The sequence below is a fragment of the Asticcacaulis sp. SL142 genome, from assembly GCF_026625745.1.
GTDB lineage: Bacteria > Pseudomonadota > Alphaproteobacteria > Caulobacterales > Caulobacteraceae > Asticcacaulis.
This window is the reverse complement of record NZ_CP113061.1, coordinates 2,685,923-2,801,265: the sequence shown is the minus strand read 5'-3', so window position 1 is coordinate 2,801,265 and position 115,343 is coordinate 2,685,923. Positions and strand designations below refer to the sequence as shown.

Here is a 115,343-nt window from a genome sequence, read left to right as displayed (position 1 = left end):
CATTGCGTCGGTTATCGCCGAACAGATGATGGATGACTTGGAAGAGGAAAATCTATCACCTGAAGCGCGTGAAGCCCTACTACGGGAAATGCTAAAACGTCCGCGCCAGCCAAACATCAGCTTCTTTGCGTTTACGGCGACCCCTAAATTTAAAACGCTGGCGGTCTTCAATGAGCCAAGCGAAGACGGGCACGCCCCTTTCCACCATTACAGTATGCGCCAAGCTATCGAAGAAGGTTTCATCAAAGATGTGCTAGCGAACTACACGACCTTCAAGACCTTCTATGGCTTGATAAAATCGGCAGAAGACGACCCCGAAGTGCCGAAGAAAAAAGCCGTGCGCGAGATGACAAAGTTTATGAGCTTGCATCCCTATAATGTCGCGCAAAAGGTCGAACTGATTACCGAGCATTTTAGGAACTTCACGCGCCACAAAATTGGCGGTCGCGCCAAGGCTATGGTCGTGACGGAATCGCGCCTTCACGCTGTCCGCTATAAGCTGACGTTTGATAGCTACATCAAAGAAAAAGGCTATACGGACATCAAAACGCTTGTGGCGTTTTCAGGCACGGTAAATGACCCTGCCGTGGCAGGTAGCCAATTCACCGAAGTCGGTATGAACAATGGCGTCAAAGAAACGGCATTGCCTGAGACTTTCGGGCGAGACGAATATAAGCTGCTTCTGGTGGCGGAAAAATATCAGACGGGATTTGACCAGCCTCTTCTTCATTCGATGTATGTCGATAAGAAATTGTCGGGCATTCAAGCCGTGCAAACTCTGTCACGGCTTAACCGAACCACAGCGGGTAAAGACGACACGTTTGTCTTAGACTTCAAGAATAACTTTGCCGATATCTACGCGGCATTTAAGCCCTATTACGAAGTCACCCCTATGGGTGACATGTCCGACCCGCAACAGCTTTACCAGCTCCAGCACAAGATTGAAGAATGGAAGGTCTTTTCCGATGAAGAGGTCGACGCATTCTGTGAGGTTTGGTTCAAAAACCGAAAGGAGCCTAGCGTCACTGACCACAGACAGTTGAACGCCATCTTGGATGGCGCGGTTGAAGCATTCAAGCTTTTGGGAGATGCCGACAAAGAACTTTTCAAAGGACAGCTCATCAGCTTCCGCAACCTGTATATGTTCTTGTCGCAAATCATTCCGTATCAGGATTCAAGCCTCGAAAAACTTTATACCTATTTGAGATTTTTGATTGCGAAATTGCCAAGGCGGTCTGAGGGCGCAACCTATCAGCTCGATGACGATGTGGCCTTGCAATATTACCGCCTACAAAAAATCAGCGAAGGGTCAATTGACCTGAATGAAGGCGAAGCTGACCCGCTCAAAGGACCGACTGACGTTGGGACTGCGGAAGCGAAAGATGAAATGGTTCAGCTCTCGCTTCTGGTTGACCGATTGAATGAACGGTTCGGAACTGACTTCACTAAGGCAGACGAACTGTTCTTCGACCAAGTCGCAGAAGCCGCGATGTTGAATGAGCGGCTTCAAGATGCGGCAAAGGTCAACAGCTTGGAAAACTTCAACCTCGTATTTGAAAAAATGCTCGAAGGGCTTTTCATCGAAAGGATGGAAGGCAATGAAGAGATTTTCGCAAAGGTCATGAATGACCCGACATTCCGCAACATGGCGGCAGGGCATTTGGTGAAACAGGTATACGATAAAATCAGAACGGCTGACCAATAGGGATTTCAGGGCTACGCTCTGACGGCTTCCAGTGGTCTCTCTGAAAGAGGCAGGGTTGTTGGGGCGGCACGCCTTAACTCGGTGGGGTCAAGGGGAGCGGCGAAACGCTCATCATTGTCGTGGTTCAGGACGCGAAAGTCATGACGGCATCAAAACGGCGCACGGTTTGTCGAGGGTATCCAAAGGGGCTATGAAATGCCCCTTGGTCACGGGTGCAGGGAGAACGAAGTCTTCCGCTCATGGGGGTGTCGGGGGAGAATGAAATCTCCGCCTGACGAGTGGTTAATCGGCGATACGATTTTCTGGTGCGAGCATCGACCCGTGACCCTAAGCTGTCATATCCGCGTATGCGATGATGAGGCTGGGAGGGAATGGGAAAGATGGGAGCGCCAGTGCGAGAGGTTCCCCACAGGAGAGCGCAGCGTCTCCTTGGGCAAGTTGTGTTTGCGAAAAGAAGCCCAGCGAATTGTAGTCAAGCACACAACTTGCGAGAGCCAGATTTTAGTCTTTTGGAGGGTTTTGAAAGTGATGCGCTGTTTGGATGACGGCTTCTCTATGCCTTCACCACACGCGAGATAGATTTTGTTTAGGCAGATTCTTGGTTCACGTCGATGCAGATTTGTTCGGCTGATTTTGCTTGCTTGCCACATCTTTCCCCCACTCCATTTTTGCAGAAATGTTTTGAGTGCCACTGAATTTTTCAAACTCAGGAGGCTATCAGAATGGAACACCATTACCAAAACAATGACGATAACGGGCATCAATTCGACGCTATTGAATATGTGCCCGCACCACGGCGCAAACGTCGTAACGCGCCATATCCCGCGCATAAAGGCTTAGGCTTATCACCCTCAATGCTGGCTATGGGCTGCATGTTGTTGGGTGCGGGCGTGATGTGGGGTTTGGAAATGTACGCGCCTGACCAGTTTAAGCCGTCCACATTTTCAGGCGCAAATCAATCCCGTGTTGAAGCGGCTGTCGAGGCGGCAATTGCTCAGCAGAAAGCCGAACTCGATACCTATGTCAAAAAGGTCGAGTTGGTCTCTCAACAAAACGCAGAGCAATACAAAACGCGGTTGATGGCGACGACGCAATTCTACGACGCTGCCTACCTTCGTGCCCGCGTCTATGCCGAAGCCACCACGCGCATACAGCAGCAGTATATAACGGTGAGACTGCAAACGAAGCAACAATTGCTCGCGCCTGATATTGCCGTCGCCAACCTGTCGCGGTTCTGGGGCTACGGCAAAAATTATCTTGCCGCTGGTTCGGGTGATGCCGCCATGCGGTATTCGGAAGACCTCGGCAATTACGTTTTGGATGAGCTGACCAAAACGGCAATGAGCGGCACGACGCTGAAGGTTGAAGGCTGGGATGACTCCTTGCCGCCGCCTTATGAGGTTCAAGCTTATTTGATGGATATTGAGCCTATCCCATATCCCGCGCCACCAGAATTTTGGACGCATGAAAAACGGAATGCCAAATGAGGCGTGGCGGCAATTTTTTGTCGATGATGCAGGGCACGTTTGCCCTGCATCAAAATTTATCAGGCATGTTTCAATCGGACGCGGCGCAACGGCGTGCCGATGACCTTGCTCAATACATGGAAGACGCCGTGCCGTCTGGTCGCTTGGGCGATGGACGGCTCGCTAACCGAGATGACCTTTTGAAGGCGGGCTTGCTCGGCGATAAAGGTCTCATTATCGGCGGCTTCGGAAATGAACTCATCCGCTATAACGGCGATAGCCCCCTTGTGACGTTTTTAAAGACGGGCGGTGGGAAAGGGCGTGACTATATTCTGCCCACGCTCGGTTTGGTTGACGATAGAAGCATCGTTATCTTCGACCCCAAGAATGGCGAAAATTATTACGCGACGCATGAGCACCGCGAAAAGACCCTTCGAATCCCAAGCATCGTCATTGACCCATACCATGTGCGCGGCACGACCAGCATCGGCATTAACATGCTCGATATTCTGCCGCGCATTATCCAGTCGGGCGGAGAAATTCAGAATGAGCCTGAGTTAATCTCGCTCATCCTCATCCCGCGCAATTACAAATCGAGAGATGGCGCATGGGCGGATGATGGCGGTCGGCGCTTGCTCTCTGTTTGGATGGAAGGGCTTGCCCATTTTGACGTCGAGAATTGCAATCTCGGCGGTCTATGGATGAAGGCAAATTGTTCCGAAGCTGAGATGGCGCTCAATCTGACCATGTTAGAGACGTGCGGCATTGAAGGATTGGCGCGGCGTGCCGCCGCCCTCAAGGCTGAATTTGAAACCGTACCCAAACAATTTTACGCCTATATCAGTTCTTGTCAGACGGCGCTGTCCAGCTTTGAAAAAGGCAAGACGTTAGACCGTGCATCACGGCAAACGGATTTTGATTTTCGTCGCTTGAAACATGAGCCGCATACAGTGTGGTTCATCCTGCCAAGCGACAAAATCGACGTGTCTGCGCCGTTCATCAGCCTGTGCCTGAATTACATTATCGAGACCATCGCCAATGAAACAGGCAAAATCACCACCACTCTACTTTTAGATGAAATGCCGCAATTGCCGCCTATCCCTGCGCTGCTCAAGGCGCTACGGCTTTATCGCGGGTGCGGCGTACAGCCTTGGATGTTCGCGCAGAGCAAATATTCATTCGACGGAAAATATAGTGAAAGCGAGGTACGCGAGTTTATCGAGCAAAGCGCCGTCGTGACATACAAGCATGTCGCGCAGCCTGAAATCATCCGCGACCTGACATTGCTGTCTGGCAATATGACGATTTTCTCGCATGGGAATAATCACTCAGGAGGCAAATTAGAGGTCGCATCTGCCAGCATGAGCGAAACCAAGCGCCCTGTTTTGCAAGCGGAACAAATTCTCGCGCTTGGGGAAAAGCAAATCCTCAAAGTGTCTGGTCTGGCGCATTTGGTGATTGCGGACACCACGCCGTTTTATAAAATTCGTCCGCTTGATTCCGCGTTGAAAGATACGCGAAAACTTCATCGCGGCGGGTAAGACTTCCCCCCAAGTCGAAGGTCTAAATAAGGTGAGATGGCTTTTTCAAATCTTGAAAGGGCAATGCAATGAACATCACGACTACACCAGCAACGCCGCTGCGCGTCCATGAAGCGGAATGGTACATTGTCGAGGAATACCGTTACGGCAAGTTCACCCTACACTTCACACCCGAAGGCGTGTCTCTTTTGAGTGGTTGGGGTGAACATTGCAATCCGCTGAATCATCCTGAAAACCTCATCATAATCGGATTGATGGACATGCTGAATGAAGGGCTATGGATGGCAATGCAGACAATATCAAAGCCGACATACGGGAGTGACGTGAACTCTGATTATGAGGAGCACGGGCGACGTTCGCCATTTGAACCCGATGATGAGATTCCGTTTTAGAAAATTGCCCTCAAAAAAGTATATAACTTTGGTGGGGAGCACACCGCTTCCCACATTTTATGCTATATCTTTGATTACTATGCCATCCTTGACGTCGTTATCTCGTTGAAATGGAAGCTCTAATTTAAACACTGGCACAAAAAAAATGAGTGAGAAACCGCTATTCTATAAGACAAAAGGGAAAGAAAACTCTCCCGCTGACTTCGATGCCAAAGAGTTGGTGAGCAGCATTTTAGACGACAATGTATTTCAAGATTCAAACTCAAACAAAAGCACAGCAACGCCTGAATTAACCAAAGATGCCGAGAAATTTCAGGATTTAATATCAGCCTTCAATTATAAAAGGGTAATAGAATTAGAATCGATAATATATAAATACAATAATTCAAAAATTAAGAATGACGATTTCGAAATCCTGAATAGAATAAAGATTGTTGAAAATCAAATTCAACAAATCAAGATGTATGAGTTGAATGTCGGCGGAAAATATAGCCGCCTTTTGCTGAAAAATGGCTTAAGTGGCGCGGGAAGTGTCGGCTTTCTAAGCGAATTCAAAGCCGATAAATACAATAAGTATAAGATTTTAAATGACATAAACGCTGTTACCGACGGTTTATTCTCTAAGTATTTATTGCCTTTAATCGTCAATAAGTTTAAAATATATCTTGTGGACGCAAGAGATAGGCTAATTAGTTATTTGAGTACAAGCTTTAAGAAATCATCATCACCATCTGATATGGCTGATGATATATTCTCTATACTTGGAATTTCTCAATTATTAGACAACTCAGAATCTCCCGAAGGTGTAGCTGGAATTAAAGCGAGCGAATTCAACGCTTCTAGCGCACCGAAAGCCCCGCAAAATCCGCTAGGTCTAACGCTGCCTGAAAAAGCGCCTGTTTTGTATTCTGAGCGCGAGAAAGACCCTGTATTGGGGCGTAAGCACACCGCCATAGAATTTTACGACCTGCATTGGCGGAAATACGCCGATGCAGGTGTTCTGTTTCAGGATGACCTGCGAAAGCTCGACCCGTCATACATAGACGGGATTTTCAATTTCAGCACGCGACACAACGTAAAAAACCCTGACGCCAAAATTGCCCCTACGGATTTTCTCCCCCCGCCAAAGAGCAAAAAGACCGAGCTAATTGCTGAGACTGGCGATGACCGTGATGCAATAAAGGCACAGATTGCCATGCTGTATCGAAAATTAGAACGATAAAAAAGTATTTGCTGCATTTACGGTTTACATTGAATTAACCCTGTTATATTGACGTATCAAGCGGGCAAAAAGTCCTGCGGATACGTCGCTCTTTCCATTTTAATCAGTGCTTCCCGAAAGGGATTTTTTGGAGACTTGCCATGCGCGAGACTGTCGGACTGTGCCTGAAATTTCACTGCGAGCATCGCTTTTGCAAATGCTCGCCACTGACGCGCCTCAAGGAAGAAATGGTTGCTGAGGCGGCGAACGACAACTTCCCGATGCCGACCGTCATTCTCGAAGACGGTAAAATTATTTTGGCGCTGCCGTATCAGAAGCGACTTCAAACGTCGCTTATTGCCCTTGATAGCGGGCGGCGGGGCGTCCCGACTTGGATTGCAGATGCATTTAATGATTTTGATGCAGTGGGCGGACAAATCCTCTACCCCGACCCGAAAAATGGCGGGCGGCTTGTTCCACTCGAAATCGAGGATGACGGGATAGACAAAGCCTTTGGCTCTATCAAAGATGACCACGGCTCTTTTCGATACATAAGTGACTGGCGCGGTCGTGACCTGAAGCAACGCGGGCAAACACGGATGCTGCTACGGTTTCAACTTTTGGCGGCGGCGTTCAAAATCGCGTATCCGTGCATTGCGCAGCACTTCGCAAGATAGTATCAAATTCAGACAACATACTGATAAATTTGCATTTTAAATTATAATTATGTTATCCTTATATAAGGAGCTTCTGTTTTTGCGGAAGCTCCCTTTGTTTTGGAACGGAAGAGCCTGTCCCGCCATTGAAAAATGGCTTTGACCGCCACCGTTCAAACAAAAAACCAATAAAAACTGAGGATTGTTATCGAACTTGCCCCCGCACGAGGACAAGCATGACGGCATAAATTTGCCCGTAACCTGTAAGGTCAACACCCCCGCCGCTCTTGACGGCGCGGGCGCGTTGACCGCCACTTTTCAGGGGGTAAATACAATGACCTTGGACGTGTCGTTATACATGCCGTTACTAGACGGCTATGATATGAGCGAAAGTGAAAAGACCGAACTGCTCACTATTGTCGATGACATTATGCGGCAGTTTGTTGAATTGGCGTTTGATGTTCATCCAACTCAATTAGCAATCGAAGCGTTCGAGAAAAAATATCCTCACGAAGATATTTGCCACGAGACTCTTGAACCTGTGCGTTCACTTGAGATAACGTCAAAGAAAACAAAAAGGTACGAAAGAAAAACGAGAACTGAGCATGAGCCAGAAAGAAACATTTAAAGCGGTCATATATTGCCGCGTGTCCAGCACACGCCAATCTACCAAGGGTGACGGACTGAACTCGCAAGAGACTCGCTGCCGTGAGTATGCCCGCTATAAGGGATATGATGTAGTCAAGACTTTTCATGACAGCATGACTGGCTCGGTTGCATCGCGCCCCCAAATGAACGCCATGCTCAAATATATCAAGTCATTCAAAAATAAAGAAAAGCATGTCGTCATTGTTGATGACATTTCCCGTTTGGCACGCGGACTTTCTGCGCACTTGAAATTGCGTACCGATATTGCGGCTGCTGGTGGGATATTAGAAAGCCCCTCTATCGAGTTCGGCGAAGACTCGGATAGCAAGCTTATCGAGAATTTGCTCGCTTCGGTAGCCCAGCACCATACTCAGAAGAATGGTGAGACAACGCGCAATCGTATGCGGGCTAGAGCTATTCAAGGCTTCTGGCCACTAGCAAAGGCTGTTGGGTATAAATATACCAATGGCGATGGTGGCGGGCGTGTCTTAGTGCCTGACGAACCTCTTTTCAGTATTGTTCAAGAAGCCTTAGAAGGCTTTGCCAATGGCGTTCTAAATTCACGGTGCGAAGTGCAGCGCTATCTTCAAGCGCAGCCTCAGTTCCCAAAGGACAAAAAAGGGAACGTCACCAACGAACGGGCTTTTCAAATTCTGACGCAGCCATTGTACTGCGGCTATCTTGAGTCAACGAAGTTAGATGTGAGCCTGCGTCCCGCCCGTCATAAGGCGATGATTAGCTATGAGACCTACTGCAAAATTCAGAAAAAGTTAAACTGCTCTTCGCGGACACCAAACCGCATGGACGTGTCAGCCGATTTCCCGCTCAGAGGTTTCGTGTCTTGCGCCGACTGCGGGCATCCATACACGGCGAATTGGACAAAGGGGTCTCACTCGAAGTTCCCCTATTATATCTGTCGTGGGCAAAAGACCTGCCCAAGCTACGGCAAGTCCATCCGCAAGGAAAAGATGGAGGCTGAATTTGAGACCCTTCTCAAAACTATCCACCCTTCAAACAATCTGGCTGAAATCGCAGCCAAGATGTTCCGCACCCATTGGGAGCGTTTGACGGCGACCAAGGATGAGCAGCGCAAGGCACTGGCGGCGCAAATCGTTCAGATTGATAAGAAGATAAGCCAGACGTTGGAGCGGATTATCGATTCTGAAAACAAAACCGTCATTGCGGCTTTGGAAAAGCACGTCACTGACCACGAGAAAGAGAAGCTTTTGCTGAACGAGAAGTTGGCAAAATGCGGCAAGCCCATTCGACACTCTGACGAAATTTTTCGAACGGCGCTTGAGTTCATCGTAAGCCCTTGGAAACTATGGGCTTCCCCTCGGTTAGAGGAGAAGAGAATAGTCCCAAGACTGGTATTTTCGGGCAAGCTTGCATACAAGCTAAAGGAAGGCTTTCGAACGACGGATTTATCCTTACCGTTCAAAGCTTTAGAGGGTTTTTTAAGCCCTCAAATGGAAATGGCGCACCCGACAGGATTCGAACCTGTGACCTTTGCCTTCGGAGGGCAACACTCTATCCAGCTGAGCTACGGGTGCGCACGATCAGGGCAGCCCTTTTGGGCCTGCGCGGGCGGAACCTATGCTAAACCCGCGCCCCGCTCAACTTAAAATTTGGCTCACCCACACGATTTCCGCGCCCCACATACAAACGCCAAATTGACGAAGGTGAGGCAATTGCTTTAATGGCATTCATCAAAGCCCCCACCCGCCTCAAGGTATTTTAAGACATGAGCACGACCCAGCCCCCCGAAGTCATCTATGTGGATAGCCACAAGGTCGGATGTAATGGCGGTGGCGGCGCGCTGGGCCATCCGATGGTCTACCTGGAACTGGGCCAGGACGGCGAAGTCGAGTGCGGCTATTGCGACCGCAAATTCGTTCATAAGGATCATGCGCATGAATATGCCGATCCGTCGCCCCGCCCTGAAAATCACTGACCCCGATGAGATACCTGCACACCATGGTGCGCGTCAAAGATCTTGACGCGTCGCTGGCGTTTTACGGCAAGGGCCTTGGGCTTTACGAAGTCCGTCGCCATGAAAGCACGCAAGGCCGCTTCACGCTGGTTTTTCTGGCGGCACCGGCAGACTCCGCCACCGCTGAGGTTAATGGCGGGGAACGCGCCGCGCCTCATGTCGAACTGACCTACAACTGGCCGGATGAAAACGGTCAGGCTGAGGATTACACCGGCGGGCGTAATTTCGGCCATTTGGCCTATGAGGTCGATGATATCTATGCGACCTGCCAGCACCTGATGGATATGGGCGTGATCATCAACCGCCCGCCGCGCGATGGTAATATGGCCTTTGTGCGCTCACCCGATAACATCAGCATAGAACTGCTGCAAAAGGGCCCGCCCAAAGCCCCGGCTGAACCGTGGGCCTCCATGCCGAACACAGGAAGTTGGTAGCGCGCGCTAATCCTGACTTGATCTGACATTATATAGGTTTAGGTATAGCCGACTATATTTCGTATCGAGGGCAGGATAGATGAGCAGGAAATGTCTGGTTCTGGTGGATGGCTCCGGCTACATTTTCCGCGCCTATCACGGCCTGCCGCCGCTGACGCGTAAATCCGACGGGCTGCCGGTCGGGGCCGTCTCCGGCTTTTGCAACATGCTTTATAAGCTGATCAAGGAAAACCGCGGTGATGGCGGGCCGTCGCATCTGGCGGTCATTTTCGATGCCGGCTCAAAGACCTTCCGCAATGATCTTTATGAGGCCTACAAAGCCCATCGCCCGCCCGCACCCGAAGACCTGATCCCGCAGTTTCCGCTGATACGTGAGGCGACGATTGCCTTTGGGGTGCCCAGTGTCGAACTGGCTGGATTTGAGGCTGACGATCTGATTGCCACCTATGCCCGCATGGCGGTCGAGCAGGACTTTGACGTCACCATCGTCTCATCGGATAAGGACCTGATGCAGTTGGTCAATGACCGCGTGACCATGATGGAGCCGGTCAAGGCGGTCACTATTGGCCGCGAGCAGGTCTATGAGAAATTTGGCGTGCCGCCGGAACTGGTGGTCGATGCGCAGGCCCTGATTGGCGACACAGCCGACAATGTGCCAGGGGCGCCGGGCATTGGCGTCAAGACCGCTGCGCAGTTGCTGGCCGAATACGGCAGTCTCGATGCCCTGCTGGCCCGCGCCCATGAGATCAAGCAGCCCAAGCGCCGGGAGGCCCTGACCGATTTCCGCGATCAGATTTTGCTGTCGCGTGAACTGGTCAAACTTCGTGACGATGTGCCGCCGCCGTTCGATATCGACAGCTTTGCCCTCAAAGACCCCAACGCCGACGATCTGATCCCGTTCCTGACGCGGATGGAGTTTTCTTCTCTGGCGCGGCGCATGGGTGGGGCGATCACAGCGCTGGAAGAGGCGCGTCTGGATGCCGCTAAAACACCGTCCGCACCAATTTCACGCCCGCTTTACGGCAATATCGGTGAAAAGCCCGTCACCAGCGTCATTGAGCCGTTTAATCATGAATCTTACGTCTGCGTGCAGGATATCGACATCCTCAAAACCTATGTGGCACGGGCGCAAAAGCTTGGCTATGTCGCTGTCGATACCGAAACTGATGATCTGTCGGCCACCCATTCGGGGCTTGTCGGTGTGTCCTTAAGCCTTGGCGCCAATGATGCCTGCTATATTCCGCTGGCGCATGAAAGTGACGACGGGCTGGCCTTTGGCGACGCCTTGCAGCAAATCCCGATGGCCGAGGCGATTGCGGTTCTGAAACCACTGCTGGAAGACCCGTCGGTACTGAAAATCGGCCAGAACATTAAATATGACCTGAGCGTGCTTAAGCGCCACGGCATCGATGTGGCGCCCTATGACGACACCATGCTGATCTCCTATGTGCTGGAAGGCGGGCTGCACAGCCACGGCATGGATACCCTGTCGGAACTGCATTTGGGCCATACCCCGATTACCTTTAAGCAGGTGGCCGGCACCGGAAAGGCGGCCAAGAGCTTTAAATATGTCGGCCTGGTTGAGGCTACCAAATATGCCGCCGAAGACGCCGATGTGACTTTGCGTCTATGGCGGTTGCTGAAACCGCGCCTGCAGGAAAATGGTCTGCTGACGGTCTATGAAACGCTGGAACGCAAGATGCCAACGGTTCTGTCCGACATGGAACTGACCGGCATACGCATCGACCCGCAGGTTTTGCGCGGTTTGTCGCAGGACTTCGGCGTGCGCATGGGCGCGCTGGAACAAAAAGCGCAAGAGGTCGTCGGGCGACCGTTCAACCTCAACTCCCCCAAACAACTGGGCGAGATTTTCTTTGATGAACTGAAACTGCCGGGTGGCAAGCGCACGGCGTCGGGTACCTGGGCGACCGATGTTAAGGTGCTGGAAGATCTGGCCGAACAGGGTATTCCTCTGGCTAAAATCCTGATGGACTACCGCCAGTTGGCCAAACTCAAAGGCACCTATACCGACACCTTGCATCAGGTCGCCGATCCGAAAACCGACCGGGTTCACACCTCGTTCCATCTGGCCTCGACCACCACCGGGCGTCTGTCGTCCAATGAGCCCAACCTGCAAAACATCCCGATCCGCACCGGTGAAGGCCGCAAGATCAGAACCGCCTTTATCGCCAGGCCGGGCCATCGTCTGATCAGCGCCGACTATTCGCAGATTGAGCTTCGTCTGCTGGCGCATATTGGCGATATCGGCCAGCTTAAAAAAGCCTTTTCGGACGGTATCGACATTCACTCACTGACCGCGTCTGAAATGTTCGGCGTGCCGCTCAGCGAGATGACGTCTGAAATCCGCCGGCGGGCCAAGGCTATCAACTTCGGCATTATCTATGGCATTTCGGCCTTTGGTCTGGCCAACCAGTTGGCGATCCCGAACGATGAAGCGGGACGCTATATCAAGACCTATTTCGAGCGCTTCCCCGGCATCAAGGCCTATATGGACGCCACCAAGGCGTTCGTGAAAGACCATGCCTATGTGACGACCATCATGGGCCGGAAAATCCACATCCCCGACATCCATGCCAAGGCGGGCGGTCAGCGGCAGTTTGCTGAACGCGCCGCCATCAATGCCCCCATTCAGGGCACCGCCGCCGATATCATCCGCCGCGCCATGATCAGGATGCCGGGGGCGCTGACGGCGGCAGGCTTTAAGACCAAAATGCTGCTGCAAGTCCACGACGAACTGATCTTTGAAGCCCCCGATGATGAGGTCGAGGCCGTCATGCCGTTGATTGTCTCAGTGATGGAAAAAGCGCCGTTGCCTGCGGCTGAAATCAGCGTGCCGCTGGTCGTGGAGGCAAAGGCCGCGCTGAACTGGGATGAGGCGCACTAGGCCTCGCCCCAAAGTCCTTCGCTACCGCTCAGTGTACTTTGGGCCGGAAGAAAAGGCCGCAATGGACATACCCTTGCGGCCCTTTTGTTACTACAAAATCTTAACGCACATTGCCATTAAGACTAAACGAATTGCTTGAAACCCTACCGCGGCCAGCGCCGAGTGTGCTTAATTACACACTCGATTCTTCCATACCGGCTGCGGTAATAAGAACGCACATTTACGCGCCTTTCCATTCCGCTTCTCCAATCGGATAAGAGGTTGAAAACTTGCTAAACATTGCTAGATTAGTGGTGCGGTCACAAACTAGCCGTTTAGCGGTGAAAGTTGTCACCCCAGAAGAGGCCGCCTGGCCGGGCGGCTTCTTCATTTTTACTCCCGTTAATGCACCGGTGTCCGTGCGGGATAATCAGGCAGAATCATCGTATTAATCCTTTCCAAACGAACCTAACACCCCTGTGACCTTAGAGCAACTACTGTAACATATATGTCAGCCATCACCGTCAAACGCCTTGACCACATCAATATCCAGACCCGCGATATGGCGGGCACGATTGCGTTTTATCATGACCTGCTGGGGCTGGAGGCACGGGTCGCCCCTGAGCGTGATCCGTCCCTGCGGCAATGGCTGTATGACAGTGGAGACCGCGCCATCATCCACCTCAACCTGTTTGGCACCGACAACACCATCCCGCGCGAGGTCGTGCCCGGCGATCCAACCGGCGCCATCCACCATGTCGCCTTTGAGTGCGAAGGCTATGACGACATGGTTGAGCGACTAACCTCGCGCGGCCTCACCCACGCCACCAACGAAGTCAAACCGATTAATCTGCGTCAGATATTTGTCGCTGACCCTAATAACGTCCTGCTGGAACTCAATTTCCGCCAAAACTGATGCGTAGCGTTTGTAAACCCTGTTCAGACTTTATTTATCATACTCAGTTAACCATACCGTCGGGAGCGGTGGGAGGCTGAGCCACGCCTGTGGCATATCACCTTCCGGTCAGTGTATTTGTTTTGTGATGAAGGTTTGAATTCCCATGCTTAGCCGTCTTACCATTCGCGCGCGTGTTATCGCCGCCTTCGCCATCGTCCTTTTAAGCACTGCGGCCTTGGGTATATTTTCGATCAACCGCCTGGGCGTCGTCAATACGTCCCTAGATGAGTTGGGATCGAACTGGCTGCCAAGCGCCAATGTCCTTGGCGACATGTCCCAGGATTTTGAGCAGATGCGTCTGCGCCAAAGCCAGTTGCTGTATACGAGCGGTTCGGAATTTCAGGAAGCCCGCACCAAGGCCATAGCGTCGCGCGAGTTGCTGGAAAAAGATTGGAATGCCTACAAGCCCATGATCGCTGAGGGTGAAGAAGCCCAAATGGCCGCCGAGATCAGGAAGCAGCTTGATACCTACTTCACGAACTCAGACAAATTCCTTCAAATGGTCGATAGCGAAGACCCCACGGCCATGAATTTCTATATGAATGACATGCAGGATCAGTCGCAACTGTTGCGTAAAGCCGTCCGGGATAACCGCGCCTTTCAAACCAAAGAGGGCGGCGCTGTCGCCCAGGCAAGTATGGCCCTCGGTAAGCAAGCCTCGACCCTGATCCTGATCGCTCTGGGCATCACCGCCGCTGCGTCAGTCGCCATCGGCTTTGTGATGATCCGCACCATTTCCGCGCCGATCGGCAAGATGGCCGACACCATGCGCACTCTTTCAGGCGGCAACACCGAAGTTAAGATACCCAACCTCGGCGAACCCAACGAAATCGGCAACATGGCCGCCGCCGTCGAAGTCTTTAAGGACGGCATGATCCGCACCCGTGCATTAGAGGCCGAAGCCGTCAAGGCCCGCGAAGACTCCGAATATCAGCGTAAGCAAGCCATGATTGAGCTGGCTGATCAATTCGAAGGTGCCGTCGGTGGCATCGTTGAGATGGTCTCCGCCGCCGCCACCGAAATGCAGGCCACAGCCCAGCAACTGACCTCATCGGCACAGGAATCTGCGGCTCAGGCGACCTCAGTGTCCGCCGCTGCCGAAGAAGCCGGCACCAACGTCACGTCTGTTGCCGGCTCGGCCGAAGAACTGGGTGCCAGCGTCGCCGAAATCAGCCGTCAGGTCGATCATTCACTGGTTAAAGCGCGTGAAGCAGTAACCGAAGCCGACACGACCATGGCCATCGTCTACGAGTTGTCGGAAGCCGCAGGCCGCATCACGGGTATCGTCGATATCATTTCCGCCATCGCTCAGCAGACTAACCTGCTGGCGCTCAATGCCACTATCGAGTCGGCCCGTGCCGGCGAAGCGGGTCGCGGCTTTGCCGTTGTGGCCTCGGAAGTCAAACAACTGGCGCAGCAAACCGCCAAGGCCACCGAAGAGATCAATCAGCAGATCGCGGCCATTCAGGGCACCACTAAGCAGGCGGTGACGGCGATCGAAAATATTTCGGCCACTATCCGCGAAGTCAATGACTCCTCCACCACCATTTCGGCGGCGGTTGGGCAACAGGGTGCGGCGACCAGTGAGATCGTTCAGGCCGTCAATCAGGCCTCGATGGGCACCACCGAAGTGACCGTCAACATCACCGGCGTGGCCCGCATGGCCGAAGAAACCGGCGCCGGTGCGTCTCAGGTCTTGAGCGCCTCATCGGAACTGGCCGAGCAAGCCGAACAGCTTCGCCATCAGGTCAGCGCGTTCCTCGCCAGAGTGCGGGCCGCTTAAAAGCCAGTACATAGCTTACGAAAAGCCCGCCAAAACTTGATAGTTTTTGGCGGGCTTTTTTATTGTCTTTATGGGGAGAAGCTTACGCCGCCGCACCAATACCGGCGGCTTGCATCAGGGGCCTTAGCTGCATGAATGCGGCCGGATCACTCATCAGGTTCGTGCGGGCTTCCGGGCTTTTCAGCAGCTTCATCACCTCGGCCTTAGCCATGTCACTGACCGGCCCAAGCGGTGCCGATTGCCCGGCCGCAAAGCCCAGCAACAGGGTCAGTTTCTGCATCGATGATCCGCCGACCCGCGTGAGGTGCATCATCAGATTGACTTCGGACGCAATCGACGCCCCCAGCGCCCCCAGCTTATCCCGCAGTTCCTGCGCTTCCTTTTCCGGCAGCTCTGCCCGGATCAGGCGCTTTTGCAGTCCGGCCAGAAAGCTTAACCGCGTCGGTGCCGATTTGGACGCATCCCGGATTTCGCGTTCAAACCTGTGGCCGGTCAAACACCCGCTGACCCAACGCACCGCCTGACGCTTATTGGCGGAGCCGACGACATTTTCACACAACCAGATCAGGCGCTCAATCTCACCAAAAGCCGAGACCGTATCCTTGGTCAGGCTTTCGACGAAATCACTGGACACCAGCGTCTTGGAGCGCTCGGCAAAGGCTTCGGCAATATCCTCACGCTGGGTCTGCTCCTTGCCCGCCGCAGTCATGACCAGCGCCAGCGCCCGCAGGGTTTCAATCTCCAGCACCGGGCTTGACGGGCGCAGCCGACGCACGCTCTTCAGTTCGACCAGCAGGCGCTTGGAAATACTGGCCGAAAGCGCCTTGAAATGACCGGCTTCGATCAGTTTGAGGATATCGGCCAGAACCCCGGTCAGTTCCGGCAGGGTACGCGACACCACCGGGTCAATTTTCGCGACCATCTTCGCTTCCGGCCCGGCCACCAGCCGCGTCAGAATGGCAAGCCCCGACCCCAGATCAAGCTCCTGCCCCACAATGTCGGTCAGTGCGGTCTTGCCCGCAAAGATTTCCATGATCGGCGCTTCAAACACCTGAACCGCCCAGCCCCAGCCTTCACGACTTTCAGCCAGCCGGTGCACAAAGGGCAGCAGAACCTCCAGCTTGCCCGCAGGCGTCGTCGCCGCCTTCATTAACTTCGCTACACCGCCACCCAGCACATAGGCCTTTTCAGGGTGGCTGTTGATCTTATCGATCTGAGCGGTCAGACCGTCCAGCGTCAGATCGGGAAACAGGTTCTTGCGGCCATCACTGATGACGCGGGTGCACGCCTTATCGATCAAAGCCGTCCAGCGTCGCATGATTTCATGGATCGACGCGCCGGTCTCCTGCGCTTCGGGGACGGCCAGCTTTTGGGCGGCATGCTGCACGTCATTATTAGAGGCTTCAAACCGTTCCACCAGATCAGGCCGGTGCATCATTTCAAAAGCCGTCACCTTATAGCGCCGCAACCAGTCCTCAAGCAGACGCGCCACCTTTTCGCGGCCCTGGGCCGTATATAGCTCCTGCGGACTGCCGCAAATATTCTCGGCGGGCTGAGTCGGGCGGTCCTTTTTCTTTTGTTCAGGCGCGCCCTTGTTGAGCACGGTGAAGCTTTTGAATTCGCCGCTACTTTCAGAAAAGACTTCTTTGGTCACCATGACCGCGGCGGCGCGGTTTTGCGCCAGCATGTCTTCGGCCATGGCGATCGCCGCCTCGCGGTTTTCAACCGCCCCCTGAAGCGCCCAGCCGGAGGCTGGCGTTTTACGCGCGAACACTTCGTAATGGATACCGCCGGACATATTTCTGACCTTAATGTGACCACGTCATTCTGACGGGCTGTTGGTTGCCGCACTCTATTAAAAGCGCTCTAACTCATAACAATCCTTACACAAATGACGTTAAATTAAGGTTGAAGCCCACTTATAGCCCGATTAAGACCTTTAAGCGGTCAACTTAAAGACTAGAATTAAAGTCTTATCAGCCACATATTGACGACTAAGATAATTTGCGGAGACAGACCTGACATGGCGAAGATCACTTTGGTGGATGATGACGAGAATATCGTAACGTCCGTATCTTTGGCACTGGAAAGCGGTGGCCACACGATCACTGCCTATTATGACGGCGCATCGGGTCTGGCAGCACTTGAAAAAGACCCGCCTGATCTGGCGATTCTGGACGTGAAAATGCCGCGCATGGACGGCATGGAAGTCCTGCGCCGCCTGCGCGCGACCTCCAACCTGCCGGTCATCATCCTGACCTCCAAGGACGATGAGATTGATGAGCTGCTGGGCTTTAACCTCGGTGCCGACGACTATATGCATAAGCCCTTCTCCCAACGTCTCCTGCTGGAGCGGGTCAAGGCCGTCCTGCGTCGTGCAGGCATTGTCGAGCAGGGCGAAGCCCCGGAAGTCACCGAAGCGCTCAATGCCAAGTCGCTGAAACGCGGCAAGCTGGTTATGGACGCCGCCCGCCACGAATGTACCTGGGAAGGCAAGCCGGTGCGCCTGACGGTGACCGAATTCCTGCTGCTGCACGCTCTGGCTCAGCGTCCGGGCTTTGTCAAAAGCCGCGACAACCTGATGGATGCCGCCTATGACGATCAGGTATATGTCGATGACCGCACCATCGACAGCCACGTCAAGCGGATGCGCAAGAAATTCCGGCAGGTCGATGATGAGTTTGATTCGATCGAAACCCTGTACGGCGTGGGCTATCGCTACAAAGAAGCTTAACCCTTTGGCTGGGGCTTTGATGCCAAACCGGTTCAAATTCACCTTTGGCAATTCACGCCTCAGCCGGCTGGTTCTGGGGCTGAATTTGCTTGGGCTGCTGGTGCTGGTGGTGGGTGCTTTGGCGCTCAACGAATTCCGGCAGGGGCTGGTCGAAAACCGTAAAGAGTCCCTGACGGCGCAGGCCGACACTATGGCCGAAATCATCGCCGTCGTGGCGACGGTTGGTGATCCCCAGCCCTATCTTGAGGCCTCCAGCGCTCATTTGGCCCTGAGCCGTTTTATCCCCAAGGGACAGCGCGCCCGCCTGTTCAATGCCGAGGGCGAACTCCTGTCGGACAGCTATGTCGTGTCTGAGAGCGTCGATGTCCGGCCCTTGCCCCCGGCCCGTGACCGTGGTGAAGCCGCACCTGACCGCTCTGCTCAGACCGACAGTCTTGAAAAAGCACAGGCCGCACTGAGCGATGAGGTCAAGCTGGCCCTCGGCGGCACGCAGGTCACCTCGGTACGCCTCAACGAAAGCGGCAAAAAGGTCGTGTCGGTGTCGATCCCGATCCGGCGCGTTAAGATGGTGCTGGGGGTGCTGACCCTTGAGGCGGGCGATGTTGACGCCATCGTGGCGGCCCAGCGCATGGCCATGCTACCATTCATACTGGTGGCGGTCGGGGTCAGTTTGTTTTCGGCGCTTCTGGTCAACTGGCTGGTCAGCCGTCCGATCCAGCGCCTGTCCGCCGCCGCCGACAGCGTGCGCATGGAGCAGATTCGCGCTATTTCCCTGCCTGATCTTGAAACGCGTAAGGACGAAATCGGCACCCTGGCCCGCTCGCTGGAATCGATGACCGATACTCTGTCCAAGCGCATGGACGCGATTGACCGCTTTGCCGCCGACGTGTCCCATGAGATCAAAAACCCCCTGACCTCGATACGGTCGGCACTGGAAACCCTTAATCTGGTCAAGGATGACAGCGCCAAAGAACGGTTGATGAACGTCATCAATCAGGATGTACATCGCCTTGACCGGCTTATCACCGACATTTCCAATGCCTCCCGTCTTGATGCCGAGCTGTCGCGTGATGCACCCAAGCCGGTTGAGATCGGTGCCCTGATGGAAGATATCGTCTCGCTCTATACGCCCGACGATGACACGTCGGTTAGGGTGGTTTTCACCCGCGCCCTGACGTCGTTATCGTCGCGGGTTATCGGGCGGGAAGGCCCGCTGGGGCAGGTATTTCGCAACCTGATCGACAATGCCCGCTCCTTCAGCCCCCCCGGCAGCACCGTCCATATCCACCTTGGCCATTCGCATCAGGATCCGTCTTTGCCGTTGCATATCACCATAGATGACGAAGGCCCCGGCATCCCCGAAGACAATCTGGAAACCATTTTCGAGCGTTTTTACACCTCCCGTCCCAAGGGCACGCTGTTTGGGCGCAATTCAGGCCTTGGGCTGTCGATTTCACGTCAGATCATTGCCGCCCACCATGGCCGCATCTGGGCCGAAAATCGCAAGGACGAAGCCGGTAATATCACGGGCGCGCGCTTTACGGTGGCCCTGCCCAATACCTACGGCCCGTTATGAGTAAGCTTATTGTTCACGCCACCTCCATCAGTTGCCTGATCGGCGACACCTGGCAGGGCGTGCTGATTAGCGGGCCGTCCGGGGTGGGGAAAAGCGATCTGGCCCTGCGCGCCTTATCTAAAGGGTGCGCCCTGATCAGCGACGATTATTCGGTGTTATGGCGATCTGGCGACCACCTCTATGCCGGGGCGCCTGACACCATCAAAGGCCGGATCGAAGTGCGCGGCGTCGGCATCACTACCTTGCGAACCCGCCATTTCAGCCGCATCAGCCTTACGGTGCACTGCCAAAATTCCGCTGTCGAACGCCTGCCCGAACCGGAGTTTAGCGACATACTTGGCCTGAAAATCCCGGTCCTGAGACTTAACCCAAGGGAAGCGTCAAGTGTGGCCAAACTGCTTATATCCCTGACACAAACCGTCCGCGCACCCTCAATTCGCTTGGATTAGGACTAATTTACGCCTAAACAGGTAAAAGGACTTTTTGCAGTGCATACAATCCGCTAAGATCAGCGGTCTTGGCCCAAAGACTATCAGGGCTATGACAGCGGTTCCGGATTTTACGGATCGGTTTGAGGAAGTTGTCTTTATGATCGGGCTTGTGATCGTAACCCACGGCAGGCTGGCGGAAGAGTTCATTTCCGCCATGGAACATGTTGTGGGTCCGCAAAGTGCCGTAACGGCAATCTGTATCGGTCCTGAAGACGATATGGCCCGCAGACGTCAGGATATTTTAGAGGCGACCTTTGCCAACGATCTGGGTGATGGCGTGATCCTGCTGACCGACATGTTCGGCGGCACCCCGTCCAATCTGGCTATCTCCGTCATGGAGCAAACCAAGGCCGAGGTCATTGCCGGCATCAACCTGCCCATGCTGATCAAGCTGGCCTCTTTGCGTAAGAATGAGCCATTATCGACCTGCGTGCTCCATGCCCAGGAAGCCGGCCGCAAATATATTACCGTGGCGTCTTACGTCCTGTCGGGCGAAAGCTGAATTAATCTTACCTGAATATTAACCCAAACGTCTTTTTATCAGGCTTGATGAGGACGCAGGCTTTGCGCATGGTAGCGTCCATTCCAAGCAAGTTCGCAGGGTTGCCCACAGTCATGAGCGTCGCACACGCCGAAGTCGAAATCTGCAACGAAAAAGGGCTGCACGCGCGCGCATCAGCCAAGTTCGTCAAGCTGGCCGCCACCTTCAACGCCCAGATCTATGTCCTGCGCGACGACCACCGCGTCGATGCCCAGTCGATCATGGGCCTTCTGATGCTGGGCGCCGGTAAGGGCAGCCATATCGGCATCGAAGCCGAAGGCCCGCAGGCCGCCGATGCCGTTCAGGCGCTGGTCGATCTGGTCTCTGATCGTTTCGGAGAAGAGGTATGATGCGTGCCGCCGTTGCCACAATTATCCTGTACCTGACCGTTCCGTCCCTCGTTCTGGCCGAAGAATGGGATGCCGCGGCGGCTGATACCCCAAAACCTGTGGTCAAGCGGGTCGCCAAAAAACCGATCGTCAAGAAAAAGGCTGAAGCCGCGCCGACCTTGCCCGCAGCCCCGGTGCCTTACACCAGCTTGAAACCCGCGCCCATGGCCGCCGTTCAGGCGGCGCCGCTTAAGCCGATCACCTCATCGCAACCGGTCGCGGCCATTGGCGCCCCATCCGTGATGGATATGGCCATCCCTGAACCGCCACCACCGCCCGCGCCCCCCACTGTGATCGTCAACCTGAAAACACCCCCGGCGACTAAGGTAAGCGCGCGCGAAATTACACTGAAATGCGATACGGTGACGACGACGGGCAAAGACCACACCACACGCGGCACGTTTTACCTCAGCCTGATCCCGTCTGAGACCTTTCCGGATACGGCGGCGGATTTCAAGGTCATGTCCATCGACCCTGACCACACCTCGATCATCCGTGATACGCTCTGTTTCAGCTTTCGATGCAATGCCGCCGTCAGCCCGGCCTATTACGAACTGATCGATCAGACCCAGAAAAAGGGCGGCTATCTTAAGGTATCGCTTAATCGCACGACGGGCGCATTCTACGGCCAGAAGCACTGGGCCGAGGATAAGCGCTTTGGCCTCGGATCTACCGAAACCCTGTCCGAAACTGGCACCTGCCGCCCGCAAGGTACGGGCGGCCCGGCACTGTTTTGAGGTTAATACTTTAGTTTCAAGGTCACGCCATACATGCTGGGCTCGCCCTGAATGAAGGTGGCGATCCCCAGAGTATCGCCGACATTGCCCGCGTCCTTGATATAGTCTTCGTCGGTGACATTGGTGCCAAACAGCTCAACTTCCCACGGCCCGCGCGCAGGCTTGAAGCCGAGACGCAGATTAAGCAGGCCATAGGCGTCCTGTGTTTCATCCTGTTTGGTGTCGGCAACCGGGCGAAGCCCCGCCACCGCTGGCTGGAACTGCGGCAGGTCATTGTTATCGTCAAAATAGACTTCCGACTGCCAGACATAGCTTGGGGTGAACGACAGTGTCCCCAGCCCAAACTCCTTTTTCAGGCGTGCGCCCAATGACACCGTATGATCAGGGCTCAGACGGAAATGATTGCCGTCATAGAGGCCATTTCCGAAGCGGGCATGGTTATAGGCGTAGGTGGCGAACAGATCGACGCCCGGTGTGGCACGGTAATAGGTTTGCGTTTCCAGACCATAGGCCTTGGCTTCACCGGCGCTGACCGTGATGACATTGCCAGTATTGGTGGCGACCGACGTCTGGAAGTTGTCGTAATGATAATAATAGACCGCCGAATCCCAGCTCATGCGACCATCAAACAGACGGGCCTTAACCCCAGCCTCAAGGCTGTCGACCGTCTCAGAATCGGCTTCGGTAAAGACCGCGGCACTCAGCGGGGTGCTGCCGGAATCGCCGCTTAAGGTCTTGGGCTGGCGTCCGCGCGAGATCGACGCGTAGGCATTGAGCGTATCGCTGAACAGATAGCGCCCGACCAGACGATAGGTGAAACCGTCATCTTCAAAATCGCGGTCAATGCGGTTGCCGTTACCGGCGGTCGGCTGCTTGAATATCCCCAGCGGCAGGCTAAGCGCCCCCATCAGCGCCTGATTGAATACCGCCGTCTGCTGTGCCGATGACGGCATCATACCGGTCGCCTGCACATATTGAGTAACATAGCTGGTCACGGTCGACTGAGCAAAGCTGGCCGAGGCCAGACCGGAATTGCCGACAACGCTGGCCGAGTAACCCGATGTCTTGTCGTCCTTGGTGTAGCGCACACCGCCGCTGATCTCGAACTTCGGCGTCAGGCGATAGGTAATATCCCCAAAGACATCAAAGGAGCGCGTCTCACCAAAGCTGGTCGAGGTTTCGCGGTGGGCCGGATCGAGCAGCGGGTAAAGCGCCGCCAGTGACGGGGTCGATTGCAGGGCGGCCTGAATGAACGGATAGGACGGCACTGTCGGGCGCGGCAACTGATTGGTCAGAAATACCGAAGCGACGCGCTCATCGATCTGAAGCGGCACCGCCGTGCGGGCCTCCTCGTCGAAATAGCTGACACCGGCAAACCACGACAGCTTATCATTGCCATCATAGTTGAGGCGCAGTTCCTGGGTCCAGACCTTACCGTAAGCATCTTCGCCGAACACGGTTAGCGGCAGGGACATGCCATCGGCATCGAACACTTCCGAAGCCGTAAAGCGGCGATAGGCGCTTAAGGATGACAGGCTTAAGGTGTCGCTGATCTCATAGCGCCCCAGCACCGTCGTGCCCCACACATAGCGCTCTAAGCCCAGATCGCGTCCGCCCTTAAAGCCACCCGCCGCCGACAGGGCCGCCCCGCTGTAAGGGCTAAGGTCGCCGATGACGGCCCCGGTTTGCGGATTTGTCGGCGTGAAGGTGCCGGATTTAAAGCCCGTACCCGCCGGTGTATCTTCCTGATAGTTGACGATGACATCAAAATTCAACCGATCGGTCGGCGAATAGCTGATGACCGCCCGCGCGGCACGGGTATCGAGGCTGTTGAAGTCCTCGCCGCCCAGCAGATTTTCAGTATAACCGTCGCGCGATTTGAAGCGGGTCGCCAGACGCACCGCCAGTTTATCCGTAACCGGCAGGTTCATCATAAGTTCAGTCAGGCGGTAATCATAATTGCCAAAACCGACCTGCGCTGATGCATCGAAATCCGTCGGATCAGCCTTGTTCTGAATGACATTGACCGCCCCGATCAGCGCGCCGCGCCCAAACAGGGTCGATTGCGGCCCCTTAGCGATTTCAACACGGTTCAGATCGAACAGTTCAATATAGGCGCCGCGCGACCGCGAAATGCTCAGGCCGTCCTGAAACACGGACACGCGCGCTTCGCCGGTGGCGGTGCCGGAGTCAGACGTTATGCCACGCATGATAAAGCCCGGATTGTTGGGCGACTGATCCTGAACCTCAAAACCCGGCACGAACTGCGCCAGTTCCTGAAAATCAGTTATGCCGACATCGTTCATAAAGGATGAGTTGAACGCCGTCACCGCCGCAGGGACGCTGAGCAGGGTCTGCTCACGTTTTTGCACGGTCACGATGACTTCGGTGATCGGCTCATTCAGAGGTGTTTGGGCGACAGGTGTTTGCGCATGGGCGGCACCTGCCATTAGTGCCATGAGGCTTACGCTAAAGCTTGCCGATTTCATCAATCTACCTGTAACCGTCGCCATAACCGCACCCACCTTTGTTAACCCAAAACTTACCTTGACCTACACAGGGCTAGTGACACTATGTTTACAAATTATGTCAGGCCCACAATGTGGTCACTTTGAAATATGGGTGTCACCCAAAGGCTACAGTATATGCCGGTGCACAGCCTGCGTAATCAGGCTATAACTGTGTCATGTTATAAAATCGTGCCTGAAATTTTTAAGCCTAAAACTTTCCATCTGTCTTGAATTGTCAATTCGTAACCATTATAGTTACGTTTCAAGTTTGCGTACCTCACACCCCAATCAGAGATCACATCATGACCAAATCCTTCCTCAAATCCGCCCTGGTGGCTGCGGCCCTTCTGGGCGCCAGCTTCTCCCCGGCCTTAGCGGCCCCTGAAACCTACGCGATTGAGCCTACCCATACCGAAGTCCTGTTTAGCTGGACCCACTTTGGCTTCTCCAAGCCCACGGGCAAGTTCATGAACGCCGTCGGCACCCTGGTGCTCGATGAAGCCGCCCCTGCCAACAGCTCAGTCGAAGTCACCTTTGCCATTGACGGCCTGAACACCGGCGTCGCCAAGCTGGATGAGCACCTGAAAAAGCCAGACTTTTTTGACGCCGCCAAGTTCCCGACCGCAACCTTCAAATCAACCAAGGTTGCCGTCACCGGCGCTGATACCGCCAAGGTCACCGGCGATCTGACCATTCACGGCGTCACCAAGCCGGTCACTCTGGATGTCAAGCTGAACAAGATCGGCGAAAACATGATGAAGAAAAAGACCGCGGGTTTCTCGGCGACCGGCGACATCAAACGCTCTGATTTTGGCATCGGCGCCTATGTGCCGGCCGTCTCCGATGAAATCACCCTGACGATCACAGCCGAAGCCAACCTTAAGTAGGCTTACATTTAAATCGCTAAATATGCCCTGTCCGCTCAATCGGGCGGGGCATTATTGTATCAGGAGGCCAGACATGACCCGAATGCCCACCCTCTATTCCTCACGGCGGCGGGCCATGCTTTTTCATCGACTGGAATCCGTCTGACGTCTGGACTGGCATGGGTGAATATTTACGTGATATTGCCCGTCAGGTCGGCCAGACCCCCAAGGCTATTCTGGTGATTTCCGCCCATTGGGAAGAGGCTGAATTTACGCTGCAAACGGCGCAACAGCCGGATTTGCTGTTCGATTATTACGGCTTTCCGCCCCACACCTATCAGATCACCTACCCCACCCATAATGACGCGAAACTGATGGCCCGCATCGGGCAGTTAACGGCGCAGGCCGGTATTGCGCTCAATCACGATGCGTCGCGCGGCTATGATCACGGCGTCTTTATTCCGCTCAAGCTGATCTATCCCGATGCCGATATTCCGGTAGCGCAACTGTCGCTTAAAAAAGGCTTGGACCCTGCCGAGCATATCCGGCTGGGGCAGGCTTTGGCCCCTTTGCGGGACGAGGGCGTGCTGATCATCGGTTCCGGCATGAGTTTTCATAATATGAAGGCCCTGATGGGACGAGGTGTCAATCTTGCCGGACAGGCGCACAATTTTTCGTATGACTTTGATGACTGGCTAAAAACCACCGCAACGGAAGCGGCCCCTTTACAACGCATCCAAAACCTCACCCGTTGGACACAAGCCCCCGCCGCCCGCGATGCCCACCCGCGCGAAGAGCATCTGATCCCGCTGATGGTGGTTGCCGGGGCCGCTGGTGATGATAAGGGCACGGCCACCTACAGCCAGACCCTGCCCCATATCAATGCCGCCATCAGCGGCTATCAGTTCGGCTGACTTTACATATGAAGCGCCAAGCGGCACTGTAGGCAAAAACCTACAGGGATTATCCATGTACCGCCGCCATGTCCTCACGGGCCTTACAGCCGTCTCTGCCGCCGCCCTTGTGACACCGGTATCAGCCAAACCGCGCAACCCGTGCGCCATAACACGTTCCGGCCCGATCGAAGGCTTTGCCAAAGGCGGGATCAGCACGTTCTTAGGCATACGCTACGCCACCGCCCCCCGCTTTCAGCCGCCCGTCCCTCCTCCAGCATCGAAAGCCGTCTACAAGGCTAATCGTTATGGCCTGTCGTCCCCTCAAAGCGGTAAGGCCGATATCGGCATCAGCGAGGACTGCCTGTTCTTGAATATCTGGACACCGGATGCCCACCCGCGCAAGAAACGTCCGGTCATGTTCTATGTTCACGGCGGGGCCTATAATGGCGGGTCCGGGTCCGATCCGCTTTATGACGGCACTAACCTTGCGGCCCACGGCGATGTTGTGGTGGTCACGGTCAATCACCGCCTCAATGTGTTTGGGTATCTATACCTTGCGCGATTTGAGAGGTTGGTGAGCGGCGGCACTCATGGCCCACTAGGCTTTTCCGGCAATTGCGGGCAGATGGATCTGCATCTGGCGCTGGAATGGGTGCGCGATAATATCTCAGGCTTTGGCGGCGATCCGGATAATGTCATGGTCTTTGGCCAGTCCGGCGGCGGCGCCAAGATCGCCACCATGATGGCCACGCCTGCGGCCAGGGGTCTGTTCCACAAGTGCGCGACCATGAGCGGTCAGCAGGTCACCGCCTCTGGCCCCGGCAACGCCAGTTTGCGCGCCGAAGCGTTTCTTAAAACCCTTGGCCTCCAACCCGATTCGGACGGATTAGCCGCCGTGCAGACCTTGCCCATGCAGGCCTTGGTCGATGCCCTCAAAACCACTGACCCTGTGATTGGCAAAGGTAGCGTCTATATGGGGCCGGTGCTGGATGAGACAGTCCTGTTTCGTCATCCGTTCTATCCCGATGCGCCCGCACAATCGCATCATATCCCGATGATTATCGGCAATACAAAGGATGAAACCCGCGCTTTTCTGGGCGGTAATCCGAAAAATTTTGAACTGACCTGGGACGACCTGCCCGCCAAGCTGCCGCCCGAATACCGGGTCGATATCGACCCCTATCTGGTGATCGAAACTTACCGCAAACTGTATCCGGATATGTCGCCGTCCGATGTGTTTTTTGCGGCCACCACCGCGGGCCGGTCATGGCGCGGGGCGATTATCGAGGCCGAAGAACGCGCCAAATCGGGCGCCAAAACCTTCGTCTATCAGGAAAACTGGCCAACGCCCAAGGACGGCGGCAGGCTGGGCGCGCCACACACCATCGAAATCCCGCTGGTGTTTAGGAACACTGCCGTCAATGACGCCATCACCACCAATGCGCCGGAAGCGCAAGCTATGGCCGATCTGTTCAGCGATGCCTTTATTGCTTTTGCCCGCACCGGATCGCCGCAAACCCCCGCCTTGCCCGAATGGAAGCCCTATAGCTTGGCCAACCGTGAGACCATGTTAATGCATCTCAAGCCGGAACTTGCCCTTGATCCTCGGGGCGAAGAACGTAAGCTGTTCGAAAAAGTGCCGTTTATCCAGCAGGGAACCTAGGCCAAAACACGATCAATCCACCGCGCGGCCAATTCAGGCCAGTTGGCATGGGTGCCGGTGGTTTCACGCAACGCAAAGCCGTGCGGGGCCTGATCGAAAATATGGGCTTCGACATCGCGTTTTAAGTTCTGACCGGCCTTGATCATATTGAGCGCATGATCAACCGGCACGATCTCATCATAAAGGCCGTAGGCCAGAAACACCGGACAGTCCGGCACGCCGTGCGGTTCAGCCGCAACCCCGATCGGCCAGTCGTTATAGAAATCCTGCTTTTCGACCGGCGGATAATCCGGTTTTCCCACCGGAAACTTATAGTCCTTATGATTGGCATTGATCGGCGCATAGGCGATCAGCGCACCAGCGGCTTTCAGCGCATGATCCTGACAGGCCATAACCCCGGCCAGATGCCCGCCCGACGACAAGCCAACATGCAGCAACGGTAAGTCCTTGAACTGGGCCAGATAGTCGAGGCAGGTCAGGCCGTCTTTGAGGGCCATATCCTTGTCGTGATTACCTTGGCCGGGCAGGCGGTGGGCCATGACATAGGCATCAATCCCAAGACTGTTGAGCCACAAAGCGACCTCAACACCTTCTTTGTCGTGCATCAGGCGGTGATAACCACCCCCGGCATAGACCAGCGCTCGCGCCCGTGCGTTCTTGGTATAGTAGCCATGCAACTCCAGCCGCGTCACCGCTTCAATCTGCCGATCCGGCCACTGCCCTGACAGCACATTGGCAGGGCCTTCCGACAAGGTAATCACATCAGCGGGCACAGGGTCATTCGGCACGATAAAGGCAGGGTTTGGCATGGGATGGTTCTCTTTATTTGTGTTGACCCGACCTAACCCATACCGCACCGAATTGACAAGGCTTAGGCCGTGACCTTTTCAGCCGCAAGCGCAGCAGCATAGGCGGCTTCAAGGGATTCAATCACCTCAGGATCACTCGCCAAAGCTTCGGGGAACACAGCGTGTAAAGCCAGCACCGCCTGAACATCCGATACCTCATCGTTGAGCGTGTTGCCCAAGGCAATGAGTTCAGCCGCCAGAGGATCGGTAATGGCCTCACCGCTGACCGCCTTGTGGCGCACAAACCGGATCCACGCCGCCAGCGGCACACCAAAGCGGCTGATATCCGCACCCCGTGCCAACGCCTCAGACAGCGACCCCAGAAGCCGGATCGGCAGTTTTTGCGAACCGTCCCAGGCAATCTGCGACAGCAGATGGCGGATGGCCGGATTGCGGAAGCGCTTGAGGATCGCCTCACTATAGGCGACCAAATCCAGTCCTTTTGGTGCCTCCAGCAATGGCACCACATCTTGGATCATCAGATCACGGACAAAGGCTGACAAATTGGCGTCCGTCATGGCTTCGGACACGCTCTCATAGCCCTTATGCAGCCCCACATAGGCCAGGGTCGAATGCGGCCCGTTGAGCAGACGCAGCTTGGCGCGCTCATAGGCCGGCACATTGTCGGTCAGGGTCACACCAGCGCGCACCCAGTCCGGGCCACCGTCATGGACGTGGTCTTCGATCACCCACTGGGTAAAGGCTTCGCGCTGGATCGGCCAGGTATCGGTCACGCCGGTCGCGGCCTCAACGCGAGCGCGCAAGGCATCATCGGTCGCCGGTGTGATCGAATCGACCATGGTGCAGGGACATTGCAGATGGGCTTGGGTCCAGTCGGCTAAAGCCTGATCCTGTTTGGCCGCCAGCGCCACCACAGCCGCTTTCAGGCGGTGACCATTTTTCGGTAGGTTATCACACGGGATCAACACGAACGGCGCCTTGCCCGTGGCATGGCGGCGGCGCAAACCTTCGACGACATAGCCGACAAACGATTTCGGCGTCTGCGGGTTAGCGACATCATGGACGATATCGGCATGGGCGAAATCGAGCGCGCCGTCCGGCGTCAGGCAATAGCCTTTTTCAGTCACGGTCGATGAGACAACGCCGACACTGTCGCGGGTCAGGCGTTCAAGTACCGCCTCAATATCTTCGGGGCCGACCAGAACCTCGCGCATCGACCCAATGATCTGGTATTTGATTTCCTCATCCAGAATGGCCAGCGTATAGAGCCCGTCTTGGGGGTTGAGCGCATCGCGCACCCCGGTTGAATGTAGCGACACCCCGCAAATGCCCCAGCGCGGATCGAAGGCCGCAATCGCATCCAGATAGGCTGCCTGATGGGCGCGGTGAAACGCCCCCGGCCCAAAATGCACAACCCCGATCGAAAGCCCTGACGGATCATAGGCCGGTTTAATCACCTCAGGTTTCAGGGCATCAAGGTTAGCAAGCGACAGTCGGGACATCAGGCATTTCCTAAATCATTATTGTGGTTTTCAAGGGGGCGCATGGGGGAAAGTCCGTTTCCCCCATGAGGTTAAAGCGTCACCCCGTTCTTCCAGATCGCGATCTCGCGTTCCTCATTCTTTTCGTTGCAACTCGGCTGACCCGACGCGGTTTTCAGGATCAGATTCATCAAATCATCCGCCGTTTGGTCAAGTGTCTTTCCTTCTAAGGCCTGACCAGCATTAAAATCAATCCAGTGCGGCTTTTTATTCGCCAAAGCCGTATTGGACGCAATCTTAAGCGTCGGCGCCGGAAAGCCAAGCGGCGTGCCGCGGCCTGTAGTGAACAAGACAATTACGGCCCCTGCCGCCGTAAGCGCCGTTGAAGACACCGCATCATTGCCGGGCGCTTCCAGCAGGGACAGGCCGGGAACGGTCGCCCGCTCACCATAGCGCAAAACCTCATTAAGCTGGCTCAGGCCGCCTTTTTGCACCGCCCCCAGCGACTTTTCCTCTAAGGTGGTAATACCACCGGCCTTATTTCCCGGCGATGGGTTTTCAAAGACCGGCTGCTTATGGTCGAGGAAATACTGCTTGAAATCATTGACCACATTGACGACGCCTTTGAACACAGCTTCGTCTTTCGCGCGCGCCATCAGGATGCGCTCGGCCCCGAAAATCTCCGGGATTTCGGTCATGATCGACTTACCGCCCGCCAGCGCCACGCGGTCAGCAATCCTGCCCACCAGCGGATTGGCGGTAAGACCCGAAAACCCGTCCGAGCCACCGCATTTGACCCCGATGACCAGATCGGAAACATGGCATTCTTCGCGTCGGTCTTTTTCGACTACGGCCACCAGTTCTTCCAGCGCCTCTAGGCCCGCCTCATGCTCATCCTCGACCATCTGGGCGGCGAAATATCTGAGGCGATCGGGTTCACGCGACACTTCCTTGATCAGGGCGCTGAGTTGATTATTCTCGCAGCCTAAGCCCACGATCAGCACCCCGCCCGCATTGGGGTGAGACGCCAATGCCGCCAGCAGTTTACGGGTATGGTCAAGGTCGTCGCCCAATTGCGAACAGCCCAGCGGATGGGTCAGGGCAAAGACCCCGTCCACCCGCCCTTGGAACCGTTCACCGGCGATCTTGGCCAGACGCTCTGAGGTACGCGCCACACAACCGACCGTACACAATATCCAGATTTCATTGCGAATACCGACGCGGCCATCCGCACGGCGATAGCCCATGAAGGTATGGGCGTCCGGCGCATCACCGGGTTTGGGAGCAGGTTTGGGCTGATAGTCATAATCCTCAACCCCGCTTAAGGACGTCACCAGATTATGGCTATGGATATGCTCGCCGCGTTTTATGTCGACACTGGCATGGCCGATGACAAACCCGAATTTGAGCACATCCTGACCCGCCGGAATGTCATAGAGCGCCAGTTTATGACCCTTGGGGATATCGGTCTCAAGCACAAGCGGCGGCTGTCCGTCGATGTCGATCACCGTGCCGGCCGGCAGTTCTTCGACCGCAATCACCGCATGGTCACTGTCATGAACGCGCACATATCGGATCAGAGCATGGTCGCCCTCACCCAGTTGGCCGCATCCGGTTTTAATGTCGTCTGGCATAATTTTTAAACCTTAAGGCCCTCTCTCCCGCAGGGCCGGTAATAGCTGATTTTTAATTTGGACAGTCGCATAGTTTCGCGTTATGGTAACCGGTGTCATTAATCTTTTTATGACCCGATAGCAAGCCCATCTTACACCCGAACGCAGTCCGCTGAAACCACATACATTCCGATGCCTGCCCGGCCGCCCCTCCCACGGCTTTCGCGCATCTTGTCATCGCCATCGACGCACTTTACACATAACTTAAACGAAACGACCGGGAGCCCATGACCATACCCCCCCAGACTCAACCCGCTAAGGCCTCCGCCGCAGACCCTGTCGAAGAGTTCCTGAAGCGGCGCAAAAAAGCGACCATCAATGATGTCGCCGCCTTGGCACGGGTATCCAAAAAGACCGTCTCCCGGATTATCAACAATTCTCCGTCGGTGCGGGAAGAAACCCGCGAAGCCGTCAATGCCATCATCGCCCGCATTGGCTTCCGGCCCGACCCGCAGGCGCGCGGTCTGGCCTTTCGCCGGTCGTTCCTGCTGGGGCTGATCTATGACAACCCCAACGCCCAGTACATCGTCAACATGCAGATGGGCATCCTCGATAAGGTGCGCGGTTCCGGCATCGAACTGGTGGTCCACCCGTGCGATAAAACCTCTGACAGCTTCCTTGAGGAAATCCGTGACTTTGTGGAATTGCAACGCCTGTCGGGTGTGATCCTGCTGCCGCCGATTGCCGAAAACCGGCAACTGATCCAGGTGTTAGAAGAACTGGCGGTGCCGTTCGTGCGCATCACCGCCCGACATGGTGACGATAATTCCCCCCCAATCAAGACCTCTCAGGTCGTGTCGCGCGACCGGATGGGCTGCCAGCAGGCCGCCGATCATCTGGTTGAACTTGGCCACCGGCGCATCGCCTTTATCGAAGGCCCGCACGGTTACGCCTCCGCCAAGGAGCGCCGACAAGGCTTTGCCGAAGGCCTTAAGGCCCACGGCCTTGACATCGACCCTGCGATCACCGCCGAAGGCGCCTATTCATTCGAATCCGGTTTTGAGGCCGGCCAAAAAATCCTTAGCCATCCCGATCGGCCGACCGCCATCTTTGCGTCGAACGACGAGATGGCCATTGGCGCCTATAAGGTTGCTCTGCAAATGGGATTGTCAGTGCCCGGCGATCTTAGCATCATCGGCTTTGACGACAGCCCGCTGGCGTCGCGCATCTACCCGGCGCTGACGACCGTGCGCCTGCCAATCCGCGATATGGGCAGGGCCGCGGCTGAAACCCTGATTGATCAGGACAATAGCCGAAAACACACCACAGTGTTCGATGCCGCTCTGGTCGTGCGCGATTCCACCGGCCCCGCCCCCAAAGGCTTCAAGCCGTAAGACGCACAAAGCTGAGACGGCTTCGCAAATAGTCGCTGGACAAATGCGATGACACCGGTTACCTATAGCGTCAGGGAGTAGCTGATGTGACCGGCCACGTAAAAGGCTCCGGCGCTTCATAATTATTGGTACCCATAAGATGCCCGAACCATTGAAACTGAATGAGGATCGCCTCTTTTCCAGCGACCCTAGCCAGCGCGCCATTGCCCGTGAGCTTTATGCCCTGGTCAAGGATTTTCCAATCCTCAGCCCGCATGGCCATACCGATCCGCAGTGGTTCGCGGATAACGAGTCCTTCGGCAATGCCACTCAGCTATTTCTGGCACCTGACCATTACATCTACCGCATGCTCTATTCGCAGGGTATCAGCATGGACGATGTCGGCGTCGGCTCCAAGGCGGGCCCCAGCCCAGCTGATGCGCGCACAGCCTGGAAAATCTTTGCCAAGAACCAGCACCTGTTCCGCGGCACGCCCACGTCGATGTGGATGGGCTATGTGTTTGACCAGATCATGGGTTTTGAGGTCAAGCTGAGCGAAGAGACGGCGGATTTCTATTTAGACCGCATCGGTGAACTACTGGCGTCCGACGCCTATCGTCCGCGCGCCCTGTTTGAACGCTTCAATATCGAACTGCTGGCGACGACGGAATCGCCGACCGATAGCTTAGAGCACCACCAGAAAATCAAGGACTCCGGCTGGCAAGGCCGCGTGGTCACCGCCTACCGCCCTGATCCGGTTATCGATGCCGAACACGAAGACTTCAAAGCCAAGATGAAAATCTTCGGCGAACTGTCCGGTGAGGATGTCTATAGCTGGAAAGGCTATCTGCGCGCCCACCGCAATCGCCGCGACTTTTTCATGACGATGGGTGCCACCTCGACCGACCACGGCCACCCAACCGCCAGGACCGCCAATCTGTCACCTGTGGACGCTGAGGCCCTGTTTAACCGCATTATTCGTGGTGGATTCTCACCTGATGACGCCGAACTGTTCCGGGCTCAGATGCTGACCGAAATGGCGCGTATGTCGCTGGATGACGGCCTGACCATGCAGATCCATCCCGGTGCCTTCCGCAACCATAACTTCAAGGTATTTGAGACCTATGGCCGCGATAAGGGCTGCGACATTCCGCTGCCGACTAACTATGTCAACGATCTGAAACCTTTGCTGGATGCGTTCGGCAATGAAAGAGACCTGACGGTAATTCTGTTTACGCTCGATGAAACCAGCTATGCGCGCGAGCTGGCGCCACTCGCCGGTCACTATCCGATCCTGAAACTCGGCCCCTCATGGTGGTTCCACGACTCACCCGAAGGCATGACCCGCTTCCGGGAGCAGGTGACGGAGACTGCCGGTTTCTACAACACCGTCGGCTTTAATGACGACACCCGCGCTTTCCTGTCCATCCCGGCTCGTCACGATGTCGCCCGCCGCATCGACGCCAACTTCCTGGCGCGACTAGTGGCCGAGCATCGTTTGGACCTGGATGAGGCGGCGCAAACCATCAAGGACCTCACATATAATCTTCCCAAAGCGGCCTATAAGCTTTAAAGGGTGGATCAAACGTGACCTAAGATGCTCCGATTTGATTGATCGGAGCGTTCATCTCTTCACGAGGTTTTCCATGTGCGATAAAATTTATCACAAAACCTACTATGCGACCCATCCGGATATGATGGTCAATGTTGGCAATCAGGATCTGCGCGATAAGTACCACATGGGCGGCCTGTTCAAAGCCGATGAGATCGTTCTCAACTACACGCACTTTGAGCGCTTCGTCATCGGCGGTGCCGCGCCTGTAAACGGCGTCGTCAAGCTGCCGGATCAGACGGAGCCCGCGTCTGCGGCCGGTCATCCGTTTCTGGAGCGGCGCGAACTTGGCATCATCAATGTCGGCTCAGGCTCAGGCGTCGTGACCATTGATGGTGTTGACTATGCTCTGGGCCAAAAGGACGGTCTTTATGCGCCGATGGGCACAGCTGAGGTTCTGTTCAAATCGAACGATGCGTTAAACCCCGCCAAATATTACCTGACCTCGACCCCGGCTCATCAGCGCTATGAGACCGTCAAGATTTCGATCGATAAGGCGGTCCCGCTGGAGCGTGGCTCGCTGGAACAATCGAACCAGCGCGTCATCTATCAGTACATCGTGCCGACCACCGCCAAGTCCTGCCAGCTTCTGCTCGGCCTGACCGAGCTTTCGCCCGGTTCGGTATGGAACACCATGCCGCCGCACCTGCACGACCGCCGCTCTGAGGTTTATTTCTACTATAACCTTGGTGACAACGACCGCGTCTTCCACTTCATGGGTGAGCCGGACAATTGCCGCCACATCATCATGCAGAATGACGAAGCAGTGGTCTCGCCGCCGTGGTCGATCCACATGGGTGCGGGTACGTCGAACTATACCTTCATCTGGGCGATGGGCGGGGAAAACCTCGACTATACCGACATGAACGTGCTCGATATCTGTCAGTTGAAATAAGAGCTTATACCTCCCCGCTGTGCAGGGGAGGAGATGAAAAAGGAAAAAATCATGACACAACCATTTGATCTGACCGGCAAGGTCGCCCTTGTCACCGGCGCCAATACGGGCCTTGGTCAAGGCATCGCCATTGCGCTGGCCGAAGCCGGTGCCGATATCGCCGCCGCCGGTATCGTGCCTGCCGATGACACGGCTGAAAAGATCAAGGCCCTGGGCCGCAAGTTCATCAATATCGACGCCAATCTGATCACGATTGAGCCGGTTGACCGCATCGTCAAGGAAACCCTCGACGGCCTCGGCGGCCTCGATATCCTCGTCAACAATGCCGGTCTGATCCGCCGCGCCGATGCTGTTGAATTCTCGGAAAAAGACTGGGACGACGTCATGAACGTCAACATCAAGTCGGCCTTTTTCATGTCGCAGGCGGCGGGTAAGCACTTTATCGCACAAGGCTATGGCAAAATCATCAACATCGCCTCGATGCTGTCGTTTCAGGGCGGCATCCGCGTCCCGTCCTATACGGCGTCAAAGTCCGGCATCGCTGGCATCACCCGCCTGCTGGCCAACGAATGGGCAGCCAAGGGCGTCAACATCAACGCCATCGCGCCGGGCTATATGTCGACCGACAACACTGCCCAGATCCGCGCCGATGAAGCCCGCAACAAGTCGATCCTCGACCGTATTCCGGCGGCCCGCTGGGGTGATCCGGCCGACCTTGGCGGCACGGCGGTGTTCCTGGCGTCACGCGCCTCTGACTATGTCAACGGTGCGGTTATCCCGGTCGATGGCGGCTGGTTAGCTCGCTAATCCGCCCTGACTGTTAGTAAAAAAGAAAACCCCTTCCGTTTCCACGGAAGGGGTTTTTTGTGTCCGCAAGTTCGATAATCGCTTAACCGACAAGGCCCTTGATGTAGGCTTTGATCTCTTCGTCCTGCGCGTTGGCAAAGAAGTATTCCGAGAACTTCTCACCGGCCACGGCGGCCTTCAGAAGGTCCTGATCAGTGGTCTTGAGGACGGTCAGCATGTCCCTGCACGACGCGGCCTTCAGGTCTTTCAGGATGCCACGGTTCTTGGCCATGATCTCAGCGCGCTCCTTGGGATAGCCCAGACCGCGCTCACCGTCGAACAGCTTACGATACACGTCCTGCAGGTTCAGTTCAGCGGCCCAGCCAAAGCCCTTGGCGTAGGGCATCGAAATCGCGTTGCCGTCATTGATTTGGCCAAACAGGAAGGCGTCGGTCGGGTCGATCACCAGACCACAGAAAACGCCGGGCATCGAGTTACAGGCCAGCATGGCGCCCATGCCGGTGCCGCAGCCGGTGACGACGAAATCAACAGCCTTTGAATTCAGCAGGATACCGGCCAGCAGGCCGTTCATTACGTAGGTCAGCGAGGCCTTGTCGTCGGCGCCGTACATACCATAGTTAAACACCGTGTGGCCGAGCGGTTCGGCAACCGTCTTGAGCGCGTCGAAAATGATGCCGTTCTTGGCGGCCTGGCTGTTCTCGTTGATCAGAGCAATTTTCATGAGAAATGTCTTTCTGCGTATTTGTGCGTGAATATGCGCGTAGTCGCTTCAATAGCCGTCGAGGGCCGTTACAGCAAGCCCGCATGGGCCCAATTTTCAGCTTTATATATAATCAGCGTTGAAAATGACACCGGTTTCCTATACTAAGGTTCCTAATAGCAAAAATAACAAAATACACAGCGGGGAAATGTGACTTCAAGCAGCGTCAGGCTTAGCGCCGTCACCAAATCGTTTAACGGCACCGATGTCATCAAGGGTGTGAGCCTTGATGTCAAAAAGGGCGAACTGGTCGTGTTTGTCGGCCCGTCCGGCTGTGGCAAGTCCACCTTGCTGCGCCTGATTGCAGGCCTTGAGACCCCGACATCCGGTGAGATTGTCATTGCCGATAAGGACGTGACCTACGCCCACCCGTCCAAGCGCGGCGTGGCGATGGTGTTTCAATCCTACGCCCTTTATCCGCACATGACGGTCGAAGACAACATCGCCTTTGCGCTTAAGATTCAGGGCCGCCCCAAGGCTGAGATCCGCGCCAAGGTGCATGAGGTTGCCGAGATTTTGCAACTGGATCATCTGCTGCAACGCCGCCCCAAAGCCCTGTCAGGTGGTCAGCGTCAGCGCGTCGCCATCGGGCGTGCCATTGTGCGCGAGCCGGATGTTTTCCTGTTCGATGAACCCTTGTCCAATCTCGATGCGTCTTTGCGCGGTCAGATGCGCGTTGAAATCGCCCGCCTGCACCGCAAGCTGGGCGCGACCTCGGTCTATGTGACCCACGATCAGGTTGAAGCCATGACTCTGGCCGACAAGATCGTGGTGCTGCGCGCAGGGTTAGTTGAGCAGGTTGGCTCACCCATGACCCTTTATCGCCATCCGGCCAATCTGTTTGTGGCCGGCTTTATCGGCTCGCCGCGCATGAACATCCTGCCCGCGACCTTTGCCGGATCGACCGCCGACAGCGTGCGCATCCAGACGGCGCAAGGATCGCTGATCATCCCACGCAAGGATGTATCTAAACCCGCGTCTGATAAAATCCAGTTGGGCTTGCGTCCGGAATCCTTAAGCTTCGCCGTGCCCGGCGCAGAGGCCCACCTGACCGGCTACGTCACCCTGATTGAGCGCCTCGGCGGGGAAACCTTTGCCTATGTCGCGCTTAAAGAATTCGAATGCGAGCCGATCATCATCAAGCTGGACGGCGAAGCCCCGGTTCATAATCATCAGGAAGTTGCCCTGACCATCGAGCTTAAACGCGCCCATCTGTTTGACGCGGACGGTATGGCGCTCGGCCACGCGCCCGACTTTGATCCGACTCAGGTGTAGAGGCCGCCATGTTCAATGACAAAAAAATTGGCTCGCTCTATGTAGCTCCGTTCGTCATCGGCTTTTTGCTGTTTACGGCCTTTCCGTTCATAGCCTCATTCGTGCTCAGCCTGACTGATGCCCAATTGCAGGATCAGTTGGGCAGCGCCAATTTCACCGGCCTGCAGAACTATACCGAAATGGGTCGCGACGCGACGTTCCAGAAATCGCTCGGTGTCACGTTTTTCTATGTGTTCCTCACCGTGCCGCTAAAGCTGGCCTTTGCGCTGTTTATTGCCGTCGTTCTGAATTTCAAACTGCGTGCCATTGGGTTTTTCCGTACCGCCTATTACCTGCCGTCAATCCTTGGTGGCTCGGTCGCCATCGCCATCGTCTGGCGCTTTGTGTTCGCCGGTGACGGCCTGATCAATCAAGCGTTAGAGATGATCGGCATTACCGGCGTCAACTGGTTGGGCGAGCCCAATACTGCCATGTTTTCAATCATCCTGCTGCGCCTGTGGCAGTTCGGCTCGGCCATGGTGGTGTTTCTGGCGGGCCTCAAGGCTATCCCCGAAGACCTCTATGAAGCCGCTGATTTGGACGGCGCGTCACGGATGCGCCAGTTCTGGATGATCACCTTACCGCTGCTGACGCCGGTGCTGTTCTTCAACTTTATCATGCAGATCGTGCAGGCCTTTCAGGAATTTAACGGCCCCTATATCATCACCGGCGGCGGCCCGCTCAAATCCAGCTACCTGCTGCCGCTGATGATCTATGAGGAAGGGTTCAAATACTTCAACCTCGGCTATTCCTCGGCCCTGTCGTGGGTGCTGTTTGTCATCATCGCCGTCTTTACCGCCATCGCTTTCTGGTCCCAGAAACACTGGGTCTTTTATGCTCAAGATCGGGGAGACCAGAAATGAGCGTGTCCGCACCCGCTGACGCCGGATGGCGTAAACACCTACCGGTCATCAATGCCTTCCTGCGCTACGGCATACTGATCATTATCGGCTTCATGATGCTCTATCCGCTGTTCTGGATGATCGGTGGATCGTTTAAGAACAATCAGGAAATCTTCTCCTCTATCGGTTTCATCCCGAAAGAGCCGACACTCGATGGCTTCAAAAAAGGCTGGGAAACCTCGACCGAATATACCTTTGCGACCTACCTGATCAACACCATGAAGATCGTCGTGCCCAAGGTGATCGTGACGGTTATTTCGTCCGTTATCGTCGCCTACGGCTTTGCCCGTTTTGCCATTCCGGGCCGTAAGTTATTGTTTGCACTGCTGATGGCGACGGTTCTGTTGCCGAAATCCGTTTTGCTGATCCCGCAATATCTGATGTTCCGCGAATTTGGCTGGCTCGACACCTATCTGCCGCTTATCGCCCCGCAAGCCTTTGCGGTCGAAGGCTTCTTCGTGTTCATGATCATTCAGTTCATGCGCTCACTGCCCATGGAAATGGAAGAGGCCGCGGTCATGGATGGCTGCAATTCCTTTCAAGTACTGACTCTGGTGGTGGCCCCCGTCATACTGCCTGCCATTATTTCGGTCGCCCTGTTCCAGTTCATGTGGTCAATGAACGACTTCCTGCAGCCCCTGATCTATCTGTCTTCGGTTGAGAAATATCCGGTGGCGCTGGCGCTCAAAATGTCGATCGACGTGACCGAAGCGACCTCATGGAATGAGATTCTAGCCATGTCGACCATCGCTTTGGCACCGTCCCTGATCCTGTTTTTTGTGGCCCAAAGATACTTTGTCGAAGGCATCACCTCCGGCGCGGTGAAGGGGTAGACTATGTCAGATTTGACCCTAATCGCTGCCCGTCTGCATCGCCGCAACCTTCTGCTGGGGGCGGCCGCATTCACCGGCCTGACCGCCTGCTCAAAGACCCAAACCTCATCGTCAAACGGGGGGGCTATCACCCTGCGCATGAGCTGGTGGGGCGGCACATCCGCCCACAAAGCCACGCTCAATGCCCTGCAACTGTTTGAAAAACGCCACCCTCATATTCGCGTGCGCGGCGAATATACCGGCTTCACCGGCCATCTGGAGCGCCTGACAACCCAGATCGCCGGCGAAACCGCGCCGGATGTTATGCAAATCAACTGGTACTGGCAGACCCTGTTTTCGCGTGATGGCGAAGGCTTTACCGACCTTAATCAGTATAAGAATGAGATCGATTTCAGCCAGTTTGATGCCCGCACCCTGTCGATGGGTACAACGGCGGGTAAGCTTAATGCGTTGGCCATTTCCAATGCGGCACGGCTGATGTACCTCAACAAAACCACCTATGATAAGGCGGGCCTAAGCCTGCCTGACACATGGGAATCGCTCTTCTCGCGCGGGCCGCAGTTCAAGGCCAAGCTGGGTGACGCCTATTATCCGCTTGACGGCCTGTTTCAGGATTTCATCACGCTGGCGCGGTCATATATCGTGCAAAAGACCGGTAAGGCGCTGGTAAATTCTGAGACCAAGTCGCTCAACTGCACCCGCGCCGACATGCACGAATATGCCGGGTTTTATGCCAAAATGATCCGCGATCATGTCTGGCCCAGCGCGCAGGTGCGGGCGTCTTACGGCTATCTACCACAGCAGGAAATGCGGCCGTGGATCAATGGTGAGTTTGCTGGCACTTATCAATGGAACAGCGCCATTGAGAAATATACCGACACCTTAGCCAGTATTGACGGGCGACCGCAGGAAGTCGTGCTGGCCCCCTATCCGATACGGCCGGGGGCGACCGACGCCGGATTGCTGTACCGGCCATCGATGATGTTTGCGGTTAATGCCAAATCCCCGCATCCGCGCGAATCGGCCATGCTGATCAACTTCCTGCTCAATGACCCTGACGGGGTGCGGGCGATGGAGACCAAGCGCGGCGTACCGGTCTCCAAGACCGCGCAAAAAATCCTGCGCGACGACGGCCTGATTGGCAAACTCCAGCAGGATAGCGAAGACATGCTGGCCCGCCTGCCCATCAATGTGCTGGAAAGCCCCTACTTCGAGCACCCGCGCGTCCGCGACGGTTTTCAGGATATCTTAGAAGCCTTTGGCTACGGCAAGATCACCTTAAAGCAGGCCGGTGATGCGCTTTATGATGACATCAACGCCATCCTGCACCGGATCATCCGCTAAGGTCATGCCGAACCCAGACTCGCCACGCCTGAACCTGATCGCCGATCTGCCGACGGCACTTACCTTTGAAATCAGCGACGGCAGCATCTACCGGACGGACACGGCGCGCAAAGTTTGGGTCGACGGCGCACCCGCACTCACCACCGATCTGAATGTCTTTACCCTGACCGGCTTAAAGCCCGATACGCTCTATACGGTGACCTTGGACGACGAAGAGCTGGTCGCCCGAACCGTCCGGTGCAAGGCCGTGCTTGATCCCAGCACCTTCGGGGCCAGAGGCGATGGCATCACCGATGATACCGCCGCCTTGCAAGCCGCGATTTCCGCCTGCCCGTGCGATGGCCGGGTGCGTCTGACGGGCGGTGATTATGTCAGCGGGCCGCTATTTCTCAAAAGCGACATGGCGTTTGAGATCGCCAAAGACGCGCGCCTTCTGGGCCGGCGCGATATCGCGAACTGGCCCATCCTGCCCGGCACGCTTTATGATGATGACGGCAACGAAAAGGCCTGGCTGGGCTCATGGGAAGGTGAGGCGCTGAATTGCCACGCGGGCCTGATTAACATCATTGCGGCCCGCAATGTCATGATCTACGGCGAAGGCGAAATCGATGGCCGTGCCGGGTTCGACACTTGGTGGTCGCGGCCCAAGGCACCCTTTGGCGACGGCGATCACGCTGCCTGGCGACCGCGGCTGATCTCGATCATCGACAGTGAGAAAATCACCCTTGAGGGCCTCACGGTCGCCAACAGCCCGTCATGGACGATCCACCCGCTGAACAGCCGTTGGCTGACCTTCACCAACCTTAAGATCAAGGCTCCGTCCGACAGCCCCAATACCGATGGTCTCAACCCGGAAAGCTGCACCGATGTTAAAATCTGTGGTGTGCATTTTACGGTCGGCGATGATTGCATCGCCCTCAAATCGGGCAAGATCAGTATGGCCCGCAAAGTTTTGCGACCGACGCGGCGGGTGATGATTTCCAACTGCTGGATGCAGGATGGTCATGGCGCCGTCGTGGTCGGATCTGAGATGGCTTCCGGCATTTATGATGTCACCGTGCGCGATTGCCTGTTTACCGGCACGGATCGCGGCCTGCGTATCAAGACCCGGCGCGGGCGCGGTAAGGATGCGGTGGCAAGCCACATCCGTTTTGATAATATCCGCATGAAAAATGTCGGCACAGCCTTTGTGATCAACAGCTTTTACTGGTGCGATCCGGACGGCAAGACCGACTATGTCGGTAACCGAAATCCGTTTCCGGTTGATGAGCGCACGCCCTCTATCGGCAATATCACCCTGACACGGATATATTGTGACCAGACGCGCCATGCCGCCGCCTATCTGCTCGGCCTGCCGGAACAACCGATCGACGGCATCCGTATCGATGATTTCAGGGTTAGCTTTTCAGAGACCGCCGACGCCGGTTTTCCCGACATGGCCGCCTCTATCCCCGCCGTCGCCCGCAAGGGACTTTACATCTGTAATGCCCGTAATGTCCGCCTGGAGCACCTCGACCTTAAGGGATATCTTGGGTCGGAAATCGAATTGGAAAATGTCTTATGATGAACCTATCCCACAATATCCCCGTCGATGTCATTGATGCGCCCATGCGCCGGACGTTTACGGTGAGCAACGCGACTATCCGCACCCTGTCGAAGTTTGGCGCGCAGGTGCCGGTATTTATCGGAAACTATTTCAAAAGCTGGGAACCGTACCGTCCGTACTGGAACTACGAAGACGGCATCGTCTGGAAAGGCGCGCTTGACCTTTATCAAACCACCAAGGATGAAGCCTTTCTGGACTATATCCTGAAAGAAATGGAAACCCGCGTCCTGCCCGATGGTTCCATGCCGACCTTCCTGCCCACAGAATATAATATCGACCATATTAATGGCGGTAAGATCCTGTTTCCGCTTTATGAGATCACCGGTGAGGATCGTTTCCGTAAGGCGATGGATATCCAGTTCGCGCAGCTAAAAGACCATCCGCGCACGAAATCCGGCAATTACTGGCACAAGCAGATTTACCCGCATCAGGTCTGGCTCGACGGCATGTTCATGGCTCAGCCGTTTCAGGTTGCCTATGCCCGTATCACCGGCAATGACGCCCTGTTTGCCGACAGCGTGCAGCAGTTTTCCACTGTTGATCGCCTGCTGAAAAAGGACAATGGCCTTTATTTCCACGGCTGGGACGAAAGCCGTCAGGAGCGCTGGTCGAACCCGGACACCGGCCTGTCGCCCAATGTCTGGGGCCGCGCTATGGGCTGGTGGATCGGGGCTCTGGTCGAATCCTATGAACATTCCACAGGTCTGGATGAGGCTGGCAGGGCCGAACTGGCCCGCATCACGCGCGATACCTTAAATGCGCTGTTGAAATTCCGCTCTGATAATGGCTTGTGGTATCAGGTGGTCGATCAGGGCGACCGCGACGGCAATTACGAAGAAGCCTCGGCCTCGCTCATGATTTCATACGGCCTGATGAAGGCGGCCCGCCTTGGGATTGCGGGGGAGGCGGAGCGTAAGGCCGGCCGCGACAGTCTTCAGGCCGCTATTGACCGGTTCCTGACGCCCACGGCGCTGAACGGCATTTGCGGGGTCGCGGGCCTTGGCAATGTACCCTATCGCGACGGCACGTTTGCGTATTATATGTCTGAAAAAATCACCCCCAATGACCCCAAAGGGGTCGGGGCGTTGATGTGGAGCCTGAGTGAAGGCCTGAATGAAGGAAAAGCCTGATGCCGTTAAAAGATATTGCCAAAAACTTCGTCACCGCCCGTCGTTCGGCGGCAGCCTTGACGGATTATCCGGGCACGATCCCGTCGGTTTTGGATGAGTCCTACTTCATTCAGGATCAGGCCATCGCCCTGTGGGATAAGCCGGTCATCGGCTGGAAAATCGGGCGACTGGCGCCGGAGCGTCAGGCCGAACATGGCACCGAACGTCTGGCCGGGCCGATTTTTCAGCCGATGCTTAAGGTCTATCACGGCGAACCTGTTCATGTGCCGGTGTTTGAGCATGGCTTTGCCGCCGTTGAGGCTGAATATGTCTTCCGTATCGGCAAGGACGCCCCGGTCGCGAAAACCGCTTACACTGAGGCCGAAGCGCTTGATCTGATCGACGCCATGTTCGCCGGCATCGAGATGGCGGGATCGCCATTGCCAACCATAAATAAGCTCGGCCCCACCGTCGTGGCCTCGGATTTCGGCAATAATTTCGGGCTGATTTTGGGGCCGCAACTGATGGCCTTTGATGAGACATCCACGATCGACGATCTGGATGAAAACGCCGTCAAGGCCTTCCGCGCCATCACGGAAATCGACGGCCATGTGGTGGGCCAGGGCGGCCTGTTCACCATGCCCGGTGGCCCGCTCAAGGCCATCGGCTGGCTGGCCGGTCATCTGGCACGCCGTCAAAAACCGCTGCGCAAAGGCCAGTTGATCTCATCGGGGGCGACCACAGGTATTCATGATATCCTGATCGGTCAGGCCGCCACGGTTCGCTTCGATAGCCCAAATCTATCGCCCACCGAGTTAAAATTGCAAACCTATCGCCTGGAATCAGACGGCGCTGAACTGGCCTGACATACGCCAATAAGATGAATTTGACAGCAAAAGCGGCTTAAATTGCCGGTTTCGTAGCGTCTGCCATCCGATAATATGGCAGATTTATCACTTTTGACAATAACGTCATTTCGATACTTGTTTTATTTAAGCATCTATGTGTACCATATGCTACCGGTGTCATAACCAAATACACGCCATGACACCGGTGTCAAATTTTTAGCCAAAACGAGCGCTCTACTCTGGAGTTCTTAAAACAATGACTGATCAGCCACCTCATCGTGAGGGGTGTGATCAATGGCAAAAACGGGGAGTTGATCTATGCCTGCCAAAATCAAGCACGCTACAGGTGCGTCTAATACTTATCGGTCCGGGATGCGCTTTGGTGCTTCGCTTGCTGTCCTGATGGCGGCGGCAGTCAGTACCACTGCCTTTGCGCAAGACCCGGCACCGCCAGCCGAAGAGGATGTCGAAACCGTCGTCGTCACCGGCTTTCGCGGCTCACTGCAAACCTCTATCAACGCCAAGAAAAAAGAAAACGCGATTGTCGATGTGATTAAGGCCGACGACATCGCCGATTTCCCGGATAACAATCTGGCTGAATCCCTGCAGCGGGTGCCAGGCATTGCTATTGACCGTGACGGCGGCGAAGGTCGCTCCATCGTTGTTCGCGGGTTAGGCCCGGACTTTACCCGCGTGAGGGTCAACGGCCTCGAAGCCCAGGCAACGGCTGGCGGTAAGGATGCGTCCGGTGGGGCAAACCGCGGCCGCGGCTTTGACTTCAACGTCTTCGCCTCGGAACTGTTCAACAGTCTGACCGTGCGTAAGTCCATGACGGCCGACGTTGAAGAAGGCTCACTGGGAGCCACGGTTGACCTACAAACCGCCCGCCCCTTTGACTACAAAGGCTTCACCATGGCCGTAGGCGGTCAGATCGGATATAATGACCTGTCCGAAGACACCGCGCCGCGTGGCACATTCCTGATTTCCAACCGCTGGGCGGATGGTAAGCTGGGCGCTTTGTTGTCGGTTGCCTATTCTGAGCGCACGGTTCAGGAGGAAGGTCCCAACACCACCCGCTGGGCTAATGCGTTCAGCCCGTCGACATCCGGACGCTTTGCCGGTTATCAACTTGGGACGGCGACAACCGTAACCGCCATTCCCGCGACCGGCACCATTACCAACCCGACCGCGCTCGAAATTTCCAACGCGCTCTATCCGCGTATTCCACGTTACAACCGCTTTAGCATCGACCAAAAGCGCCTCGGTGTCACCGGTGCCTTCCAGATGCGCCCCAACCCCGACACCCTGATTACGGTTGACGGCATGTACGCAAAGTTTGGTGCGGATCGTCAGGAATATGAAATCGAAGCGATCTCGTTCAGTCGCACGGGACAAGGTCTGCCGCGTACGGTCGTGCGCGATTACACCATTGATGATGAGGGTACCTTGATTGCTGGTACCTTTGATAATGTCGATGTCCGCGCCGAGCAGCGTTATGACGAGCTCTCAACCACCTTCAAACAATTGAACCTGACATGGGAACAGACCATAAATGAGCGCTTGAAGGCGACCTTCCTGATCGGTAAGTCTCAGTCCCTGACCGACAACCCTGAACAGACCACCTTCACCTTTGAATCCTATGATGTTGACGGCTATTCCTACGACTACACCGACAGCCGCAACCCCGTATTCAACTACGGTACCAGCACTACAAATTGTAACACTAATCAGGCCTGCTATTGGACCTATTCCGGCAGCAATACTTTGGGCGACCAGTCTCTAATCCGACTGCGTCCCCAAAAGATCGAAAACGAGTTTGCCACGGCCAGGGTTGATCTGAAGTGGGAAATCAATGACATTCTCGCCCTTAAGTTTGGCGCATCGAAAAAGACTTTTGACTTTTTCTCAACGGAGTTCGGTCGGGTCACCACCAACGCTAACAGCCGCGATGAAAATGCTTCCGCGACAACATCCGCCGGTCTGATCGCCGCCATTAATGCCGATCTTGGTAAGTTCTCCCAATCCGCAAGCCAGGCCGGGGTCAACTTCCTGATCCCTAATCTGGACCTGATCCGTTCGACGTTCAATTTCAACTGCAATTGCGTCAACAGCTACGGCAACTTTACGGTCAACAACACCAACTCCAACTCACGCGCCAATACCCGTGAAGCGCACGAAGATGACACGGCGTATTATGTTCAACTCGACTTCGACACTGAATTTGGCAATATTCCGGTACGAGGTAATGTCGGTGTACGGGAAGTAGAGACTGAGTTAAAGGCCATAGGCCTCAGCGGTGTAGGCACAACCGCCCGCACCACTGAAGTTCAGCGCAGCTATAAGGACACCCTGCCCAGCGCCAATATTGCCGTTGAACCGCTGGAGAATGTCATCATCCGCTTTGCGGCGGCTAAAACCATGTCGCGACCGACCCTGCAATTCCTGTCACCCGGCGGATCGATCAATACTTCGGGTTCAACCGCCGGCACCATCGGCTCTGCGGGCACACCATTCGGCAATCCTTTCCTGGATCCGATCCGGGCCAATACCTATGATGCCAGCTTTGAGTGGTATCCTGATGCTGACAGCCTGTTCTCGATTGGCCTCTTCAAGAAAGAGATCAAGAGCTATATCCAGATCGTCGCCCAATATCAGACAATAGAAAGTCTTGGTCTTGAGCCCGCTCTCACGGCCGGTCTGGCGGCGCCCTATAATGACCCGAATTTTAACTGGCTGGTCTATGCGGCTCGCAATACTGACGGCGGCGATCTCGAAGGGTTTGAAATCAGCCTGCAACGTCGCTTCACCTTCCTGCCAGGCTTCCTCAGTAACTTCGGCGGGATCGTGAACTATACACAGGTCAAGTCGGAAATTGAGTATATAACCAATACGACCGGTTCGGGTGGCAATGTAACCAATACCTATACAACCGCCGATCTGGTCAACCTGTCGCCAACCTCATGGAACACCACCCTCTATTATGAGGATGACAAATTCTCAGGCCGTGTGGCCGTGGCTTACCGCGATGGCTACATCTCCCAACTTGTCCCCGGCAATGGCTCAGATTACCGCGGCAAAAATGAAACAACCAATGTCGACGCCCAGTTCAGCTATAAGGTCAATAAGCACCTTACGCTGGTCGCCGAAGCCATCAATATCACCGATGAATATGATGACGGCTATATTGCTTACAATACGCCCCAAGGTAACACCGGACAGGACCTGCTCTACGACTATTCACACTCAGGCAGGTCCTACTACCTCGGTTTCCGGTACAAATATTAAGCCATCCGTTTGTGTGCGCCGGAGGCAGGTGCCGGCGCACCTGAGTAGAGTACGCCTGATCTGCCTGAAACTGTCCTTTGTGTTGTTACCTTCACAGCACACCTGACCCGAGCTTCGCGGCCTTCCCGGCCCGAAGCTCTTTTTTTATGAGACCGGCCAAAAGCGCTTCACAGACACGGCTTTGCGCACTACACACAAACCCATAAGGAACGAGGGAAACTGAACATTATGAAGGCCTTTGCGTGCTTTGGGGAATTGCTGGTCAGGCTGACGACGACAGGGGTTGACCCGCTTTATGGCCTGCCGGGTCTGGTGCCGTTCATCGGGGGTGCCGAAGCCAATGTCGCCGTCGGCTTGCAGCGCCTTGGCCACAAAGCCAAAATGATCAGCGTCATCCCTGACAACGATCTGGGTCTGGCTGCCGTTCAGGAGGTGCGTAAATGGGGTGTCGATACCTCTGATGTCACCACGGCCCCCGGCCGGATGGGGCTTTATTTCCTGACCACCGGTGCCATTCACCGCCCCTCGGATATTCTTTATGATCGCGCCGGTTCTGCCTTTGCGATGGCGGATTTTTCAAAGCTGGACTGGACCGCATTGCTGGCGGATTCCGAGTGGCTGCATGTCTCCGGCGTGACCGCGGCCCTTGGTCAGAACTGCGTCGACGCCGCTCTGGCGGGCATGAAGGCGGCTAAGGCGTTAGGGGTCAAGGTCTCGTTCGACTGCAATTACCGCCCAAAATTGTGGGAAGCGTGGGGCGGCGACGCCCCCACCCTGATCAGGCAGTTGATGTCCCATGCCGATCTGATCTTTGGAGGCTACCGCGATATCGAACTGGTGTTCAAAACCAAATTTGACGGCGAAGACGGCTCAATGGCGCGCAACCGCGCCGCCGCCGACCATGCCTTTGCAACCTTCCCCGACCTGATGCGCCTGATCTCCACCCGCCGCACGCAGGTCAATGTCGATCACAACCGTCTGGCCGGACTGATGTTCACGCGATCTGAGAGCCTTGAGACCAAGACCTATGACATTGCGGGCATCATTGACCGCATCGGCGGCGGCGATGCCTTTGCCGCCGGTGTGCTGCACGGTATTTTAAGTGGCAAAACCGATCAGGACGCGCTTGATTTGGGTATCGCCTGTGGCTGCCTCAAGCACGCGATTCCGGGCGATTTCAGTCTGGCGAACACCGCCGATCTGAACGCTTTCCTGAGTGAGGATGGCTTCGACGTTAAGCGCTAAACGTGCTTTATTAAGACGCGCATCTTTTCCAAAAACCGCTACACACTTTTTGGGATGCGCTTTACGCCGCCGCCCGCAGCGGATTGATCCGCGATTTGGCAATCAGCGTGTTGATCAGCAAATCCGGGTCGATCGGCTTAGCGAGGAAATCCTCTACCCCGGCCTCGGCCCAGGCTTTTTGGTGATGCTCCATGGCATTGGCGGTTAAGGCCACAATCGGCGTATCCTGATTGGGGCCGTCCTGATTACGGATCAGTTTCGTCGCCTCGATACCGCCCATGACCGGCATCTGCATATCCATAAGGATAATGTCAAAGGCTTCCGAGCGGCACAGATCAACCGCCTGCTGACCGTTTTCAGCCATCACCCAGCGCCAGCCGAGAGGCTGCACAAACAACGACACAATCCGGCGGTTGACCTCATGGTCATCGACAATCAGGATGGTGCGCGGCCCCTCTGCGGGTGCCTCATCAACCTCATCCGCATCAAAGCCCTCCGGCATGTCGATCGCCGTCAGCAGCAGACTGTCATACGGCAGGCTAAGTGAAAAACACGACCCATGGCCAAGGCTGGAGCGCACCGAAATATCACCTCCCATAAGCTGGGCCAGTTTGCGCGAAATCGCCAGCCCCAGACCGGTTCCGCCATAACGGCGCGTCGTCCCGGCATCGGCCTGTTCGAAGCTTGAGAAAATACGCTCCAACTGATCGCCCGCGATGCCAATGCCCTGATCCTCGACATCAAAACGCAGTTCATTATGTCCTTGCGCATCTGACATACGATAGACCCGCACAATGATCAGCCCCTTGGCAGTGAACTTGACGGCGTTGGACAGGAGATTAAACAATATCTGACGCAGCCGCAGAGGATCGATCATGATCTGAGACGGCAAATCATCCTCTATCTCAAGCACCAACCGCACATTCTTGGCCTGAGCCTGCGGCGACCACAGTTGACCGACGCCCGCGACCAGATCCTTAAGGTCAATCGCCGCCCGCTCAATCGACATCTTACCCGCTTCGATTTTCGAGATATCGAGCACATCATTCAGCAGACCCATCAGAACCTCAGAGGCATTGCTGAGCATTTTGACGTGGTCACTTTGTTCTTCATTCAGCGGGGTGCGCTTCAGCAAATTGGCCGCCGACAGCACAGCGTTCATAGGCGTGCGGATTTCGTGGGTGATAACCGCCAGAAAATTAGTCTTGGCGGCACTCTCATTCTCCGCCAGCTTTCGGGCTTCCTGTGCCTCGTCCTTGGCCACCTTAAGATCCAGCAGGCTCTGATTGTTCTGACGCACCGCCCAGGCCAGATTGCCCAGAAATACGAACGTGCCGACATTGACGATAAACAGGGTGAATGAGTTGTGCCCCGGTTCGATCACCGCTGTCACCGACGGCAGGAACAGCAGATAAAGCGCGTGCGGCAACAGACCCGCAAACAGGTAGCTGCGGCGGTTATAGAGTTGCAGGGTCACATGCAGCAAAGCGCCGCAGATCGAAATAACCGCGAAAATCCGGCCCTCTTCGCCGCCAAAAATCCACGTATAGGCGGCCATGGCGGAAAAAATCAGGGTGCTTAAGGCAATCGCGATAATAAACTTGGCTTCGTCGCCCTGTTTTTTCGGATTTTTCAGCGCGGCCTTAAACAGATTATTGTCGATAATCTGAGAGGCGAAATAGACCAGAAACCACACAACCGGCCAGATGGAGGGCTCCAGCAACATGGCTGTGCCGCCCAGAAACGCCGCCAAACCCAAGCGGGTCTTTAATCCCTTGACGCGGGATTGGGCAATTCCGATAAAAATAGCATCGCGCATGGGCAGTTAGGTCCGAAGCTTAAACCGCGACCCTAACCCAAAACCTTTAAAAGAGTTTTAGTTTACGACCTTATCGACGCTGGCACGGGTAACTTCGTGGTAACCGGCCCTCGCGTCAGTATAGACCCGACGCGCCATAGCCTGCCCCCAGCCCGGCTGATCCATCAGATCGCGGTACAGCGGCGTAATGAATTTGCGCCGTCCCTGCGAGGTCAGGAAGGTTTCAAGTACTGGCATGGCCGGTTCGTAATGATGGGCAATCGCCAGTTTCAGCCAAAGGAACAGGATTTCGGAATTATGGCTGGCTGAGAATTTAAACGCCTCATCAAGGCTTACCATCTGCGCTACCGTCAGGGTCTCCGGCATCTGATTGAGGAACCTTTGCCATTCCTGCGTCGTCCAGTCCTTGGTCTGTAATTCAGCCGGTGCCGTACCGCCGATAAAGGCCGCCGCTTGCGCATCGACCTTATCGAACGCATCGGATTTCGGGACAATAATATTGGCGGGCAGGCCCGGATCATAGATCCATGCCCGCACATTGATCTTGTCTTCCAGCGCCTTGTCGCCCTTGAGCAGATTTTCGCGCAGGTCTTCGATAAACGCCTCAGATGTCATGCTCTGGAAGGCATAGCGGTTGAAATAGCCCTTCAGGTAAGCATCAAACCGGCGGCGCCCCACGGCGTCCTCAATCACCCGCAAGAACGAGGCCCCCTTTTCATAAGGGATTTCCGAAAACCCGTCGTCGGGATGCTTACCCTTGAGGTCGATATAAAGGGCCGTCAATTCCGGATGCTTATCATCCATATAGCCCTTCACCGTATCCTGAAGGTCTTTATAGCCTAACGTGCGCAGCATGGCGGCGCGGTCCTTGCCATAAAGCTCTTCCATGATGCGGTTTTCAAAATAGACCGTAAAGCCTTCGTTGAGCCAGAAATCATTCCAGGTGGCATTAGTCACCAGATTGCCCGACCACGAATGAGCCAGTTCGTGGGCGACCAGAGATACCAGTGAGCGATCCCCCGCAAGGATCGTCGGCGTGGCAAAGGTCAGGCGCGGGTTTTCCATGCCGCCATAAGGAAACGACGGTGGCAGAACCAGAATATCATAGCGTCCCCAGCGATAAGGCCCGTAAAGTTTCTCGGCGGCCCCAACCATTTTTTCGACATCGACAAACTCATCAGCGGCGGCCTCGACGGTGACTTTTTCGGCATAGACACCGGTGCGCTTACCTAATGGCCGGAAATCAATCTCGCCCACAGCAATCGCGATCAGATAAGGCGGGATGGCTTCGTCCATCTTGAAACGATAGGCTTTTTTACCCGGCGCATCGATGACATCTTCGCCTTCGGGCGTCAGCATATCGGCGCTCATCACGGCCTTGAGCGCCCGCGGGGTCACGATGCGGGCACTGTAGGTCTGGCGAATGGCGGGGCTGTCCTGCGTCGGCAGCCAGGACCGGGTCAGGATGGCCTGCCCTTGCGAAAACAGGAACGGCTGCTGCTTGCCCGCCGTTTGAGACGGTGCCAGCCACTGCAGGGCTTCGGTCTTAGCGGTCGTCTCATAACGCACGATGATCTTTTGCGCACCCTGCGGCAGCTCAATCGTCAGCGGGGCCCCCAGAACGGGATCAGCCTTACCGAGCGCATATTTCAGCGGCGCACCAGCGGCATCGGTGACACCCAGAATGTTCAGCGCCTTGGTATCGAGGATGACCTGACGGGCATCAGGCTCGGTCTCAAGCGACAGCGCGGCTGTGCCGGACAACACCTTACGGTCAAAATCGGCTGTCAGATCCAGATCGACATGGCGCACCCGCGCCTCAAGCGGTTTGGCGTAGGAATGATAATCCACCGCCTTGGCGGCAATCGCCAGAGGGGCAGCGCTGCCCTCGTCCGGTTTGGGTGAGCAGGCCGCGACAACGAACAGCATGGCCAACGCCATCCCAATGCCCGCCCCAACGCCTGCAAGGATTCGCGCATAGCAACTACCGGCGTTCATTCGATCTGTGACCCGCATAAAAATCAAAACCCCATCAAGGCCGCATTAAACGAAAAATAAGCTCATCACACAACTGTGAAAATAATGAAAAAGCCCGTGACATGATATGCCACGGGCTTTTCTTAGTCGGTTTTAGCGATATGCCGAAACAAAGTTCGGCGAAGCCAAAAGTGTGAGCGGTTTTCGGCTATAATATCGCGATCAAGCAAAACTCAGATTTTAGCTGGCTTGTTTCTGGCGGCGCTTGAATTGAGCCCCATCCGCACGATTTACCTTGGGTTCCGCAACGGCTGGTGCCGGGCCACGCTTGGCGCCATCACGACCTTTGTAGGCGTGGGGATCGCGGGCCTTATGGCCGTCAGCGCTCTCCGTGCGCTTACGGTCAAACGGCTTTTTGGCACCAAAGGACTTTTTATCCCCGAACGGCTTCTTGTCACCAAACGGGATTTTGGCACCATCATTGCGGTTACCATCGGCCTTAGCATAGGGACGCTTGCCCTCATCGCGGCGCTCCGAACGCTCACCGGCAGGACGTTCAAACGCGGGGCGTTCAAAGGCAGGGCGCTCAGATGTTGCGCGCTCAGCACGGGATGCATCCGACGATTCGTCAAAACGCTTTTTGGCGTAAGAGTCGCGATCAAAAGGCTTCTTGTCACCGAATGGCTTTTTCGCACCAAAGGGTTTTTTGTCGCCGTACTTGCGTTCACTGAAGGACTTCTTTTCGGTGAAGTCGCGCTTAGGGGCAGAAGCTTCACGCTCGGCCGCCATCGGATCGAAAGCCGCCGGACGCTCAGCGCGCTCAGGACGGCCCCCGTCACGCGTACCTTCACGCATGTCGCGGCGCTCATTGCGGCCCGGACGGTTGCGCTGACGCTTTTGAACACGCTCGGCATCGCCGTCGATGTGACGGGCAACAGCAATACGCTCAGGCGTTTTCGGCTTTTCGGTGTTGCCCGACGCCAGAATGGCTTCGTCCAGCAGCTTCAAAGCCTGATCCTTACGACGGTCAAACGACGGGATGCGCTGGCGAGTTACGCGCTCGATATCTTTCAGGAACTTACGCTCATCATCGGCGCACAAAGTAATCGAGATACCCGACTTGCCGGCACGGGCGGTACGGCCAATGCGGTGGACATAGGCTTCGGCCACGTAAGGTAGCTCAAAATTGATGACGTGGGTCACGCCGTCAACGTCGATACCGCGAGCCGCAATATCCGTGGCGACCAGCGCGCGGACACGGCCATCACGGAAAGCCTGAAGGGCGCGCTCGCGCTGGCCTTGATTTTTGTCACCGTGAATGGCGGCGGCTTCGATCCCACCGGCTTGCAGATAGGCGGTCACGCGATCAGCCGAACGCTTGGTACGCGTAAAGACCAGCGTGCGGGTCAGGGCGTCTTCGGCATAAAGCTCAGACAACAGGGCGCGCTTTCGCAGTTGTTCAACGAAGATGACCTGTTGCGTCACGCGCTCAGCCGTGGTGGCTTCGGGAGCGATTTCGACCCGCTTAGGATCGGTCAGCAGTTCGTTGACCAGACCGACGATTTCCTTCGGCATGGTCGCCGAGAAGAACAGGTTCTGGCGCTTATGCGGCAGCTTGGCGGCGATCTGGCGGATTGGCTTGACAAAGCCCAGATCCAGCATCTGGTCGGCTTCGTCGAGGACCAGGAATTCAACCCCGCGCAGGTCAACCGTCTTTTGGTCCAGATGGTCAATCAGACGGCCCGGTGTCGCCACCAGAATATCAAGGCCGTTCAGCAGGGCCTTATATTGCGGGCCGTACTTCACGCCGCCAAAAATAGTCGCGATCTGAAGACCCATACCGCGCGAATAGGTCTTAAAGCTTTCGGCGATTTGCGTCGCCAGTTCGCGGGTCGGCGACAACACCAGCACGCGCACGGTGCGCGGGGCCGGAATGATGCGGTTGGTGAGGATGTGGTGCAGGATCGGCAGGGCAAACGCCGCCGTCTTACCTGTACCCGTCTGGGCGATACCCAGCAAATCATGGCCCTTAAGGACGATCGGGATCGATTGCGCCTGAATAGGGGTCGGGTTGATGTAGCCTTCTTTTTCAAGGGTCATCAACAGGGACGACGTCAGGCCAAGGTCTTTAAAAGTGGTGGAATTAATAGTGCTCACGGAGAGACAACGCTTTCTGGGGTGAGGCCGCTTAGAAGTCTCACGCACAAGCGCAGACACGCAAACAGCCCTGCCCGCGCCTGTAATGTTTAAGGCCGGGCGGTTTATGGGCGAGGCTCCGCGTGTCACGAGCCATCGTATTTTTTGATTGTGACCGCCATTAACATGGCGATAAGGTTATAAGTCTGTCAGGCGATACGGCACACACAAACATGTGGTGTAATTTTAAAAAGCCTTACCTCACGCGGCCTGACAAATAGATTTCGCGGATGCGAAGACGCTCACATGAGGCATACCGCAGGAAATGTCAAGAGGTACTGTTGTAATGACATTTTTCTAAAAAACGTGATCACTGACGGCTTTGGACACGGTTTGTAAAGAAACCCGGATTAAGGTGCACCGCAACAGGGCAAGGTATTCTCTTGCCAAACGCTGGTTACATGATCCGCCCAAATCAGGCTCAGGGTCGCGAACGCAGCGCAGTAAGCTTAAAAAATCAGTATATTAAGGCGTTGCGTTCAGTCCCCTGTTCGTTTCAACGAGGTGCAATCTATCATGGCCACACCGTCTGGTCCCGTCTCTTCTCTACATCGCGCCGGCGCCCCGGTCGCGTCACCCAAGGTCGAAATCATTCAGCCCTATGAAATGTTCACCAACCGCCGGAACGAACCGCGATTTGAGTGTAACGACCGTGGCTGTCTGCTGTTTTTGAACAGCCAGCAAACCATTCACTGTACTATCCTTGACCAGTCGGCCTCCGGCGCGCAGGTTCTGTTTGAAGAGATCGGCGAAATCCCGGCCGAAGTCTGGCTGATCGATCTGGATGCGCATATTCTGCGGCGAGGGCGGTCGGTCTGGACCATGGCGCATAAGATGGGTCTGAAATTCGACTTCATCGAAAAACTGACGCCGGGCAAGATGCCTTCACCTAAAGTACCCCGCGCGGTCTATGAGATGTGGCAAAGACTGAACCAACCCGCCCCCCCGAAAGACGACGACACTTTCTTTTTGGATTAAAAAAAGGCCTCCCGATCGGGAGGCCTTTTTATCAGGTCAACGACCGGAACTTCAAAGTGCCAGTTACGGCCTTGAGTTCTTCCAGCGCTTCTTTTGAATAGCCGCGATCGACATCGACAATCACATAGCCCAGAGACTCATTGGTCTTCAGGTGCTGAGCCAGAATGTTAAGGTTATACTTGGCGATGATGTTGTTGATCGCCGCCATAACCCCCGGCACGTTCTGATGGATATGCAGGAAGCGGTGACGGCCTTCGACTTCGGACAACTGCACGTTTGGCATATTGACCGAGAAGGTCGTATCGCCCCGGTTCAGGAAATTCAGCAGGCGCTCAGAGGCAAACTCCCCGATCGCTTCCTGCGCTTCCTCGGTCGAACCGCCGATATGCGGCGTCAGGATCAGGTTCTTGATGCCGGTCAGCGGGCTTACAAACGGGTCGTCATTGGTGCGCGGCTCCTCAGGGAAAACATCGACCGCCGCCCCGTAAATCTTGCCCGATTTCAGCGCCGCCGCCAGCGCCTCAATATCGACCACATGACCGCGCGACAGGTTGATAAACAACGCGCCGTCCTTCATCTTGGCAAATTGCGTGGCCCCCATCAGGTTCTTGTTTTCGGCCCGGCCATCGACGTGGATGCTTAAGACATCGGCCTCAGACAGCAGGGCATCCAGCGAGCGATAGCGGCGCGCATTGCCGAGCGTCAGCTTTTCCGCGACATCATAATAGATGACCCGCATCCCGAACGCTTCGGCCAGGATCGACAACTGTGAACCGATGGCGCCGTAGCCGATGATGCCGATCGTTTTATTGCGGACTTCATGGGCGCCGGTCGCAGACTTATCCCACTTGCCAGTGTGCATCTGGATCGACTTATCGTAGATATTGCGGGTCAGGATGACGGTCAGGCCCATGACCATTTCAACCACAGAGCGGGTGTTGGAATAGGGGGCGTTAAAGACCGCAACACCCTTTTTCGAGCAGCCCTTAAGGTCGATCTGATTGGTGCCGATGCAGAACGCCCCAACCGCCAGCAGCTTATCGGCGGCATCGAGCACCTTTTGCGTCACGGTGGTCTTGGAGCGGATGCCTAAGATATGCACGCCCTGAATGGCGGCGATCAGGTCATCTTCATCGAGCGCACCTTTAACGGTCGTGACGTCATATCCTTCTTCGCGGAAAGCCTGAATGGCGGTCGGGTGGACGTTTTCGAGCAGCAGCACCTTAAGGCGCGAGCGTGGGAAGGAATAGCGGCCTTCAAAGCCTTCGTTATGCAGCACCTCATCGAACGACACGACGACCTGCGCGGCTTCAATGCCGTGGGTGGCCTGCACGACCTTTTCGCGCTTTACGTTCTCCACAAAAGCATAAAATCGATCGGCTGCCCCGCCCTTATAGACCTCAAAATCGGTCCAGCCATCGCCGACCATGACCACAGGCCCGGTGATGTCCCAGCCTTGCAGGGCCACAACCTTACCGCCGTCTTTGGACAGGGGATTGCCCTGATCAACGCTCGCCGCGATACCGTCATCGCCGAACACCAGACGGTTGGCGAGAATATGCTCAGGCCGGATGCCATACTCGGCCACCACGGGGGCGATAAAGTCATGGAAACCGCCAGAAATAATGCGGAACTTGCCCGGATGGCGCAGGAAGGCTTCTTTGTTGCGGGCGACCGAGGCACTGACCAGCCCTTTAAGGGTTTCGACCAGACCCGCCAGATCCTCCACCGTCGGCTTTAGAATCTGAACGCGGCGTTGCAAGGCTTCGGCGAATGAGATTTCCCCCGACATGGCCAGATCGGTCAGATCCTTAATCGCCGTAATGTCGGTCAGACGGGCCGGATCGGAAGAAAACAACTGCTCGGCCAGTATATCCAGCGCCTCAACCTGAGTGAAGGTTGAGTCAAAATCCAGAACTATGGTCGGCAGAACCGCCGCCTGAATTTTGTCAACTATCGGATTTTCAAGAATTGTGGTCATAACAATTGTACTCACAAAGGGCCGTTACATGCGGCGCGAGACAGACATCAGCATGGCAATATCATGTTGATTTTCGCCTGCGCAAATAGGACAAAACCCCCCGCAAAACAACCGCCCTTAGTGATTAATACGTGCCGCCCCCTCTTTTTTTGGCAAAACCCTTGATTATCTATGCCGTTCCGTTTCAAGACTTAGCCAAATTCCCTAAATTCGACGCTGCGTTTGCGCAGTGGCTCCATAAGATCAGGTTTCATGAGTAACGACACCCCACCCTATCAGGACTTTTCCGCCCGATTTATTATCGATACCTTGCCGGTCCATGGCCGCGTCGTGCGTTTGGGCGACAGCCTGAACACTATCCTGAGCGCTCATAACTATCCCGATGAAATCGCCCATCTGGTGTCCGAAGCCTGCGCGCTGGCGGTGCTGGTCGGCTCGGCGCTGAAGTTCGAGGGCCGCCTGATCATGCAGGCGCAAGGCGAAGGCTGTGTGCGCTATGTCGTGGCCGATTACGATACCCGCGGGGGCTTGCGCGCGTTCTGCCGCTACGATGAGGATGAACTGAAAGAACTGATTGCCGCCAATGCCACGGAGTTCACCAGTCTGGGGGCCCGCGCCTTAATCGGTAAGGGGACGTTTATCATGACGCTCGATCCCGACGGCCAAATGGATCGCTATCAGGGGGTGACCCCGATTGAGGGCGACAGTTTGTCCCTTTGTGCGGAACATTATTTCGCCCAGTCCGAACAAATCCCGACCCAGATCAAGCTGGCCGTATCGCGCGAAGACTCAGGCGTTGGCCCGGTCTGGCGCGCCGGTGGCGCTATGATTCAGGCCATTGCCGGTGACCTTAGCCGCGGCGAAACCCGCGAAGCTTTCGACCATATCCGCGCCCTGTTTGCCACCCTGGGCGAAGATGAACTGACCGATTTTTCGCTGGAGACTGAGCGCCTGCTGTACCGCCTGTTCCATGAGGACGGGGTGCGGCTGTCGACCTTTAAGGAGGTCTACCAGCAATGCCGCTGCTCGCAGGCGCGGGTGGAAAGTCTGGTGCAATCCTTCTCTCCCGAAGAACAGAACGACATGATCGAGCCGGACGGCAAGGTGCATATCACCTGCGAATACTGCTCGACAACCTATTTTATCGATCCGTAACCAGAGCGTTTTCCCATCAAATGGAATCATTTGATGGATAGATAAGCGCGACCATATAAACCTCTTGCAATTGCGGCAAATGCCGTCCCGTATTAAACTGTGTGCAGCCCGTATATAAAAACGGGGGCCTACAGGGGCGGTGAACACTATGGCGGATTTCAATTCGCATCTGACGCGCCGACGGCTCGTTCAGACCGGTGCGGTGGCGAGCGCGCTGGCCGCCTCAACTTGTGTCAGACAACAGGCCTTCGGACAGAGCACAGATACCGACCCGGAGATGGATGAGGCCCGGCTTGCGGCACGCTCCACCTTCGCCAACCAGTTGACGCTGGCTGTGCAGATCAATGAGACCGGCCCCTATCAGTTTGTGGTCGATACGGCGGCCGAGCAAACCGTGCTTGCCGATGACGTCGCCAGCCGCTTAGGCCTTCGTGCCGGGCGCATGGTTATTATGCGCGGCCTTAGCCATAGCGTGCCCGCCCAAACCGTAAATGTGAAAAAGCTGGCGCTGGGGCCGTTCACCCACAAAGACCTTAACCTGCCGGTCTTGCCCAAGACATTGCTGGGAGCGGACGGGTACTTAGGCCTCGATATCATCAGCAACAGCCGCATCACCTTCGATTTTGGCAAACGCAACATCCGCATTGAGCGGCCGCGATTTTCGCCCCAGCGCATATATTCACCGCGCACGGCGCGCATCCAGGCCACGGGGTCCGCCGGACGCCTGCGCATTACCGACTGTCGGGTAGACGGGGTTATCGCCGCCGCCATCATCGACAGCGGCGCAGAACTGTCTATGGGCAATATAGCACTCAGAAACGCTTTGGTAGCGCGACATGGCCACAGGCCCGATCTGGGGCCGGTCGTTCTGACCGGGGTAACCGGCGGTGACATCACAGGCCGACTAATGCCGATCAACCGCATACGCATGCAGGACCTCATCTTCAGCGACTGCGCGGTGGCGATTGCCGAAATTTCCCTGTTTGAAAGCTGGAGCCTCAGCCAGAAACCGGCCCTGCTGGTCGGCATGGATTTTCTGCGTCAGTTCAGGGCAGTGTCTATCGACTTCCGCGCCCAGGAAATACGATTTGAACTGGCGACGGCCCCGCCCAACCCAAAGCCGGTAGTGGAAATCGTACGCGCTTAGGGGTTAGTTAAGCGCATCCCAAAAACCGCTGTACACTTTTTGGGATGCGCTTTTAGGCCTGCAAATCCAGCGAGTAACCCGCCGAACGCACCGTGCGGATCAGGTCTTTTTCAGCACCATCATTCAGGGCTTTGCGCAGACGACCGATATGGACGTCAACCGTGCGGGCCTCGACATAGACATCATTGCCCCAGACGGCATCCAGAAGCTGCTCCCGCGAAAAGACACGCTTGGGGTGCTGCATCAGGTAATCGAGCAGGCGGTATTCGGTCGGCCCCAGATGGACATCACGGCCCCCGCGCTGAACGCGGTGCGACAGACGGTCAACCGAGATTTCACCGAACTGGACGCGGTCTTCGCTGAGACCGGGGCGAATACGGCGCAGCACCGCCCGGATGCGCGCGATCAGTTCAACCATCGAAAACGGCTTGACCACATAGTCATCGGCGCCGGTATCGAGGCCGCGGATACGGTCGCTTTCTTCGGAACGGGCGGTCAGCATGACGATGGGCAGATTGCGCGTTTCGGTCTGGGCGCGCAGGCGGCGGCAGACCTCGATGCCCGACACCTTCGGCATCATCCAGTCGCACACCAGAAGATCAGGCATACGCTCTTCGATCATCATCAGGGCTTCGTCGCCATCGACGGCCTGCGCGACCTCATAACCTTCTTTTTCAAGATTATATTGCAAAAGCGTCGATAAAGCGTCTTCGTCTTCGGCAATAATGATGTAGGGCTTCATACTTTTAATTCCGTCATCAGATACAAATCCGGAAATATTTCGCCGGGCCGCCCCAAGAAATATTTTCACCGTTTAACCCGGTGAAGGTACACTGAGGCGTTAGCCGAGGGACTTTCACCGGATGGTTATGGTTCCATAGTCGTGAGTTTGGGGCGTTCGTTCATGTAGTCTTCGCCGGTCACCTCGTAGTGGATGTGCTCGGCCATATTGGTGGCATGGTCGCCGATGCGTTCCAGATTCTTGGCCATGAACAGGACGTGCGTGCAGGCCGAAATGGTGCGCGGATCGCCCATCATGTAGGTCAGAAGTTCGCGGAACATGGCGTTGTAGTGTTCATCGACTTCAGTATCCGACGACCAGACGGCCTGGGCTATATCCAGCTTTGAGCCCTTATAGGCATCCAGGACATCACGCAGACGCGACGACACCAGCTTGCCCATACGCTCGATCGAGCGGGTCAGGCCCGACATCGGCTCGGACTCGGAAATAACCAGTGAGCGCTTGGCGATATTCTTGGCCAGATCGCCGGTGCGCTCCAAGGACGTGGCGATCTTCATGGCGGCGACAGTCCGTCGCAGATCGGACGCCATCGGCTGACGCAGCGCAATCAGGCGGATGGCCTTGCGCTCAATGTCTTTTTCCAGTTCATCAAGGCGCTGATCGCGCTGAATGACGCTCTGGGCCAGGGCGACATCGCGGCGGGCGACGGCTTCGACGGCATCAGCCACCTGAGCCTCAGCCAGCCCCCCCATAAGGATGACCTCAGCCGACAATTGATCCAGTTCTTCGCCATAGGTCTTAACGGTATGCGGGTTCATGTCTCACTCCTTGACCAAAGCGCATTCCCAAAAGTGGGGCCGGTTTTGGGATATAAATGCGCGCTCTTAACCAAAACGCCCAGTAATGTAATCCTGAGTGCGTTGGTCTTTAGGATTGGTAAAGATATCTTCGGTGTTACCAACCTCGACCAAATTGCCGAGATGGAAGAAGGCGGTCTTTTGCGACACCCGGGCTGCCTGAGCCATTGAGTGGGTAACGATGACAATGCAAAACTGCTGACGCAACTCATCGATCAGTTCCTCGATCTTGGCCGTCGCAATCGGGTCAAGCGCCGAACAGGGTTCATCCATCAGGATGACCTCGGGGCCGACCGCAATAGCGCGGGCAATCACCAGACGCTGCTGCTGGCCGCCGGACAGGCCGGTGCCCTGCTGGTGCAGGCGATCAGAGACTTCGTTCCACAGCGACGCTTTTTTGAGCGAGCTTTCGACGATGTGATCCATCTCTTCTTTCGAGGTCGCCAGGCCATGAATTTTCGGGCCGTAGGCGACGTTCTCATAGATGGTCTTAGGGAACGGGTTCGGCTTCTGGAACACCATGCCGACACGAGCGCGCAGGACCACCGGATCGACCTTACGGTCGTTCAGGTCTTCGCCGTCAAGCAGGATAGTGCCGTCAACACGGGCGCTGGGGATGGTGTCGTTCATGCGGTTGAGACAACGCAGGAAGGTCGACTTACCGCAACCCGACGGGCCGATAAAGGCGGTCACCGACTTATCAAGGATATCGATGTCGATACCGTGCAGGGCCTGCTTGTCACCATAGTGAACCTTAACGTCACGGGCGACGAACTTCGGGGTTGTAGCGGTCGTGGTCATGGACGGGTCTCTGGGTTTACCGATGGACGTATCAGGGGCGTAAAGCGGGCGCGTATAGAGTTTCATGATTACCACCGTCTTTCAAAGCGACGACGCAGCAGGATCGCCGCCAGGTTCATGATGATCATGAATACCAAAAGCACGATGATGGCCGCCGCCGTTCGTTCGTGGAAGGCGCGCTCAGAGGCGTTTTCCCAGATAAAGATCTGAACCGGCAAAACCGAGGCGGCTGAGGTGACACTTTCCGGCAGACCCGGCACAAAGGAGATCATGCCGATCATCAGAAGCGGCGCGGTTTCCCCCAGAGCGTGGGCCAGAGAAATAATGGTGCCGGTCATGATGCCCGGCATGGCCAGTGGCAGCACATGGTGGAACACGGCCTGAGTCTTTGACGCGCCAATACCGAGCGCGGCTTCGCGGATCGACGGCGGCACGGCGCGCAGGGATGAGCGGGTGGCGATAATCACGGTCGGCAGAGCCATCAGCGCCAGCACCACACCGCCGACCAGCGGCGATGAGCGCGGCATACCCAGCCAGTTGATAAACACCGCCAAGCCCAAAAGACCATAAACAATCGACGGCACGGCCGCCAGGTTGTTGATATTGACCTCGATCAGGGCCGTCCAGCGGTTCTTGGGCGCAAACTCTTCAAGGAACAGCGCCGCTCCGACACCGATCGGAATGGCCAGCACCGCCGTCACCAGCAGCATCATGGCCGAGCCCATGATCGCCCCCAGAAGCCCCGCCAGTTCCGGCTGGGTCGAGTCGGTATTGGTGAACAGATAGGTGTTGAAATGGCTGGTGACCAAGCCCTTGCTTTTCAGAGCGTCCATCCACACCATTTGCTGATCGGAAACATTGCGATCCGCCTCAACGACGTCGCGCGTGATTTCACCCTTATAGTAAAGGTCGGCATTGGCGGCGATCGGTGACGTCAGGCTGATTTTCTGACCCAGCAGCTTTGGATTGTCACGCAGGGCCTCCAGCGCCTTAAAGCCCAGATCCGGCGACAGGATTTCTTTATATTCGCCTGATGTCGTGCCGTATTCATCATCACTCACGCCCATCTTCGCCATGACCTGTTCCGTGATCATCTGGTCGTAATTGGCGCCCATGATATCGGTCGGGTCAATACGGTTGGGGTCGAGATAGACCTCGGTCGTGATCGAATGGGTGACAAAGGCGGTGTAGCCCTGATGGATGATGCGCTCCAGCAGTATGCCGAGGAACAGCACCGCCACGGATACCGCCAGTATGCCATAGGCGCGAAAGCGCAGCTCGGCCGCGTGGCGCGATTTCAGGCGCTTCGCCACCTTTGTCTTAAGATCTGGGGTCTTCAGGTCGGGCTGTGCCGCCGCGCGCGTTTCAGCCAGAGATGATTGAGCGGAATCAGTCATATTGTTCCTGATATTTCTGGACGATGCGCTGAGCGATCAGGTTAAGAGCAAGGGTCACGGCAAACAGGGTCAGACCCAGACCAAAGGCAGCAAGTGTCTTGGGGCTGTCGAATTCCTGATCGCCGGTCAGAAGCGTGACGATCTGCACGGTGACGGTCGTGACGGTATCAAGCGGATTAAGCGTGGTCTTGGCCTGTAAACCAGCGGCCATGGTCACGATCATGGTTTCCCCGACCGCCCGCGACACTGCCAGCAGCATGGCACCTGAGATACCCGGCAAGGCGGCAGGCAGAACGACTTTCTTGATCGTCTCAGAGCGCGTCGCCCCCATGGCCAGCGACCCGTCGCGTAAGGATTGCGGCACCGAGTTGATAATGTCATCGGACAGGGACGACACAAACGGGATCAGCATGATGCCCATGACCACACCGGCCACCAGCGCCATCTGGTTTTGCACGTTCATCAGATATTCGCCCATCGGCGTACCCGGCATGAACGCGCCCAGCCAGTTGAAAAACTCACGAAAGCTCGGCCCGACCACAAGCGCGGCAAAAAAGCCGTAGACCACGGTCGGCACGCCGGCCAGAATTTCCAGCACCGGCTTGATCCAGGCGCGCATGAACGGTGAGGCATATTCCGACAAATAAATGGCCGAATAGAGCCCGACCGGTGCGGCCACACACATCGCAATGATCATGATCAGGAAGGTGCCGACAAACAACGGCACAGCCCCAAACCCGCCGGAGGAGCCGACCTGATCGGCGCGCATGGCGATCTGCGGCGACCAATGGGTGCCAAACAGGAAATCAAGCGGCGATACCGACTGAAAGAAGCGCAAGGATTCCCACAACAGCGACAGGATGATCCCCAGGGTGGTGAGGATCGCTACAACCGAACAGGCGACCAGAAAAGCCGACACCCAGCGCTCGACACTATTGCGGGCCCGAAACTGCGGCGACAGGCGACTGTAGGCAAAGGCGGCCCCCGCCAGTGCCAACACAACCGTCAGGGCATAGGCCCCAAGCGTGATGGTGTTATCAACGCTTTTGGCCTGAGCGACCTTATGGTCAAAAGCGGCTTTCAGTTCGCCGTCATAAACCGTGGTGCTGGCCATGCCGCCGTTTACAGTGGCGCGCACATCCTGAAAGAACAGGCCCTGATTAAGCTCCGGCAATTGCTGAACGGCGGCGGGCACATCAGCCTGCACGATCGCGTTTTCAACCCGCCCGCCAAACACGACCAGAACAAACAGGATCAGGGCCGCCGGGATAAAACTCCAGATCGCCACAAACCAGCCTGAAAAGGCAGGCAGCGAATGACCGCGCACGCCTTGGGCCGCCGCCTTACGCCGCGCCAGTGACCGGCCAAACATAAAGCTGGCGACTGAGAAAACGATCAGCGCGAGAAAGAGATAGCCGGTCATAAACTGGGAAACCCTGAAATTGCGTATGCCGGACTTACACCCGGATAAGACGGCCTATAGACTGTCTTGGTGCGCCCTTTAAGTACTTTTTGTGACAGTTTTATAACATGCGTCACAAATGGCCGTGATTAGTCCGAAAAGGCCGAAACTAAGCTCAACCTGTGTGTTTCAAGTCATCATCCAACAGGCGCGGCCCAACCGGAATTTGTCCGTAAACCGACTTTTGCGGGAAATAGGCGCTGAATGCCGTAAAGGTTCTGACCTCATTGACCGGCAAGGCCGCCACACGTTCTGATTTCTGGCTTTCCGCACCAACTTGGGCTTCGCTTGCCACGCTTTCGACCACCAGCCCGCCACGGTGGCGGCTGATGATGTGCTTGACGATAGCAAGACCCAGTCCCGTGCCCAGCTTATTGCCGCTTTTCTGGCCTTCGACGCGGTAAAAGCGCTCCGCCAGACGCGGCAGGAACTCACGCCGGATACCGGGACCATGATCGCGCACCCGCACGACGGTGTAGACATCGTTCAACTGCCGGTCGGGGCGCAACAACATCAGACGCGAGGCCTGCCCCTCCGCCGGAGCCGACACCTGCGGCAAGGCCTGATCGAGCAGAACCTCAATCTCAACCACCGAGCCTTCGGGCGCATATTTCAGGGCATTGTCGGTCAGGTTCTGGACGACCTGCAATATTTGATCGCGGTCACCAATGACGGGAAACAGGCCGGGTTTAGGGGCGGTGACCGAAATGGCCACGCCCTTTTCCTGCGCCAGTATGGTCAGGGAATCGACCACATCCTTGACCGCCAGCGGAATATCGGCCTCACCCGTCGGCGGGACATGCTCATTCATTTCAATCCGGCTAAGTGACAGCAAGTCATTGATCAGTCGTCCCATGCGGTCGGCCTGAGCGGCCATGATATTAAGGAACTTATCGCGCGCCCCTTCGTCGTCCTTGGCATGACCACGCAGGGTATCGATAAAGCCTGAAAGGGAGGCCAGCGGCGTGCGCAGTTCATGGCTGGCATTGGCCAGAAAATCCGCGCGCATGCGCTCAATGCGGCGCACATCGGTTTCATCGCGCATCACCATCAGCGCCAGACGCTTACCCGTACCCTCAACCGGCAGGGGCGATGTCCATGACTGCCAGAACCGGTCCTGCGCCCCGCCGGTTTCATCAAACAGGGTCGAGCGGCTGACATTACCAAACAGGGCCTCATCGACCGCTTCGAGCAGTTCGGGATTACGGATATAGGACACCAACAGCCCGCCTTCGCGCTCCATGCGGAACAGCTTCATGGCGGCTTTATTGGCAAACACCACCCAGCGCCCGGCGATGTCATCGGGCTCAAGACCAGAGACCACCATGACCGGGTCCGGCATGGCGCGCAGCACTTCCTGAAACGATGGGCCTTCGGGCTGAACCTTGACGCGGATTTCCTGAGCGGGCTTGGCCGCCTGCACCTCAAGATAGGTCTGAAGACGCGAGTAACAACTGATCAGGCCATACGCCACAAGGATCAGCGACGCCCAGGCCGTGTAGGGCTGGAAATCAGGAATAGCGGCCATGATAATAAGGCCCGCAAACGCAAGGATCGCGCCCAGCGGGACATAATGTTTGGCGGGCGGTTTATAGTCCGGCATGACCTATCCGAGGAGATTGTCTTTACACGGATCACAGTACGCCAAATGAAACGAAAAATCCGTAAACTTCGCCTAACCCGATTCTGCGACAAGCTTATGACAATCTCAGGTCACGTCTGACACAAACTTTAAACCCAAGGTCGAGACGTGGTAAAACAGTAACGGAGCGACATTTTCGAGGAAAAATGGTTCCTGAGCAGACGCTAAGCTACGGCTGTATATGAATACAGCCTAAGCTTTGCAACGCACTCAGGGGCGATTTAGCCCGAAAATCAGGGACGAGTTTGGCCGGTTCCACGTACTTGGTATTTGAAGGTGGTGAGTTGTTCTGCCCCCACAGGCCCGCGCGCGTGCATCCGTCCGGTGGCAATACCGATCTCAGCCCCCAGCCCAAACTCCCCGCCATCAGCAAACTGGGTCGAGGCGTTCCACAGCACGATGGCGCTGTCGACCGAGTTCAGAAACAGCTCTGCGGCCTCAGCATTTTCAGTGATGATGCATTCGGTATGTTCCGTGCCGTAGGTCTTGATGTGATCCATCGCCTGATGGATATCATCGACCACCCGCACCGACAGAACGGTATCGAGATATTCGGTTTTCCAATCCTCTTCGGTCGCCGCCTCCATCGCGAAAATAGCCTGTGCGGCCGCATCGCCCTTGAGGGTGCAACCGGCATCCACCAGGGCTTGCGCGATCTTCGGCAGCAGGTCAGCCGCCACCGCCTTGTCGATCAGCAAGGTCTCCGTCGAGCCACACACCGACACCCGCCGCATCTTGGCGTTCAGCGTCAGTGCCACCGCCTTATCGGGATCAGCATCGGCATGGACATAGGTGTGGTTGAGCCCTTCGAGGTGGCTCAATACGGGCGCCCGCGCATCGGCCTGCACGCGCGCCACCAGGGACTTACCACCGCGGGGAATGATCAAACTCACCGCCCCGTCCAGCCCGCCAAGAATAAGCCCGACCGCATCACGATCCGACACCGGCACAAGCTGGATTGCGGTCTTGGGCAAGCCCGCTGCCTCAAGACCGTCTTCAATGGCCTTAAAAATCGCCAGCGCCGACGCCAGCGCCTCAGAGCCTGAACGCAAAATCGCACCATTGGCCGAACGGATGCACAGGGCCGCGGCGTCTGCCGTCACGTTGGGGCGAGACTCGTATATGATGGCGATGACCCCAATGGGGGTAGACACGCGGGCGATATCAAGCCCGTTCGGGCGGCTCCAGCGCGCCAGTTCACGCCCGACCGGATCGGGAAGTGCCGCGACCTCTTCCAGCCCCTTAGCCATCGCCTCAACGCGGTCGTCATTGAGCACCAGGCGCTCAATCATCGCCTTGGTAATGCCCTTAGTGGCGGCAGCGGCCTGATCGGCTTGGTTGGCGGCTAGGATTTCACCTTTGCGCGCCCGGATGGCCTTGGCGGCCTCAAGGATAGCCTTGGTGCGAACTTCCGGCCCGGCCAGACGCAAAGCCTCAGCGCCTGCCTTGGCGGCTTTGGCCATATAGGCCATCAGGTCTTTCAAAGGCATTTCGCTCATAGTGACTTATTCCTGACTACAACCTTAACAACATAATAAATTATCCCGCCCATAAAACTAGCAAATAGCCAGAAAGCATTAACCATCGCAAGAATCGCTATCGGCAGAAAAATAGCGCGATCCACTACAACTGAATTTATGCTGATATCCCACAACACCCAAAGCCCAAATGCGATAAACGGAAAACAGGCTATGAACGTAATGAGGCAATACTTAAACCACTTTTTGGGCAACCAAAGCGCGCCGAACATCGCAATTAGCGGGATAAGCAAAAGCGAGAAGTATAAGCCGTTAGACATCTAAGCCTCAAACCATCGCCATATTATCGCGGTGAATAATAACGTCACCGGCCGTATAACCCAACAGCCCTTCAATCTCTTTCGACGGTCGCCCCTTGATCAGGCGGATTTCGTCAGCCCCATAGGCGACAATGCCACGCGCATGCTCGGCCCTGTCCACACCCAATATGGAGATGCTGTCGCCCTTGTCAAAGCTGCCATGCACCTCAACGATACCCGAAGGCAACAGGCTCTTGCCGGATTTCAGCGCGGCCACCGCCCCGTCATCGAGCACGACCTCACCTGCCGGCACGACCGTGCCCGCAATCCACGCCTTGTAGGCGGCGGTGACCGAACTTTGCGCCCGGATGAGGGTGAACTTAGCCCCCGACGCCAATGCCGACAAAGGCCGCAGCATGGCTCCGTAAGCAATGGTGGTCGAACAGCCCGCCGAGCCCGCAATCCGGGCCGCCGCGATCTTGGTCGCCATGCCGCCCGTGCCCACACCAGCCGACGTATTGGCCCCACCGGCCATGGCCTCGATTTCGGCATCAAGCTTTTCGACCAGCGGAATATGGCGGGCGTCAGGATTTTTACGCGGATCAGCTGTATAGAGTCCATCAATATCCGACAGCAAAATCAGCGCTTCAGATTGCACCAGTTGCGCGGCTCGCGCGGCCAATCGGTCATTGTCGCCATAGCGGATTTCTTCGGTCACGACCGTGTCGTTTTCATTGACGATCGGCACGCACCCCAGATCAAACAGGGTCTCGATCGTCGCGCGCGCATTGAGCCAGCGACGGCGTTTTTCAGTATCTTCGCGGGTCAGCAGCACCTGCGCGGTCTTGAGACCCAGCTCGTTGAACACGCCTTCCCAGGCCTGCATCAGACGGGGTTGCCCGACCGCGGCGGCTGCCTGTTTCTGATCGAGTCGCAAACGCGAGCCTTTGAGGCCCAGATAGCGTCGACCCAAAGCACCGGCACCGGAAGAGACGATCATGACCTGCTTGCCCTCACGCATCAGGGCGGCCACATCCTGCGCCATACCGCGCATCCAGTCGATGTCGGCCTCACCCGTCTCGGCATTGACCACCAGAGCCGAGCCGATCTTAACCGTCAGACGGCGGGCCTTGAGCAGGGGCTCAGGCAGGGTCAGGACTTCGGTTTTTGCGGCCATGACGGTCATAAATGTCTTTTCTCAGACAGCTTAAAGTGTTAGGGCGTGCCCGACTTAAAATCGGTTGCGGGACTTCTAATTCGTGACAGCCCTTAAGTGAAGCCTTTTCGCTTAAAATCGAAAAACTTGCCCTCAAAACGGTATCCATTGGAACCATTTTGCGGGTTGCGGCTTTAAATCCGGCTGGATGGGCGAATTTCACCCCCGACGAAGACCAAAGGTACAGGCTTTTGACGATGAACTATATCGGTACGCGCGGCTTTAACGACCATCGCACCTTTGCGGGCGCGCTTCTGGATGGTCTGGCCCCCGATGGCGGTCTTTATGTGCCGCAAAGCTGGCCGAGCCTTGATACCGCAGAGCTTAACACCGCCGCCAAGGGCGATTACGGGGTCCTGACCGAAAAGCTGCTGACCCTGTTCGGCGTCGATGTGCTGGGGGCGGAGGCCGTAAAAGCCGCTGCCGCCAAGACCAGGGCCGCGTTTTTGCGGAATGGCGAAACGCCGCTGACGCAGGTTGAGGACAATCTGTGGATTCTGGAACTGTGGCACGGCCCGACCCTGGCGTTCAAAGACATGGCCATGCAGATGATCGCCCCCCTGACCGATGCCGCCCTGTCTCAGCGCGGCGAGAAGCTGACACTGGTTACGGCCACGTCCGGCGATACGGGCGCTGCCGCCGTGCGCGCCTTTGCGGGTTCTGAGCATGTGCGTCTGGTGGTTTTTCATCCGCTGGGCCGCGTCTCACCGGTGCAGCGCCTGCAGATGACAACGGTTGAAGCTGACAACGTCCTCAATATCGGCGTCGAAGGCGATTTCGACGACTGCCAGCGCTTTGTGAAGCAGCTTTTGGGTGAGGTGTCACTCAAAGAAACCGGCCTGATCTCCAGCGTCAATTCGATCAATTGGGGCCGCCTGCTGGGTCAGGTGCCGTACTATCTGGCCGCCGCGGCAGCCTCAGGTGCCGATCATCCTGAATTTGTGGTGCCAACCGGCAATTTCGGTGATGCCTTTGCCGGCTGGGCCGGGCGCAAGATCGGCGCCAATGTCGGCCATCTGCACGCCGCTGTGAACTCCAATGATGCCCTTAGTCAGGCCATCAATACCGGCCGCTATGTCCGCCATCAGGCCACCCCGACCGCCAGCGTTTCCATGGATGTTCAGGCCCCGTCGAACTTTGAGCGTCTGGTGTTTGAGGCGTCGGGCCGTGATGGTACCGCCACAAAGGCCCTGTTCGACACGTTTGCCGCCGATGGCGACGTTACTTTATCGGCGGACATGCAGGCGGCCTTAAAGGCTGAGGTTTCGGCGTCAACCGTGACGGAAGCCACCACAAAGGCAACGATCAAGCACGCCTATGATGCCTGGGGTCAGGTCATCTGTCCTCATACCGCCGTGGCGGTGGCTGCCGCTTTGGAACGCAAATCCGGCCAGCCGATCATTGCCCTGTCGACCGCCCATGCCGCCAAGTTCCCGGAATTTGTGACTGAGGCTTTAGGTTTCGCCCCCGAAATCCCCGAAGCTATTCAGGTACTTTATGGCCGCAAGGAAACCATAACCCCGATCAAAAACGACTACGCCGCCGCCCTTGCTGCGGTTAAGGGGTTTGTGGGTTAAAAGGAGTAACAATTTGTTCGTTGTGCTGAAGTTTCCGGAAAGACCACGTTACAAATTATTTGAAGATAGAGATGATGCTATTCGGTGGGCCAAGATCGAAGAATCCTCATTCAGGCTAATCTATAATTACAGCCCTGAAAAATTTATATATCAAACACCTAGTTTCGATTTTCGCTATTTTGACAACTTCTCTGAAAATTTCATTTTAAGCGATCAAACAAGTTGGGTCAAAATATACGATAATGAAGATAAAGCCGTTATGGGACTTATACAGTTTGATTTAATAACAAAGACGGCATTCATGAAGGACTTATCAGAGGCCTTTACCGATTGGACTATTAAACCTTAAGCCAATTTATGATCAGAAATACGCCCAGCCATCCTTAATCGCTCGGTGGTAATCCAGGCGGCGGTAAAAGGCTTCCGGGTCCTTCGGTTTGACTACCCATGATGGGTCGTGATTGAGCAGGTCATAAAGCCGCGTCAGGGGTAAAGCGCACGGCTGATCCGCGCGCAAACAGCGGCAAGGCTTCAACCTCGGCATCGCTCAAGGGCCGCTCAGCGTGATAGGCCTTGGCAAAGGCCGAAATCATATCCGGCATGGCTTGCCCGCCCGGCGTAAAGCCCCAGGCATTGAGGCTGACCGCCAGATCGTAGGCGTAGAAATCCGTGCAGGCATAGTAATAGTCGATGACGCCGGTGACATTGCCGTCATCGTCCATCAGCACATTGTCGGTAAAATAATCGGCATGGATAGCGCCGCTTTCCAGCGCGCCGGGCTTGGGCCACACCCCGTTCAGGAAATCCAGTTCCTTGCGGAAATCCTCTAAGATCGCCATCGCCCGTGCCGATTGACTGGCCTTGGGTTCGCAGCGCGCGATCAGGTGCGGCCAAGCCGCAATCCCCATCGAATTTTCGCGCGTTTGGGCAAAATCCGCCCCCACCTTATGCAGCTTGGCCAGATATTCACCGGCTGAGGCCGCATGGCGGGTATCGGGATTGCGTGGCCAGCGTCCGGGCAGCCATTTGATGAGCGCGGCTTTGCGCCCCGACACCTCACCAATGGTCTCACCGGAGGTCATGATTGCAGGCCCAGGTGCCGGATAGCCCTTGCGATCCAGATGCAGGGTATAGTCCATAAAATAGGGCAGATCATCGATGGGCGTTGCCGCCTCAAACAAGGTCAGGGCATAAAGACCCGTCGTCGTTTCGACCTTGAAATTGGTGTTGGACACCCCCTCTTCGATCCCTTCAAGGTGGATCAGGTCGCCGATATCATACTGGCTGAGATAGGCTGTGGCCTCTTCCAAAGATACGGGCGTAAAGACGGCCATGAGCCTTATGGTTCCTCTGTTTGTTTCGCCAAGCTATAGGGGAGGCGATGCGCGAAGAACAATCATTTTTGCTGAACCGATGCGTAAAAATGCCTGAACCGTGGCAGGTTTTCCTGCGAACGGTTTTCAATGCGCTTGTCTTAAGGCCACAGAACCACTAAACCCCGCCATTAGAAACTATCGCTTGGGCTGGATAAAGCCTTTGATTAAAGAGACACTCGAAAAACCATCACCCTCAAAGGGAGCGCCGTCTTGTCACACTCGCAAAAGCCCGCAGCCTCCGTCATCGACCTGATCGGTAACACGCCCCTGATCCGCCTGAAGGCGGCGTCGGAGGCGACCGGCTGTGAGATTCTGGGCAAGGCCGAGTTCCTCAACCCCGGCCAGTCGATCAAAGACCGCGCCGCCCTGTGGATCATCCGCGATGCCGAGGCCAAGGGGTTGCTGCGTCCCGGCGGCACCATCGTCGAAGGCACGGCGGGCAATACCGGTATTGGTTTAGCGACCGTTGCCAACGCTTTGGGCTATAAAACCGTCATCGTGATCCCGCGCACCCAGTCTCAGGAAAAGAAGGACGCCATCAAACTGCTCGGCGCGGAGCTGATCGAAGTCGATGCCGTGCCCTATTCCAACCCTGACAACTATGTGCGCTATTCCGGCCGTCTGGCCGAAGAGTTAGCCGCCAAAACCCCGGAAGGCGCCATCTGGGCCAACCAGTTTGACAATGTCGCCAACCGTCAGGCCCATATCGACGCCACCGGCCCCGAAGTGTGGGCGCAGACCGACGGCAAGATCGACGGCTTTATCTGCGCGGTCGGATCGGGCGGCACGCTGGCGGGCATGAGCCTGTACCTGAAAGACCAAAACCCAGACATCAAGATTGGTCTGGCCGATCCGCTGGGGGCGGCCCTTTATAGCTACTACACCAGCGGCGAGTTGAAGTCCGAAGGTTCGTCCATCACCGAAGGCGTGGGCCAAGGCCGCATTACCGCGAACCTTGAGGGTGCTGTGATCGACCATGCCTATCAGATTTCGGACGAAGAATGGCTGCCGATCGTGTTTGATCTGGTGCAAAACGAAGGTCTAGTGATGGGTGGGTCAACCGCGCTCAATATCGCCGGTGCCATCCGTCTGGCCAAGGACCTAGGCCCCGGCAAGACCATCGTCACTATCCTGTGCGACTACGGCAATCGCTATGCCTCAAAGATTTACAACCCGGAATTTTTGCGCAGCAAAAACCTGCCGGTGCCGGCGTGGCTGGACTAAAAATGTCAGATATCTTGCGCCGCGAACACAGGCTTATCAAAGCCGCCGAGCGAGGGGTTGCCCTCGTCTCTGGCCTGCGCGCGCAACCAGTCCATAAACCGTGTCTGAGCCTGCGACGGCTCGCGCGACTGCGGCCATACCAGGTAATAGCCGTAGGAAATCGGGCTGAAATCCTCACCAAAGAGGGCTTGCAAACGTCCGGCTTTGAGGTCGGCCTCGGCAATGGTGCGCTTGGCCAATGCCACGCCGCGACCGGCGACGGCAGCCTCAATGACCATATGGCTCTGGTTAAAGCGCGGGCCGCGCGACGCATCGACACCCTCGACCTTATGGGCCTTGAACCACATCGGCCAGTCGGGGCAGGTCGGATCAGTCTCAAAGCCGACATCGTGCAGAAGAACATGATTGCCCAGGTCTTCGGGCTTGCGGATCGGGGCGGCGTCATACAACAGCGGCGAGCAGACCGGCAAAACCCCCTCTTCCAGCAGATGCTCGACATTAACCCCCTGATAGTTGCCGTGGCCGTAGCGGATGGCCAAATCGACATCAGAGGTGGCGAAATCGGTCGTGGTCATATCGGCGCTGACCCAGACATCGACATCAGGGTTTTCGGCGTTGAAATCGCTCAGGCGCGGCATCAACCATTTGGCGGCAAAACTGGGTGCCACCGAAATCGTCACCCGGCCCTTTTGCTGCACCTGTTTCATCAGGCGCGTCGCCTCGAACATCTTCTCGAACGCTTCCTTGAGGATCAGGGCCGAGGCCTTGCCCGCATCGGACAGCACAACCCGCCGGCCATCGCGCACGAACAGCTCAACCCCGACATGATCCTCAAGCAGACGGATCTGCTGAGAGACCGCACCGGGGGTCACAAACAGTTCTTCGGCCGCGTGCTTAAAGCTTTCGTGGCGGGCGGCAGCTTCGAATACCCGAAGCGCCGACAATGGCGGCAAACGATCGCGAGACATAACGCATCCATCAACAAATCTATCCCGGCTACCTATATAGGGTTCGCCACGGTTTAAAAATACTAATCTTACAGAGTGATTGCCAAATCCTGAAGGCCGTTTGGAAAATCACTTTGCCCTTTGAGTTAGCCTATCGGAGACGAATATGAGCCACGCAGACCTGATCGCATCGTTGGACGTGCTGGAAGCCGGACAATCCTGGACCACCGACGTCATCATCATTGGCGCGGGCCCCGTCGGATTGTTTAGCGTTTTTGAACTGGGCCTGCTCGATATCAAGGCCCATATGGTCGATATTCTGGATAAGCCGGGCGGTCAGTGCGCCGAGCTTTATCCGGAAAAGCCAATCTATGACATTCCGGCCTGGCCGATCATCAGCGGCAGCGACCTGACCGACCGCCTGCTGGAGCAAATCGCCCCGTTCGGCGCCAAGTACCACTTCAACGAAATGGCTGTGGCGATCGAAAAGGTCGAGCAGGATGACGGCACGATCAAGTGGAAACTGACCACCGACCAAGGCACGACGATTGAGGCCCGCTGCATCATCATCGCCGCCGGTGGTGGCTCCTTCCAGCCGAAAAAGCCGCCTATCCCCGGCATTGACGGCTTTGAAAACCTCGGCGCCGGTAAGGGCGTGCACTATGCCGTCCGCAAGATGGAGGCCTTCCGCGGCAAACGCATCGTCATTTCCGGCGGAGGCGATTCCGCCCTCGACTGGACGGTCAACCTCGCCAAAGTGGCCGAACGCATAACCCTCGTTCACCGCCGCGACGACTTCCGCGCCGCCCCGCACACCGTCGCCCAAATGCGCCAGTTGGTCGCAGACGGCAAGATGGACCTTGTGATCGGTCAGGCGACTGCGCTTAAGGGCGAAACCGGCCACACCCTCGAATCCGTGACGATTGAGGACAATGACGGCAACGAACTTCATATCGATGCCGATGCCTTCCTGCCCTTCTTCGGTCTGACCATGAAGCTGGGACCGGTGGCTGAGTTTGGCCTCAACCTGCATGAAAACCTGATCCCGGTAGATACCGAAAAGTTTGAGACCTCAACAAAGCAGATCTTTGCCATCGGCGACATCAACTACTATCCGGGCAAGCTGAAGCTGATCCTGTCGGGCTTCCACGAAGCCGCCCTGATGTCGCAGCAGGCCTTCCGCTACGTCTATCCGGAAAAGAAACTGCGCTTCCAGTACACGACCTCATCGTCGGAACTGCAAAAGAAAATGGGCGTGAAATAGCAGGGTCACAGACCCTGCACCCGTTAGTTATCAAAGCCCCTTCGGCACCACCGGAGGGGCTTATTTTCTCCTCCCCTGTTTACGGGGGAGGGGACCCCGAAGGGGTGGAGGGGGCAAACCACACAAACGAGATTTGCCCACAGCTTTCAGATTCGCTAACCTCCGGCAAAACAGGAGGAAACCATGCTACATTCCGGAAGCTGCCATTGCGGGAAGATCAGCTTCGAGGTCGAGGGCGATTTCAAGGACGCTATTGACTGCAATTGCTCCTATTGCCGCAGGCGCGGCAGCCTGCTGGCCTTTGTGGCTAAGGATGCGCTTCACCTCAAAACCGATCCGGCCGATATCGAAACCTATCGGTTCAACACAATGAAAATCGCTCATAATTTCTGCAAGGTCTGCGGCGTCGAACCCTACGGCGAAGGCACAGCCCCGGATGGCAAGGCAATGGTTGCGGTTAACCTACGCTGCCTGCCCGATGTCGATCTCGAAAAATTGACCATCAATAAGCGGAACGGTGCTGGGCATTAACCCTCAGCCGCAATAGGGCCTAATTGTTCCTTTATTTGCACTGCACTATATCTGTGTACTGTTTAATGTGCGCGCATCTTAGCCTAAAACCGATAACACTTTTAGGGATGCGCTTTGTAAATATCGGAGGCGTATCATGCTCCACCTAGGCGCTGCCCATTTCGGCGACATTAATTTTGACCTGTCGGATCTGAGCGGCAGCAAAGAACACTGCACCTGCGCCCTGTGCCAGCGTAAATCCGCACAACATCCGCTTAAAGTCGCCTTACCGCTGGCCGAAGGACCGGATGATGCGCGCGCATTTGGCCGCCATCCGCTTCAGCACCACTTCTGCTTGACAACCGAAACGGGCAAGGCTGATGGCCGCCCCTTCGGCTCCACGTCAGACTTCGACTATTTGCTGAATGCCACACGCTGATTTGCGCATAATTCGCAATAAGTTACTGTTATTTAGCCCCTCTAATCCCAGAGGGTAAAAACCATCGCTTTTCCAGCCCATGGCTAGAGATTAAAAGTCCACACTAAGGTATGATGGCTTAAGCCCACACCTGTTGAGGATGTTATGATCGCTTTGCCCCTGTCCTGGCCGCTGGAAGGCCGTAAGGTTGCGCTGATTGGCGCAGGGGTGACGCTTGCGCGCAAACTTAATCTGGTGGAGCGCACACCGGCGGAACTGCTGATTTATGACATAGACCACACCGCATGGCCCACCGCCGATGATTTGCATGGCGCTTCGCTGATTCTGGTGGCGTTTGAAGATCGTACCTCAGCGGAGCGTGGGGCGGCCTTGGCCCACACGTTGAAAATCCCGGTCAATGTCGTCGATCAGCCCGACCTGAGTGATTTTCATATCCCGGCCATTATTGATCGCGGATCGTTATCGATTGGCGTGGCCACCGGCGGCACAGCCCCGGTTCTGGCGCGCGAAACCCGCCGCAAAATTGAGGCTGCCGTCCCCCCGTCCGAGACTCATGTCGCCGAGTTTGCGCTCAAACTGTCGCCACACTTGCGCGAAGCCTTCAGCAATGTCGATGACCGCCGCCGGTTCTGGGAGTACATCCTGACCGCCCCCGCCACGACCTTGGCGCGTTCGGGCAAGATTGATGAGGCGCTGACCGCCGCATTGGCTGAGATCAGAGCCCCCAAACCCCGCACCGGCGTCGTTCATCTGGTCGGGGCTGGCCCCGGCGATCCGGAACTGCTGACGCTTAAGGCCCTGCGCCTGCTGAGTGAGGCCGATGTCATTGTTTATGACCGGCTGGTCGGGGATGCGATCATGGATCTGGCCCGCCGTGACAGTGAGCGGCTCTATGTCGGCAAGCAGCGCTCAAACCATTCTGTGCCGCAGGATCAGATTCATGCCCTGCTGGTCGAACAGGCTAACCTGGGCAAGCGCGTCGTGCGCCTCAAAGGCGGCGACCCGTTCGTGTTCGGCCGTGGCGGCGAAGAGGTCGAAGCGCTAAAGGCCGCCGGTATCGAAGTTCACGTCACCCCCGGCATTACGGCGGCGCTGGGCTGTGCCGCCTCTGCCGGTGTGCCCCTGACCCACCGTGACCATGCGCAGAGCGTTACGTTTATTACAGGGCACGCCAAAGATGGTGACGCGCAACATAACGATCTGCAACTGGATTGGGCCGCCTTGTCACTGGCGCATCATACGCTGGTGATCTATATGGGCGTGGCGACCGCGCCCCGTGTCTGTGCCCGTCTGATGGAGCATGGCCGCGCGGGTTCGACACCGGCGCTTATCATTGAAAACGGCACGCGCCCCGATGAGGTGCGCACGGCCACGCAACTTAATCAACTGGCCGCCACCCTCGCCGCCAATCCACCCAAGGGCCCGACCCTCGTCATCATCGGCGAAGTCACGGCCTTGAGTTCCGAACACTGGGTCAACGCTGAGGCGATGACCCAACCAACGATAAAGGTTCCCGCATGAAGCTCCTGACCGCCAACCGATTAACCGACGGCCTGGTGCTGTGGTATGCTGACGGCCAGTGGGTTGAAGATGCCGCCCTGGCCACGCACCTTGAAGACGCCGCCGGCGAAGCGCTGAAGTCCGAGTGGATAGCCCGCGAGACCGAAGTGGTTGCCCCCTATCTGATCCCCGTCACTGATGACGGCACTCCGGTGCAGCGTGAACATGTGCGCGAATTTGTGCGCGCCAACGGCCCAACCATCGGCCAGACAACCTTTGATACCGCTAAGCAATTCAACCGCCCGGAAGTGTTCTGAGAATGTATGTTTACGACCAATTCGATCACGCCCTCGTTCGTGAACGTAACGCCGAATTTTCGGATCAGGTGGCCCGCCGCCTGAGCGGGGAATTGTCCGAAGATCAGTTCAAGCCGTTGCGTCTGATGAACGGGCTTTATCTGCAACTGCACGCCTATATGTTACGGATTGCCATTCCTTATGGCGTTCTGTCGTCGGTTCAGATGCGCAAATTCGCCCATATCGCGCGCACCTATGACCGCGATTTCGGCCATTTCACCACCCGTCAGAACCTTCAGTTCAACTGGATCAAGCTGGCCGATACGCCCAAAATCCTCGAAGAATTAGCCGAAGTCGAAATGCACGCCATGCAGACCTCCGGCAACTGCATCCGCAATACCACGACCGATCAGTTTTCGGGTGCGGCTAAGGACGAACTCGACGATCCGCGCCCGTGGGCCGAACTGATCCGTCAGTGGTCGACCATCCATCCGGAATTTACCTTCCTGCCGCGTAAGTTCAAGATCGCCATCACCGGTGCCACCAAGGACCGCGCCGCCATCCGCGTCCACGATATCGGCCTGCACCTGACGCCCAAGGGCTTTGAGGTCTATGTTGGCGGCGGCATGGGCCGCACCCCGCATCTGGGCCACCTGATCAAGTCGGGCGTACCGGGCGAAAAACTGCTGAGTTATCTTGAGGCCTGCCTGCGGGTCTATAACCGCTATGGCCGCCGCGATAATATCTATAAGGCGCGCATCAAGATTCTTGTGTCGGCGCTTGGGCCTGATGAGTATGCCCGTCAGGTCGAAGAAGAGTGGAACACCCTCGATCAGGCCGCCATTGATGCGCCCTATTATGAGATCGACCGTATCCGTTCGTTCTTCCCCGATCCGGCCTTTGCCGATAAGGCATTTGACGCCCCCGCCCTAGACCGCGCCAAAGCGGCCGATCCGGCCTTTGCCCGCTGGGTTCGTAACAACACCCATGCCCATAAGCGCGATGACCACGTCAGCGTGACCATCTCGACCAAGCCGGTGGGCCTGCCGCCGGGCGATGCTTCGTCCGCACAGATGGACGTCATGGCCGATGTGGCGGACAGCTTTGCCTACGGCGAACTGCGCGTGGCCCATGACCAGAACGTCATCCTGCCGCATGTGGCTAAGGCCGATCTTTATGCCCTGTACCAGCAACTGGACCGCGTCAATCTGTCGACCGCCAATGCCAAGAAGATCAGCGATATCATCGCCTGCCCTGGGCTGGATTACTGCACCCTGGCCAATGCCCGCTCGATCCCGCTGTCGCAGGAAATTTCCAAGCGCTTTGCCGATGCCGATCTGACCGATGAGATCGGTGAACTGGAGATCAAGATCTCTGGCTGCATCAATGCCTGCGGCCACCACCATGTCGGCCATATCGGGATCTTAGGCGTCGATAAGCAGGGCATTGAGTTCTATCAGATCCTGCTCGGCGGCCGCGCCGATGAAAAGGCAGCGCTGGGCGTCATCACCGGTAAGGGCCTGCCGGCGGAAGCCGTACCCGCCGCCATCGAGCGAGTCGTGCGCCTTTATCTTCAACTTCGCACGTCGCCTGCGGAACGCTTCATCGATGTCGTTGAGCGTCTGGGCCGTGAAACCTTTGCCGAGGCACTCCATGAGCCAGCTTAATTCATCTGCCCCCCCCACCCTGATCGCTAAGGACGGCACCCGTATTCTTGACGGTTGGGCCCTGCTTAATGACGACGATGTTGTCGGCGCCGATGGCCCCTATGTGTTGGGCTTTGAGCGCGCGCTCACCGAATTGCCGGGCCTGAACGGCAGGTACGGTGTGCGCGTCAATCCGGGGGATGATATTCGCGCACTCGCTCCCTATATGGAAAAGATCGCATTGGTTGAGGTTAATTTCCCCGGCTACCGCGATGGCCGCGGCTATTCGACCGCCCGTATATTGCGCTCTGACCTGAACTATCAGGGCGAAATCCGCGCAGTCGGTGATGTGTTGCGGGATCAGTTGTTCCTTATGCTGCGCTGCGGGTTCAACGAATTTGTACTCAAGGACGCCGATCCCGAAGAGGCCATTAAGGCGGCCACGGATCGTTTTGAAAATGCGTACCAAAGTGCGGCCGATGCCCGCCAACCGATCTGGGCGTTACGCCAAAAGCTCACGGAAGCTTAATCCGTAGAAAGCGTTTTGATCATGACTATGATCATCAACAATATTGCCGAACAGGTCGCCTCACCTGAGGCTATCCGCGCGGCGGAACTGTCGGCCCGTTATGAAAATTGGGCCGCCGCCGACATCCTGCGCGATGCGATAGAGCATGAGTTTATCGGCTCCATCGCCCTGTCGTCATCGTTTGGCGCGGATTCCGCAGTCATGCTGCATCTGGTGTCGCAGATCAACAAAGACCTGCCGGTAATTTTTTTGGATACTGACCGGCACTTTTTTCAGACCCTGCAATACCGCGATCAACTGGCCAAGATTCTGGGGCTTACCAACCTGATCAACCTCAAAGCCGATAAGACTGAGGAACAGGATTTCGACCCAAAAGGTAATTTGTGGAAACTGGCCCCCGATGCCTGCTGCGCCCTGCGCAAAGTTCGGCCGCTGAATAAGATCACCGACGACTACACCGCCTGGATTACCGGCCGTAAGCGCCACCAAGCAGCGACCCGCGCCAATATGCCGATCGTTGAGTGGGATGGCCGCAATTTCAAGGTAAATCCGCTGGCTAACTGGACGGCGGACGATATCGCTGACTATATCGAAGCCAACGCCCTGCCCCCGCACCCTTTGGTCGAACAGGGCTATCCGTCGATTGGCTGCTTTACCTGCACCAAGCCGGTCGAGGTCGGTGAGGACGCGCGCGCTGGCCGCTGGGCCGGGAGTGACAAGACCGAATGCGGTATCCATAAGCCGATCTTCGGCGGCGACGGTATCTAACCCACTCGTCTGTAGTGGTTCTGCATCAGCCGCTTCCACTCACCGTCTGCCGTCTGAACCATAGCCGTCAGGGTACGGGTATTGTCATCATTAAGCGTGTAAATATCACGATATTTCAGGGTCTGGCCGGGATTTTCCCAGTCAGGCCCTTCGCAATCGAGCGACAGGGATTTGTGGGCCTCATTCCAGTGGCCGTCATAGACCCACAAATGATCCATCATCGACCCTGCCCATGAGCCGACAAACCGGCCCTTGGCGCGATCAAAACCTAGCGTCATCAGGGTTGTCGCCTCACCGCCGCCGGGCATCTGCCCGTGGCCTTCGACCACCAGCCATACCCTGTGCAGCATCCGCCCGCGCTCGATCCACTCGGTTATGCGTTCCGCTTCGGCCAGAGACATATCAGGGATGATCTCCCAGTCCCCGGTCATCCTCTCCAGCCAGTGATGCTCAGTTTGGATATCGACGTTCATGGCGGCCTCCTCTGCTCTGATTACCTCCACCATAAAACAAAAGCGGCTCGCTGTTAACGAACCGCTTTTTTACTTTCTAAATACCTGAACCAATAACCCGCTGTGAGGCGGCGAAAAGTGTTAGCTTGTGAGCACCGAAGCGCAGCGTACATGGGTACGTGAGCATCGGCGCGCAGCAAGATGACATTTTGCAGCCCCTCGCAGGTAGGGTTATGCGATTTTGGCTTCGAGGCGGGCCTGAAGTGCCAGTATCTCATTCGGCATAACCTGAACAAAGGCCTTGAGGCTGTTGTCCCAATCATCGAGCAGAGCCTCAGCGCGGGGCGAGAGGGTCATTTTGAAATGCTCCTCTATCAGTCCCTTCAACTCCGCTTCCGCCTCATCCGGCACTGACCGCAAAGTAATGCCTTCCGGGTTGATATAGTTGGCAAACGACTTGTCCGGGTCCCAGACATAGGCGACACCGCCGGTCATGCCCGCGCCGAAGTTGGCACCGACCGAACCGAGGATGACGACCTTACCGCCGGTCATATATTCACAGCCGTGCGCGCCCGCCCCTTCGACAACCGTAGTCGCGCCTGAGTTACGCACCGCAAAGCGCTCACCGACGGTTCCGGCGATAAACAGCTTACCCGACGTTGCCCCATAAAGGATGGTGTTGCCGGCCAAAGCCTGCTTTTCCTGCCAGTGACGCGGACGGATCGAGATGGTCGCCCCCGACAGGCCCTTACCCACATAGTCGTTGGATTCCCCGACCAGATCGATAAACAGCCCCTTGACCGCGAAGGCCCCCAGCGACTGACCTGCCGAGCCACGCAGTTGCAGGGTCAGGTGACCATCGGCCAGCGTGTCCTTGAACCGGCGAACCAGCGCTGACGACGTGCGGGTGCCGACCGCGCGCATGGTGTTGCGCACGTCATAGGTCAGGGACATTTTCTCACCGCGCTCCAGCAGTGGCGCAGCGTCCTTGACGATCTGAGCATCCAGCGTATCAGCGACCGCATTGATTTCATGCGGCAGGGTGATCAGCGCATTCGGGTCACGCTCGACTCGCACCAGTAGCGGGTTGAGATCGAGGTCATCGAGGTGCGCGCCGCCGCGTGAGATTTGACGCAGCAGATCGGTGCGACCCACGGCCTCATCCAGCGAACGAAGACCGAGCGAGGCCAGAATTTCGCGCACTTCTTCGGCAATGAAGGTGAACAGGTTGATAACCTTTTCCGGCGTGCCGGTGAACTTGGCGCGCAGGCGTTCGTCCTGCACACAGACACCGACCGGGCAGGTGTTGGACTGACACTGACGCACCATCAGGCAGCCGATAGCCACCAACGATGCCGTACCGATGCCGAACTCTTCGGCGCCCAGCATGGCGGCGATGACGATATCGCGGCCGGTACGCATCCCGCCGTCTGAGCGCAGACGGATCTGTCCGCGCAGGTTGTTGAGCGTCAGCACCTGATGGGCTTCGCTGAGGCCGATTTCAAACGGCAGGCCGGCGAACTTGATCGAGGTCAGGGGCGAAGCCCCTGTGCCGCCAACCTGACCGGACACCAGAATGGCATCGGCCTTGGCCTTCGCCACACCAGCAGCAACCGCGCCGATACCCGATTGCGACACCAGCTTGACCGTCACGCGGCAGTCGGGGTTGATCTGCTTGATGTCGTAGATCAACTGCGCCAGGTCTTCGATCGAATAGATATCGTGGTGCGGCGGTGGCGAGATCAGGCCAACCCCCGGCGTCGAGTGACGCATACGGGCGATGAATTCCGTGACCTTAAAGCCCGGAAGCTGACCGCCCTCACCGGGCTTTGCCCCTTGCGCGACCTTGATTTCGACTTCGCGGCACTGGTTCAGATATTCCGCGGTCACGCCGAAACGACCCGACGCGATCTGCTTGATGGCCGAGTTCGGGTTATCGCCGTTCGGACGACGGACATAGCGTTCAGGGTCCTCACCGCCTTCACCGGAGACCGAGCGCGCGCCGATGCGGTTCATGGCGATGTTGAGCGTCTCATGGGCTTCGGGCGACAGCGCCCCCAGCGACATGCCGGGCGTCACAAAGCGCTTGCGGATTTCGTTGACCGATTCAACTTCATCGATGGCCACGGGTGCGGCTTTCGGCGCCCAGTCGAGCAGGTCACGCGGTGCGGTCGGCGTATCCTTCGACATCTTCCCGACCAGATTGGAGTAGGTCTTGAAGGTCTTATAGTCGCCGCGCGTCGTCGCGTCCTGCAAGAGGTGGATCAGCTTGGGCTGATAATAGTGGGTCTCACCCGCCGCCCGCAGCTTATAGAAACCACCAATCGGCACGAGGGCGCGCTTGGACGCCCACGCTTTTTGGTGCAGTTCCGAAAGCTTGGTCTCGATACCGGCCAGACCGATGCCTGAGATACGCGAGGTCACGCCGGGGAAGAATTCGGCCACCAGCGCCCGCGACAGGCCCAGCGCCTCGAACTCATAGCCGCCGCGATAGGACGAGATGATCGAAATGCCCTTCTTGGCCAGAATCTTCATCAGACCGGCCTCGATGGACTTTTTGTAGTTCATGAAGGCTTTGTAGGAGGTGATCTGACCGTAACGGCCCGCCTCAAGACGCGTCTGCATCAGTTCCAGAGAAAGGTACGGGTTGACCGCCGTCGCACCCACCCCGACCAGTACGGCAAAGGCATGGGAATCCATGGCCTCAGCCGACCGGACGATGATCGACACAAACGAACGCAAGCCTTCCTGCACCAGACGGGCATGAACCCCGGCGGCGGCCAGAATCATCGGCACGCCCATGCGGGCGGGGCCAGAGGCCTTATCCGACAGCACGATCATGGCGGCACCGGCCTTCACCGCCTCAACCGCTTCATCACGCAGACGATCCAGCGCCGCCCGCAGGGCCGCACCGGGCTTTGCCGCCACGTCCGGTAACGGGAACGAGCAGTCAAGCTGAGCAACCTGACCGACGTTTGAGGTTTCCAGCAGGCGGTCATACATGCCCGTCGTCATGAACGGCGAGTCCATGACCAGCACATTGGTCTGGGCTTCGTCTTCGGCCAATATGTTGCCGAGGTTCTTAAAGCGCGTCTTGAGCGACATGCCCGCTTCTTCGCGCAGCGGGTCGATCGGCGGGTTGGTAACCTGCGCGAAGTTCTGACGGAAATAGTGCGACAAAGGCCGCCACTCGTTCGACAGCACCGCCAGAGGCGTGTCGTCGCCCATCGAGCCGATGGCTTCCTTGCCGTCCTTGACCATGGCGTCAAGCACGGTATCGAGGTCTTCGACCGTAAATCCCGCGGCGATCTGACGGCGATCCAGTTCTTCGCCGTGATAGGCGCGCGGCTCAGGGCCGGGCTCGATGATCTTATCGACATCGACCATGTTTTCCAGCCAGTCAGTATAGTCGTGCTTGGCTGCCAGGGCATCAAGGATTTCGGTCTCGGAATAGAGCTTACCTTCTTCCAGATCGACCGCAATCATCCGGCCGGGGTTGATGCCCGAACGGCGCGACACGCGCTCTTCGGACACACCCGTCATACCGGCTTCGGAGCCGATGATGAGCAGCCCGTCCTTGGTTTCCGTCACGCGTAAGGGGCGCAGGCCGTTGCGGTCTTTGCCGGCGACAACCCAGCGGCCATCGGTGGCGCAGACGGCAGCCGGGCCATCCCACGGTTCCATGACCGCGTTGGCATAGGCATAGAGCGCCCGGTGCGACGCCGACATGGTCACTTCCTGCTTCGACCAGGCTTCCGGTATCAGCAGAACCTTGGTCATCGGGGCCGAACGGCCCGCGCGCACCAGAACCTCAAACACGTTATCCAGCGCTGCCGAATCTGAGCCACGCGGTTGGATGACCGGCTTCACGTCGGAGGCTTCATCGCCAAAGGTCGAAGCCGCCATGCGGATTTCGTGCGACTTCATCCAGTTGACATTGCCGCGCAGGGTGTTGATTTCGCCGTTGTGGGCCAGCATCCGGAACGGTTGGGCCAGCTTCCATTCGGGGAAGGTGTTGGTCGAGAAACGCTGGTGGAAGATGGCCACCGACGATTCAAAACGCGGGTCTTTCAGGTCGAGATAGAAATCATCGACCAGTTCGGCGCGGAACATGCCCTTATAGATCAGGGTCTTGGATGAGAACGAACACAGATAGCAATCAAGGTTCGCTTCATCGACACGCTTTTCGATCCGGCGGCGGCACAAGAACATGGCGCGCTCCAGCGCTTCACCCTCTAAGCCCTCTGGGGCCGCCATCATGATCTGCTCGATCTCCGGGCGGGTCGAGGCGGCGCGGGTGCCAAGCTGGGCGACATCGACCGGGGCCTGACGCCAGCCATAGAGATAAAACCCTGAGCGCAGGATTTCAGACTCGACTATGGTACGCGCCGCTTCCTGAGCCCCAAGGTCGGAACGCGGCAGGAAAACCTGGCCGACCAGAACCGGGCCGGAGCGCGGGTTATGGCCGATGTTACGGACCTGCTCCTGAAAGAAGGCCTGCGGGACACTGAGCATAATCCCCGCACCGTCGCCGGACTTACCGTCAGCATCGACGGCCCCGCGGTGAAACAGGGCTTTGAGGGCCTTGACGGCCAGTTCAACCACGTCACGGCGCGGCTTGCCATCGATTGAGCAGACGACACCGACACCACAGGAATCGATTTCCGAGGCCGGATCATAGGCGTGGCCGTCGATCAGGCGCTGGCGTTGCTCAAGGTAGCGTTCGAGATCAAATTCGTAAGACATATTTTGCTTCATGCTCATTGGGCCGCCTCCGACAGAGAAAGCGCCAATTGGGTTTGCAGGTAGTGGTGGATATCGGCGGCGGCGTCCTGACCTTCACGGACAGCCCACACCACCAAAGATGCACCGCGCACAATATCACCGGCCGCGAATACGCCGGGCACAAGAGTCTGGAATTCACCGGCCAGAGTCTTGATCGTGCCCCATTTGGTGACTTCAAGGCCCGGCTCATTGAACATGACCGGAATGTTTTCCGGCTCAAAGCCCAGAGCCTCAATGATCAGATCGGCAGGCAGATCGTTTTCGGCACCGGCAATGTCTTCGATGCCCTGACGGCCTTGCGCGTCCGGCGTGGTCAGGCGCATACGCTGCACCTTAAGGCCTGTGACGGTCTCGGCATCGCCCAGCACCGCCATTGGCGCCGACAGCCATTCGAACTTCACGCCTTCTTCTTCGGCATTGTAAACTTCGCGGTCAGACCCCGGCATGTTGGCGCGGTCACGACGGTAAACGCAGGTGACGGACTTTGCCCCCTGACGGGTGGCGGTGCGCACGCAGTCCATAGCCGTATCGCCGCCACCGATGACGATGACGTTCTTGCCTTCGGCGTTCAGGCGGCCCGACACATAGTCCGGTACACTATCGCCAAAACCTACGCGGTTTGACGCGGTCAGGTAGTCGAGTGCAATCACCACACCCTGCGAGCCACAACCGGGCACGCTCAGGCGGCGGGTCTTGTAAACCCCAGTAGCAATCAGGATCGCGTCGTGCTTTTCGCGCAGTTCCTCAAACGACACCGTCGTTACCGATGTCGCAGTTCATGACATATTCGACGCCCGATTGCGCCAGACGGTCGGTACGGCGCAGCACGACTTCTTTCTCAAGCTTGAACGATGGGATGCCGTAGGTCAGCAGGCCACCGGCGCGGTCATAGCGATCATAGATGGTGACTTTGTATCCGAGCGTGCGCAGACGATCCGCCGCCGCAATCCCGGCAGGGCCCGCCCCGATGATACCGATGTTCTGGCCACGCTCCTGCACCGGGACAATCGGCTCAATCCAGCCGTTTTCAAACGCCATATCGCCCAGAAAACGCTCAACCGAACCAATGGTGACGTTTTCCCAGCCCGATTGCTCCAACACGCACGAGCCTTCGCACAGACGATCCTGCGGGCAGATACGGCCGCAGATTTCCGGCAGGGTCGAGGTCGCCGACGACAGCAGATAGGCTTCTTCGTAGCGGCCTTCGGCGGTCATGCGCAGCCAGTCAGGAATGTTGTTCTGCAAAGGACAACCCGACTGACAGAACGGCACGCCGCACTGGGCGCAGCGCGAAGACTGGGTCGTGGCCTGGGCCGGTTTGAAATCGGCGTAAATTTCCGAGAAGTTATTAATGCGGGTTTTCGCATCATGCTTCTGCGGCGTGCGCCGGACTTCGACAACAAAGCGGTTCGTTTCGCCCGTCATTGTTAAACCTCCAAAACCTGTCGGACGCGCTTACACCTCCGACCCCAAAAACCATTGTCTCACTGTGCCTGATACGTTCAGCAAAAGCGTTTGGGTGAAAGCGCAATTGCTGACAAATAAAAAGCACAAAAACCAAGTTAGATAAAGATTTCACCCGTGGGTGAGATTTTTATCAGCATCCGGCCACTTAGTATCAATGGATACCAGTTTGCCTTTTGTTCCCATCAAAGACTTCATCCGAATGCGAACGAATATCTTTTTCAAGAACCATAGCCCAAACATGCGAACCCCCTCGGTTCTGGTCTCTGCCCGGCCTGACTGCCGAAAGCGGAGCCAAAACGCGAGGGGGAGGATAAACGCCCAAGCCTTTTGGAAAATGGGGCTTGTTTCTATCCGTGCTGGGTCTCTCCGTGCTGCGTGCTGTCGAGACCCTCAATTTCCTGTTCTTCCGTCACTCGAAGCCCGGTGGTGTATTTGCAAATCATCAGAATAAGGAACGTCACCACACCAGACCAGATAATCACAGCCACCAGACCCAGTGCCTGCTTGCCAATATTGGCGCCGTCGGCCAGAGCGTTCACCGACGTCGTGGCGAAAATCCCGGTCAGCAGCGCACCCACTAGACCCCCGACACCATGCACCCCAAAGGCATCAAGGCTGTCGTCATATTTCATGGCCTTCTTGATCGCGGTTGAGGCCACAAAACAGATCGGGCCTGCAATCAGACCAATCAGCAGCGCCCCGCGCGGATCGACAAACCCCGCTGCCGGTGTGATGGCCACCAGACCGACCACCAAGCCCGTGATCATGCCCAAAAGGGTCGGCTGCTTGCGCTCAATCCACTCCGGGATGATCCAACCGATCGCACCCGTCATGGCCGCCAGTATCGTGTTAAGCGTCGCCACTGCCGCCAGTGAATCTGCCGCCAGGGCTGAACCGCCATTAAATCCGATCCAGCCGACCAGCAGCAAGGACGCGCCGATCATCGTAAAGGCCAGATTATGCGGGGCCATGTTATCACGCCCGTAACCGCGGCGCTGACCTAAAACATAGGCGCAAACCAGACCCGCGACCCCGGAATTGACGTGGACCACCGCACCACCGGCGAAATCAAGCACACCCATAGCGCCTAGGAAACCGCCGCCCCATACCCAGTGACAGACGGGCGCATAGACCAGCAGGTGCCACAGACCGACAAACAGCAAAAACGCCGAAAACTTCATCCGCTCAGCAAAAGCCCCGGCAATCAGGGCGGGCGTGATGATCGCAAAGGTCATCTGGAACACCACCCACAGATATTCCGGCAGTCCGGGCAGCGCCTTATAGGCCGTATCCATGCCGACCCCATAAAGCAGAGCGACCTGAAAACCGCCTAAAACCTTGTTCCAGCCCTCATTCAGGCCAACGCCGAACGACAGGCTATAGCCGATCACGATCCACAAAACCGACACCAGAATGGTCGCCGCAACCGATTGGGCCAAGGTTGCGAGCAGGTTTTTCTTACGCACCATGCCGCCGTAAAATAGCGCCAGACCCGGCAGGGTCATAAGTAGCACGAGGGCAGTCGAGATCAGCACCCATACGGTCGCCGCCGGGTCGAGCGCGAGCTGTGCCTGATGGGCCAGCAATGCTAAAACCGGTTCAGGGTTTGCCGCAGCAACCATCGCATCCGTGGCGGGTGTAGCCGTCATTCCCGATATATCCCCGTATCAAGCCTGAAAGAATTAGCGCTTCGCCCTAAAATTCACGCGCGGTTGCACACGCGAAGGCGACGCGGTTTTCGTCATGCATATAAACTGACGCCTTGTCAATTCCGCGTCAAAATTTTTCCTGCAAAAATGGCTTTGGTGACAAATTTTACCGCCACAGAGTCATTTTGTTGCGTGCCGCGATGCATTTTAACCCTTAAAGGATTTTATCGCCTCGACGATTTCGCTTTGGGTTTCTGCCGTAAGGTAAGGCGAAAACGGTAAGGAAATCACGGTCTTCGACTTGGCCTCAGACACCGAAAGGTCGCGCGTGCCGCTAGCGAAGGCCGCATAGCCCGGCTGCTGGTGCAGCGGGATCGGATAATAGACTGCCGTAGGGATGCCCTTTTCGCGCAAATGCAGTTGCAAACCATCGCGATTTTCATGCTCAATGGTATATTGCGCCCAGGTCGAAACATAGCCGTCCTTCACATAGGGCACACTGGTCACAAAGCCTTCGAGCGCGTCATTATAGCGCTTGGCCACGGCCTGACGCAGCTCGATTTCCTCGGCAAAAATAGCCAGCTTTTCAATTAGCACCGCCGCCTGAATGGTATCCAAGCGTGAATTCATGCCGATACGGACATTAAGGTACTTGGTTTCGTGCTCAAACTTAGCTGCCGCCGCATCCGCCGCCGTCGCCCCACCGTGGACGCGGTAGGAAATCAGACGATCCTCCAAAACATCATCATTGGTGACCACCGCCCCGCCATCGCCGTAGCAGCCGAGCGGCTTAGCCGGATAAAAGCTGGTCGCGGTTGCCACCGCCCACTCAAGCGGCTGCTTGCCGTCAATCGTGCCGCCGAAGCCTTGGGCCGCGTCAGAGATTAGCGGCAGGCCGAACTTATCAGCAATGAGTTTGAGCGCCGGATAATCCGCAGGCTGCCCGAACAAATCGACCGCGATAATGGCGGCAGGCTTAAGTCGGCCCTCGGTAATCACCGCTTCGATTGCGGCCTCTAACTTGACCGGGTCAATATTATAGGTGCGGGCGTCGATATCGACAAACACCGGCTCGGCACGCGTCATCGGCACGACCTCAGCCGTCGCCACAAAGGTAAAGGCCGGAACGAACACGGCGTCGCCCGCACCAATCCCAAGCCCCAAAAGGATCAGTTCAATCGCATCCGTGCCATTGGCGCAGGACAGAGCATGTTTCGACCCTGCAAAGGCCGCCAGATTGGCTTCAAAGGCTTTGACCTCCGGCCCCATAATATAGGCACCATGACCAATGACCTTGAGCACACCGGCTTCGATCTTTGCGCCGATACGCGCGCGTTGGGTGCCGAGGTCGATAAACGGAATAGCCATAGGACGCCTTTTTAAAAAGCCTGAGATTTCAGCAACCGTGGTGTATCAGGTTATCAGTTCGGCGCATCTCAAAAGGCATTACCCAACATTTCAATCCAAAAAATGGGATTTACGTGACAATTTCGTATACGATTTTCTGAAATCAGCCCTTTAATTTGTCGGACTTTTCTCTATATAGAGGTCACGGCTGCGTAGCTGCCGACATTAGCCAGACTTTTCACTTTTTTGCGAGAGACGGTTGACGTACAGCGGCTTTTGCGCGACCACAGAGCCCCTAAGTTAGCGCTAACATTTCGTGTGCGGCTTAAAAGATTTTCATACACTCCGGGAGAGCGGACTTTGACCACATATGGCAACCTGATTAACGGCGAATGGGTCGTAACGGGCAACACCTTTAACGACATCAACCCGTCCGATACCAACGACATCATCGGCACCTATTCGACCGCCGGTGAAGCGGAAGTTAAGGCGGCCATCGACGCGGCCCGCGAAGCTTTCAAGACCTGGCAGTTTTCAACGCCGCAGCAGCGTTTTGACGTGCTCGACAATGCCGGCACCGAAATCCTGGCCCGCAAGGCTGAACTCGGTGCGCTTTTGTCGCGTGAAGAAGGCAAGACCCTGCCGGAAGGTATCGGCGAAGTCACCCGCGCCGGTCACATCTTTAAGTATTTTGCCGGTGAAGCCCTGCGCGCCCACGGTGAAGTGCTCGATTCCGTCCGTCCCGGCGTCAAGGTCGAGATCACCCGTGAGCCGGTCGGCGTTATTGGCCTGATTTGCCCGTGGAACTTCCCGATCGCTATTCCGGCCTGGAAAATGGCTCCAGCCATCGCGTTCGGCAACACGGTTGTGTGTAAGCCTGCTGAGTTGACCCCGGCCTGCGCCTGGGCTCTGGCCGACATCCTGACCCGCGCCGGCCTGCCCAAGGGCGTGCTGAACGTCGTGTTCGCGCGCGGTTCGGTCGCGGGCCCACTGCTGATCGACGGCTGTGACGCTATCTCCTTCACCGGCTCAGTCCCGACCGGCACCCGCGTGCGTGATCAAGCTGTGGCTAAGGGCAAGCGTATTCAGGCCGAAATGGGTGGTAAAAACCCGGTCATCGTGCTTGATGATGCTGACCTCAATGTCGCGGTCAATTCCGTGCTCAACTCGGCCTTCTTCTCGTCCGGACACCGCTGCACGGCCTCGTCGCGCATCATCGTCACCGAAGGCATTGCCGACACCTTTGTTGCCAAGCTGGCCGAAGCCGCCAAGGCGATCAAGGTTGGCGACAGCCGCGCTGACGGCGTTCAGATGGGCCCGATCGCCTCTCAGGAACAACTCAAGATCGCTCAGGACGCGGTTGCCAAGGCCAAGGCCGAAGGCGCTGAAATCCTGTCGGGTGGCGAAGACCTGACCTTTGGTACGCCGGGCTACTACTACGCCCCGACCCTGATTGACAAAACCACCCCGGCCATGTCGATCAACAAAGAAGAAGTGTTCGGCCCGGTCGCCTCGATCATCCGCGTCAAGGACCTCGAAGAAGCCATCAAGGTCGCCAACGACACCGAATTTGGTCTGTCGGCGGGTATCTGCACCACCTCGCTCAAGTCGGCTGAAACCTTCAAGCGCCGCTCGGAAGCCGGTATGGTCATGGTCAACCTGCCGACCGCCGGTGTTGATTACCACGTCCCGTTCGGTGGCCGTAAAGGCTCCTCCTACGGCCCGCGCGAGCAAGGCGCCTATGCCAAGGAATTCTACACCATCGTTAAGACGGCCTACACCTCAGCCTAAGCTTTAGGGTCAAGGTTTTGAGGTCACAACCCCAAACCCCAGACATAAGAAAAGCGGCTCCGGAAACGGGGCCGCTTTTTTATTCAGAACCGGTCTTTGCGGGGTTCCAGCTTGGACTGAAGCTGAGGACTGGATTTGCGGTATTCCATATCTGTGACCGCATCGTGCTGTCCCTTGGCGGTGCCTTCGATCCAGACCGTCTGACCATCGCTGTTTATCTGCGAATAACGAAAGGTCGCCTCAAACCGGCTGCCGCCGCCTTCACAGCGCAGGATGTCGATGACCGGCTTACGAGCTGGCGTTATCACACCCGACAAGTCTTTTTGTGTGGCGCGGGTGATGGCCTTACCCACCTGCTGCCCCTGCACGATGTCACATTCGGCAAAAGCTGGTGAGGTCGCAAGCACACCAAAGGCCGCAACTACAAGAACTGCATTTAACTTAAACATGATTTCACTCCCGTTTTTTGTTTTATCGGGTGAAAGCCGAAAATTCGGCACAGTCCTCCCAAGACTGTTATGAAATCATGCGCTCTTTTAGAGACTTAGCAACAAGAATAAATCAGAATACGGATCAATTTCACACGAATCTGAACGGAATATTTTAATCCGTATGCAGATTATATTCACACCTGCGACGGATCATCGCGCTCCAGCATATCGGGCAAGGCTTCGCCGTCCGGTACAAAATTCATAGCGACCGAATTCATGCAATAGCGCAGGCCGGTCGGACGCGGACCATCATCAAACACATGGCCCAGATGGGCATCGCAGCGCCCGCAACGGATTTCTGTGCGCACCATACCGTGGGAGCGATCCTGAATATTGCGGATATGATCCTCATCAATGCCTTCATAAAAGCTCGGCCAGCCCGAACCGGAGTGGAACTTGGCACGCGACCGGAACAACGGCAGGTGACACAGAGCGCAAGCGTAGATGCCCTCCTCCTCATATTCATCAAACTTGCCGCAAAACGGCGGTTCCGTGCCGTGATTGAGCAGGATGCGCACGGCTTCGGGATCGAGTTTGGCCGCCAGCGACTTATACTGCGCCTCTGTCGGCGGGGTCAGATCAAAGCCTAACGATGAACGGGCCATATTTGCTCTCCTATGTGATACCTATATAGGCCTGCGCCGTTAAATCTCAATCGGTTCCCGCTGGATCAGGCCGCGCAACCCCGTCCCAGTCACGATTATCCGGATATTTGCGCCGAAACTGCGCCCATTCTTGTGCGGTTTGTTCAAACACATAAAGGTCGCGGGCAATGCCGTCCTTAACAACCTTACCCGGCTCGACGCCAATCTGACGGTAGCCGTTATATTTCTGGACCTTGATGACGCGCGGATTCCAGTCGGCAATATGGTTGACCAGCTTGGTGAGCCGCAGCGCGTAAAAGGCATGGTTCAGGGTCGGCACAAAATTATACATGGTCAGGTCGCCCGGCACGTCGCGCTCACCCATATAGATTCCGATTTCGCCGATGCGGTTGTCCATATCGACAATCGTGATCGACGTATAACCGACCGGCCGGCCATGGATCAGGATCAGCCGGTGATGGTAGTCGGCGCGGGCGTTGCTGCGCTCGATCCAGGCCCGCTGCTTATCGAGGTCATAGTCGACCGTGGTCAGCATATAGGGGGCGACATGATCCGCTGTACGCCAGTCGAGGATCATCTGGGCGTCATCGGCGGTCGGCTCACGAAAGGCCATATGGTCAAACATAGTTTTTCTTTCAAATGTCGCGCATCACTTTTTTCAATATTGGGCAAAAACCGCTCAACACTTATTGGGACGCGCTTAAAGACTAAGCTCCGTCATGATCTCAACGATCCGGCGCGGCCCTTGGCCGTCAATCAGGGCTTTGGCGCGGGTGGCCGTTTCCTGACAAATTTCCGGATGCATCAGAAAGGTCGCGACCCACTGGGCGAAATCATCGGGCAATCCACCGCGGGCATCCATGACCGGATAGGGTGACGATTTCAGCGACATGACCTGATTATCAACCACAATCAGCACCAGTGCCATCAGGCTTTGAGCGGCAATTTCCCCGACGCTGCCGCCCGCCGCCGTCACGACCAGCGACGCACCGTTAAGCGTTTCAGCCACACTGTCAGGTGCCATATGCAAAGACACCTGCTCCATACCGGCGATCTGGGTCGATAACGCCTCAATGTGCGGATTGACAGGCCCCGCGATCAGGCGGATCGGGACGCGCTGGCCGATCATGGGGAACATCTCATGGTAGAGATCACTGAGCGCCTGACCGGTAAGGTTCTTAGGATCTGACCCGCCAAACATGAGGGCAATAAAGCCCTCCTGATCGAACTTTGGATATTCGCGGCTAAACTCTGCACGGATCGGAGCGTAGCGCGGCCCAAGGCAGGCCACCGCCTGCGGGGCAATGTCGTCATAAGGCAGGGTTTTGGCCGCCGCCGCCGCGTTGACGACCATGTGGGCGCGGATATGGCTCAGTTGCGCCAAATCATCCATGACCAGCACTTTGGTATGATCATACATGGCGGCGATATAGTCAGGCGTCGCGCTATAGCTGTCGATGATCAGCCAGTGATGGCTGGAAATCAGGGTACGCAGCGCCACCCCGTCCGCCTGAGAGCCAATCCGGCTTTGCACCTTAACCCAGTTGGCCCCGATGGCCGCCATCTGTTTTTGGGCAGCGCTTGATGCCTCATTAAGGATGAAGCTCACCTTCCACCCGTGCGCGCTAGCGGCTTCGGCAATCGCGAAACAGCGCATGAAATGGCCTAGGCCAATAGCGGCGGACGCTTCGGTTCTGATCCACAAACGCGCCATTAAAGCTGATCCTTATGCGGCAGGCGGAGAATATCGCAATAGCAAGGCTTTGGTGTGCGCCAGACGGCGGACGCCCATGACCAGCCTACACCGAACCCACTGAGCAGCAGATTGACCGGAGCCTGCGACGTCACCTGATGGAACGTCTCGCACATCGCCAGCGGGATCGAGGCCGGGCCGGTATTGCCATAGTCTCTGACCACCTCCACCACCTGCTCATCACGCAGGCCGATTTTTTTGGCCAAAGACTGAATCATCATCGCGTTGGCCTGATGTAGGATAACATGATCCATGTCATCAGCCGCCATATTCACCGCCGCTAGCGCCCGCGCTACAGACGGGGCTACCTGACGCAGGGAAAACGACAATACCCGCGCCCCATCCATATAAAGGCGCGGATCGCCGGGATGGGCCACCCCGCCGGTTTCCGAGATCAGATGTGGCGCACCCGACCCATCGGCCCCCAGATCAAAGCCAATCTGGTGATCGTCATCTGACGCTTCCAAAGCCGTCGCCGCCACCGCATCCCCGAACAGCAACCTTAGCGCCCTGTCATCATCGGCGATCATGGTGTTGATGACATCGCCGCCGATAAGTAGCGCCCGCTTGAGGCCGCCCGCCGCCATCATCGACGAGATGACGCTCAAACCATAGACAAACCCCGAACAGCCCAGCCGCAGATCAAGGGTCGCCGTCGTCATGGGCAGGCCCAGTCGGCCATGCACCACATAGGAGGTCGCCGGTAACGGATAGTCCGGCGTCTGGGTCACCAAAACCAGCAGATCGATGCTGTCCTTGTCCCAGCCCAGACCGTCCATCAGATTTTGCGCGGCGGCCACCGCCATATCGCTGATTAAAAGGCCGTCTGACACCGGACGGGTTTCAATACCCGTCGCCCCGATGATCTTACCCACCATCTCTTCGCCAAATAGCCCCGACAGATCATGGTTAGATTCCTGATGCGACGGCATGGCCGTGACTATGCCTCTGAGGGCCGGGGCGCGGGTTACAAAGGTGGCCATGATCGCATCCCTATACTGCCGTTTCCAGAAAGGCTTTTAAGCGCGCCACAACGCCTGCCGCCGCCTCGACATGGGGCAGATGACCCACGTCCGGCAGGACATGGACCACCGCATCCGGCGGCAGATAGGCCGCTTCGTTTAACGGGGTCAGCCGATCCTGATCGCCCCAGATAAACTGTATGGGGCAGCGCAGCCGCGACCAGTCCCGCCATTCCGGCGACAGCGCCACGCCAAAGGTCTTGGCCGTCTCAAGTAGCTTAACAAAGGCTGCCTGCCGTCCGGGATCGCTGACCGCCTCATAAAGGGCCTGCGCCAGGGCGGGAACCATCTGGGCATGGCGCTCAGTCACCAGAAACCGCGCCAGATCATGAGCGGTCTTTAGCGATGGCGCCGCAAGATAGGCGTCCATGGTCTCATAGTGGAAAGGCCCGCCAAGACCTGCGGGGGCAATCAAGGTCATGGATTGCACACGCTCAGGGTGACGATGGGCCAGCCCCAAGGCCAGCTTGGCCCCCATCGAATGGCCAACCACATGGGCCGATGACACCTTAAGCAGGGCCAGGGCTTCGTCCAGCCAGCCCGTCATAAAGGCAACATCGCCATCACCCACATCAACACCCGATCGGCCATGCCCCGGCAGATCGAGGGCAATGATCCGGTAGCGCGCCATAAACGCGGGCAGACAGTAATGCCAGGCCAGACAATCCGCCCCCAATCCATGCAGGAAGACCAGCACCGGCCCGTCTACACGTCCCATCTCCAGATAGCTGAGCGGCGCACAGCTATGATCGTTATTCAGCGACAAACTGATGCGCCGAGACGGGGCTTTAGGGGTAGCCACGGCGGTCATGCCAGCAGGCCCCCATCGACCGCCATAATCGAGCCGGTGATCCAGCGCGACGTGTCGGCCAGCAAAAACGCCACAGCCGCGGCGACATCTTCGGGGTAGCCAATCCCCAACGGATGGGCGGCGGTCAGGCGCTGATAGCCATCCTCGGTCAGCTTACGATAGGCATGGGCGATGGGCGTATCCACCAGCGCCGGGGCGACGCAGTTGACCCGCAACCCGTCACGAACCAGTTCAATCCCCAGACTGCGCGTCATGGCCGCCATACCGCCTTTTGAGGCCGCATAGACCGAATTGCCGGATGCGCCGCGCAAGGCCGAGGTTGAGGCCACAAACACCAATGAGGCCTGCGGCGTATGGCACCCCTTGAGCCGCATGGCCTGCGCCAGCACCAGCGCCGCCGTCAGATTGGCGTCAAACACCTCACGGATATAGTCAAGATTAACCGTTTGCAGCGGTCGCATCGACTGAATACCGGCACAGTGCGCCAGACCATTTAAGGGGCCATAAAGCGCGCAGGTTTCCTTCATCCACGGCACGATCAGCTCATGCTGCGCCAGGTCGAGCACCCGCCCGACATGGCCCTCACCCGGCATCTCATTCAGCGTTTCCTGCAATCTTTCGGCATTACGGCCCGACGCAATGACCCGCGCGCCCAGCTTGGCCAGATAGATGGCCGTACCCTTACCGATACCACTTGAGGCACCCGTCACCAGAATAGTGCGCCCTTCCAGTGACATCGGATTGAACGGTTCACGCACGGGATTTTGAACCGGCATCAGATCGCTCATAAGGCCCCCTTCATTCGGTTGGCATAGACAGCATGAAAATGGGCGCAAGCATCTTCCATCTTACCCAGCAGCGGCGCGCGCGGTGTGGCCATCGATGTCAGCCCCTGATGCACCTTGACACAGATGCCGTGATCCTCGGCCCGCACCTTATCGGAAAAGTCTTTTAGCTGCGCCACGATCATCTCACGGGCAGCCCCGCCCTTATTGCGGCCCAGAAACAGCCCGGCATTGACCGCGGTGGCATCCACCCCGATCGGATCAAACATCAGGGCGGAATAGAACCCGCCCCAGCTCATATTGATAACCATATTGGGAAAGACCAGAAAACAGGCATATTCGGGATAGCGCGGCGTGGTCTGCAATCCGATGGCCTTGGATACGCCGGCCCACCATTTCACCGACTGTTCGCGAAAATCGCCCAGAAAATAACCGTGCTCACCCTCAGCCGTCAGGCGCAGATCGGGCTTTAACATGGCCGCGAAACTTTCGGGGTGCACCAGCGGGACATGATACCCTTCGGCGGCATTGTCCATGCCCAGCTTCCAGTTAAAATCCCACGACGCCTGGTGGCTGTCGAACCGCTCCGGGCAGGTATCGCTCAGATGTTCTAGGATGTCATAAAACCCAGCCAAGAACCCGCGCAGATCCGGCCCGTCCGCGGCCATGCGCACAAACACAAATCGACCGCAGGTCTCAAGCGCAAATGCCTCCAGCCGCAAAGCCTGCCGGTCATCGTCACTCAGGTCAAAACTTTTGGCATTATGGGGCACGCCGACCGGGGTGCCGTTACCATCAAACGACCAGCCATGATAGGGGCAGGTCAGCGGGCGGTTACCTTTCGCCTCGCACTGAATGCGTGAAAACCGGTGGGTGCAGACATTGCGAAAGGCCCGTAATGTGCCTTTGACATTCTGCACGACGATATTGGTCTTACCGATCTGACGGGTAATGAAATCGTTCGGGCTTTGCAGATCATCGGTAAAGCCCAGACACAGCCAGGACGGGGCAAACACCCGTTCCATCTCAGCCTCGAACACGTCGGGCCTGAGATAAACGTCAGAGGTAAACCCGCTATAGAGCCCGTCAAACATATTCAGTATTCATCGATCTGGGGCGCCGGGATCGCGGCCATATCAAGCTTGATCGCCCCCCACGACCACCCCACCCCAAAGCCCATCATGACAATCCGCTGCGGCTTTGTCAGTTCATTCGACAGGTGCGATGCCATAGCCAGCGGGATCGAGGCCGAGGACGTATTGCCGTATGACCCCAGCGCAATCGGCACCTTCTCTTCGGGCAGGCCGATTTTCTTGCGCAGGTGGTTGAGCATGAAGGCATTGGCCTGATGCAGCACGACATAATCGACATCATCGGCCGTAATACCCGCCGTCTCAAACAACTCTTTGGCCAGCGCCGGCACGGCCCGCAGGGTGAAGTTAAACACTTCCGCCCCGTTCAGATGCAGACGCGATTCCTTATAAAGGGCCGCCTGGTCTTCGGGCGATTTGGGTTCATCGGTCGGCACTAATGAGCGCCGCATAGCGCCCGCCTTGACCATAATGTGCTCAGCACCGGAACCATCTGTGCCGAACACACCGTGCCAGATACCGCCAGCGTCATCGACCTCCAGCGCCGTGGCTGAACCGGCATCGCCAAACAGCGGCACGGTCGCCTTATCGTCTTTGAGCAGTTTTACGGTCGAAATATCCCCGGCCAGAACCAGCGCGCGCGCAGGCCTGCCTTCAACCGTTAGTGTCTTTAGCAAGCTGGCTGCCGTCCACAAACCGTAGGGATACCCCGAACAGCCCAGATTGATATCAAAGGCCAGACAGTTGCCAAGGCCCATCCGCGTTTGCAGGGTGCAGGCGGTCGCCGGAATAACGAAATCAGGACTTTGAGTGACCATGATCAGCACATCGATGCTATCCTTGGCCCAGCCCAGTTCGGCCAGCAGGTTTACCGCCGCCCGTTCGCACAGATCAGAGGTCGTCACCCCCTCAGCCGCCACCCGGCGCTCTATCACCCCGATCGAGCCGGTCAGACGGTCGCGGTCTTTCGCTTCGGGAAAAAGGCCTTCGTCCTCAAGACGGCGGATATCCTTAGGCACGCACACCCGCACACCCTTGATACCAATGCCGCTTAAACGGGCTGAAGTCATGCCGGCCCTCCGTAGGGTTTGGGACGATGTCGCGTTAACCTTAGTTAGCAAGTTTTAAGCAAATATTGACGAAAACCATATTCCCTGTGACCAGACCGCAACGTTCAGCCTCATGATTCGCGCAACGCACTACCGGAGTACCGTACATGGACAAGCAAGCTTTTTTCGCCGCTGTAGCGGAGATTCTGGAAACCGAAGCCACCGGCCTTACAGGTGATGAAACGCTGGATGCCCTCGGCAACTGGGACAGCCTGGCCGTTATCTCGTTCGTGGCCATGGTCGATTCAGACCTCGACCGGATCGTCGATAATGAAAAACTGAAACAGGCCAAAACCCTCAACGACCTGGCAGACCTCGCAGGGCTTTAAAATGACCCCGACCTTTTCAGAACGGCTAAGGACTCGCGTGCCGTCCCTGAAACGGTTTTCCGAGCGCGCCGCGATTGACTCCCGCAATATGGCATATGACCTTCTGCCGACGCTGGGTTTGCCTGAACGCGGCGGCGTGGCGGCCCTCATCGGCGCGGTTAAACCTAAAACCCCCGAATTCGCCCCGTCCGATAGGGCACGAACCCTGTGCCAAACTCTGCAACAGGACGGTCTGACCCCGGTGCAACCGGCCATACCGGGCGATGTGCTGAATGAGGTGGTGGACTACTTCAAGGCCACCCCCTGCCATGATCCGTTCCGCCCGCAGGTAGGTAAGTTCGGCTGGGACGCACCGCCCGCAGATGAGATCAATATGGGTTATTACACGCCGGAGGAAACCCTGCGCGCCCCCCACATGCTCGATCTGATGAACCGGCCAGACGTGTTGCAGGCGATGGAATTGCGGTTAGGCTGCAAGCCAGTGGTCGATAATATCGGGGCTTTCTGGTCGTACCCTGAACGCCATACCGCCAAGGGGGTGCAGCGCTTTCACCGCGATTACGACTGTGTGCAAAACATCAAGCTGTTCTACTACCTGACCGACGTTGACGACGAGGCGGGCCCCCATATGTTTGTGCGCGGCTCACACCATGACCGCGCACTTGAGACCGGCAAGGCCCAGACCGATGCGGCCATTACGGAGGCGTTTGGGGCGGATCGCCTCACGGCCATTACCGGCCCCGCCGGATCGTGGTTTCTTGAGGACGTGTATGGCTTTCACAAGGGCCAGTTGCCGGTCAATAAGCCGCGCCTGCTGCTGGCCATCCAGTATAATCTCTATGCCTCACCGCACTGCCCGAAAGCCCCCATTATGGATAATCCCGGCGGCTATGATCCCTATATCAACCGGATTTTTCTGCGATGAGCGCTATTGCCATTATCCCCGCCCGCGGCGGCTCAAAGCGTATCCCGCGTAAGAATATCAAGCCGTTTCATGGTCAGCCGATGATCAGCTATTCGATCCGTGCGGCCATCGACAGCGGCCTGTTTGAACGGGTAATCGTCTCGACCGACGATGCTGAAATCGCTGAGGTCGCGCAAAGTTTCGGCGCAGAAATCCCGTTCCTGAGACCGCCCGAACTGGCTGATGACCACACCGGCACGGGGGCCGTCGTGGTCCATGCGATCAATTGGTTTAAGGCGCAAGGTATCGAGTTTGATCTGGCCTGTTGCATCTACGCGACCGCCCCGTTCATTCAGGTTGAAAGCCTGATTGAGGGTCATGACACATTGCTGGCGCACAACAAATCCTTTGCGTTTTCCGTCACATCGTTTGCCTTTCCCATCCAGCGCGCCTTGAAGCGCACGCCGGACGGCAGCGTCGATATGTTCTGGCCGGAGAACCTAACTAAGCGTTCGCAGGATTTAGAGCCCGCCTATCATGACGCCGCCCAGTTCTATTGGGGTAAGACCGAGGCCTGGCTTGAGGGCCATATCGCCTTTTCACCGGTTTCCGTGCCGGTCATCCTGCCCCGCCATCTGGTCCACGATATCGACACTCCCGAAGACTGGGAGGTAGCCGAGGTTGCGTTTGAGGTGTTGAAACGCCGATGAGTAGCGAAGATTGGTACAGAAATGAAACTTGGGAGGAGGATATCGAGGCTGCCTTTTTCGCAAAATTAAAGCGCAGTCGCAGCCAGCGTGATCAATATCTGGTCATCCAAGCTGTTTATCTCAAGGATAAGTTCCCTGATAAAGCTCTGGAACTCATTGATATTTATTTCGAGACCAAATCCACAATATATCATGATGGGCGGGCGTGGGATGTCAGGCGAGATGTCTATCTGGCTGTGGAAAAATATGACGACGCCATTAACTGCATGAAAATCTCTCTACAGATTGAAAGAGAGAACCCCAAATTTCAAGGCACGTCCGCGACCATGTATCCTTATTTGATAGCCACTCGCGCCATCAAACATGAGTATGAAAGCGTTTTGGCATTCTTGGATTCGATTGAATTAAAATCACCTTTTCCAGATGCACATTTCAAATGGAACGCCGCTCTCGGCCTAATTCACGCTGATTTAAAGAACATCCCAAAATCAAAATATCACGCAAAATTAGCCCTTGAAGCCGCGGAAGTGAAACAATCTCCGTTTCGTTATCACCGTAGTTTGGGTGTCGTCGGACATGAGCACAGCGACACTATTAGAAAGCTCGAAAAAATTCTTACTGCAACTCGACCAATTGATGTTCTGAATTTTTTCAAAAGAAACTAACCCACCATATCGTCTGATAAGGGCTCTCCGCGCATCAGATCACGGGCGGCTGGTTTGCCCAGCACGTCCCATAGTCTGACCGGCGGCAAGCCCAGACCCGGACGGATCGAGCGGACATTGTCCTTGGTCAGCAATTCACCGGATTTGACATCGGCGACCACATAGAGCGAGCGCCGGAAGGTCTTTGAGCCGCGCTCAGACCCCAGGGTGTCGTAATGCACACTCCCCAAGGCCCGATGCGCGTCCTTGCAGTCGCGCACAAGGGCGGTGAATTCGGCAGGCTCCAGCGAAAAACTCGAATCCGGCCCGCCATCGGCCCGCGCCAGGGTGAAATGCTTTTCAATAACGCAGCCGCCGAGCGCCACCGCAGCAACCGAGGCCGCCGTGCCAAAGGTATGATCAGACAGGCCCGACGGGCACTGAAATTTCGCCCCCAGATCAGGCACCACACGCACATTAGCATCGTTGATGTCGGCGGGATATTCGCTGACGCAATGCAGCAGGACAAACTGACCGTTGCCGTATTTGCGCACCGTCGCCACCGCTGCGTCGATCTCGGCCAGATTGGCCATGCCGGTCGACAGGATCAACGGCTTCATCTTAGACGCAGCATAGGCAATCAGCGGCAGGTCGATCATCTCAAACGAGGCGATTTTATAGGCCGGCGCCCCCAGCCCCTCCAGCAGATCAACCGCGGTTTCATCAAAGGGCGACGAAAACATGGTCACACCGCGCGATTTTGCCCGTTCAAACAGGGCTTCGTGCCAGTCCCAGGGGGTATGGGCTTCGTTATAGAGGTCCCACAGGGCGTAGCCTTCCCACGGCCCGCCGCCGATGAAAAACTCAAGCCGATCGGACTTCATGGTAATCGTGTCGGCGGTATAGGTCTGAAGCTTGATGGCGTCGCAGCCGGTCTCCGCCGCCGCATCGACCAGCGCCAATGCACGTTCCAGCGAGCCGTTATGATTGCCCGATAATTCGCAGATTATGTAGGGCGAATGAGCCGACCCGATCTTGCGTCCGGCGATCTCGATTTCATAACTCATAGGCCGCACACCTCTTTCAGGATGGCAATCACCGCCGCCGGATCTGCGTCAGTCATATCGGGATAGAGCGGCAGGGACAGGGTCTGGCTATAATAGGCATCGGCTCTCGGCAAATCGCGTTGTCCGAGCGCGTGCTGCTGCCAATAGGGTTGGCGATGAACGGGGATATAATGCACCTGCGTGCCGACGCCGCGTGCTTTTAACTGCGCCATCACCTCAGTGCGGGTTTTGCCGAGACTGCGGAAATCAATCTGCACCGCCATCAGGTGAAACACCGGATCGCTCTCCGGCGCGGGTGCTGTCCAGCTTACCGGCAGGCGCGCCGAAGCGAGTGCCGCCTGATAGAGTTCAACCAACCGGCGGCGACGAGCGGCAAAGTGCGGCATCTTGTTAAGTTGCGACACCCCCAGCGCGCAGTTTAAATCGGGCAGACGGTAGTTATAGCCCAGCGCCTGCATCTCATAGACCCAACCGCCGCTATCGCGGTCGTCACCAAAGCCAAGTCCGGTAAATCGCGTCGGATCGCGCTCTAAGCCGTGGCTGCGCAGGCTGCGCAGTTTACGCGCCAGTTCGGGGTCATTAGTCATGATCGCCCCGCCTTCGCCGGTGGTCAGGGTCTTGACCGGATGGAAAGAAAACAACGCCATCTGTGAATATTCGCACGCGCCGGTCATGACGCCTTTATCGACGGTGCCAAGCGCATGGCAGGCATCTTCGACCACAAAAGCATCCAACTCAGCACACCGACCTGCGATCTGATCGAGCGTCACCGGACGACCGGCATAATGCACCGGCACCACGCCTCTAAAACGCAGTTCGCTATAGTCACGCTGCACAATCTTTAGCGCCTCCTCAAACGTCTCATCGGTCATCAGGCCGGTCAGCGGATCAACATCGGCAAACACCACCCGCGCCCCGCAAAAGGCCGCACAATTGGCCGAGGCGACAAAGGTAATCGACGGCACAATGATAACATCTGACGACCCCACCCCCAAAGCCAACATGGCCAGATGCAGCGCTGCCGTGCCGTTGGCGACCACCACCGCCTCTTTTGCGCCGACATAGGCTGCCAGTTCGCGCTCAAAGCGTTCCACCCACGGCCCGGTGGTCAGGAAATCGGATTGCAACGCCTCAATGACGTGATCGATGTCAATCTGATCAATCGACTGGCGGCCATAGACCAAAAAGGGCTGGCTCAACATCGCCCCTACCCTGTGTAGGCGGCCAAAAGCGCCTTGATGCCGTCGATGTCCAGCCGCTCAGGATTGACATCCGAGGCATAGTAGAAATCTTCCGGCACATGCTTTGCCCCGCGCACCTTGGCAAAGCTTTTGCGGGTATATTCGGCAAATTCCGGCTCAATGATATAGCGGTCATCCAGTTCATAGGTCGAGCGCGCATCATCGGCCGATATCATGACCTCATGCAGCTTTTCCCCCGGCCGGATGCCGACTGTGGGCTGCTCAAGCTCAGGGGCCATAGCGGTCGCAAGGTCTGTCATCAGGGTCGCCGGAATCTTGGGCACGAAGATTTCCCCGCCCTGCATCAGTTCCAACGACGACAGCACAAAATTAACGCCCTGATCGAGCGTGATCCAGAACCGTGTCATACGTGGATCGGTGATCGGCAGGGTCTTGGAGCCATTGGCGATCAGGCGCTTAAACAGCGGCACCACCGACCCGCGTGAGCCGATGACATTGCCATACCTTACCGCGCAGAACCGGATGCCGGTATCGCCCGCCATATTGTTGGCGGCCACGAAAATCTTGTCAGACGCCAGCTTGGTAGCACCATAAAGATTAATTGGTGAACAGGCCTTATCGGTCGAAAGTGCGACCACCCGATGCACACCGGTTTGAAGGCAGGCCGAGACGACATTTTCCGCCCCATTGACGTTGGTGGCAATACATTCGGACGGGTTATATTCCGCCGCCGGCACCTGTTTCAGCGCGGCGGCATGGATGACAACATCGACCCCGCGAAAGGCTGTAACCAGTCGCAAACGATCACGCACATCCCCTAAGAAAAAACGCAGGCGTGATATTTTTTCCTTGGGAAACATCTCTTCCAATTCGGCGCGCATTTCATATTGTTTAAGCTCATCGCGCGAAAAAATGATGACCTTCTTCGGGTCATAGTCGCGCAGCAGCGTCATGACCATCTTACGCCCGAATGATCCGGTGGCGCCTGTGATGAGAACCACCTTGCCCTGAACGGGGTCCATCTGAGGGGCAAAATCACGGTATAACGGTGCGGACATGGTCGAAACTCCAGTTACATGTGCGCATGATGCGGTGGTGCGCTTAAGGCGTAGTTAACGCGGCTTTCGCTTCCGAAGCGTTTTACGCTTCGGCAAGGGCGACCGCCCGCCGCCGCTAATGCGGCGAGCCTGCGCGGCCTCTGAGCGCGTAAAAACATCCCTCATAGCATGGGGGATAAGCACCCAGGACTCAAGGAAGTAGCGACTGAACAAACGCTTCGGTTCATGGAAAAAGCGCACAAGCCATTCGATGCCGATCTGCCCGGTCCAGCGCGGCGGCGTATACATGACGCCCGCTTCATAATCGAAGGCCGCCCCGATCGGCATGATTGCGCACTCCGGCAGTCGCTCCAGATTATTGAGAATCCACAGTTCCTGACGCGGCATCCCCATGCCGACCAGCAAAACATCGGGCTTATGGGCCGCCAGCTCGGCCAAAAGCCGCTCATTATCAGCGCCCGTCACATCAAAATAACCGGTGTGCATATCGAGATGCACATCAGGGTAGCGGTTCAAAATCGCCGCCTTCGATAACGGGTTATGCTCCGGCGCTCCGCCGACATGGCAGACCCGCCAGCCCTCACTTTGCGCCCGCGCCCAGAAGCTTTCGCGAAAATCGAGATAGGTGCAGCGATGGGCCCGCGATACGCACCTGCCAAGCAACCGCCCCCACAGGATCATCGGCGTAGAATCGATCTCGATCAGGTCGGCCTTAGCGTAAAAGGCGCGCATGTCTGAGCGGCGATGAAATAGATAAAGACTGTGCAGATTGTGATTGGCGATCACCATCCGGCGTTTTGCGGTCACCGACTGCGCAATGGCCGACATCACCTCATCGGGGGTGAGAACGTCAACTTCGGCTCCAAGTAAAGACAGGCGGCATGAGGATGTCATGCCGCCTGTTATAGATCAGAGGTATTTAGAAATTACTGCTCAACCGGACGCAGGGTCACTTCGACGCGACGGTTCTGGGCGCGACCCGATTCGGTATCGTTTGAGGCGATCGGACGGGTTTCACCGGCACCGGCCACATAGATACGCTGATAAGCTACGCCGCGGCTCGACATATAGTTGGCCACTGAATTGGCGCGACGCTCCGACAGGGCCTGATTGTAATCATCAGCGCCGGTCGAATCGGCGTGACCGATCACATCGATATAGGTCGACGGATAATCCTTCAGCACACCCGAAACATCGTCCAGAACCTTGTAGAAACGGGTATCAACCTGATCGCCATTGACCGGGAAGGTCACGTCGGACGGCATGTTCAGGGTAATGACATTGCCATTACGATCGACCGTCACGCCGGTATTAGCCAGCTTTTTACGCAGTTCAGCCTGCTGCTTATCCATATAGTTGCCAACCGCCGCGCCACCGAGCGCACCGATACCGGCACCGATGATCGCGTTTTTGCGGCCCTGCTCACCCTTATTGGTGTTGGTGGCATAACCCGCCGCAGCCCCGACCGCAGCGCCAATGATGGCATTGGTTTTGGTGTTATCACGCACCACCTGACCTGTATTTGGGTCGGTGGTCGTACAGCCCGCCAGCAAAATACCGGTGGCGGCGAAACCTAACAGAACTTTTTTCATGCTTAAACTCTCCCTTAAGCTCAGACCTTCCGCCATTCATGGGTTGAAGCGGATATGAGCTGAAACTATTCCAGTTTTGCTGAACCTAGAATGAACGTCGCAAACAACCAATGCCGATGACCCATCCAAAAATAAGGGAGCCATAAGCCTGCCATCAAAAGGCGATGAGGATTGTTATTTTATGGCCTTGACGGCCTCAGTTTTATGACAACGCCATACGGTCTGGGTTTCCGGTGCCGCCGTCAGGTAAGACTGCGCCAGAGTGCGCACCTTTTGCAAATTGTCTTTCAACGCTGCCTGCTGACCGGCATTATCCGGTGACGCACAGCGCAAGGTGCCGAGCGCCGTTCGCTGAGACACATAGGCCTGATGAGCTTCTGCTGACAGGCGGTAATCGCTGCGTTTAAACCGCAGACCATCCTTAGATAGTTCAAGCTTTGCCGCAAACGGCTCAGAGTCGCTGACCGTAAAGCGCAGTAATGACCCATCCGCCTGACGCTCATAAGGGGTGCGATTATTGACGCAGGCGCGCGAGGCCTCAAACTCAAATTCGGTCGGGCCCGCCCCGCTCAGCGGACGCGGCGATGCGGATTTATCGACCTCACAGGCCAGCCGCACCAGTCCTTCGGGCGCGGTCTCAGCGGCGGCTTTCTTGGCCGCATGGCGTTCCCACAGGCCGGAATCGCGCACCACAAACACCATGGCCAGTATGACCACCAGCACCCCAAGTAGGGTCCAGCCCCACGGGAAGGGGTGCTTGATACGCACCTTGGCCGGTGTCGTTTTCAGGTGCAGGGGCCTGGCATCCGCCGTTTCAGGCGTCGTATCGGGCTCTGGCGCATAGGCCGTCGGTGCCGCCTTTTCCTTATGTTCACGCTCACGACGAATATGGACGACAATCAGCACCAGAACCAGAACCGACAGTACGACGAGGGCCGCCAGTTGCAACTGATCCATCAGAGCCGAGGCGGCTTCGGCCTTTTTGGCCTGCTCCAGCCGTTGGCGCTGGGCTTCGGCCGCCGCCGCCAGCGCCTTGGTCAGGGCATCGTCTTTCGAGATTTCATCCTCAGACTTGGCGTAGCAGGCCTCACCCTGAATCTGCGGGGTAATGCCCGCCGAACTCAAAAAGGTATTAAGCGCCGATACATGGGTGGCTACATATTGTCCGGCCGGGACATCGAAATCACCGCTGTCCGACAAGGATGAGGCCGCGCTCCAGGTATTGACGCCGACCACCTGACCACATTCATCGAGCAGCGGGCCGCCGGAATTGCCCGGATTGACAGGGGCTGTATGAAACAGCGTATCGACCCGTCCGCCATCAGGGTTGGTCGACGCAAACAGCGCAATCGAGCCCTGAGTGACATAGGCATCCGCCGGCACCAAAAGCTCCGTCCCACCGCGTTTCAGCAAACGATCCGTCACGCCGGGATAGCCCATGGCGATGATGCGCTGGTTCTTTTGCGGGGTCAAATAAAGCTTTAGCGGTGCTACTTTGAGCGATGGCGCTTTCAACAGCGCCAGATCACCTTCGGTCCACGACTTAACCAGTTCGACCTGCTGATAGCCCGCGCCGGTGTCCTTATGCGGCACGATATAGATTTCCGCCGATGACGCTTCGGGCGGGGCTTCGACCACATGGAAATTGGTGACGATATAACCGGGGGCGACCACAAAGCCGGAGCCCATGCCGACCGCATCGAGCGGCACGCCGCCAAAACCACGATAAACCACCAGCACCCGCACCACCGACTGCTCAGATGATTTGAGCGCCTTGGTCGAATTGATCGGCTGGAATTTCGGGTCGACCATTTCGGCCAGAACCTGATCCGTCGAGGCCGAGGCGGGCGCCTCCGTTACCGCAGGTGTGGCTACGGCAGGCAGGGCCATCAGCGATAACCACAAGGCGCACAAAAGCGCCCCGGCGCTAAGGCCGCGGATATTTGACGCTGCTAAGGGTTTGTGAGCCCACAATCTCATGGCTATGCGCAATGGCTCTTTCGATTCCAAACTTTGTGACTTTAAACCGATATGAACAATGGTTAAAGCCGCCCCGCAATTAAAATTTCCTCAACCGCCGAAGTTTTGGGCGACTGTGATAGAATTACGCGGGTTAGTGTGGCTCCACAAGTGCGGCATTTGATCCCTTGCGCGCCCGCCGCGTCCAGATTAGAGCAATAGCCACCCAACACGTATCTATTGTGACAGGTTTTCCCCATGACCGCTTCCGCTATCACCCCCGTGCCGATCAGCCTTTATGCCGAGGATATCGACGCCTTTGCCCAAAGTCTGGGGGCGTCGTTTGAGCGTTATGGTTTCGCGGTACTATCGGGCCTGTTCGATAAGGACGGGGCGGGGCTGGATAAGACTTTGGTCGATCAGGCGCTTGATGATACCAAGGCGTTTTTCGCCCTCCCCGCTGAAACCAAGATGCAATATAAGGTCGGCGTCGGCGGGCAGCGCGGCTATACCCCGTTTGGGATCGAGACGGCCAAGGGCGCCAGCCACCACGACCTTAAGGAATTCTGGCATACCGGACGCGATTTGCCCGACGGCCACCCCTACCGCGACTACATGCCGGAAAACGTCTGGCCGGAAAACGTCTGGCCGGGCGAAGTCAGCGGCTTTAGAGATCACGTTTCGGAGCTTTATACCGCGCTCGATTTCCTCGGCAAACGGGTGCTGAAAGCCATTGCCCTCTATCTGAAACTCGATCCGGAATTTTTCACCCCGACCGTGCGCGAAGGCAATTCGGTGCTGCGCTTGCTCCACTATCCGCCCGTGACCGCTGCGGGTGAAAGTGTGCGCGCCGGTGCCCACGGCGATATCAATGTCATTACCCTGCTGATGGGAGCCGAAGAACCGGGCCTGCAGCTTCAAGATCGTGACGGCACATGGCTGCCGATCACCCCGCCGGAGGGCTGCATCGTCATAAATATAGGCGATATGCTGTCGCGCCTGACCAATGGCGTTTTGCCCTCGACCATCCACCGCGTCGTCAATCCCGCCAAAGGCCGTAAGGACTTTTCACGCTATTCGACGCCGTTTTTCCTGCATTTCGAGCCGCCCTATGTGATCGAAACGCTGCCGAACTGCATCACCGCAGACCGCCCCAACCAGTTCCCCGACCCCATCACTGCCGAGGACTTCCTCCAGCAACGTCTGCGCGAAATTAAGCTGACCTAGGCCCCCCTCCGTCTCGTCGCTTACGCGCCGATCCACGGCACGGGCCGCCCCGCTCCCCATGCCGGCGGCACAGGGAGGAGATTTTTTACACCTCTAAAGTACACTGAGCGTCAGCGAAGGACTTTAGAGGTGAGCGACTAGGCCTCCCAACCGCACTTCTGACCCTTGTTCTGCTGGATCAGCCAGGTGTTGAGCGGCGCGAAATATTCCGTCACCGCCGAGGCATCGGTCTGGCGCGTGCCGGTGAACGCTTCGAGCGCATCCGGCCACGGCTTAGACTGGCCCATCTCCATCATCTTGTTGAACTTTTCACCGACCGCCTTTTCCCCGTAGATCGAGCAGCGATAAAGCGGCCCCTTAAAGCCGATCTGATCGCAGGCGGCTTTCTGGAACTGGAACTGATAGACGTGGGCCAGGAAGTAGCGCGTATAGGGCACGGACGCTGCCACATGGTACTTTGAACCCGGATCGAAGGCGGCGACGGGACGTGCCCCCGGCGGGGTCAGGCCCTGATATTTTTTGACCAGCGCCCACCAGCGGTCATTATATTGCGCCGGTGTGATCTGGCCAGAATAGACTTCCCAACGCCAGCGATCGACCAGCAGACCAAAGGGCATGAAAGCGATCTTCTGCATCGCCATTTTCAGCAGATACGGAATATCTTCGTCGGTTTGCGCCGGCACCTTATCCAGCAGACCGATCTGGTTGAGATAGGTCGGCGTGACCGACGACAGACCTACGAAATCACCGATCGCTTCGTGGAAACCATCGTTAGCGCCGTTCTTAAACAGGAACGGCTGGTTCTTATAGGCGCGCTGATAGTAGTTGTGACCCAGTTCGTGGTGAACCGTATAGAGGTCTTCGCCATTGACCAGAGTACACATCTTTATGCGGATATCGTCGGCATTATCCAGATCCCAAGCCGAGGCGTGGCAGACGACTTCGCGGTCGCGCGGGCGCACGATCATCGAGCGTTCCCAGAAAGTTTGCGGCAGAGGTGCCAGTCCGAGCGAGGTATAGAAACCCTCACCGGTCTTGACCATCTTAATCTCATCGTACTTCTTCGATTTCAGCAGGGCATCAAGGTTATAGGCGGGCTTATAATTGCCGGTCTTGGGGGCCGCGATATCATAGATATTGGCCCAGTCCTGCGCCCACATATTGCCGAGCAGATCCGCGCGAATCGGCCCGTTTTTCGGCTGCACCGCATCGCCGTATTTTTCATTGAGCTTGTTACGGACATAGCAGTGCAGGTTCTCATAGAACGGCTCAACCTGCGCCCACAGACGGTCAGTTTCCGCGGCAAAGGCATCGGGTTCCATGTCATAGCCTGAGCGCCACATGGCGCCAGCATCCGTAAAGCCTAAGCCCTTGGCGCCTTCGTTCGACAGTTCGATCAGCTTGGTATAGTCGGCCTTCATGGCCGGAGAGACGGTGCGCCAGCCTTCAAACATGGCCCGCAGCTCGGCCGGATTGCGCGATCTGGCCATCACTTCTGAGGCGTCATTCAGCGTGTAGGTCTTGGCGTTATAGGTGAATTTGCCGGTCGAATAGACCGAGTCCAGCTTGGTTGACAGCTTGGCTAGTTCATCGGCGGCCCCCGGACGGTCGGCGGCGGGCAGAGACAGGGCCAGTTTCAAAAGCTTGAGTTTACGCGCCGTGACTGGATCGACATCAACGCCGTCATATTTGGCGGCTTCCATGGCATATTTAACTGTCTGCTCAGTGAATTCGCCGTTGACCTTGGATTCCAGCCACATGCTGTCGAAATTGATATAGGTTGCCCGCAGCCACTGCACCCGCGCGGCATATTCGCTCATTTCCGACAGTTTTGTCTCGGCCGCATCGACAAAAGCCTTGGCCTCAGCCGGTGTGGGTTTCGTCGCCATCACGGGCGCTTCGGGGGCCGTGGCCATCGGTGGCGCGGTGGGCTCTACCGATGACGTGGTGGCGCAGCCGCTTAAGATAGCGACCATAGCGGCGGACAGCATCAAACGCTTGATGATCATGAAACCCTCTCCCTGAAACAGAACGGCCACAGGGAAAGGCATTTGAGCTTAATCGTCAACCCAATAGTTGCGCGGGATATTAGCTATTAACTAATTCAGGCACGCCATGTCGCCGGTCGCCTTGATAGATGAGGCATTGGCGCGGATGCGGCCGGAGCGTTTGGCGACATATTTACCCGGCTTGGCCGCCCGCCACTTACGCGGGCTCGGCAGTATGGCCGCAAGGCGTGAGGCTTCGGCACGGGTCAGATCAGACGCGCTTTTTTTGAACCAGTAGCGTGACGCGGACTCGGCCCCATAAACCCCAGGGCCCCATTCGACACTATTAAGATAGACTTCCATGATCCGCTTTTTCGGCCAC

General features: G+C 56.7%; 97 protein-coding genes, 1 tRNA gene and 2 pseudogenes (2 of these 100 running past the window's edge). 55 read left to right on the top strand and 45 right to left on the bottom strand.

Annotated features, from left to right (window positions below; translation table 11 throughout):
- The 8 genes and pseudogenes from OVA03_RS12740 to OVA03_RS17060 all read left to right on the top strand — a co-directional run.
- Window positions 1-1,705 carry the 3' portion of a type I restriction endonuclease subunit R gene (locus OVA03_RS12740; RefSeq protein ID WP_267525171.1) on the top strand. 1,343 nt of this gene lie to the left of the window's left edge, so only the last 1,705 of its 3,048 coding nucleotides appear in the window; the start codon falls outside the window, past its left edge; its stop codon occupies window positions 1,703-1,705.
- A gap of 722 nt (window positions 1,706-2,427) precedes the next feature.
- A complete protein-coding gene (locus OVA03_RS12735; protein WP_267525169.1) occupies window positions 2,428-3,192 on the top strand; it encodes a hypothetical protein in 765 nt (254 codons plus the stop codon).
- Window positions 3,189-4,712: a type IV secretory system conjugative DNA transfer family protein gene (locus OVA03_RS12730; RefSeq protein WP_267525168.1), complete on the top strand. Its 1,524-nt coding sequence runs from the start codon at window positions 3,189-3,191 to the stop codon at window positions 4,710-4,712. Before OVA03_RS12735 ends, OVA03_RS12730 begins: the two co-directional genes overlap by 4 nt.
- Window positions 4,713-4,780: 68 nt before the next feature.
- Window positions 4,781-5,104 carry a hypothetical protein gene (locus OVA03_RS12725; protein WP_267525166.1) on the top strand — a complete coding sequence of 108 codons (324 nt, stop codon included), beginning with the start codon at window positions 4,781-4,783 and terminating at the stop codon, window positions 5,102-5,104.
- A gap of 145 nt (window positions 5,105-5,249) precedes the next feature.
- Window positions 5,250-6,326: a hypothetical protein gene (locus OVA03_RS12720; RefSeq protein ID WP_267525164.1), complete on the top strand. Its 1,077-nt coding sequence runs from the start codon at window positions 5,250-5,252 to the stop codon at window positions 6,324-6,326.
- A gap of 140 nt (window positions 6,327-6,466) precedes the next feature.
- Window positions 6,467-6,982, top strand: coding sequence for a hypothetical protein (locus OVA03_RS12715; RefSeq protein ID WP_267525161.1), 516 nt, complete (start codon window positions 6,467-6,469; stop codon window positions 6,980-6,982).
- A gap of 193 nt (window positions 6,983-7,175) precedes the next feature.
- Entirely contained in the window at window positions 7,176-7,589 is a 414-nt protein-coding gene (locus tag OVA03_RS12710; protein WP_267525159.1) for a hypothetical protein, read from the top strand.
- Window positions 7,567-8,592: pseudogene (locus OVA03_RS17060) on the top strand (recombinase family protein); the annotation flags it as partial. The gene OVA03_RS12710 and the pseudogene OVA03_RS17060, both read left to right, overlap by 23 nt.
- 27 nt (window positions 8,593-8,619) lie before the next feature.
- On the opposite strand, the gene OVA03_RS12705 reads toward OVA03_RS17060, so the two are convergent.
- A complete protein-coding gene (locus OVA03_RS12705) occupies window positions 8,620-8,880 on the bottom strand; it encodes a hypothetical protein (protein ID WP_267525158.1) in 261 nt (86 codons plus the stop codon).
- A gap of 205 nt (window positions 8,881-9,085) precedes the next feature.
- Window positions 9,086-9,162: transfer RNA gene (locus tag OVA03_RS12700), tRNA-Arg, on the bottom strand.
- Between the two features lie 191 nt (window positions 9,163-9,353).
- Between OVA03_RS12700 and OVA03_RS12695 the strand changes: the two genes are divergently transcribed.
- From OVA03_RS12695 to OVA03_RS12675, 5 genes are all read left to right on the top strand, one after another.
- On the top strand, window positions 9,354-9,563 hold the full coding sequence (locus OVA03_RS12695) for a zinc-finger domain-containing protein (protein ID WP_267525157.1): 210 nt from the start codon (window positions 9,354-9,356) through the stop codon (window positions 9,561-9,563).
- A 5-nt stretch (window positions 9,564-9,568) separates the two neighbouring features.
- Window positions 9,569-10,036, top strand: a complete 468-nt coding sequence (locus OVA03_RS12690; RefSeq protein ID WP_267525155.1) for a VOC family protein — start codon at window positions 9,569-9,571, stop codon at window positions 10,034-10,036.
- A gap of 79 nt (window positions 10,037-10,115) precedes the next feature.
- Window positions 10,116-12,941 carry a DNA polymerase I gene (polA, locus tag OVA03_RS12685; protein WP_267525153.1) on the top strand — a complete coding sequence of 942 codons (2,826 nt, stop codon included), beginning with the start codon at window positions 10,116-10,118 and terminating at the stop codon, window positions 12,939-12,941.
- A 487-nt stretch (window positions 12,942-13,428) separates the two neighbouring features.
- Window positions 13,429-13,836 carry a VOC family protein gene (locus tag OVA03_RS12680; RefSeq protein WP_267525151.1) on the top strand — a complete coding sequence of 136 codons (408 nt, stop codon included), beginning with the start codon at window positions 13,429-13,431 and terminating at the stop codon, window positions 13,834-13,836.
- A gap of 145 nt (window positions 13,837-13,981) precedes the next feature.
- Window positions 13,982-15,661 (top strand): methyl-accepting chemotaxis protein, encoded by a 1,680-nt coding sequence (locus tag OVA03_RS12675; protein WP_267525149.1) that lies wholly within the window; start codon window positions 13,982-13,984, stop codon window positions 15,659-15,661.
- A gap of 82 nt (window positions 15,662-15,743) precedes the next feature.
- On the opposite strand, the gene OVA03_RS12670 is transcribed toward OVA03_RS12675, so the two are convergent.
- Window positions 15,744-17,459 (bottom strand): hypothetical protein, encoded by a 1,716-nt coding sequence (locus OVA03_RS12670; protein ID WP_267525147.1) that lies wholly within the window; start codon window positions 17,457-17,459, stop codon window positions 15,744-15,746.
- Between the two features lie 225 nt (window positions 17,460-17,684).
- On the opposite strand from OVA03_RS12670, the gene OVA03_RS12665 reads away from it, so the two are divergent.
- From OVA03_RS12665 to OVA03_RS12640, 6 genes are all read left to right on the top strand, one after another.
- Window positions 17,685-18,395: a response regulator transcription factor gene (locus tag OVA03_RS12665; protein ID WP_189484665.1), complete on the top strand. Its 711-nt coding sequence runs from the start codon at window positions 17,685-17,687 to the stop codon at window positions 18,393-18,395.
- A 19-nt stretch (window positions 18,396-18,414) separates the two neighbouring features.
- Window positions 18,415-19,971 (top strand): sensor histidine kinase, encoded by a 1,557-nt coding sequence (locus OVA03_RS12660; protein WP_267525145.1) that lies wholly within the window; start codon window positions 18,415-18,417, stop codon window positions 19,969-19,971.
- A complete protein-coding gene (locus OVA03_RS12655) occupies window positions 19,968-20,420 on the top strand; it encodes an HPr kinase/phosphorylase (protein ID WP_267525143.1) in 453 nt (150 codons plus the stop codon). The genes OVA03_RS12660 and OVA03_RS12655 overlap by 4 nt, the downstream gene beginning before the upstream one ends.
- Before the next feature lie 139 nt (window positions 20,421-20,559).
- Complete coding sequence (locus OVA03_RS12650) at window positions 20,560-20,964, top strand: PTS sugar transporter subunit IIA (RefSeq protein WP_189485963.1); 405 nt, start codon at window positions 20,560-20,562, stop codon at window positions 20,962-20,964.
- 113 nt (window positions 20,965-21,077) lie between these two features.
- Window positions 21,078-21,353 carry an HPr family phosphocarrier protein gene (locus OVA03_RS12645; RefSeq protein ID WP_267525141.1) on the top strand — a complete coding sequence of 92 codons (276 nt, stop codon included), beginning with the start codon at window positions 21,078-21,080 and terminating at the stop codon, window positions 21,351-21,353.
- On the top strand, window positions 21,350-22,129 hold the full coding sequence (locus OVA03_RS12640) for a hypothetical protein (protein ID WP_267525139.1): 780 nt from the start codon (window positions 21,350-21,352) through the stop codon (window positions 22,127-22,129). Before OVA03_RS12645 ends, OVA03_RS12640 begins: the two co-directional genes overlap by 4 nt.
- A 2-nt stretch (window positions 22,130-22,131) precedes the next feature.
- On the opposite strand, the gene OVA03_RS12635 is transcribed toward OVA03_RS12640, so the two are convergent.
- On the bottom strand, window positions 22,132-24,642 hold the full coding sequence (locus tag OVA03_RS12635) for a TonB-dependent receptor (protein WP_267525137.1): 2,511 nt from the start codon (window positions 24,640-24,642) through the stop codon (window positions 22,132-22,134).
- 299 nt (window positions 24,643-24,941) lie between these two features.
- On the opposite strand from OVA03_RS12635, the gene OVA03_RS12630 reads away from it, so the two are divergent.
- The 3 genes from OVA03_RS12630 to OVA03_RS12620 all read left to right on the top strand — a co-directional run bounded on the left by OVA03_RS12630 (window position 24,942) and on the right by OVA03_RS12620 (window position 28,064).
- A complete protein-coding gene (locus tag OVA03_RS12630) occupies window positions 24,942-25,526 on the top strand; it encodes a YceI family protein (protein WP_267525135.1) in 585 nt (194 codons plus the stop codon).
- A gap of 158 nt (window positions 25,527-25,684) precedes the next feature.
- On the top strand, window positions 25,685-26,419 hold the full coding sequence (locus OVA03_RS12625) for a DODA-type extradiol aromatic ring-opening family dioxygenase (RefSeq protein ID WP_267525133.1): 735 nt from the start codon (window positions 25,685-25,687) through the stop codon (window positions 26,417-26,419).
- 55 nt (window positions 26,420-26,474) lie between these two features.
- Window positions 26,475-28,064, top strand: coding sequence for a carboxylesterase/lipase family protein (locus tag OVA03_RS12620; RefSeq protein WP_267525131.1), 1,590 nt, complete (start codon window positions 26,475-26,477; stop codon window positions 28,062-28,064).
- Here OVA03_RS12620 and OVA03_RS12615 read toward each other — a convergent pair.
- The 3 genes from OVA03_RS12615 to OVA03_RS12605 form a co-directional block, all read right to left on the bottom strand.
- Window positions 28,061-28,873, bottom strand: coding sequence for an alpha/beta hydrolase family protein (locus tag OVA03_RS12615; RefSeq protein ID WP_267525129.1), 813 nt, complete (start codon window positions 28,871-28,873; stop codon window positions 28,061-28,063). The genes OVA03_RS12620 and OVA03_RS12615 overlap by 4 nt on opposite strands.
- A gap of 62 nt (window positions 28,874-28,935) precedes the next feature.
- On the bottom strand, window positions 28,936-30,375 hold the full coding sequence (locus tag OVA03_RS12610) for a mannitol dehydrogenase family protein (protein WP_267525127.1): 1,440 nt from the start codon (window positions 30,373-30,375) through the stop codon (window positions 28,936-28,938).
- Between the two features lie 71 nt (window positions 30,376-30,446).
- Entirely contained in the window at window positions 30,447-31,988 is a 1,542-nt protein-coding gene (locus tag OVA03_RS12605; RefSeq protein WP_324291004.1) for an altronate dehydratase family protein, read from the bottom strand.
- 266 nt (window positions 31,989-32,254) lie between these two features.
- Here OVA03_RS12605 and OVA03_RS12600 point away from each other — a divergent pair, with 266 nt between their 5' ends.
- The 4 genes from OVA03_RS12600 (at window position 32,255) to kduD (ending at window position 36,654) form a co-directional block, all read left to right on the top strand.
- Window positions 32,255-33,361, top strand: a complete 1,107-nt coding sequence (locus OVA03_RS12600) for a LacI family DNA-binding transcriptional regulator (RefSeq protein ID WP_267525125.1) — start codon at window positions 32,255-32,257, stop codon at window positions 33,359-33,361.
- 139 nt (window positions 33,362-33,500) lie between these two features.
- Window positions 33,501-34,913: a glucuronate isomerase gene (uxaC, locus tag OVA03_RS12595; RefSeq protein WP_267525122.1), complete on the top strand. Its 1,413-nt coding sequence runs from the start codon at window positions 33,501-33,503 to the stop codon at window positions 34,911-34,913.
- Between the two features lie 73 nt (window positions 34,914-34,986).
- A complete protein-coding gene (kduI, locus tag OVA03_RS12590) occupies window positions 34,987-35,847 on the top strand; it encodes a 5-dehydro-4-deoxy-D-glucuronate isomerase (protein ID WP_267525119.1) in 861 nt (286 codons plus the stop codon).
- Window positions 35,848-35,898: 51 nt separating this feature from the next.
- Window positions 35,899-36,654 carry a 2-dehydro-3-deoxy-D-gluconate 5-dehydrogenase KduD gene (gene kduD, locus OVA03_RS12585; RefSeq protein WP_267525117.1) on the top strand — a complete coding sequence of 252 codons (756 nt, stop codon included), beginning with the start codon at window positions 35,899-35,901 and terminating at the stop codon, window positions 36,652-36,654.
- An 82-nt stretch (window positions 36,655-36,736) separates the two neighbouring features.
- Here kduD and OVA03_RS12580 read toward each other — a convergent pair whose 3' ends face one another.
- Complete coding sequence (locus OVA03_RS12580; RefSeq protein ID WP_267525115.1) at window positions 36,737-37,375, bottom strand: RpiB/LacA/LacB family sugar-phosphate isomerase; 639 nt, start codon at window positions 37,373-37,375, stop codon at window positions 36,737-36,739.
- Window positions 37,376-37,564: 189 nt separating this feature from the next.
- On the opposite strand from OVA03_RS12580, the gene OVA03_RS12575 reads away from it, so the two are divergent.
- The 9 genes from OVA03_RS12575 (at window position 37,565) to OVA03_RS12535 (ending at window position 49,900) form a co-directional block, all read left to right on the top strand.
- Entirely contained in the window at window positions 37,565-38,689 is a 1,125-nt protein-coding gene (locus OVA03_RS12575) for an ABC transporter ATP-binding protein (RefSeq protein ID WP_267525114.1), read from the top strand.
- Between the two features lie 8 nt (window positions 38,690-38,697).
- Window positions 38,698-39,591 (top strand): carbohydrate ABC transporter permease, encoded by an 894-nt coding sequence (locus tag OVA03_RS12570; RefSeq protein ID WP_267525112.1) that lies wholly within the window; start codon window positions 38,698-38,700, stop codon window positions 39,589-39,591.
- Window positions 39,588-40,463, top strand: coding sequence for a carbohydrate ABC transporter permease (locus tag OVA03_RS12565; RefSeq protein WP_267525110.1), 876 nt, complete (start codon window positions 39,588-39,590; stop codon window positions 40,461-40,463). Before OVA03_RS12570 ends, OVA03_RS12565 begins: the two co-directional genes overlap by 4 nt.
- Before the next feature lie 3 nt (window positions 40,464-40,466).
- Window positions 40,467-41,807, top strand: coding sequence for an ABC transporter substrate-binding protein (locus OVA03_RS12560; protein ID WP_267525108.1), 1,341 nt, complete (start codon window positions 40,467-40,469; stop codon window positions 41,805-41,807).
- Window positions 41,767-43,371: a glycoside hydrolase family 28 protein gene (locus OVA03_RS12555; RefSeq protein WP_267525105.1), complete on the top strand. Its 1,605-nt coding sequence runs from the start codon at window positions 41,767-41,769 to the stop codon at window positions 43,369-43,371. Before OVA03_RS12560 ends, OVA03_RS12555 begins: the two co-directional genes overlap by 41 nt.
- A complete protein-coding gene (locus OVA03_RS12550) occupies window positions 43,368-44,543 on the top strand; it encodes a glycoside hydrolase family 88/105 protein (RefSeq protein ID WP_267525103.1) in 1,176 nt (391 codons plus the stop codon). The genes OVA03_RS12555 and OVA03_RS12550 overlap by 4 nt, the downstream gene beginning before the upstream one ends.
- Window positions 44,543-45,388 carry a 2-keto-4-pentenoate hydratase gene (locus tag OVA03_RS12545; protein ID WP_267525101.1) on the top strand — a complete coding sequence of 282 codons (846 nt, stop codon included), beginning with the start codon at window positions 44,543-44,545 and terminating at the stop codon, window positions 45,386-45,388. Before OVA03_RS12550 ends, OVA03_RS12545 begins: the two co-directional genes overlap by 1 nt.
- 300 nt (window positions 45,389-45,688) lie before the next feature.
- Complete coding sequence (locus tag OVA03_RS12540) at window positions 45,689-48,655, top strand: TonB-dependent receptor (RefSeq protein WP_267525098.1); 2,967 nt, start codon at window positions 45,689-45,691, stop codon at window positions 48,653-48,655.
- A 228-nt stretch (window positions 48,656-48,883) separates the two neighbouring features.
- A complete protein-coding gene (locus OVA03_RS12535; protein ID WP_267525096.1) occupies window positions 48,884-49,900 on the top strand; it encodes a sugar kinase in 1,017 nt (338 codons plus the stop codon).
- Between the two features lie 61 nt (window positions 49,901-49,961).
- Here the strand turns inward: OVA03_RS12535 and OVA03_RS12530 are convergent, their stop codons facing one another.
- The 3 genes from OVA03_RS12530 to OVA03_RS12520 all read right to left on the bottom strand — a co-directional run bounded on the left by OVA03_RS12530 (window position 49,962) and on the right by OVA03_RS12520 (window position 55,853).
- Window positions 49,962-51,719 carry an ATP-binding protein gene (locus tag OVA03_RS12530; protein ID WP_267525094.1) on the bottom strand — a complete coding sequence of 586 codons (1,758 nt, stop codon included), beginning with the start codon at window positions 51,717-51,719 and terminating at the stop codon, window positions 49,962-49,964.
- Window positions 51,720-51,776: 57 nt separating this feature from the next.
- Window positions 51,777-53,648 (bottom strand): M1 family metallopeptidase, encoded by a 1,872-nt coding sequence (locus OVA03_RS12525; RefSeq protein ID WP_267525093.1) that lies wholly within the window; start codon window positions 53,646-53,648, stop codon window positions 51,777-51,779.
- A gap of 288 nt (window positions 53,649-53,936) precedes the next feature.
- Window positions 53,937-55,853, bottom strand: coding sequence for a DEAD/DEAH box helicase (locus OVA03_RS12520; protein WP_267525091.1), 1,917 nt, complete (start codon window positions 55,851-55,853; stop codon window positions 53,937-53,939).
- A 555-nt stretch (window positions 55,854-56,408) separates the two neighbouring features.
- Here OVA03_RS12520 and OVA03_RS12515 point away from each other — a divergent pair.
- Window positions 56,409-56,870: a PilZ domain-containing protein gene (locus OVA03_RS12515; protein ID WP_267525090.1), complete on the top strand. Its 462-nt coding sequence runs from the start codon at window positions 56,409-56,411 to the stop codon at window positions 56,868-56,870.
- A 31-nt stretch (window positions 56,871-56,901) separates the two neighbouring features.
- Here the strand turns inward: OVA03_RS12515 and serA are convergent, their stop codons facing one another.
- Window positions 56,902-58,851 (bottom strand): phosphoglycerate dehydrogenase, encoded by a 1,950-nt coding sequence (serA, locus tag OVA03_RS17055; RefSeq protein ID WP_267525088.1) that lies wholly within the window; start codon window positions 58,849-58,851, stop codon window positions 56,902-56,904.
- Between the two features lie 252 nt (window positions 58,852-59,103).
- On the opposite strand from serA, the gene OVA03_RS12505 reads away from it, so the two are divergent.
- Together OVA03_RS12505 and OVA03_RS12500 are read left to right on the top strand one after the other, a co-directional pair.
- A complete protein-coding gene (locus tag OVA03_RS12505; protein WP_267525086.1) occupies window positions 59,104-60,006 on the top strand; it encodes an Hsp33 family molecular chaperone in 903 nt (300 codons plus the stop codon).
- 148 nt (window positions 60,007-60,154) lie between these two features.
- Window positions 60,155-61,153 (top strand): aspartyl protease family protein, encoded by a 999-nt coding sequence (locus OVA03_RS12500; protein WP_267525084.1) that lies wholly within the window; start codon window positions 60,155-60,157, stop codon window positions 61,151-61,153.
- Between the two features lie 52 nt (window positions 61,154-61,205).
- Here the strand turns inward: OVA03_RS12500 and phoB are convergent, their stop codons facing one another.
- The 9 genes from phoB to proB form a co-directional block, all read right to left on the bottom strand.
- Window positions 61,206-61,895, bottom strand: a complete 690-nt coding sequence (phoB, locus tag OVA03_RS12495) for a phosphate regulon transcriptional regulator PhoB (RefSeq protein ID WP_189484692.1) — start codon at window positions 61,893-61,895, stop codon at window positions 61,206-61,208.
- Window positions 61,896-62,020: 125 nt separating this feature from the next.
- Window positions 62,021-62,713, bottom strand: coding sequence for a phosphate signaling complex protein PhoU (phoU, locus tag OVA03_RS12490; RefSeq protein ID WP_267525082.1), 693 nt, complete (start codon window positions 62,711-62,713; stop codon window positions 62,021-62,023).
- A 66-nt stretch (window positions 62,714-62,779) separates the two neighbouring features.
- A complete protein-coding gene (pstB, locus tag OVA03_RS12485) occupies window positions 62,780-63,553 on the bottom strand; it encodes a phosphate ABC transporter ATP-binding protein PstB (RefSeq protein WP_324291049.1) in 774 nt (257 codons plus the stop codon).
- Between the two features lie 68 nt (window positions 63,554-63,621).
- Entirely contained in the window at window positions 63,622-64,950 is a 1,329-nt protein-coding gene (gene pstA, locus OVA03_RS12480) for a phosphate ABC transporter permease PstA (RefSeq protein WP_267525080.1), read from the bottom strand.
- Entirely contained in the window at window positions 64,943-66,373 is a 1,431-nt protein-coding gene (pstC, locus tag OVA03_RS12475; protein ID WP_267525077.1) for a phosphate ABC transporter permease subunit PstC, read from the bottom strand. Before pstC ends, pstA begins: the two co-directional genes overlap by 8 nt.
- A 154-nt stretch (window positions 66,374-66,527) precedes the next feature.
- Window positions 66,528-68,015 (bottom strand): sensor histidine kinase, encoded by a 1,488-nt coding sequence (locus tag OVA03_RS12470; RefSeq protein WP_267525075.1) that lies wholly within the window; start codon window positions 68,013-68,015, stop codon window positions 66,528-66,530.
- Between the two features lie 272 nt (window positions 68,016-68,287).
- Entirely contained in the window at window positions 68,288-69,553 is a 1,266-nt protein-coding gene (locus tag OVA03_RS12465) for a glutamate-5-semialdehyde dehydrogenase (RefSeq protein ID WP_267525074.1), read from the bottom strand.
- Window positions 69,550-69,852 carry a hypothetical protein gene (locus OVA03_RS12460; protein ID WP_267525072.1) on the bottom strand — a complete coding sequence of 101 codons (303 nt, stop codon included), beginning with the start codon at window positions 69,850-69,852 and terminating at the stop codon, window positions 69,550-69,552. The genes OVA03_RS12465 and OVA03_RS12460 overlap by 4 nt, the downstream gene beginning before the upstream one ends.
- A gap of 7 nt (window positions 69,853-69,859) precedes the next feature.
- Complete coding sequence (gene proB, locus OVA03_RS12455) at window positions 69,860-71,008, bottom strand: glutamate 5-kinase (protein ID WP_267525070.1); 1,149 nt, start codon at window positions 71,006-71,008, stop codon at window positions 69,860-69,862.
- A 236-nt stretch (window positions 71,009-71,244) separates the two neighbouring features.
- On the opposite strand from proB, the gene thrC reads away from it, so the two are divergent.
- Window positions 71,245-72,624, top strand: a complete 1,380-nt coding sequence (gene thrC / locus OVA03_RS12450; RefSeq protein WP_267525068.1) for a threonine synthase — start codon at window positions 71,245-71,247, stop codon at window positions 72,622-72,624.
- 13 nt (window positions 72,625-72,637) lie between these two features.
- Window positions 72,638-72,973: a hypothetical protein gene (locus tag OVA03_RS12445; protein WP_267525065.1), complete on the top strand. Its 336-nt coding sequence runs from the start codon at window positions 72,638-72,640 to the stop codon at window positions 72,971-72,973.
- Between the two features lie 121 nt (window positions 72,974-73,094).
- On the opposite strand, the gene thrB is transcribed toward OVA03_RS12445, so the two are convergent.
- Complete coding sequence (thrB, locus tag OVA03_RS12440) at window positions 73,095-73,958, bottom strand: homoserine kinase (protein WP_267525063.1); 864 nt, start codon at window positions 73,956-73,958, stop codon at window positions 73,095-73,097.
- A gap of 252 nt (window positions 73,959-74,210) precedes the next feature.
- Between thrB and OVA03_RS12435 the strand changes: the two genes are divergently transcribed.
- Entirely contained in the window at window positions 74,211-75,224 is a 1,014-nt protein-coding gene (locus OVA03_RS12435) for a cysteine synthase A (RefSeq protein ID WP_267525061.1), read from the top strand.
- Between the two features lie 5 nt (window positions 75,225-75,229).
- On the opposite strand, the gene gcvA is transcribed toward OVA03_RS12435, so the two are convergent.
- Window positions 75,230-76,192 (bottom strand): transcriptional regulator GcvA, encoded by a 963-nt coding sequence (gene gcvA, locus OVA03_RS12430; protein ID WP_267525059.1) that lies wholly within the window; start codon window positions 76,190-76,192, stop codon window positions 75,230-75,232.
- A gap of 145 nt (window positions 76,193-76,337) precedes the next feature.
- Between gcvA and OVA03_RS12425 the strand changes: the two genes are divergently transcribed.
- The 8 genes from OVA03_RS12425 to OVA03_RS12390 all read left to right on the top strand — a co-directional run bounded on the left by OVA03_RS12425 (window position 76,338) and on the right by OVA03_RS12390 (window position 83,123).
- Entirely contained in the window at window positions 76,338-77,435 is a 1,098-nt protein-coding gene (locus OVA03_RS12425; RefSeq protein ID WP_267525057.1) for an NAD(P)/FAD-dependent oxidoreductase, read from the top strand.
- Between the two features lie 183 nt (window positions 77,436-77,618).
- Window positions 77,619-77,966 carry a GFA family protein gene (locus OVA03_RS12420; RefSeq protein WP_267525056.1) on the top strand — a complete coding sequence of 116 codons (348 nt, stop codon included), beginning with the start codon at window positions 77,619-77,621 and terminating at the stop codon, window positions 77,964-77,966.
- Between the two features lie 136 nt (window positions 77,967-78,102).
- Window positions 78,103-78,384 (top strand): hypothetical protein, encoded by a 282-nt coding sequence (locus OVA03_RS12415; RefSeq protein ID WP_267525054.1) that lies wholly within the window; start codon window positions 78,103-78,105, stop codon window positions 78,382-78,384.
- Between the two features lie 144 nt (window positions 78,385-78,528).
- The gene (gene cysG, locus OVA03_RS12410) at window positions 78,529-79,905 is read left to right on the top strand and encodes a siroheme synthase CysG (RefSeq protein WP_267525053.1); all 1,377 of its coding nucleotides are present in this window, start codon (window positions 78,529-78,531) and stop codon (window positions 79,903-79,905) included.
- Complete coding sequence (locus tag OVA03_RS12405) at window positions 79,902-80,201, top strand: DUF2849 domain-containing protein (protein ID WP_267525051.1); 300 nt, start codon at window positions 79,902-79,904, stop codon at window positions 80,199-80,201. The genes cysG and OVA03_RS12405 overlap by 4 nt, the downstream gene beginning before the upstream one ends.
- A gap of 2 nt (window positions 80,202-80,203) precedes the next feature.
- Window positions 80,204-81,847 (top strand): nitrite/sulfite reductase, encoded by a 1,644-nt coding sequence (locus tag OVA03_RS12400; protein ID WP_267525049.1) that lies wholly within the window; start codon window positions 80,204-80,206, stop codon window positions 81,845-81,847.
- Window positions 81,834-82,355, top strand: coding sequence for a DUF934 domain-containing protein (locus OVA03_RS12395; RefSeq protein ID WP_267525047.1), 522 nt, complete (start codon window positions 81,834-81,836; stop codon window positions 82,353-82,355). Before OVA03_RS12400 ends, OVA03_RS12395 begins: the two co-directional genes overlap by 14 nt.
- A 21-nt stretch (window positions 82,356-82,376) precedes the next feature.
- Window positions 82,377-83,123: a phosphoadenylyl-sulfate reductase gene (locus OVA03_RS12390; RefSeq protein WP_267525045.1), complete on the top strand. Its 747-nt coding sequence runs from the start codon at window positions 82,377-82,379 to the stop codon at window positions 83,121-83,123.
- On the opposite strand, the gene OVA03_RS12385 is transcribed toward OVA03_RS12390, so the two are convergent.
- The 5 genes and pseudogenes from OVA03_RS12385 to OVA03_RS12365 all read right to left on the bottom strand — a co-directional run bounded on the left by OVA03_RS12385 (window position 83,120) and on the right by OVA03_RS12365 (window position 92,844).
- Window positions 83,120-83,596: a DUF1579 domain-containing protein gene (locus tag OVA03_RS12385; protein ID WP_267525043.1), complete on the bottom strand. Its 477-nt coding sequence runs from the start codon at window positions 83,594-83,596 to the stop codon at window positions 83,120-83,122. The two genes, OVA03_RS12390 and OVA03_RS12385, sit on opposite strands and share 4 nt — an antisense overlap.
- A 210-nt stretch (window positions 83,597-83,806) precedes the next feature.
- A complete protein-coding gene (gene gltB / locus OVA03_RS12380) occupies window positions 83,807-88,321 on the bottom strand; it encodes a glutamate synthase large subunit (RefSeq protein ID WP_267525040.1) in 4,515 nt (1,504 codons plus the stop codon).
- A 14-nt stretch (window positions 88,322-88,335) separates the two neighbouring features.
- Window positions 88,336-89,785 (bottom strand): annotated as a pseudogene (locus OVA03_RS12375) (NAD(P)-dependent oxidoreductase).
- 389 nt (window positions 89,786-90,174) lie between these two features.
- Window positions 90,175-91,476 carry an ammonium transporter gene (locus tag OVA03_RS12370; RefSeq protein WP_267525038.1) on the bottom strand — a complete coding sequence of 434 codons (1,302 nt, stop codon included), beginning with the start codon at window positions 91,474-91,476 and terminating at the stop codon, window positions 90,175-90,177.
- Between the two features lie 207 nt (window positions 91,477-91,683).
- Window positions 91,684-92,844, bottom strand: a complete 1,161-nt coding sequence (locus OVA03_RS12365; RefSeq protein WP_267525035.1) for a DegT/DnrJ/EryC1/StrS family aminotransferase — start codon at window positions 92,842-92,844, stop codon at window positions 91,684-91,686.
- A gap of 339 nt (window positions 92,845-93,183) precedes the next feature.
- On the opposite strand from OVA03_RS12365, the gene OVA03_RS12360 reads away from it, so the two are divergent.
- On the top strand, window positions 93,184-94,614 hold the full coding sequence (locus OVA03_RS12360) for an aldehyde dehydrogenase family protein (protein WP_189484718.1): 1,431 nt from the start codon (window positions 93,184-93,186) through the stop codon (window positions 94,612-94,614).
- 83 nt (window positions 94,615-94,697) lie between these two features.
- Here OVA03_RS12360 and OVA03_RS12355 read toward each other — a convergent pair whose 3' ends face one another.
- The 9 genes from OVA03_RS12355 to OVA03_RS12315 all read right to left on the bottom strand — a co-directional run bounded on the left by OVA03_RS12355 (window position 94,698) and on the right by OVA03_RS12315 (window position 102,242).
- Window positions 94,698-95,063 (bottom strand): hypothetical protein, encoded by a 366-nt coding sequence (locus OVA03_RS12355; RefSeq protein ID WP_267525031.1) that lies wholly within the window; start codon window positions 95,061-95,063, stop codon window positions 94,698-94,700.
- A gap of 176 nt (window positions 95,064-95,239) precedes the next feature.
- Window positions 95,240-95,710: a peptide-methionine (R)-S-oxide reductase MsrB gene (gene msrB, locus OVA03_RS12350; RefSeq protein WP_267525029.1), complete on the bottom strand. Its 471-nt coding sequence runs from the start codon at window positions 95,708-95,710 to the stop codon at window positions 95,240-95,242.
- Window positions 95,711-95,756: 46 nt separating this feature from the next.
- Window positions 95,757-96,335 carry a GNAT family N-acetyltransferase gene (locus OVA03_RS12345; protein WP_267525027.1) on the bottom strand — a complete coding sequence of 193 codons (579 nt, stop codon included), beginning with the start codon at window positions 96,333-96,335 and terminating at the stop codon, window positions 95,757-95,759.
- 75 nt (window positions 96,336-96,410) lie between these two features.
- Window positions 96,411-97,424 carry a UDP-2,4-diacetamido-2,4,6-trideoxy-beta-L-altropyranose hydrolase gene (gene pseG, locus OVA03_RS12340; RefSeq protein ID WP_267525026.1) on the bottom strand — a complete coding sequence of 338 codons (1,014 nt, stop codon included), beginning with the start codon at window positions 97,422-97,424 and terminating at the stop codon, window positions 96,411-96,413.
- Window positions 97,424-98,446: a ketoacyl-ACP synthase III gene (locus OVA03_RS12335; RefSeq protein WP_267525023.1), complete on the bottom strand. Its 1,023-nt coding sequence runs from the start codon at window positions 98,444-98,446 to the stop codon at window positions 97,424-97,426. The genes pseG and OVA03_RS12335 overlap by 1 nt, the downstream gene beginning before the upstream one ends.
- A gap of 10 nt (window positions 98,447-98,456) precedes the next feature.
- Window positions 98,457-99,296: an alpha/beta fold hydrolase gene (locus OVA03_RS12330; RefSeq protein ID WP_267525022.1), complete on the bottom strand. Its 840-nt coding sequence runs from the start codon at window positions 99,294-99,296 to the stop codon at window positions 98,457-98,459.
- Window positions 99,293-100,084 carry an SDR family NAD(P)-dependent oxidoreductase gene (locus OVA03_RS12325; protein WP_267525020.1) on the bottom strand — a complete coding sequence of 264 codons (792 nt, stop codon included), beginning with the start codon at window positions 100,082-100,084 and terminating at the stop codon, window positions 99,293-99,295. Before OVA03_RS12325 ends, OVA03_RS12330 begins: the two co-directional genes overlap by 4 nt.
- A complete protein-coding gene (locus OVA03_RS12320) occupies window positions 100,081-101,175 on the bottom strand; it encodes an aromatic ring-hydroxylating oxygenase subunit alpha (RefSeq protein ID WP_267525019.1) in 1,095 nt (364 codons plus the stop codon). Before OVA03_RS12320 ends, OVA03_RS12325 begins: the two co-directional genes overlap by 4 nt.
- Window positions 101,176-101,177: 2 nt before the next feature.
- Window positions 101,178-102,242 (bottom strand): 3-oxoacyl-ACP synthase III family protein, encoded by a 1,065-nt coding sequence (locus OVA03_RS12315; RefSeq protein ID WP_267525017.1) that lies wholly within the window; start codon window positions 102,240-102,242, stop codon window positions 101,178-101,180.
- A gap of 146 nt (window positions 102,243-102,388) precedes the next feature.
- Here OVA03_RS12315 and OVA03_RS12310 point away from each other — a divergent pair, with 146 nt between their 5' ends.
- Genes OVA03_RS12310 through OVA03_RS12295 form a run of 4 tightly spaced genes read left to right on the top strand, consistent with a single transcriptional unit; the run spans window position 102,389 to window position 104,889 of the window.
- Complete coding sequence (locus OVA03_RS12310) at window positions 102,389-102,610, top strand: acyl carrier protein (RefSeq protein ID WP_267525015.1); 222 nt, start codon at window positions 102,389-102,391, stop codon at window positions 102,608-102,610.
- A gap of 1 nt (window position 102,611) precedes the next feature.
- Window positions 102,612-103,535: a phytanoyl-CoA dioxygenase family protein gene (locus OVA03_RS12305; protein ID WP_267525013.1), complete on the top strand. Its 924-nt coding sequence runs from the start codon at window positions 102,612-102,614 to the stop codon at window positions 103,533-103,535.
- Window positions 103,532-104,224, top strand: coding sequence for a pseudaminic acid cytidylyltransferase (gene pseF, locus OVA03_RS12300; protein ID WP_267525011.1), 693 nt, complete (start codon window positions 103,532-103,534; stop codon window positions 104,222-104,224). Before OVA03_RS12305 ends, pseF begins: the two co-directional genes overlap by 4 nt.
- The gene (locus OVA03_RS12295; protein ID WP_267525010.1) at window positions 104,221-104,889 is read left to right on the top strand and encodes a hypothetical protein; all 669 of its coding nucleotides are present in this window, start codon (window positions 104,221-104,223) and stop codon (window positions 104,887-104,889) included. Before pseF ends, OVA03_RS12295 begins: the two co-directional genes overlap by 4 nt.
- Here the strand turns inward: OVA03_RS12295 and pseI are convergent.
- The 6 genes from pseI to OVA03_RS12265 all read right to left on the bottom strand — a co-directional run bounded on the left by pseI (window position 104,886) and on the right by OVA03_RS12265 (window position 111,767).
- Window positions 104,886-105,935, bottom strand: a complete 1,050-nt coding sequence (gene pseI, locus OVA03_RS12290; RefSeq protein ID WP_267525008.1) for a pseudaminic acid synthase — start codon at window positions 105,933-105,935, stop codon at window positions 104,886-104,888. The genes OVA03_RS12295 and pseI overlap by 4 nt on opposite strands.
- Entirely contained in the window at window positions 105,932-107,137 is a 1,206-nt protein-coding gene (pseC, locus tag OVA03_RS12285) for a UDP-4-amino-4,6-dideoxy-N-acetyl-beta-L-altrosamine transaminase (RefSeq protein ID WP_267525005.1), read from the bottom strand. Before pseC ends, pseI begins: the two co-directional genes overlap by 4 nt.
- A 5-nt stretch (window positions 107,138-107,142) precedes the next feature.
- Window positions 107,143-108,195 (bottom strand): UDP-N-acetylglucosamine 4,6-dehydratase (inverting), encoded by a 1,053-nt coding sequence (gene pseB, locus OVA03_RS12280; RefSeq protein ID WP_267525004.1) that lies wholly within the window; start codon window positions 108,193-108,195, stop codon window positions 107,143-107,145.
- Between the two features lie 54 nt (window positions 108,196-108,249).
- Entirely contained in the window at window positions 108,250-109,089 is an 840-nt protein-coding gene (locus OVA03_RS12275) for a WecB/TagA/CpsF family glycosyltransferase (protein ID WP_267525002.1), read from the bottom strand.
- Window positions 109,090-109,121: 32 nt separating this feature from the next.
- Window positions 109,122-109,787, bottom strand: a complete 666-nt coding sequence (locus tag OVA03_RS12270; RefSeq protein ID WP_189484735.1) for an OmpA family protein — start codon at window positions 109,785-109,787, stop codon at window positions 109,122-109,124.
- Window positions 109,788-109,961: 174 nt separating this feature from the next.
- Entirely contained in the window at window positions 109,962-111,767 is a 1,806-nt protein-coding gene (locus OVA03_RS12265; protein ID WP_267525000.1) for a S1C family serine protease, read from the bottom strand.
- A gap of 237 nt (window positions 111,768-112,004) precedes the next feature.
- On the opposite strand from OVA03_RS12265, the gene OVA03_RS12260 reads away from it, so the two are divergent.
- The gene (locus OVA03_RS12260) at window positions 112,005-112,973 is read left to right on the top strand and encodes an isopenicillin N synthase family dioxygenase (RefSeq protein WP_267524998.1); all 969 of its coding nucleotides are present in this window, start codon (window positions 112,005-112,007) and stop codon (window positions 112,971-112,973) included.
- Between the two features lie 137 nt (window positions 112,974-113,110).
- Here OVA03_RS12260 and OVA03_RS12255 read toward each other — a convergent pair whose 3' ends face one another.
- Together OVA03_RS12255 and mtgA are read right to left on the bottom strand one after the other, a co-directional pair.
- Window positions 113,111-114,982 (bottom strand): M2 family metallopeptidase, encoded by a 1,872-nt coding sequence (locus OVA03_RS12255; RefSeq protein WP_267524996.1) that lies wholly within the window; start codon window positions 114,980-114,982, stop codon window positions 113,111-113,113.
- A gap of 90 nt (window positions 114,983-115,072) precedes the next feature.
- Window positions 115,073-115,343 carry the end of a monofunctional biosynthetic peptidoglycan transglycosylase gene (gene mtgA / locus OVA03_RS12250; protein WP_267524994.1) on the bottom strand. The gene runs 434 nt beyond the window's last position, so 271 of the gene's 705 nt are visible here — the last part of the coding sequence; its start codon lies off the right edge, out of view; it ends in the stop codon at window positions 115,073-115,075.

What these genes read in the sequence shown, in the direction of transcription:
- OVA03_RS12735 (WP_267525169.1), top strand. Translation starts at nt 2,428, where the DNA reads ATGGAACACCATTACCAAAACAATGACGATAACGGGCATCAATTCGAC.
- OVA03_RS12730 (WP_267525168.1), top strand. Translation starts at nt 3,189, where the DNA reads ATGAGGCGTGGCGGCAATTTTTTGTCGATGATGCAGGGCACGTTTGCC.
- OVA03_RS12725 (WP_267525166.1), top strand. Translation starts at nt 4,781, where the DNA reads ATGAACATCACGACTACACCAGCAACGCCGCTGCGCGTCCATGAAGCG.
- OVA03_RS12720 (WP_267525164.1), top strand. Translation starts at nt 5,250, where the DNA reads ATGAGTGAGAAACCGCTATTCTATAAGACAAAAGGGAAAGAAAACTCT.
- OVA03_RS12715 (WP_267525161.1), top strand. Translation starts at nt 6,467, where the DNA reads ATGCGCGAGACTGTCGGACTGTGCCTGAAATTTCACTGCGAGCATCGC.
- OVA03_RS12695 (WP_267525157.1), top strand. Translation starts at nt 9,354, where the DNA reads ATGAGCACGACCCAGCCCCCCGAAGTCATCTATGTGGATAGCCACAAG.
- OVA03_RS12690 (WP_267525155.1), top strand. Translation starts at nt 9,569, where the DNA reads ATGAGATACCTGCACACCATGGTGCGCGTCAAAGATCTTGACGCGTCG.
- polA (WP_267525153.1), top strand. Translation starts at nt 10,116, where the DNA reads ATGAGCAGGAAATGTCTGGTTCTGGTGGATGGCTCCGGCTACATTTTC.
- OVA03_RS12680 (WP_267525151.1), top strand. Translation starts at nt 13,429, where the DNA reads ATGTCAGCCATCACCGTCAAACGCCTTGACCACATCAATATCCAGACC.
- OVA03_RS12675 (WP_267525149.1), top strand. Translation starts at nt 13,982, where the DNA reads ATGCTTAGCCGTCTTACCATTCGCGCGCGTGTTATCGCCGCCTTCGCC.
- OVA03_RS12670 (WP_267525147.1), bottom strand. Translation starts at nt 17,459, where the DNA reads ATGTCCGGCGGTATCCATTACGAAGTGTTCGCGCGTAAAACGCCAGCC.
- OVA03_RS12665 (WP_189484665.1), top strand. Translation starts at nt 17,685, where the DNA reads ATGGCGAAGATCACTTTGGTGGATGATGACGAGAATATCGTAACGTCC.
- OVA03_RS12660 (WP_267525145.1), top strand. Translation starts at nt 18,415, where the DNA reads ATGCCAAACCGGTTCAAATTCACCTTTGGCAATTCACGCCTCAGCCGG.
- OVA03_RS12655 (WP_267525143.1), top strand. Translation starts at nt 19,968, where the DNA reads ATGAGTAAGCTTATTGTTCACGCCACCTCCATCAGTTGCCTGATCGGC.
- OVA03_RS12650 (WP_189485963.1), top strand. Translation starts at nt 20,560, where the DNA reads ATGATCGGGCTTGTGATCGTAACCCACGGCAGGCTGGCGGAAGAGTTC.
- OVA03_RS12645 (WP_267525141.1), top strand. Translation starts at nt 21,078, where the DNA reads ATGAGCGTCGCACACGCCGAAGTCGAAATCTGCAACGAAAAAGGGCTG.
- OVA03_RS12640 (WP_267525139.1), top strand. Translation starts at nt 21,350, where the DNA reads ATGATGCGTGCCGCCGTTGCCACAATTATCCTGTACCTGACCGTTCCG.
- OVA03_RS12635 (WP_267525137.1), bottom strand. Translation starts at nt 24,642, where the DNA reads ATGGCGACGGTTACAGGTAGATTGATGAAATCGGCAAGCTTTAGCGTA.
- OVA03_RS12630 (WP_267525135.1), top strand. Translation starts at nt 24,942, where the DNA reads ATGACCAAATCCTTCCTCAAATCCGCCCTGGTGGCTGCGGCCCTTCTG.
- OVA03_RS12625 (WP_267525133.1), top strand. Translation starts at nt 25,685, where the DNA reads ATGGGTGAATATTTACGTGATATTGCCCGTCAGGTCGGCCAGACCCCC.
- OVA03_RS12620 (WP_267525131.1), top strand. Translation starts at nt 26,475, where the DNA reads ATGTACCGCCGCCATGTCCTCACGGGCCTTACAGCCGTCTCTGCCGCC.
- OVA03_RS12615 (WP_267525129.1), bottom strand. Translation starts at nt 28,873, where the DNA reads ATGCCAAACCCTGCCTTTATCGTGCCGAATGACCCTGTGCCCGCTGAT.
- OVA03_RS12610 (WP_267525127.1), bottom strand. Translation starts at nt 30,375, where the DNA reads ATGTCCCGACTGTCGCTTGCTAACCTTGATGCCCTGAAACCTGAGGTG.
- OVA03_RS12605 (WP_324291004.1), bottom strand. Translation starts at nt 31,988, where the DNA reads ATGCCAGACGACATTAAAACCGGATGCGGCCAACTGGGTGAGGGCGAC.
- OVA03_RS12600 (WP_267525125.1), top strand. Translation starts at nt 32,255, where the DNA reads ATGACCATACCCCCCCAGACTCAACCCGCTAAGGCCTCCGCCGCAGAC.
- uxaC (WP_267525122.1), top strand. Translation starts at nt 33,501, where the DNA reads ATGCCCGAACCATTGAAACTGAATGAGGATCGCCTCTTTTCCAGCGAC.
- kduI (WP_267525119.1), top strand. Translation starts at nt 34,987, where the DNA reads ATGTGCGATAAAATTTATCACAAAACCTACTATGCGACCCATCCGGAT.
- kduD (WP_267525117.1), top strand. Translation starts at nt 35,899, where the DNA reads ATGACACAACCATTTGATCTGACCGGCAAGGTCGCCCTTGTCACCGGC.
- OVA03_RS12580 (WP_267525115.1), bottom strand. Translation starts at nt 37,375, where the DNA reads ATGAAAATTGCTCTGATCAACGAGAACAGCCAGGCCGCCAAGAACGGC.
- OVA03_RS12570 (WP_267525112.1), top strand. Translation starts at nt 38,698, where the DNA reads ATGTTCAATGACAAAAAAATTGGCTCGCTCTATGTAGCTCCGTTCGTC.
- OVA03_RS12565 (WP_267525110.1), top strand. Translation starts at nt 39,588, where the DNA reads ATGAGCGTGTCCGCACCCGCTGACGCCGGATGGCGTAAACACCTACCG.
- OVA03_RS12560 (WP_267525108.1), top strand. Translation starts at nt 40,467, where the DNA reads ATGTCAGATTTGACCCTAATCGCTGCCCGTCTGCATCGCCGCAACCTT.
- OVA03_RS12555 (WP_267525105.1), top strand. Translation starts at nt 41,767, where the DNA reads ATGATGACATCAACGCCATCCTGCACCGGATCATCCGCTAAGGTCATG.
- OVA03_RS12550 (WP_267525103.1), top strand. Translation starts at nt 43,368, where the DNA reads ATGATGAACCTATCCCACAATATCCCCGTCGATGTCATTGATGCGCCC.
- OVA03_RS12545 (WP_267525101.1), top strand. Translation starts at nt 44,543, where the DNA reads ATGCCGTTAAAAGATATTGCCAAAAACTTCGTCACCGCCCGTCGTTCG.
- OVA03_RS12540 (WP_267525098.1), top strand. Translation starts at nt 45,689, where the DNA reads ATGCCTGCCAAAATCAAGCACGCTACAGGTGCGTCTAATACTTATCGG.
- OVA03_RS12535 (WP_267525096.1), top strand. Translation starts at nt 48,884, where the DNA reads ATGAAGGCCTTTGCGTGCTTTGGGGAATTGCTGGTCAGGCTGACGACG.
- OVA03_RS12530 (WP_267525094.1), bottom strand. Translation starts at nt 51,719, where the DNA reads ATGCGCGATGCTATTTTTATCGGAATTGCCCAATCCCGCGTCAAGGGA.
- OVA03_RS12525 (WP_267525093.1), bottom strand. Translation starts at nt 53,648, where the DNA reads ATGCTGTTCGTTGTCGCGGCCTGCTCACCCAAACCGGACGAGGGCAGC.
- OVA03_RS12515 (WP_267525090.1), top strand. Translation starts at nt 56,409, where the DNA reads ATGGCCACACCGTCTGGTCCCGTCTCTTCTCTACATCGCGCCGGCGCC.
- serA (WP_267525088.1), bottom strand. Translation starts at nt 58,851, where the DNA reads ATGACCACAATTCTTGAAAATCCGATAGTTGACAAAATTCAGGCGGCG.
- OVA03_RS12505 (WP_267525086.1), top strand. Translation starts at nt 59,104, where the DNA reads ATGAGTAACGACACCCCACCCTATCAGGACTTTTCCGCCCGATTTATT.
- OVA03_RS12500 (WP_267525084.1), top strand. Translation starts at nt 60,155, where the DNA reads ATGGCGGATTTCAATTCGCATCTGACGCGCCGACGGCTCGTTCAGACC.
- phoB (WP_189484692.1), bottom strand. Translation starts at nt 61,895, where the DNA reads ATGAAGCCCTACATCATTATTGCCGAAGACGAAGACGCTTTATCGACG.
- phoU (WP_267525082.1), bottom strand. Translation starts at nt 62,713, where the DNA reads ATGAACCCGCATACCGTTAAGACCTATGGCGAAGAACTGGATCAATTG.
- pstB (WP_324291049.1), bottom strand. Translation starts at nt 63,553, where the DNA reads ATGACCACGACCGCTACAACCCCGAAGTTCGTCGCCCGTGACGTTAAG.
- pstA (WP_267525080.1), bottom strand. Translation starts at nt 64,950, where the DNA reads ATGACTGATTCCGCTCAATCATCTCTGGCTGAAACGCGCGCGGCGGCA.
- pstC (WP_267525077.1), bottom strand. Translation starts at nt 66,373, where the DNA reads ATGACCGGCTATCTCTTTCTCGCGCTGATCGTTTTCTCAGTCGCCAGC.
- OVA03_RS12470 (WP_267525075.1), bottom strand. Translation starts at nt 68,015, where the DNA reads ATGCCGGACTATAAACCGCCCGCCAAACATTATGTCCCGCTGGGCGCG.
- OVA03_RS12465 (WP_267525074.1), bottom strand. Translation starts at nt 69,553, where the DNA reads ATGAGCGAAATGCCTTTGAAAGACCTGATGGCCTATATGGCCAAAGCC.
- OVA03_RS12460 (WP_267525072.1), bottom strand. Translation starts at nt 69,852, where the DNA reads ATGTCTAACGGCTTATACTTCTCGCTTTTGCTTATCCCGCTAATTGCG.
- proB (WP_267525070.1), bottom strand. Translation starts at nt 71,008, where the DNA reads ATGGCCGCAAAAACCGAAGTCCTGACCCTGCCTGAGCCCCTGCTCAAG.
- thrC (WP_267525068.1), top strand. Translation starts at nt 71,245, where the DNA reads ATGAACTATATCGGTACGCGCGGCTTTAACGACCATCGCACCTTTGCG.
- thrB (WP_267525063.1), bottom strand. Translation starts at nt 73,958, where the DNA reads ATGGCCGTCTTTACGCCCGTATCTTTGGAAGAGGCCACAGCCTATCTC.
- gcvA (WP_267525059.1), bottom strand. Translation starts at nt 76,192, where the DNA reads ATGTCTCGCGATCGTTTGCCGCCATTGTCGGCGCTTCGGGTATTCGAA.
- OVA03_RS12425 (WP_267525057.1), top strand. Translation starts at nt 76,338, where the DNA reads ATGAGCCACGCAGACCTGATCGCATCGTTGGACGTGCTGGAAGCCGGA.
- OVA03_RS12420 (WP_267525056.1), top strand. Translation starts at nt 77,619, where the DNA reads ATGCTACATTCCGGAAGCTGCCATTGCGGGAAGATCAGCTTCGAGGTC.
- OVA03_RS12415 (WP_267525054.1), top strand. Translation starts at nt 78,103, where the DNA reads ATGCTCCACCTAGGCGCTGCCCATTTCGGCGACATTAATTTTGACCTG.
- cysG (WP_267525053.1), top strand. Translation starts at nt 78,529, where the DNA reads ATGATCGCTTTGCCCCTGTCCTGGCCGCTGGAAGGCCGTAAGGTTGCG.
- OVA03_RS12405 (WP_267525051.1), top strand. Translation starts at nt 79,902, where the DNA reads ATGAAGCTCCTGACCGCCAACCGATTAACCGACGGCCTGGTGCTGTGG.
- OVA03_RS12400 (WP_267525049.1), top strand. Translation starts at nt 80,204, where the DNA reads ATGTATGTTTACGACCAATTCGATCACGCCCTCGTTCGTGAACGTAAC.
- OVA03_RS12395 (WP_267525047.1), top strand. Translation starts at nt 81,834, where the DNA reads ATGAGCCAGCTTAATTCATCTGCCCCCCCCACCCTGATCGCTAAGGAC.
- OVA03_RS12390 (WP_267525045.1), top strand. Translation starts at nt 82,377, where the DNA reads ATGACTATGATCATCAACAATATTGCCGAACAGGTCGCCTCACCTGAG.
- OVA03_RS12385 (WP_267525043.1), bottom strand. Translation starts at nt 83,596, where the DNA reads ATGAACGTCGATATCCAAACTGAGCATCACTGGCTGGAGAGGATGACC.
- gltB (WP_267525040.1), bottom strand. Translation starts at nt 88,321, where the DNA reads ATGTCTTACGAATTTGATCTCGAACGCTACCTTGAGCAACGCCAGCGC.
- OVA03_RS12370 (WP_267525038.1), bottom strand. Translation starts at nt 91,476, where the DNA reads ATGACGGCTACACCCGCCACGGATGCGATGGTTGCTGCGGCAAACCCT.
- OVA03_RS12365 (WP_267525035.1), bottom strand. Translation starts at nt 92,844, where the DNA reads ATGGCTATTCCGTTTATCGACCTCGGCACCCAACGCGCGCGTATCGGC.
- OVA03_RS12355 (WP_267525031.1), bottom strand. Translation starts at nt 95,063, where the DNA reads ATGTTTAAGTTAAATGCAGTTCTTGTAGTTGCGGCCTTTGGTGTGCTT.
- msrB (WP_267525029.1), bottom strand. Translation starts at nt 95,710, where the DNA reads ATGGCCCGTTCATCGTTAGGCTTTGATCTGACCCCGCCGACAGAGGCG.
- OVA03_RS12345 (WP_267525027.1), bottom strand. Translation starts at nt 96,335, where the DNA reads ATGTTTGACCATATGGCCTTTCGTGAGCCGACCGCCGATGACGCCCAG.
- pseG (WP_267525026.1), bottom strand. Translation starts at nt 97,424, where the DNA reads ATGGCGCGTTTGTGGATCAGAACCGAAGCGTCCGCCGCTATTGGCCTA.
- OVA03_RS12335 (WP_267525023.1), bottom strand. Translation starts at nt 98,446, where the DNA reads ATGGCCACCTTTGTAACCCGCGCCCCGGCCCTCAGAGGCATAGTCACG.
- OVA03_RS12330 (WP_267525022.1), bottom strand. Translation starts at nt 99,296, where the DNA reads ATGACCGCCGTGGCTACCCCTAAAGCCCCGTCTCGGCGCATCAGTTTG.
- OVA03_RS12325 (WP_267525020.1), bottom strand. Translation starts at nt 100,084, where the DNA reads ATGAGCGATCTGATGCCGGTTCAAAATCCCGTGCGTGAACCGTTCAAT.
- OVA03_RS12320 (WP_267525019.1), bottom strand. Translation starts at nt 101,175, where the DNA reads ATGTTTGACGGGCTCTATAGCGGGTTTACCTCTGACGTTTATCTCAGG.
- OVA03_RS12315 (WP_267525017.1), bottom strand. Translation starts at nt 102,242, where the DNA reads ATGACTTCAGCCCGTTTAAGCGGCATTGGTATCAAGGGTGTGCGGGTG.
- OVA03_RS12310 (WP_267525015.1), top strand. Translation starts at nt 102,389, where the DNA reads ATGGACAAGCAAGCTTTTTTCGCCGCTGTAGCGGAGATTCTGGAAACC.
- OVA03_RS12305 (WP_267525013.1), top strand. Translation starts at nt 102,612, where the DNA reads ATGACCCCGACCTTTTCAGAACGGCTAAGGACTCGCGTGCCGTCCCTG.
- pseF (WP_267525011.1), top strand. Translation starts at nt 103,532, where the DNA reads ATGAGCGCTATTGCCATTATCCCCGCCCGCGGCGGCTCAAAGCGTATC.
- OVA03_RS12295 (WP_267525010.1), top strand. Translation starts at nt 104,221, where the DNA reads ATGAGTAGCGAAGATTGGTACAGAAATGAAACTTGGGAGGAGGATATC.
- pseI (WP_267525008.1), bottom strand. Translation starts at nt 105,935, where the DNA reads ATGAGTTATGAAATCGAGATCGCCGGACGCAAGATCGGGTCGGCTCAT.
- pseC (WP_267525005.1), bottom strand. Translation starts at nt 107,137, where the DNA reads ATGTTGAGCCAGCCCTTTTTGGTCTATGGCCGCCAGTCGATTGATCAG.
- pseB (WP_267525004.1), bottom strand. Translation starts at nt 108,195, where the DNA reads ATGTCCGCACCGTTATACCGTGATTTTGCCCCTCAGATGGACCCCGTT.
- OVA03_RS12275 (WP_267525002.1), bottom strand. Translation starts at nt 109,089, where the DNA reads ATGACATCCTCATGCCGCCTGTCTTTACTTGGAGCCGAAGTTGACGTT.
- OVA03_RS12270 (WP_189484735.1), bottom strand. Translation starts at nt 109,787, where the DNA reads ATGAAAAAAGTTCTGTTAGGTTTCGCCGCCACCGGTATTTTGCTGGCG.
- OVA03_RS12265 (WP_267525000.1), bottom strand. Translation starts at nt 111,767, where the DNA reads ATGAGATTGTGGGCTCACAAACCCTTAGCAGCGTCAAATATCCGCGGC.
- OVA03_RS12260 (WP_267524998.1), top strand. Translation starts at nt 112,005, where the DNA reads ATGACCGCTTCCGCTATCACCCCCGTGCCGATCAGCCTTTATGCCGAG.
- OVA03_RS12255 (WP_267524996.1), bottom strand. Translation starts at nt 114,982, where the DNA reads ATGATCATCAAGCGTTTGATGCTGTCCGCCGCTATGGTCGCTATCTTA.